We start from the raw sequence: 114,350 nt of genomic DNA on the forward strand, positions 1-114,350 counted from the left end.
AGCGCCTGCCGGACGATCTCGCGCCCGACGAGGTCGAGCTGGTGCCGCGCGGCGAGCTGCCGGGCGTACGGCTGCTCCTGCACGGCGCGGTCGAGCAGCGCCTGGACCTGGTCGATGGTGGTGACCTGACCGTCGACGACCGCGGCGGTGCCCACCTGACTGGGGCCGGTACCGCATCCGGCGAGGAGGAAAGCTCCGGCGAGAACGGCGCCCAGCGCACGGCGGCGCCCCATGATCCGCATCACAGGCCCTACCCTCTCACATGCCCTCGAAACGCAACACCATCGAGGCATTCAGCGGGCTATTGTCGACATATGGACTCTTGGTTGTCGATCGAAGTCCTCGACGGGGCCTTCGCGGCGAGCGCGTGGCAACGCGCTCACGGCGACCGGCTGACCGAGGCCGCGCTGACCAACGGCGCCGAGCAGTGGACGTGGCACGTCCACCACTGGGGCGTGACGCTGGAGATCGAGTTTTCCTCGGAGGAGAAGCGAGATCGCTTCCGGAGCCTGCCCGCGGTGACCGCCGCTCTCGACGCGGTGCCGGACCCGGAACGCGGGCTGCTCGTGTACCCGGGTCGCGGCGGCGGTTCGGGAGCCCGGGTGCCGCGGCGTCCCCGGCCGTTGCCGATGTCCGGCTGCGGTGCGCTGCCGACGCCGCAGGAGGAAGTGTCGTTGCGGCTCGCCACCGCGCAACCGCCGGGGTTCGAGGTCTGTTCGGCTGGCTGAACCGTCTCCCGGTCGGCCACGAAAAGCGCGTCATGACCGAGCGGGCGCGGCAGTACTTCGCCATCGTGATCTCCGCGCGCATCCGATTTCGTACCGCAATGGCGTGGCACAGCCGATCCGGTCAGTTATGCCGCGGCACCCCCGGCCGTTGCCGATGTCCGGCGGTGATGCGTGGCTATGCCCCAGCGCTCACACCGCCGCCGGGGTTTTTGTCAGCTGGCCCAGCAGCTTCGTGCACCAGTCGAGCAGTTCCTGATCCCGCAGCACCGGCGCGCCCATCCGGCCGCCTGCCGGGCCTTCGGTCGGCTTCGGCACCGACACCGTGTTGGTGACTGCCTTGTACAACGCCTTGGGGTACAAGCGTTTCAGCCGCACCAGCTGCGAGTCCATCAACGGCAGCGGCGCGAACCGGATCGTGTTGCCCTGTACCGCGACCTCGGTGACGCCCGCCGCCCGGCAGGTGTGCCGGAACGCCGCGACCGCGAGCAGTCGCGTGACCGGGGCGGGCGGCTGGCCGTAGCGGTCGACCAGTTCCTCGCGGACCGCGTCCAGCGCCGCCGTGTCCGGGGCCGACGCGATCTTGCGGTATGCCTCCAGCCGCAGCCGTTCGCCGGGGACGTAGTCGTGCGGGATGTGTGCGTCCACCGGCAGGTCGACGCGGACTTCGGCCAGTTCCTCGTCCTCCGCCGGCTCCGCGCCCGCGTGCCGCCGGAACGCTTCGACCGCTTCGCCGACCAGCCGGACGTACAGGTCGAATCCGACGCCCGCGATGTGCCCGGACTGTTCTGCGCCGAGGATGTTGCCCGCGCCGCGGATTTCCAGGTCCTTCATCGCGACCGCCATGCCCGCGCCGAGTTCGGTGTTCTGCGCGATGGTCGCGAGCCGGTCGTGCGCGGTTTCGGTGAGCGGCGCCTCCGGCGGGTACAGGAAGTACGCGTATCCGCGCTCGCGGCCACGCCCGACGCGGCCGCGCAACTGGTGCAGCTGAGCGAGGCCGAGCATGTCGCCGCGTTCCACGATCAGCGTGTTGGCGTTGGAGATGTCCAGGCCGGTCTCGACGATCGTGGTGCAGACGAGGACGTCGTACTCGTTCTCCCAGAAGCCCTGGATGATCTTTTCGAGCTTGTCCTCGTTCATCTGCCCGTGCGCGGTGACGACGCGCGCCTCCGGCACCATCTCGCGGATCCGCTTCGCCGCCTTCTCGATCGACGACACCCGGTTGTGCACGTAGAACACCTGGCCGTCGCGCAGCAGCTCGCGCCGGACCGCGGCGCCGACCTGTTTGTCGTCGTAGGCGCCGACATAAGTCAGGATCGGATGCCGGTCTTCGGGCGGGGTGAGGATGGTCGACATCTCGCGAATGCCCGCCAGCGACATCTCCAGCGTCCGCGGGATCGGCGTCGCCGACATGGTGAGCACGTCGACGTGCGTGCGCAGCGCCTTGATGTGTTCCTTGTGCTCCACGCCGAACCGCTGTTCCTCGTCGACGATCACGAGGCCGAGGTCCTTGTACCGGATGCCGGTCTGCAGCAGCCGGTGCGTGCCGATGACGATGTCGACCTCGCCGTCGGCGAGCTGTTCGAGGATCCGGTCCGATTCGGCCTTGTGCGTGAACCGCGAAAGGCCCTTGATGGTGACCGGGAACGACCGCATGCGCTCGGTGAACGTGTTCAGGTGCTGCTGCGCGAGCAGCGTGGTCGGCACGAGCACGGCCACCTGTTTGCCGTCCTGCACCGCCTTGAACGCCGCGCGCACCGCGATCTCGGTCTTGCCGTAGCCGACGTCGCCGCAGATCACGCGGTCCATCGGGACGCCGCGCTCCATGTCCGACTTGACCTCGTCGATGGCCGCGAGCTGGTCGTTGGTCTCGGTGAACGGGAAGGCGTCTTCCAGCTCGGACTGCCACGGCGTGTCCTGGCCGAACGCGTGGCCGGGCGCGGCCTGGCGGGCGGCGTAGAGCTGCACCAGCTCGGCGGCGATCTCCTTGACCGCTTTTTTGGCGCGTGCCTTGGTGTTCTTCCAGTCCGAGCCGCCGAGCTTGTTGAGCGTGGGCAGCTCGCCGCCGACGTAGCGGGACACCTCGTCCAGCTGGTCGGTGGGCACGAACAGCCGGTCGCCGGGCTGTCCGCGCTTGGACGAGGCGTACTCCAGCAGCAGGTACTCGCGAGTGGCGCCGGCGACCGTGCGCTGCACCATTTCCACGAACCGTCCGATGCCGTGCTGGTCGTGCACCACGTAGTCGCCCGCTTTGAGCGCCAACGGGTCGACCGCGCCGCGGCGGCGCGACGGCATCTTCGTGTTCAAGTCCTTTGTGGACGATCCAGCGGTGGCGCCGCGGCCGGTCAGGTCGGCCTCGGACAGCACCACGAGCGCGCGCTCCGGCGAGACGAAGCCCTCCGCGAGCCCGCCGCAGGTGACCGTGACGACCCCGGCGGGCGGCACTTCGGCGAGCACCTCGGCATGCTTCGCCGGGACCTCGGCCGCCATCAACTGCTCGACCGCGCGGCTGGCAGTGCCCTGCCCGGCGACGACGAGCACGCCGGTGCCGCCGGACGCGAGGTGCGCGCGCAGATCGGTCATCGCGCGTTCCAGCTCGCCCCGGTAGGCCGGCGCGGGCTCGATGGCGACGCGATAGACGTCCGGGTCTTCGCTGGTCAGCTGGGTGAGCGTCCACCACGGGCGCTTGGTCTCCTGCGCGTGCGCGGCGATCTCGGACAGCTCGCGGTACGCCGACGCGCCGAGGTCGATCGGGGCCTGCCCGCCCGCCGCGGCGGTGGTCCAGGAGGCTTCGAGGAACTCCTGCCCGGTGCGGACGAGGTCGGCCGCGCGGGCGCGGATCTTCTCCGGATCGGCCAGCAGCACGTGGCTGCCTCGCGGCATCGAGTCGGTGAGCAGAGCCAACTCGCCCTCGCAGAGCACCGGGATGAGCGCCTCCATGCCCTCGACCGGGATGCCGCCGGACAGCTTGGTGAGCATTTCGGCCAGGTGCGCGTCGGCCTCGTACGTGGTGGCAAGCTCGGCCGCGCGCGCCTTGACGCCCTGGGTGAGCAGCAGCTCGCGGCACGGCGGCGCGGTGACCCGCTGGATCTCGCCGGGCAGCGACCGCTGGTCGGCCACCGCGAACGCGCGGATCTCGCTGACCTCGTCGCCCCAGAACTCGACGCGGACCGGATGCTGCGCGGTGGGCCCGAACAGGTCGAGGATGCCGCCGCGGACCGCGAACTCGCCGCGCTTCTCGACCATGTCCACGCGCGTGTAAGCCAGCTCGACCAGCCGTTCGAGCAGGTCCTCGAAGCTCTGCTCCTCGCCGACGACCAGGTCGATCGGCGCGAGCGAGCCGAGCCCGGGGGCCATCGGCTGGATGAGGCTGCGCACGGTGGAGACCACGACGCGCAGTTCCTCGTCGCCGGTGTGCAGCCGGTGCAGCACTTCCAGCCGCCGCCCGACCGTGTCCGCGCGCGGCGAAAGGCGCTCGTGCGGCAGCGTCTCCCAGGACGGGAAGTCGGCCACGCGATCGGGGCCGAGCAGCGCGCTGAGCGACGCGGTCAGCTCGTCGGCCTCGCGCCCGGTGGCGGTGACGGCCAGCACCGGACGGCCCGCGCCGCCGCGCTCGGGGTCTTCGGCCAGCGCGGCGGCCACGAGCTGCCGTACGGCGACAGCGCCTTGCAGTTCGAGCAGCGGGGCGCCGGCGCGCTCGACAACGCCGCGCAGCGCCGGGTCGGGAAGGATGGCTTGGAGGAGTCCGGACAGTACAGCGTCGGTCACCATCCCAGCCTACGTCGCGGCACCGACAGGTTTCCGCTCCCCGGCGATCACCTCCGCCAACAGGGGCAGCTGCCGCTCGACCGCGCCGGGTTCCAGGGAGCCGACGCGCAGCAGGATGTGCTCCGCTCCGGCCTCGGCGTATCGGCGCACAGTCGCCGCGACTTCCGAGATCGGGCCGGTCACGGTCGCCTGGATGGTGCTGATCTGCGCCAGCGACCGCTGATACGTCGCCTGTGCGTAGTCCTCCAGGACGCGCTGGCCGCGCCGCGGATCGGGGTCGACGTAGACGGTCAGGAACAGCGACGGGGTGATCGTGCGATCGCTTGCGGCGCGGATGGTCGCGAGGCCGGAGGCGTAGTCCGCGGGGTCCGGCGGGTATGGGAGCCAGCCGTCGTAACGCAGCGCGGTGCGGCGAAGCGCGGCCGGTGTCGCGCCGCCCAGCCAGATCGGCGGACCGCCGGGGCGCGCGGGCCGGATCGCCGGCGGCAGCCAGTCGTAGTGCAGCACCTTGCCGTGGAACGAGCTCGGCTGGCCGGTCCACAGTTCGCGCCAGAGCGTGACGACGTCGTCCAGATGCGAGAACCGCGTCCGGAAATCGACCCCGGCCAGCTCGAACTCCCGCTCGCTGAACCCGGGGAAGCCCGCGCCGACGCCGACCGCCAGCCGTCCTTCGGAGATCAGGTCGACCGAGGCGAGCGTCATCGCGGTCTGCACCGGATTGCGGTGCGCGGGCAGCAGCACGGCGGTTCCGACGGTGACGCGTTCGGTCGCCTGCGCGACTGCGGTGAGCAGGGTGAGCGGTTCGATCCGCGGCCGGGAAAGCGAGTCACCGGCCCAGATCGACGCGAACCCGAGCCGTTCGGCTTCACGGGCCACTGCGACGAGGGCACGCGGGGTGCCGCCTGCTTCGAGCTGTGCCTGTCCGGCGGGAAGAAGAAGTCCGAATTCCACGCCGTCGACGATCCAGCGAGGCACGGCGTCCCGGCAATTCCCTGCGGGGAATGGCCCGGCATCCGAAACCTAGACAAGAATCGCGCAGGTGCCCACCACGTTCGCCGACGCCTTGCGCGACGCCCGTTCCCGCCGCCGGCTCAGCCAGCTCGACCTCGCGCTGAAAGCCGGGACGACGCAACGCCACGTCAGCTTCATGGAACGCGGCCGTTCGCTGCCCGGCCGCGGCATGGTGGTGCGGGTCGCCGAGGCGCTCGGCCTGCCGCTGCGCGAGCGCAACGCCCTGCTGCTGACCGCCGGATACGCGCCGGTCTACCCCGAAACCCGGCTGGACGACCCCGCGCTGACGCCGGTGCTCGAATCGCTGCGCGCGCTGCTCGCCGGGCACGAGCCGTTCCCGGCGCTGGTCGTGAATCGCTACGGCGATCTGGTCGCGGCGAACGACGGTTTCGCTCTCCTCACCGAGGGTGTCGCGGCGGAATTGCTCGAACCGCCGATCAACGTGCTGCGGCTGGCCTTGCATCCACGCGGGATGGCACCGCGGATCCAGAACTTCGCGGATTGGGCGCAGCACGTGCTCGAACGGCCGCGGCGTGGCCTGGCGCACGGACCTGATCCACGGCATCAGGCGTTGTTGGATGAGCTCACCGGCTATCTGCCGTCGCCTGGTGAACCGTCGGGTGACCACCTCGGGTTCGCTGTGCCGTTGCAGTTGGCCAGTTCGGCGGGCGAGCTTCGGCTGCTTACCGCGATCACGCAGTTCGCTACCGCGGTCGATGTGACGGTCGCTGAGCTGAGTCTCGAAACCTTCCTGCCCGCCGACGCTTCGACAGCCGAGCTGCTCAAGGCGCAACCCAGCCGGTGACCTGCCCCAACGTCAACTCCACACCCGCCCACAGCACCGCCGCACACAGGCTTCCGATAAAGAACCGCCGGTACGACAGTCCGGCAGAACCCGCGACGCGCGGCACGAGAGTGCGTACGCCAGCGAGGCACCGTCCTAGGACGACAGCTGGCACGCCATAACGCGCCACAGTCGCTTCGGCCTTGTCCCACTTCGCTTCGCCGATCCGTTGCCCTACGCGCGACCGACGCAGCTTCGGGCCCCACAGCCGTCCCTCCCAGTACGCGGACTGGTCCCCCGCGAGCGCCGACGCGACGCAGACGGTGAGGGCTGGCCACAGCTGCAAAGTCCCGCGCTGCACAAGGAAACCCATGAGCAGCAAGGTGGACAGCGTCGGCAGCACAATGCCCGGCAACAGCGCTGTCTCGGCCATGATCACCAGCGCACAGATCAGGTAGACGAGCGGCGCGGGAGCGTCAAGAAGTGGCTGAAGCAGGCTGTCCATACCGGTCCAGTCCCGACCGCACCGGCAAGGCCGCGCGGTACACGTACGCCGGCGGCAGGTTCCGCCAAACCACACTGGTGCGTTCGACAACCGCGAAGCGGCTTCGCAGCAACCGTGCGAACCGACGCGCTGGCGGCGTCCACGAGGTGTGCGCGTACGCGAAGGTGGTGAAGCGGCCTTGCGGGGAAAGCACCTCGCAGACAGAGTTCAGTACCGCGGCCTGTGGTGCGGCGTGCATAGCTGTCCACGGCAGGCCGGAGACGACCACGTCGACCGGCGTCGTCACGTACGCAGCGACGTGTTCCGCAGAACCCTCCGCAATGTGCAGCGAAGGGAAGCGTTCGCGTAGCTCCAGTACGAGGTGCGTGTTGATTTCTACCGCGGTGAAGTGCGCGTCGCGCCGAAGCATGCGAAGCAGCACTTCGGTGAAGACGCCCGTTCCTGGCCCCAGCTCTACGACGCTGTGCGCGCTCTCGACGCCCAGCCCCGCCGTCATCACTCCGGCCAGCCGTTCCGAGCTGGCGGCGATCGCGCCGGTCCGCATCGGGTGCCGGAAGAACTCCCTGGTAATCGACATGTTTGCGAAGGTAGGAAGCGCCTCGGTCGTCGCGGATCGGCTCGGTCGGCGGGAAATGTCGTTCGCTCGGAGGACCACGGCCATCCTCCGGAACGACGCGCGCGACGACGGTCTCGCGTTACGTTCGTTTCGTGCGGAGACTGGTCATGTGGGGGCGCAAGCAGCGATGGTTGCTGGACTTGCCGCTGTACGCCGTCTTTATCGCCTTCGGACCCAACATCGCGGATCAGGAGACGTGGCAGATCCGCATGGCTTCGATGCTGTTTCTGTTGCCTCTGTTGCTGCGTCGCCGCTACCCGCGCACAGTCGCGCTCCTGATCCTCATCGGCGTAGCCGTCGTCTATATGAACGAAGTCTGGGCGTATGACCGTGGCCGTGGCGACCTCGCGATGGCGGTCATGCTGTACACGCTCGTCAAAGCCGGTGACAGATGGTTCATCGGCTTCGCGGTAGCTGTCGCCGGGCTGGACACTTTCTGGGGATTCACTTGGGGCGTCAACACCCTGAACCCGACGCTCAGCGTCGTCGGCACAGTGCCGCTGTACTTAGCAGCTTGGGCGCTCGGCGCGTTCTTCCGCACGAAGGAACAACTCGCCGAAGAAGAACGACTGAGAGCGGAGCTGGCGGCGTCCGAGGAACAAGCCCGCAGTCGCGCTTCAGTCGCCGAAGAACGCACAAGGATCGCGCGCGAGCTTCACGACGTACTCGCACACAGCATGAGCGTGATCGTCCTGAACGCTGAAGGAGCGAAGCTCGCACGCCATCACGACCCGGACGCTGTCGACCGTACGCTCGACACCATCAGCAAAACCGGCCGTTCCGCCCTCGCCGAGCTTCGGCGGCTGCTGGAGGTGATGCACGCCGGCGAACCCGCGCGCGCTCCGCAGCCGACGCTCGATCAGTTGCGCACGCTCGTCGAGCAGTCCGGCCGCGATGTCACCCTCGAAGTCAACGGCGACATCGCCGACCTGCCCGCCGGTGTCGCGCTTCAGGCGTACCGCATCGTCCAGGAGGCCCTGACCAACATGCTCAAACACGCGCCGCCCGACGCGACCGGCCGGGTCCGGGTCACGTTCGCCGGTCCGGAAGTCCGCGTCGAAGTCACCAACTCCGGCGGACGCCAACCAGTCGCGGCGGGGCTGCCCGGATCCGGGCGCGGGCTCACCGGCATGGCCCAGCGCGTCGCGATGTACCACGGCAAGCTCGAAACCGGCGCGCTCCCGGACGGCGGCTACCGCGTCTCGGCGACACTGCGGACGGACGCCGCATGACGTCCGTGCTGATCTGCGATGACCAGGAACTGGTGCGCGTCGGGCTGCGGATGATCGTCGACAGCCAACCCGACCTGAAGGTGGTCGCCGAGGCGGGCGACGGCGCGGAAGCCGTCGAACTCGCCCGCGCGCACCGCCCGGACCTCGTGCTGATGGACGTCCGGATGCCAGTCCTCGACGGCGTCGCGGCCACCGCGCAGATCTGCGCCGAGCTCCCGGACACCTCGGTCCTGGTGATCACGACGTTCGACCTGGACGAGTACGCCTACTCCGCCCTTCGCGCCGGAGCCAGCGGATTCCTGGTCAAGGACGCGCCGTCGGACGAGATGCTGGTGGCGATCCGGGGCGTGCTGCGCGGCGACGCGATGGTGTCGCCGTCGGTGACGAAACGCCTGCTAGACCGCTATCTCAGCGCACACCGGACACCGCTGGACGAGCAGAAACTGGAGACGCTGACCGAACGCGAGAAGGACGTGCTCGGCCTGATCGCGCGCGGATTGTCGAACACCGAGATCGCCGGGACGCTGTTCATCGGCGAGACGACGGTGAAGACGCACGTCGGACGGTTGCTCAACAAGCTCGGGCTGCGGGATCGGGTGCACGCGGTCGTGTTCGCGTATGAATCCGGATTGGTACGTCCAGGCGGCTGAATCGGGGCATGCTGGACCCATGCGTCTCGTCGCGGTGCTCGCCTCCGTTCTGCTGCTCGCCGCCTGCGCGGCCGCGCCAGCGAGCGCCCCAGCGAAGCCGGAGCCCGGCCGCTTCGCCGTGCAGGAGGTCGCGGACGGCCTCGAACACGGCTGGGACGTCGCCTTCCTTCCCGACGGATCGCTGCTCGTGCCGCAGCGCCCCGGCAAGCTCGCGCTGATCCGCGACGGCCGGAAGACCGACGTGCGCGCCGATTTCTCCGACGTCCTCGTGCAGGGCGAAGGCGGCCTGATGGGCCTGGTCCTGGCGGCGGATTTCGCGACGTCGCGCGAGTTCACCACCTGCCAGACGCACCAGGAAAACGGACGCGCGGTGGACGTCCGGCTTGTCACGTGGCGGCTCGCCGACGACGGCGCCAGCGCGGCCAAGGTGCGCGACCTGCTGACCGGTCTGCCGGTGAACCCGAGCGGACGGCATTCCGGCTGCCGCCCAACGCTCGCTCCCGATGGCGCGCTGCTCGTCGGCACCGGCGACACCGCGCGGTCCACGGTGGCGCAGGACCGGCACAGCCTCGGCGGCAAGGTGCTGCGGATCGACGCGAAAACCGGGGAACCGTTTCCCGGCAACCCTTTCCTGTCGTCCACCGATCCGAACGAACGCCGGATCTATACCTACGGCCACCGGAACGTGCAGGGCGTCGCGATTCGGCCGAGCACCGGGCAGGTGGTCACCTCCGAACACGGACCGGCGTTCGACGACGAGGTGAATCTCCTGCGGCCAGGCGGGAATTACGGCTGGGATCCGTCGAAGGGCGGCACCGATGCCAGCTACGACGAGAGCGTGCCGATGACCGACACCACCCGGTTCCCGGACGCGGTTCGTCCACTGTGGACCAGCGGGCAGATCACCGAAGCGACCAGCGGCGACGCGTTCCTCACCGGCAAACAGTGGGGCGCGAACGAAGGCGCGCTGGTCGTGGTGGCACTGAAGGGACAGAAGCTTTTGCTGCTGCACCTCGACGCCGCAGCGAAGGTCACCGGAGTCACGCTGCCTGCCGAATTCAATGACAAGTTCGGCCGGTTGCGCGCCGCCCGAAGCGGACCGGACGGCGCGCTGTACGTGACGACTTCCAACGGCAGCAACGACAAAGTGCTGCGGGTGACGCCGGGCTGAGGTCAGCCGACGTACGCGCCGCCGTTCACGTGCACGACCTGGCCGGTGACGTGTCCGGCCTCCGCGGAAGCCAGGAAACGCACCACCTCGGCGACGTCCTCCGGTTTGCCCGCGCGTTTCGTCATCGTGTTCTCGACCAGCCGCTCCTGACGTTCGGCGGAGAGCTTGCCGCGAAAGAACTCGGTGTCCACGATCAGCCCCGGCGCGACGATATTCGCGGTGATCCCCCGCTGGCCGAATTGGCGCGCGGTTTCGGTATTCCACACTTCCACCGCGGCTTTCGCCCAGCCGTACGATTCAGCGCCGGTGTGCCCGGCGATCGAGCCGATGGTGACGATGCGGCCGTGATCGGCCAGCCGCTCCCCCAGCGCCGACGTCACGAACGCGGCGGAGAACAGATTCGCCCGGATGTTGGCCGTCCAGGCGGCATCGAGCGCTTTCAATCCCTGACCGTCGGAGCGCAGGAAATCCGTGTTCCCACCAGCGTTGTTCACCAGCACGTCGACCCGTTCCGGCAACTGTTCGCCAGCCGCCTCGACCGCCTCGGGATCGCTCGCGTCGAAGCTCACTGCACGCGCGCCGAGCAGCGTCGCCGCCTCGGTGAGCACGTCCTCGCGTCGTCCGGTGATCGTGACCCGATCGCCGTCCCGGACAAACGCCGCGGCGATCGCGTATCCGATTCCGGCGCTGCCCCCGGTCACCACTACGTCCCGATTCATCCCACGTCCTTTATTGCTAAAGTACCTCTTGTGGACGACGGTACCGGCGGCGGGGAAAACCCGTCAAGCGACGAGGTGGACGAGATTCAGCAGGCGTGGCTGCGGGAGCGGCCGGGCACGCCGGTGTCGTCCATCGGCGTGATCACGCGGATCTGGCACATCGCGAAACTGCTGGAGGACGACCGGCGCGCGACGATGCTGGAACTCGGGATGGACGCTTCCACCCGCACCCTGCTCAGCACGCTGCGCCGCGCCGGGCCGCCGTACCGGCTCAGCGCGGGAGAACTCGCGAAACGCTGCCGGGTCAGCGCGGGCGCGATCTCCCAGCAGACCGCCCGCGCCGAACGCGACGGCCATGTCCGCCGGGTGAAGTCCACTTCGGACCGTCGCGGGGTGTACGTCGAGCTGACCGAGGCCGGCCACGAGCTGATCGAGCGAACCGTCGGAGATCTGCTGGAGCACGAGGAAACCCTGGTCTCCGCGCTGTCCCCGGCCGAACGCGATCAGCTGGCCGATCTCCTGCGCATCCTGCTCTCGGACCTCGACCGGCGGGCGCGGAGGTAGGGTGGCGGACATGCCCACCATCGACAAAGTCGCCTGGCTGCACGTGGTCGACGGCAAGCTGCTCGCCGCGCGTTCCGCGGGCAAGGACACCTGGTACCTGCCCGGCGGGAAACGCGAAGAAGGCGAGTCGGACGTCGAGACGCTGGTCCGCGAGATCGCCGAGGAACTGAGCGTCACGCTGGATCCGGCGTCCGCGCAGCTGGCCGGAGCCTGGGAAGCGCAGGCGCACGGCAAAGCGGACGGCGTCGTGGTGCGGATGACTTGCTACACCGCGGAGTACACCGGCGCACTGAAGCCGAGCAGCGAGATCGAGTCATTCGGCTGGCTCGCCCACGCCGACCGCGACCGGGTGTCGGCGACGGTCCAGCTGATCCTCGACGACCTGCACGCCCAAGGAAAATTGGTCTGATGCTGCGGCTCGGGACAACGGTTCTCGGAGTCGCCGACGTCGACCGCGCGATGCGGTTCTGGTCCGAGGCGCTCGGTCTCGCCGAGGACCCGGAATGGGCGAGCGAGTCGTGGCGGACGCTGGCCCACCCCGGCGGCGCGCACGCACTCGGTCTGATGCGCAGCGAGTCGCCCGCCGAACCGAAGCCGCGGCTGCACTTGGACCTCTACACCGACACCGCGGACGAGCAGCGCGCCGAGGTGGAACGCCTGGTCGGGCTGGGCGCACAACGGGTCGATTGGGCGCACTACCCGCCCGAGCCGGACTTCGTCGTCCTCGCCGACCCGGACGACAACCTGTTCTGTGTGGTGGATCTGAGCAACGCGCCGTCCGGCAGCTGAGGGTTCAGCCGAGCAGCCGAGGCTTGTTTTCCAGGTGCGACAAGCCATTCCAGGCGAGATTCACCAGATGCGCGGCGACCTCGTCCCGCTTCGGTTTGCGCGCGTCCAGCCACCACTGCCCGGTGAGCGCGACCATGCCGACGAGCGCCTGCGCGTAGAGCGCGGACAGCTTCTCCTCATACCCGCGCGCGGCGAACTGCTGCGCGAGGATGTGCTCGACCTGGCTGGCGATGTCGTTGAGGACAGTCGAAAACGTGCCGGTGGAACTGGCGACCGGGGAATCGCGCACGAGAATGCGGAACCCGTCGTGGGAATCCTCGACGTAGCTCAGCAACGCGACGGCGGCCTGTTCCAGCATCACCCGCGGATGTCCGCCGTGGAGCGTCGAGACCATCCGGTCGAGCAGCAGCTGCGTTTCCCGGTCGACGACGACGGCGTAAATGCCTTCCTTGCCACCGAAGTGCTCGTAGACGACCGGTTTGGACACGTTCGCCCGCGCGGCGATCTCCTCGACCGAGGTGCCGTCGAAACCCTTCTCGGCAAACAGAGCGCGTGCCACGTTGAGCAGCTGCTGCCTGCGCTCGCTGCCCGTCATGCGCACCCGGGCGACCGGTGCGGCCGGCCGCGCGCCGGTGACCGCCGCTTCTCGCTTCGCCCGTCGTCTCCCCGCCATTCGCAGCAGGGTAGCGGGCGGACCGCGACGAGCCGCTCGTCGCCTCAGGTTTAAACATGAATAAACCCCGCCGAGTGACGGGGTTCATCCACGAGCGCGCCGGAAGCTCAGCCCGGCAAAGGAAAACCTACTTGGCCTCGGCCGCGATCCTGGCCAGCCGCTGCGGGGTCGGCCAGCGGACGTCGTGCACCCAGCCGAACTTCTCGAACATCCAGATCAGCCGCGCCGACATGTCGATCTGGCCGCGCTTCACGCCGTGCCGGGCCGAGGTCGGGTCCGCGTGGTGCAGGTTGTGCCACGACTCGCCGAAGGAGAAGATCGCCAGCGGCCAGAAGTTCGCCGAACGGTCGCGGGCGGCGAACGGGCGCTCGCCGATCATGTGGCAGATCGAGTTGACCGACCAGGTCACGTGGTGCAGCACGCAGACGCGGACCAGGCCCGCCCAGAAGAACGCCGTCACCGCGCCCCACAGCGACCACGAGATCAGCCCGCCCAGCAGCGCCGGGCCGAACAGGCTCACCAGCGACCACAGCCAGAACAGGTCGTCGACTTTGCGGATGGCCGGGTCCTTCACCAGATCCGGCGCGAACCGCGCCTGGTTGCTCTGGTCGCGGTCGAACAGCCAGCCCATGTGCGCGTGCCAGAAACCCTTGGCGATGGCCAGCGGCGAGGTGCCGTACGCCCACGGCGAGTGCGGGTCGCCGTCGCGGTCGGAGAACGCGTGGTGGCGCCGGTGGTCGGCCACCCAGGTGATCACCGGTCCCTGCAACGCGATGCTGCCCGCGATCGCCATCACGACGCGCAGCCACGGCTTGGCCTTGAACGAACCGTGGGTGAAGTAGCGGTGGTAGGCGACGGTGATGCCCAGCCCGCTGATCCCGTAGAACACGACGAACAGCGCGACGTCCAGCCAGGTCAGGCCCCAGCCCCAGGCGAACGGAACCGCGACCAGCAGCGCCACGATCGGCAGCAGCACCCCGAAGTACACCGACAGCTGAACGCCGATCCCGCGCTGTCCGTCGATGATCGGCTTGGGGCCCTTCGGCGGGTCGCCCGCTGACTGAGAACGATCGAGGGTGGCCGTCATGCGCTCACTTCTTTCCTCTCACAACCCCTTGCGAAGGGTGCCCTTACCTACGGTGTCGTAAGTTACGGTACAGGAGGTTTCCGGCGCTGTGGAGGCCCGAAAAGTCCGATTGCCCGGTGCCCGGGACGGCCCTGTGGCGCACGCCTCCCCCTCCTGGCGCCCCCGTCCTCGATCATCGCTATCCTGACCAGGACCGATCCGCCGTAGTGTAATCGGCAGCACTTCAGATTTTGGTTCTGACAGTTCAGGTTCGAATCCTGGCGGCGGAGCTGCACATCCGGCGAGGGCGATGGGAGTGGGGGCGGCTGAGCGAGGAACCGAGCGACCCCGCGGGCGCCCGTCGCCCGACCCTGGTCGAGATGTCGGACGCGTGGCTGGTGGGGCGCGCGCGGGAACTCATCGCGGCCGTTCAGCGCCAGGAGCACGAAAACCAGCTCGAGATCGTCAAGATCATGGACGAGCTGCTCGAGGAGACTCTGCGCCGGGGAGAACCCACGCTCGTCGCCCAGCTGCTGCGCGCCTCCGCCTTCTCCCGGCTCGTCACCCGCGGCCTCGCGGCCGAGGCCGAACCCCGGCTGGACGAGATGCTCGCGCACACCCGCCGGCACGGTCTGTCGCTGCTTCGCGCGGACGCGCACGCGCTGCGCGGGCGGCGGCTCGTGCTCGCCGCGCAAGAGGACGCCGCGCTCACCGAGATCGCCCGCGCGCTCGCGATCCTGGACGACTCCACGATTCCGGACCGTCAGGTCGGCGTCCGCAACTGGAACCGCATGCAGTCGATGGCGCTCATCGACTGCTGGATAGTGCTCAACCAGCTCGGCGTCTACGAGGCCGCCGAAGAGGTGATCGGCCGCGCGCACCAGGCGATCCGGGAAAGCGCGAGCCCGCACGAGATCACCCTGCAGCTGATGAACCGGGTCAAGATGCTGCTCGGCTGGGGGCTGCGGCTCGAGCGGATCGAGCAGTACGACGAATCGGCGGAGAAGTTCCGCACCGCCGCGTCGATGGCGGTGGCCGCCGAAGGGCCGTTCGCCGAATCGCTGTTCCCGCGCAAGATCGGGGTGTCCGCGGTCGACCAGGTCGGTGTGCTGGCCGCGGCGCTCGCGCTGCACGATCCGGCCGCCGAGCACGTCGAACGGCTGCAGGGCATGCATCTCGGCCACCACTATCCGCACGAGCAGGAGCTGGTCGCGATCGCGCTGGCCCGCTGCCTCGACCAGACCGGCCGCCGCACCGACGCGCTGCAGGTCCTGCGCGAGGCCCGCGACGTGCTGGCCGAGGACGTCTCGCAGCCGTCGATGCGGCTCACCCTCTCCCGCGAACTCGCCCGCCTCGACCCGGACGCCGCGAGCCAGTCGCTGATCGACTACGCGACCGCGCTGGAAACCGAAATGTGGGCGCTGCGCGAATCGCAGATCGCCACGCTGAACGCGCGCCGCGAGCATGAACGGCTGTCCGCCGAGCACGGCGCGATCACCCAGCAGGCACTGCAGGATCCGCTCACCGGCCTGCCGAACCGGCGCGCGCTCGACGAACGGCTGCGCTCGCTGGCGTCGTCGGCGGACGCGCAGCCGCTCGCGGTCGCACTGGTCGACCTCGACGGGTTCAAGGGCGTCAACGACAAGCAGTCGCACGCCGAGGGCGACAACGTTTTGCGTGTTGTCGCAAGCACTCTCCGCGACGCTCTGCGCGGCGACGACGTCGTGGCCCGCTACGGCGGCGACGAGTTCATCGTGCTGCTGCCCGGCGCACCGGCGTCGGCGGCGAAGATGGCGCTCGGCCGCGCGGCCAAATCCGTCGCGACACTGCCGCATCACCTCTCGCACGGTGTGACGTTGTCCATTGGTCTCGTGTCGCTGCGTCCGCAGGAGCGGGCCGAGCAGGTGCTCGCCCGCGCGGATGCGGCGATGTACGAAGCGAAACGCGGCGGTGGCAACCAGGTGGCGTCGGCCAACTCGATGGCCGGCGACGGCATGGGCGGCTGGCCTGGGGAAACGGCTCCGACCGACCCCGCGTGGAGCGCTGAGGACCCCACGTAGGATCGTTGGTGCTCGTCAACGCACCGGTGAATCGTTGGGAGACTCGTGAGCGGCCCGCTGAGCACGCTGATCCTCGCTGCGGGTGAGGGCACCCGCATGCGTTCCTCCACTCCTAAGGTGTTGCACCCGATCGCCGGAAGGCCGCTGGTGGAACACGCAGTGCGCGCCGCCGCCGGCCTCGCGCCGCAGCATCTGGTGGTCGTGATCGGACACGGCCGCGACGCCGTGCGCGCCGAACTCGACCGGGTCGGCGATGCGCTCGGCCGCGAGGTCGCCACCGCCGTGCAGGAAGAGCAGAAGGGCACCGGGCACGCCGTTTCGTGCGCGCTGGCCGAACTGCCGGAAGGACTCACCGGCACCGTGGTCGTCAGCTACGGCGACGTTCCGCTGCTGGACACCGAAACCCTGGAAGCGCTCCGGGCCGAGCATGCCAAGGCGGGGAACGCGGTCACCGTGCTCACCGCCGAGGTCGCGGACCCGACCGGCTACGGCCGGATCGTCCGCGGTGCCGACGGCTCGGTCAGCGCGATCGTCGAGCACAAGGACGCGACGCCGGACCAGCGGGCGATCACCGAAATCAACTCCGGTGTCTACGCCTTCGACGCGGCCGTGCTGATCGACGGCCTGTCGCGGCTGTCCACCGACAACGCGCAGGGTGAGCTTTACCTCACCGACGTCCTCGGCATCGCGCGCGAGGACGGCAAGGGCGTCGGCGCGCTGGTGGTCGACGACCCGTGGGTCACCGAGGGCGTGAACGACCGCGTGCAGCTTTCGGTGCTCGGGGCCGAGTACAACCGCCGCATCGTGCGCCGCTGGCAGCGCGAAGGCGTCACGGTGGTTGACCCGAACACCACCTGGATCGAGGCGGACGTCACGCTCTCCCGCGACGTGCTGATCGAGCCGAACACGCAGCTCAAGGGCCACTGTTCGGTCGGCGAAGGCTCCATTGTGGGACCGGACACCACGCTGACCGACGTGCGGATCGGCCGCGGCGCTTCGGTCGTCCGCGTGCACGGTTCTGGCTCTGAGCTGGGCGACGGCGTGAATGTCGGCCCGTACACGTTCCTGCGGCCGGGCACGAAGCTCGGCGCGAAGGGCAAGCTGGGCGCGTTCGTCGAGACGAAAAACGCGCAAATCGGCACCGGTACCAAGGTGCCGCATCTCACTTACGTAGGCGACGCGATCGTCGGCGATCACAGCAACATCGGCTGTTCCAGTGTGTTCGTGAACTACGACGGGGTGGCCAAGCACCAGACCGTTGTCGGTTCGCATGTCCGGCTTGGGGCGGACAACACGCTGGTCGCGCCGGTGCGGATCGGGGACGGCGCTTACAGTGGAGCCGGTGCGGTGATCCGCGACGACGTCCCGCCTGGCTCACTGGCGCTGTCGGCCGGTCCGCAGCGCACCATCGAAGGCTGGGCGGTCCGGCGCAGGCCGGGCACGCCCGCGGCGGAGGCGGCGGAAGCCGCACTCGCCGCCCAGCAGCAGGACACCGTTGTGTCCGAGTCAGCAGCAGGAACCGACGGGGAGTCGCCAGCATGAGTCCGAAGTCAGGTACGCCGAAGAAGAATCTGATGCTCTTCTCCGGCCGTGCGCACCACGAGCTCGCGGAAGAGGTCGCCAAGCACCTCAACGTGACGATCACCCCGCAGACCGCGCACACGTTCGCCAACGGCGAGCTGTTCGTGCGGTTCGAGGAGTCGGTGCGCGGTACCGACGCGTTTGTGATCCAGGCGCACACCACGCCCATCAACGAGTACGTGATGGAGCAGCTGATCATGGTGGACGCGCTGAAGCGCGCGAGCGCCAAGCGGATCACCGTGGTCATGCCGTTCTATCCGTACGCCCGCCAGGACAAGAAGCACAAGGGCCGCGAGCCGATCTCGGCGCGGCTCATCGCGGACCTGTTCAAGACCGCGGGCGCGGACCGGATCATGACGGTCGACCTGCACACCGCGCAGATCCAGGGCTTCTTCGACGGCCCGGTCGACCACCTGATGGCCCAGTCGGTCCTCGCCGACCACATCAAGTCGACGTACGGCAACGCGGACATCACGGTCGTCTCGCCGGACTCGGGCCGCGTGCGCCTGGCGGAGAAGTGGGCGCAGCAGCTCGGCGACCGGCCGATCGCGTTCATCCACAAGACGCGCGACCCGGACAAGCCGAACCAGGCGGTGGCCAACCGCGTGGTCGGCAAGGTCGAGGGCAAGCTCTGCGTGCTGATCGACGACATGATCGACACCGGCGGCACGATCGTGAAGGCCACCGAAGCACTGCTGGAAGAGGGAGCGGCGGACGTGGTCATCGCGACCACGCACGGCATCCTCTCCGACCCGGCCACCGAGCGGCTGTCGCAGTGCAAGGCGCGCGAGGTCATCGTGACGAACTCGCTGCCGATCCCGGAAGAGAAGCGCTTCCCGGGATTGACGGTGCTGTCCATCGCGCCGATGCTCGCGGAGGCCATCCAGCAGGTCTTCGAGGACGGCTCGGTCACGTCGCTGTTCGACGGCAACGCCTGACGCTCCGCGGTTTCTGAACGGTTCTGAACGACACGGCCCGAGTTGGCGGGTGCGGCCTGAGACAGGTCGCATCGGCTGGCTCGGGTCGCGTCGTTCGGTGACTGCGTCCGGTTGCCGGGTGGACCTCGCCTCAGCAGGACCGCCTGCGCCGGACGGCCCAGTGCGACTCAGGCGGTGTTGCCGCCGCGCGCTGGCACGCCGAACGCAGGCCACGTCGGCCGTTCCGGGCCGCACCACCGATCCAGGCGCACCGTCCAATCCAGACCGCATCGCCCGGCTCAGTCGCGCCGCCTGGTCCCACCGCCGCTCAGCTCAAGCCACGGTCGGCCCGGCCCGGCCGCGCCACTCTGGCCGCGCCGCCCCACTCCAGCCGCGCCACTCCGGCCGCACCGCACCACGCCAGCCGCGCCGCACCACGCCGACCGCGGTCCAGCCGCGCCACGCCAGCCGCACCGCACCACGCCAGCCGCGGTCCAGCCGCGCCACGCCAGCCGCACCGCACCACGCCAGCCGCGGTCCAGCCGCGCCACGCCAGCCGCACCGCACCACGCCAGCCGCGGTCCAGCCGCGCCACTCCGGCCGCATCACACCGGTCCAGCCGCATCGCCCCGGCTGACCGAGGCCGCGCCTGACCGAAGCAGCTGTCCAAGCCGTCGGATCCGTCCAGGCAGCACCGCGTTCAGCACCGCCCGAAACCGCACCGCCGCTACCGAGCAGCCGCGCCGCCATCACCAGCCAAAAACACCCCTCCACTCCTCACTTCGCGCCCTCGTCATCACCCCGTCGCACCGTCACACCGCGCCCATATCCGAAGACAACCACCTCTCCGGCCGCATATGGATCGCCATGTGCTCGCCCAATTGCGTCCGCTCGTACTCCACATACCCGGCCACCTTGTCGGCAGGCAGGTACCGCGAAGCCATCTCCCACGTCAGCTCGTAGCTGCCCGGCCGCGTCCGCACCACCGGGCCCTCCACCGACACGTACCGCACCGTCGGCTCCACCCGTTGCACCATCAGGCTGAACCGACCGGCCGCCTCGATCGCCTTTGCCTTGCGCGAGTTCGGTTCCGTGATCACCCACAGCTCGCCGCCGGGGGTGTACTGGTACCAGATGGGCACCGTCAGCGGCGCTCGGTCGGGGCGCTCCACCACCGCGAGCGCGCCGATGTGCGGTTCGGCCAGAAACTGTTCCCGTTCTTCACTCGACAACACCATGCCCTCGAAGCTAGCGACGGGGTACGACAAAAACCGGGTTCCGCCGGCGGCGAAAATCGATGCGTCACCCGTCCGGGACTGACTAGCGTCGCAGCCATGGGGAAATTCGAATTCGGCGTCAGCCTGCGGCTCACCGCCGACGGCACTGAGTGGACCGAAAAATGCCGGCGCGCCGAGGAACTCGGCTACGACCACCTGACCGTGCCCGACCATCTCGGGCCGGGGCGGTTGTCTCCGTTCCCCGCGCTCACGGCGGCCGCCGCGGTGACCGAGCGGGTGCGGGTCGGCACGCTCGTGTCCAATGTGCCCTTCTACAACCTGGCGCTCTTCGCCCGCGATGTCGCCACCGTCAACAAACTCACCCAAGGCCGTTTCGAACTCGGGCTCGGCTCCGGCCACATGAAGCACGAGTTCGACGACGCCGGGCTGCCGTGGCGCAAAGCCGCCGACCGGATCACGTATCTCACCGAAGGTCTGGCCGAGCTGCGCACGCGCGTCGAGGACGAGGGCGGCATGCCGAAGCTGCTGATCGCGGGCAACAGCGACGGCGTCCTCAAGCTCGCGGCGGAACAGGCGGACATCGCCGGGTTCGCCGGTCTCCGCCAGGATCGCGGACGTCCGCCGGGCACGTTCGTGCTCGACAACGACGTCGCGATGGACGACCGGGTCGCGTATTTCCGTTCCCTGGCCGGGGATCGCGAGATCGATTACAATATGCTGATCCAGCGCGTCGTGGTCACCGACGACCGCCGCGAGGCCGCCGCGGAATGGCATGCCGAGACTGAGGAACGCAGCGCGGCGGACGTCGACGAGCTGCTGCGCGCACCGCAGCTGCTCTTCGGCACGGTGGACGAAATGGTGCAGCAGCTGATCGCGCACCGCGAACGGTACGGCTTCTCCTACTTCACCGTTTTCGAGGCGATGATGGAGACTTTTGCTCCGGTTGTGGCTGAGCTGCGAGGTCGCTAGCCGCCTGCACCTTCGCGACGGCGTCGCCAGCGATTAGTGTCAGCACCTTACCGAGGAGACCGTCTGGCACAGCTTCGTCGTCGATGTCGGCTTCCACGGCCAAACCGTTGCTCAGCGCGAGCAGCACGATGGCGAATTCCTCAGCAGGCAAAGGAAGTTCGAGGTCCAACCCCTCGGCGAGCCGGTTCAACGCACGCGCGATCGTGTCGCGAACCTCCCGGCGGCGTCGGCGCAATGCGTCGCGCCGCCGGTCGTCGTGGTGCGCCATCGCGAAGAACTCGGCCAGCAACCGGTGCCACACGGCGTCGGCGCGCATTTCGTACATCAGCACCGCGGCGACGTTCGCCAGCCCCGCGCCGCCGTCGTCCGCTTCGGCGAAACTCGCCAGGCTCGCTTCGAGGCGGTGCGCGGCGTGCTCTTCCATCAACGCCAGCACAAGCTCGTCTTTCGACGCGAAACTCGAGTAGACCGCGCCCTTCGTCAGCCCGGCAGCCGCGGCCACCTCGGTCAGTTTCGTCGCGGCGATGCCCTGTTCCCCGAACACGGCGAAGGCCGCGTCGAGGATGCGCCGACGGGTCTCCGCCCGCGTCGGCCGCGTCCGGCCGGTCATCGGCTTCTCCCTCATCCGGGGGTTGACACTGGCTCAGCCCGCTCAATACCTTCAGGTATCCAATACCCACGGGTATCCAGTGTCAAGGACTCTGTCAAGGACGACAGGGAAGGACCGCTCCGATGAGGTTGCGCATCGTCCTGGCCGCCGCGGCATTGCTGACCGCCGCGTTCGCCGCCCCAGCCACCGCCGCCACCACCGCTACGGCAAGCGGCGTCAACGATCCCGCGTGCCGGCCGAGCGCGGCGCATCCGCGTCCGGTGGTGTTCCTGCACGGACTCGGCGCGACGTCCTATGAGGACTTGAACTACCTGCAGGATCACGTTGCTGCCAAGGGATATTGCACCTTCAGCCGCACTTACGGCGCGTATCCGCAGTTCCCGCTCGTCGGCGGACTTCGCCCGATCGCCGACTCTGCAACGGAAATCAAGGAGTTCATCGGCGAGGTTCTAGCAGAAACCGGTGCGGCGCAAGTGGATCTGGTCGGCCACTCCGAGGGCGGCTTCCAGTCCCTGTACGTCACGAAGACGCAAGGCATCGCGGACCGGATCGGCTCCGTGGTGTCGATCGCGCCGCCCACCCACGGCACCACGTTCGCCGGGCTGACGAAGCTGGCGTATCTGCTGGGAGTGCGCGACGAGGTCGGCAAGGCGCTCACCGCGTTCGGCTGCCCGGCTTGCGACAACCTGATCACCGACGGCAGCGCGGTCCAGACGCTCACGAACGGCCCCATCGCGCAGCCCGGCGTGCGCTACACAGTGCTGACGTCGCGGTTCGACGAACTCGTCACGCCCACCGAAACGTCGTTCGTGCGCGAGCCGGGCGTCACGAACGAATACGTCCAGGACACCTGCCCGTTCGACCCCGTCGGGCACATCGGCGAGGCCTACGACCTCAACGTCTGGAACCTGGTCACGAACGCGCTCGACCCCGCGCACGCCGAGAAATTCCTGTGCACCGCCGGATCTCCCGGCTGACAAACAACAAAAAAACCCGGTGGTGCCAACAAAGCGGCACCACCGGGTTGAGCGCGCTCAGTACGCCAGGGTGAACCGCGAGCGCGAGTGCTTCGGCTCTTCGATCTCGTCCACGAACGCGATCGCCAGGTCCGCACCGCTGATGTGCGACCGGCCGTCGGCGTCGCTGACCAGCACGTCGCCGCCGAGGCGGAACTTGCCGGTGCGCTCGCCGGGGATCCAGGAACCGAACTCGGCCGCCGGGCTGACGTAGAACCAGTCGACGTCGTCCGAAAGCTCGCGCAGCGCGTCCAGAACGAGGACGTGGCTGCCCGCCTCCGCCTTGTACTCCTCCGGGAACTCCGGGGTGTCGATCACGCGCGGGCCATCCTCGCTGACGCGCAGCGAACCGGCACCGCCGACGATCGCCAGCCGCGCGCCGTTCGCGCGAGCCGCCTCCACCAGCGTCGGCAGAGCGTCCACCAGACGGCGGCCGTCGTCGTCCGCGCGGCCCGGCGTCGCGATCACGAGCACATCCGCGCCCTTAGCCACCGAAGCGACGAATTCCGCGTCGTGCATCGACCCCGACCGCGCCTCGACACCAGAGGGCAAGCCCTCGGCCTTGCGCGCGACCCCGATGACGGAGTGCCCGCGCCGCAGCGCCTCGTCGGTGATCCGGCCGCCGGCGAATCCCGTTGCGCCGAACACCACCAGCTTGCTCATTTGCCGCTCCTCGAAAAGAAAGTCCGTCTCGTCGCAGCCGATGGTAAGGACCGGTCTTCGGCTACTTCAACGGAAGAAACGCACCCCGAGGTGAGCGTGCAGGTCAGCCGCCGAGCGCGGCGAACGCGGTGGCCAGTTTCGCCTTCACCGCGTTCGCGTCGACCGCCGACCGCACCTCGGCGACCGCCGTCGGCTTCGCCAGCACCTGGTAGCTCGCGGTGCGGTTGGGCAGGGTGAATTTGACCGAGCAGGACATCGTGATGGTCGCGTCCGCGGCGGCGTCGCCTTCCGTGGCGCAGGTTTGCGAGCCGAGCGAGTCCGCGCTGATCTCCACCGAGAGCTTGATGTGCACATTCGGCTTGGAACCCGGCTGATTGCCGACGACGCTGTTCGAGACGTCCACTGTGGTCTTGCAGGAACCGACGTAATCCTGGCAGTCGAGTTTGTCGTTGAGCACCGTGACGCTCGCCTGCGCGAGACCGTCGAACGGCTGCCCGATCGCGTCGACCGCAGCGTTGAAATCGGTGTGGAACTGCTTGATCTCCGCGACATTGAGCGGCCGGACGCGGAACGCCGCACCCAGCTTCGGACCACCGCGCGGGTCGAGCAACGCGGGCGCGAACCCGGCGACCCGGTGCGGTTCGGCGGTGGTTACCTGCAGCGCGCCGCCGAGGTCGTACACCTCGGTTCCGTCCTGGAGCTTCTGCTTCCGCGGAGCGCCGGAGCCAAGACCGCCGAGCGCCTTGCGCAGTTCGCCGGCGAGCTTCGGCGGGGCGAGCCGCGCGGCAGGGTCGACCGGCAGTTCGCTCCCGACGGTGTGCACCCATCCGCCGCCGAACTGGGTGCTGTTCTCCTCCAGCCCGTGCGACTTCCAGTAGTCCGCGTCGGCTGCCAGGTACAGCTGCCCGTCCGGTTCGGTGATCCGCACTGACTTGCCTTCCAGCGGCAGCGCGCCGAAGCCGTTGCCGTCGCGCGCGACGCGGTACGTCAGCGTCGCCGGGTTGCCGGCGCCGTCCTTCAACGTCGCGTCGTACTGCAGCGCCGGTGCCTGCTCCAGCGTCTGCAGCGCGGCGTCGACCGCCGTCTGCTGCTGCGCGCGCTGCTCGGCCAGCTGCCGGTCAGCATCGGACAGTCCCGCCGTGCCGGTCACCGCGACCTGGCAGCCCGCGAGAAGCCCACCCAGCAGCACCAGCGCTGTCGCAGTCCATCTAGCCCGCATGTCGGCCGCCCCTCTTTCGCGGGAATCATGCCACCCCCATGAGATCGACGGGCGGTACGGGAATTGTGTCGTCACCCACCCGCGAGGGGGAGCCTGGGCCGACCCGGTGCGCGCCAGGGCGGGCCGGCTGGTTTACACTTCTCGGGTTGTCTCGGCGAGGCGGGTGCGCCTGTAGGTGCCCGGCGTGATCGACGCGGCGGCTCGAGAAGCCCCGTGGTCATTTCGCGCCCGCAATCTCGCCGCCGTGCACAACCGCCCCCGAGCAGAGATCGACGATCCCCGCCGCCCCCTGCCGCACGTCGTGTGATTGAAGGAGTGCTACACCGTGTCCGAGGTACGTCTTTCCGTCGAACCGCGCACCGAGTTCGGAAAGGGTGCCGCCCGCCGCACCCGTCGCGCCGGCAAAATCCCCGCGGTGCTCTACGGGCACGGCTCGGACCCGCGGCACTTCGCGCTGCCGGCCATCGAGTTCGCCCGCGTCGTCCGCGAGAACGGCACCAACGCCGTCATCACGCTCGACCTGCAGGGCGAGAGCGAGCTGGCGCTGACCAAGACCATCGTGGTCCACCCGCTCAAGAACTACATCGAGCACGTCGACCTGCTGGTCGTCAAGCGCGGCGAGAAGGTCACCGTCGACGTCCCGGTCGTCGTCACCGGCACCGCGGGCCCGGGCACCCTGGTCGCCCAGGACCTCGACACGCTGCAGGTCGAGGTCGAGGCGCTGCACATCCCCGAGCAGTTCGAGGTCTCCGTCGAGGGCATCGAGGCCGGCACCCAGATCACCGCCGGCCAGGTCACCCTGCCCGCGGGCGCCGAGCTGGTCACCGACCCCGAGGCGCTCGTCGTCGCCGTCAACGAGGCCCCGCGCGGCTCCGCTGACGAGGACGCCGAAGCCGAGGAAGCTTCCACCGAAGCCGCCGAATAAGCTCTCTTTCGTGAGTGAAGACGTGCCAGGGGCCGGCGAGCAGATTCTGCTCGCCGGCCTTGGCAATCCCGGGCCGCAGTACGCCGGGAACCGGCACAACGTCGGGTTCATGGTGCTCGACGAGCTGGCGGGCCGGATCGGCGGGAAGTTCAAGGCGCACCGCAGCGGGGCCGAGGTGCTCGAGGGCAGGCTGGCCGGCTCCCGCGTCGTGCTGGTGAAGCCGCGGTCGTTCATGAACCTCTCCGGCGGGCCGGTGGTCGGCGCGGCCCGGTTCTTCAAGGTCCCGCCGTCCGGCGTCGTGGTGGTGCACGACGAGCTGGACGTCGATTTCGGCGCGCTGAAGCTCAAGCTCGGCGGCGGCGACAACGGCCACAACGGACTGCGGTCCATCACCAAATCGCTCGGCACGCGCGACTACTACCGCGTGCGCTTCGGCATCGGGCGTCCGCCGGGCAGGCAGGATCCGGCGGATTTCGTGCTGAAGGATTTCTCGACGGTCGAGCGCAAGGAGCTCCCGTTCGAGGTCGACCGGTGTGCGGACGCGACCGAGGCGTTGATTTCGCGGGGCCTGGCGGCGGCGCAGAACGCGTTCCACGCCGCCTGAGACTTGTGCCCGGTTCCGCCCCAATGTGGCATTGGGTGCATCTGACGCACCCAATGTGGCGTTCGGTGCGTCCTACGCACCCAATGCCACATTGGGGAGCTCTGGACCCTGCGGGCCGTTGTGCGTGTGGGTGAGCAGCTGTGGCCGTGCGTGATCGAATTCTCACTCGATGGGCGGCTTCTGTGCCCCTGATCGAGTCGTCCGGGCGGGTGCGGGCTTCCCGGGGTGGCCGGGACCGGTTAGGACGGGTTCAGGAGAACGCATCACCCCGACCCCTGAATCGGAGAATGATCCATGTCGTTTACCGCCGAGGATCTCGCTGAGGTCGCTTTCGGTAACGCCCCGATCGGCCGTCGCGGCTACGCCAAGCAGGAGGTCGACGACTTCGTGCGGCGGATCGCCAAGACGATCGCCGACGAGGACGATCTGACCTCGGCCGAGGTCCACCACGTGCTGTTCTCCAAGCCGTTGATCGGCAAGCGCGGGTATGACGAGCGCGAGGTCGACCAGTTTCTCGACGAGGTGGAGACGCAGCTGGCCGAACTGTCCGGACGGCGGGCCCCGACGATCCCGGGAAGCCGCGACCACAGCGAGGCCACCGCAGGTCGCGCCTCCTGGCCCGTAATCACCGAGGCGCCGGCCGAACGGCTGCCCGGCCGATAAGACCTAGACGCGAAGGCCGCTGCGATCCCTCGCAGCGGCCTTCGTCGTGTTCCGGCTCGGCAAAATCAACTGTCCGCGTTTTTAGCGATCTTCTCCGCGTACTGCACCGCGGTAGCCGCCCGCTTCACCTTGCCGGAAGGGGTCTTGGGCAAGCTCCCCGCCGGAAGCACCACCACGGCGAACGGCCGCATGTCGACCGCGTCCCGGACCCTTGCCGCGATTTCCTTGGACAGGCGAGTTTCCTCGGCCGCGTCGCCGGCCAGTTTGGATTCCACGACCACGGCGAAGCGTTCGCGGCGGCTGCCCGCGTCCAGGCGGACCGCGACCGCGTTGCCTGCCCGGACGCCGTCCACCGAGCCGGCGGCGCGTTCGATGTCCGTCGGGTACAGGTTGCGGCCGCCCATGATGATGACGTCCTTGCGGCGGCCGCAGATCACAATCTGGCCGCCTGCCAGGTAACCCAGGTCGCCGGTCTTCATCCAGCCGTCCGGGTCCTGGGTGTTCAGCGGGCCGTTGACGGTCAGGTAGCCGGGGGTCACGGCCTCGCCGCGCAGGCGGATCTCGCCGACCTGCCGTTCGCCCAGCACCGCACCGGATTCGTCCACGATGTCCGCTTCAAGGCCGTCCAGAGGGCGACCCAGCAGGGCGAACGAGCGGACCTCGTCCGTACCGCGGCGGGGGTCGCCTTCGGGGACCGGCACCGCGCGGTTGTCGGCTTCCAGGGCGTCCGCCTCGACGACGTCCAGGGTGAGGCCGGTGAACAGCGGCGCGAACGAGACTGCCAGCGTCGCCTCCGCCATTCCGTAAGCGGGGAACACGCACTCGGGCGGCATGTTGAAGCGCTTTCCGGCGTCCACAAAGGTCTGCACGGCCGTTTCGTCGATCGGCTCCGCGCCGTTGAGGGCGATGCGCAGTTTCGACAGGTCGTAGGCGTTGTCGTCCTCGACCCGGGCCATGCGCTTGCCGACGATGGCGTACGCGAAGTTCGGCGCGGCCGTCGTGGTGCCGCCGTATTTGCTGATCAGCTCCGGCCAGATCAGCGGGCCGGTCAGGAATTCGACCGGGGTGATCTTGACCAGTTCCACGCCGAAGGTCATCGGCACGGTCAGGAAGCCGACCATGCCCATGTCGTGGAAGGTCGGCAGCCACGACACCATCACGTCGGTGTCGAACTCGAACTCCGCGCGGTCGACCATCGCCTTGACGTTGGTGTACAGGTTGCCGTAGGTGATCCGGACGGCCTTCGGCTCCGCGGTGGATCCGCTGGTCAGCTGCAGCAGCGCGGTGTCGCCCTCGTCGGTGTCCACAATCTCGGCCAGCGGCTCGGCGGCGGCCAGTTCGGAGATCAGCCGGTAGCTGATGCCCTTGCCCTCCAGCACCGGGGCGAGCTGGTCGAACGGTTCGCCCAGCACGACCAGCTCGGCCCCGATCATCTCGAGCACCTTCACCGTGTCCTCGGCCCATTCGGCGAGGTCGGTGCGCGGCGTCGGCTGGTGCAGCATCGTCACGCTGCCGCCGGTGAGCCACACCGCCTGCACGGTCGGCGCGATGAGCACCGGCGCGGCGGCCAGCACCGCCACCGCGCTTCCCGGCTTCAATCCGCCGCTGACCAGCCCGCCCGCGATCCGGCGCGCTTCGTCGTGCACCTGGGCCCAGGTCCGGCGCACCGGCTCCTTGGGCTCGCCGGTCACCATGCCGCGCCGTTGCCCCCGGTCCGCCGCAGTCCCGACGAGTGTGTCCACAAACCGACTCATGTGCGTCAGATTACTGTCCGGTTTTTCGCGGCCCGCCCGCGGCGGCGTGAACAGCGGATGTCCGAAGTCAGGCGGGTTGCGGACGCACCCGGTCCAGATACGCCTGCGGCAGCTCCTCGCGGGTCAGTTTCCGGAATTCCAGCGGGCCGGACGTGTAGGAATCTTCCGCGGTGATCAGGCCGTCCTCGTCGACCGGCCACACGATCAGCTGCCTGCTGACGTACAGGTAGTCCGCGTCGCCGTCGTCCGCCGGGAAACCCATCTGCCGCGCGGTCGCGCCTGGTAGGAGCATGTGCAGATCGCCCTCGGTGACCAGAGCATGATCGTCAACAATGAGGCGGTCCATCCGGTATTCGAGGTGGTTCGCCTTGCTCGCCACGAAAGCCGCGTAGTACTCGCGGACGCCGTCGTGGCCCTTCGGTCCGTTGTCGCCGCTCGCGCCCCAGAAGTGATACGCGGCGTCCTTGCTGACGGTCGCCATCAGGCGGTCGAGATCCGGCTCGGCCTCGGCCTTCATGTGCTCCAGGACGATGCCGAGCACCTGCCGGTGCCGGGGGTTCGTGGTCGTTTCGAGCCGCTGTTCGAGCATTTGCCAGGTGCGGGTGGGGTCGATCATGGGCGTCCCTCCGGGAAACGCGCGTCGTTGCGCGTGCTCGATCGTCGCTGGCGAGCCCCGGCGGGTCAGCCGACGCGCGTCGCCGGATCCGGCCGGTCCGCGCGACGGGCGTCGCCTACCCGACGTCGCCCAGCGTGCGATCCGACGTCACCAACCGCCGGGCGAGCAGCGCGAAGGTCGCCTGGAACCGGTCCATCGCGTCTTCGAGCCGCCAGCCGGTCGCCGCTTCGATCCGGTCCAGGCGCGCGGCGACGGTGCTGTGGTGCAGGTTCAGCTCGGTCGCCGTCCGCCGGAGCGCGCCGAAGACGCAGTACGACTCAAGCGCTTCGACGTCGAGTGCGCCGCCGGGCGTGCGGGCGTGGGTTTCCAGCGCCGCGACGCCTGGGGTCGCGGCGAGCTGGGACGGCGGCAGTTCCGCAAGCAGGACAAGGACTCCGAGCGGTCCGTACGGAACGGCTCGACGACCGAACACAGTGGACGAGGCGAACCGCAGCGCAGTGCGGGCTTGGTGCCACGACACGGGTGCGTCCGCTGCCGCGGCCGGCTCGCCGATGCCGATCCAGATGTCCACGGCTCGGTCCAGCCCGGTCGAGGCAGGATGGCGGGCGGCAAGGTCGTCGTGCAGGTGTCCGGCCAATTCCCGAGGTGCCGGGCCGCCTTGAGTCAGTGCGAGAGTCAGACGGCCCAGCCGGTGATGGTGCAGCCGACCGGCTCCGGCGCGGGCAAGCGCGTCGAGGCCGTCTTCCGGGGCACCGGCGAGGACGAGCGCGGTGACCGGCTGGTCGAGGTCGTAGCCGAGCAAGTGCAGGGCGCGCAAGCGATCCCGGCGTTGTTCGCGGGACGACACGGCGATCTCCAGCAGGCCGGGTTCGCCGAGCCGGAGCGGTGAACTGGACCTGGTGGCGCGCAGGGCTCGGCGGAGCTGGTCGAGCAGAACCACGTCGAGCGGATGCGGCGCTGGGCGATCGATCCGGACGTCGTCCAGTGGTGGCCCGGAAACCGGCGAGCCCGCGCCGTCGAACCAGACGGATTCCCCGTCGATAGCAGCACCGACCGGACAGCCCGCGACGAGCGCCGCCGACCGGACCACCGCGTCGGGCGCGAGGCCGGTCAGCGCGTCGAAATGCGCGATCAGCCGCAGCACCGACGTGGTGTCGGCGCGCAGCATCGACAGCGGCGGAACGTCGTCGTCCATCCGCCGATTGTCACTCGGCGAGTTCGGACGTCTCCAGCCACCGCGCCTCGACGTCGTCCTTCTCCGCCAGGACGGCCTTCAGGTCGGTGTTCAGCTCGATCAGCTTCTCCGGGTCGGTGGCCGCCTCCGCCAGCGCAGCGTGCAGTTTCTCTTCCCGCTTCGCGAGCTGGTCCAGCTTCCGCTCCAACCGGCCCAATTCCTTTTGCGCCGCACGGGTTTCCGCCGCGCTGCGCTTGGCCTCGGTCTTCTCCGCGGCCGGTGCCTCGCGACGCGGCGCGGCTTCCTTCGCGCGGGCGCGGCGCTGCAGGTACTCCTCGATGCCGCCCGGCAGGTGCGTGACCTTGCCGTCGCCGAGAAGCGCGTAGGTGGCGTCGCAGACCCGCTCGACCAGGTACCGGTCGTGCGAGACCACCACCATCGTGCCCGGCCAGCCGTCGAGCAGGTCTTCGAGCTGCTGCAGAGTGTCGATGTCCAGGTCGTTCGTCGGCTCGTCCAGCAGCAGCACGTTCGGCTCGGCCATCAGCAACCGGCACAGCTGCAGCCGGCGACGTTCGCCGCCGGAGAGGTCGCCGACCGGCGTCCACTGGCGGGCGGCCGGGAAGCCGAGCTTCTCGCCGAGCTGCGACGCGGTCATCTCCTGCTTGCCGAACACGACGCGGCCCGAGATCTGCTCGATCGCTTGCAGCACCCGGAGATCCGCGGGCAGATCGTCGAGTTCCTGGCGCAGGTGCGCGAGCGCGACCGTCTTGCCCTGCACGCGCCGTCCGGTCGGCGATTCGACGTCGCCGCCCAGCAGTTTCAGCAGCGTGGTCTTGCCGGAGCCGTTCACGCCGACGAGACCGATCCGATCGCCGGGGCCGATCCGCCACGTGACGTGGTCGAGCAGCGTCCGGTCGCCGACCTTGAGCGATGCGTCTTCCAGCTCCAGCACGGTCTTGCCTAGCCGGCGTTTCGCGAACGCCATCAGCTCCACGGAATCGCGCAGCGGCGGCACATCCGCGATCAACGCTTCGGCGGCCTCGACGCGGTAGCGCGGCTTCGACGAACGCGCCTGCGGGCCACGCCGCAGCCACGCCAATTCCTTGCGTGCCAGGTTCTGCCGCTTCTCCTCCGCGGTCGCGGCGAGGCGGGCGCGTTCGGCGCGCGCGAAAATCCAGTCGGCGTAACCGCCTTCGTACTGCTCGACCCGGCCGTTCGCGACCTCCCAGGTGAGGCTCGCGACGGTGTCGAGGAACCACCGGTCGTGCGTCACGACCACGACCGCGATCCGGCGGCCCAGCAGGTGATCGGCGAGCCAGCGCACGCCTTCGACGTCGAGGTGGTTAGTGGGCTCGTCGAGCACCACCAGGTCCAGCTCGCCAGTCAGCGCGGCGGCCAGCGCGACGCGTCGGCGTTCGCCGCCGGACAGGTTCGCGGTCGGGGTGTCGAGGCCGATCGCGGTGATGCCCAGGCCGTCCACAATGGACCGGACACGCGCGTCGGCGGCCCATTCGTGTTCGGCTCCGTAACGCTGCAGCACCACATCGCCGACCGTGCTGCCCGCCGGCAGTTCCGTACGCTGGGTGACGACGGCCATCCGCAGGTCGCGCACCTGGCTCACCCGGCCGGAATCCGGCTCGCTCAGTCCGGAAAGGACTTCGAGCAGCGTCGTCTTGCCGCCGCCGTTGAGCCCGACGACGCCGATGCGCTGCCCCTCGGCGACGCCGAGGGAAACGTTGTCCAGCAACGGCTTCACGCCGTAGGACTTGCTCACCGATTCCAGGTTGACCAGGTTGGCCATCCGGATCCTTTCCACTGTGGACTGTTGATTCAAGCTGGGGTTTCAGGCGTGCACGCGCGGCGGCGCGTTGCGCGGCGCGTCGTCGCCGCCGACCACCCGCGCCCCGGGCACCGGGCCGTGCGCGACCCGGACCGTCCGGCACACTCCCGCGCCGGACAGCTCCGCGGCCACCTCGACCGCGGTTTCCGCGTCGGAGCACAGGAAGGCGCACGTGGGCCCGGAGCCGGACACGCATCCGGCCAGCGCTCCCGCGTTCACTCCGGCGCGCAGCGTGCGGCGCAAACCGGGCCGCAGCGACACCGCGGCCGCCTGCAAGTCATTGCCGAGCAGCAGGGCAAGCTGGCGAGGATCCCCCGACGCGAGCGCCTCTACGACCGGAGTGTGCGACCCGATCCGCGGCGGCTTCCCATCGGCGCGCAGCCGGTCGAGCTCGCCGAACACCTTGGGCGTGGACAGGCCTTCCTCGTCGAAGGCGAGCACCCAGTGGAACGTGTGCCGCGCGAGCACCGGCACGAGCTGCTCGCCGCGGCCGGTGCCGAGCGCAGTGCCGCCGTAGAGCGCGAAGGGCACGTCGCTGCCCAGGCTCCCGGCGATGGTGGCCAGCTCGTCGCGGGTGATGTCGAGCTTCCACAGCGACGAGAGCCCGACCAGCGCCGCCGCCGCGTCCGCGCTCCCGCCCGCCATGCCGCCGGCGACCGGAATGCCCTTGCGCAGCACGATTCGCACCTTCGGCGCATCCGCGTCCGGCCGTCCGGAGTAGGAGGCCAGCTCGCACGCCGCGCGCCAGGCGAGGTTGGTGCCGTCGGTGGGCACCGTGCGCTCCCCCTCGCCGTACACCTCAAGCCCAGGCTCGTCGGCGGCCGCGACGGTCACCTCGTCGGTGAGCGAAAGCGCCTGGAAGACAGTGACCAGCTCGTGAAACCCGTCCGCCCGCAGGTCCCCCACGGCCAGGTGCAGGTTGACCTTGGCCGGGACCCGGACGGTGACTGGAGGCGGAACGACTGCGAGCACCCGTCCAGCCTACGTGGCACCGCCCCGCCAAGGCTCACCAGGAGAAAAACCCGCCCAGATTTCACGACGGACTTCAGGACACCCGTCCCAACAGTCCGGACACCCGCCCCAAAAAACTGGCCCCGGTGACAACTCCGCGACGGCGAATGCCACACCCGCAAACGCCGCACCCTTCCCCCGCGCCACCCCCACAGACCTCCGGACCGCGCCCGCGCAGATCATCCCCACGCCGCAGATCGCGTTGGCAGCAGCGGTGACGGTGGCGGTGACGGTGGCGAAAAATCAACCACCTCACAAAAACCCTCAATGCGGACCTGGACCACAACGCGGGATCGCGCCGACGTTTGGGGGCTGCCCGGCGTGACAGGCCGAAGGCCCCTCACGCCGGGCAGCCCCCAAACGTCGGCTTAAAAGCGATCCCGCCCGCGACGGCGGAGCCGGCGCCAAAAACACAGCTGGTGACCTGCCCCACCAACCCAACCACCACGGGCCGCCCCATACCCGGAGCGGCCCGCGAACGCCTTACGTCAAACCAAAACCTCAAGCCGCCACAACACTCTGCGGCCCACGAACCACCTGACTAACAAACGCCCCCCGATCAGAAATCCACGACAGCGCAGCCTCAGCCCGCTCCCCGCGCACCCCCAACCGGAACCGAGCGATCGGCGTATCCCCAATACGAGTGAGGCCACCCCCAATAGTGGCAAGTTCGACATCGAAGCGACTAGCCGCCTCAGGCAGCAACGCACCCACCGACGCAAACCCGATCAGCACGACGTCGACCGCGCGGTCGTACTTCGCGGACTGGGTGCGCGAGGTCTCGATCGACGGCAGCACCGCCTGCGCGGTCCAGCTGTCCGGCGTCGAGATCAGGTCGAGCACCGTGCCGCGTTCGACGATCGCGCCGTTGTCGAGCACCGCGACGTCGTCGCAGACCCGGCGGACGACGTCGGCGTCCGGCGTGGTGACGACGACCGTCACGCCCAGTTCGGCGCGCGCCCGGTCGAGCACGGCGAGCACCGCGCCGGCGTCTTCCGCCGAAACCCCGGCGGTCGGGTCGTCGGCGAGCAGCACGGCCGGTCCGGCGGCGAGCGCCTTGGCGACCGCGACCCGGCGGAGCTGGCCGTCGGTGAGTTCTTCCGGCTTTTGCGCGGCGCGCGGGGTGAGGCCGACCAGGTCGAGCAGCGAGCCGACGCGGCTGCGCCGCTGCGGGCCGTCGACGCCGAGCTGTTCCAGCGGGCTGGCGATGTTGCCCGCGATGGTGCGCTCGGCGAGCAGCTCCGATTTGGTCCCGACGACACCGAGCTGGCGGCGGATCTCCCGCAGCCGCTTGCCGTCCAGCGTCGCGGTGTTGAGGCCGTCGAGCCGCACGACGCCGCGGTCGGGGCGCTCCTGCAGCGCGATGCAACGGGCGAGGGTCGACTTGCCGGAGCCGGACGGACCCACGATCCCGAACAGCGAGCCGGCTTGCACGTCAACGCTCACGTCGCGCAGCGCGGCGACACGATTTCCGTGGAAGGGAAAGGACTTGGACACGTTTTCGACAGTGATCACGAAAGGGCTCCAGGCATACGAGGCGCGGCGCCGGATCCGGGCGCGCCAAGGCGTCATCGAATTACCGTCCACAGTGGACGGCGCAAGAAACTGCGGGAAAAACGATCAGGCGATGACCATGGAGCGTTGACACGCACATACCGAGCGGCGACCTTCGTCGACTACGCGCCGGCGGGTCAGCAGGAGCGGGCGGGTGACCCTCTTCATCGAAAACAGCCTCCATCGGTCCTGGCGGTAGCACCTGCCCTGCGGAGGGTGGTTGCTGCGACTTCGGCGAGCCAGGTCTCTCAGTCGCTCGGGATGGACGCTTTCGAGTAAAGCCGATCCCATTGGCTGAACGCAAGCGCGTTGGTGCAGATCACACGTCTGGTGGTGCCCGCATATCGGAACACGGCGTCCAAGACCCGGAAACCCGGAACCTCGGTCCCCGAACATTGCCCCGACCTGCGGAACCCTCGCTCCGGCGGCGGGCGGCGAACTAGTTCGTTCCACTGTGGACGATCAAGAATCTTTGTGGAACAAGAGTTTTCCCGTTGTCAAGTGACCGGTGGCCGCGGGCTTCGAGGCCGGGGGCCGCGGGCCCGCGACCGGGTCGAGATAGGTCAGCGGAGCGAAGCACCTCGAACCGGCGTCGCTGAACAATCCGGTCCGGGGAGCAATCAAGCTCCCCCGAATGCCATGGCCTTGACGAGCCGCCCGTCACAGGTAACCGGCCATCTCAGCCGCCATCGCGCGATGACCGAGAGTAGCTACGAGACCTCGGAATGATCCACGATCAGCGACGACGCGAGATCATCAGGCCACGCACCGAAATCGAAGCCCCGCTCCCGGAATACCCGCCACGCCGCCGCAGTTGGACGTCACAAGCGAGCGCCGTGGGAGGGGGTCAGTTTCCGGCAGCCGCGATCCGCGCGAACGCGTGCACGTCGAGCTGCTCCCCGCGCGTCTTCGGGTCGATCCCCGCTTCGGCGAGCAACTCACCGGCCCGCTCCGCGGAACCGGCCCACCCGGCGAGCGCGGCCCGCAAAGTCTTGCGCCGCTGCGAAAACGCCGCGTCGACCACCGCGAACAACCGCGCGCGATCCACCCCGGACACCGGGTCGGTCCGGGTGAACGACACCAGCGCGGAATCGACGTTCGGCACCGGCCAGAACACCGCGCGCGGCACGGCGGCGACTTTGCGCGCCGGTCCGTACCAAGCGAGCTTCACGCTCGGCACGCCGTAAGTCCGGCTGCCCGGCCCGGCCGCCATCCGATCGGCGACCTCGGTCTGGACCATCACGAGTCCGCTGCGCAGCGACGGCAACTCGGCCAGCAGGTGCAGCACCACCGGTACCGCGACGTTGTACGGCAGGTTCGCCACGATCGACACCGGCTCAGCCGGAAGATCGGCGGCCCGCACACGCAACGCGTCGGCACCGACGACGGTCAGCCGCTCCGCTGCCTCCGGGGCGCGCTCGGCGACGGTCTGCGGCAGGCGGGCGGCCAGCACCGGATCGATCTCCACGGCGACGACCTGAGCGCCGGCGGCGAGCAGGCCCAGCGTCAGCGACCCGAGACCGGGCCCGACCTCCAGCACGACGTCCCCCGGCCGCACGCCGCCGAGTTCGACGATGCGGCGGACCGTGTTGGGGTCGTGCACGAAGTTCTGCCCGAGCTTCTTCGTGGGCCGGACGTCGAGTTCGTCGGCCAGCCCGCGGATTTCGGCAGGCCCCAGCAGTTCCACCACCGCACGAGCCTACCCAGCGACGACGCAGCGGACGAAAACAGGCGGCCGGGAGCGCGAGGCTCCCGGCCGCCTGCCGGAAAATCAGAGAGTGCTCAGGCCTTGTAGCCGCAACCCCAGGCGCTGTAGCCGCCGCGCGCGTCGCGCACCTTCTCGGCGGTCGCGATCTGCTGCTCGCGGGTGGCCTTGTCGGCCGTCGGCGCGTACTGCGTGCCGCCGTAAGCCGCCCAGGTCTGCTTGTCGAACTGGAGGCCGCCGTAGTAGCCGTTGCCGGTGTTGATGGACCAGTTGCCGCCCGACTCGCACTGCGCGATGCGGTCCCACACGCCGGTGTCGCCGATGGCCGGGGCCGGCGGCTTCTTGGTGCCGACCTTGATGATCTTGGCCTTGGCCTCGACCAGGGTCTTCTCCGAGATCTGCTCGCGCGAGATCTCTTCGCCGTTCTTCTTGGTGACCTTGTAGGTCACGAGCTTCTTGCCCGGCGTGCCCGGGTCGTCGACGCTCTGCTGGCCCTGCAGCTGCGTCGGGTCGTCGACCTTCTGCACCTCGGGGTCGATGGTCTCTTCCTGGTTGACCATCGACACGCCCATGCGGCTGACGTGGACCTCGGCACCGTTCTTCAGGCTGACGTCGAGGCCGCCGTCGATCGCGTCGTCCGGGCCGAGGTTCAGCTTCAGGTCGGAGACGAACTCCTTGGTGGTCACCGCGTTGGTGCTCACCTGGCGGGGCGCGTTGGTGCCGTCGAAGAGCGTGATGTGCTTGAGGGTCTTGACCTGGACGGTCGAGCCCTCCAGCGGCAGTTCGCCGGACGACGGCATCGACGTCCACGCGCCCTGGGAAAGCATGCTGCCCATGCCGAGCTGGTTCATGGCCTCGCCGAGCGAGGTCGCCCGGACCCAGGAGGGCCGCGACACACCGTCCACGACGAGGTTCAGCTGACGGCCGCGCTCGAGCTTGATGACGCCGCCGTCGCCGACCGCCGCCTGCGGCGAGGGCGAAAGCGCGTCGTGCTCGCCGACCGAGAGGCCCGCGTCCTTGAGGACGTCGCCGACGGTGCCGCCGAAGCTGTGCACGGTCTGCTGGTGGCCGTCGACGTCGACGGTGATGCTCTTGTTCATCGCGAGCGCCGCCGCGCCGCCACCGCCGACGGTGACCAGCAGCGACAGCACCGCGCCCTTGAGGAAGCGGCGCTTCCAGGTCTTGGTGGCCTCGCGCAGCCCTTCCTCGACCGCGGCCTTCTTGGCCTGCGGGGAAGCGGTGCGGTCTTCCTCCACCTCGTCCGGGAGGACGAGCGGCGGAAGCATCGTGGTTTCCGCGTTGATGAGGCGGATCAGCTCGTCGACGTCGACGTCGATTTCCGACATCAGCATGTCGGCGTCCGGGCCCAGCGCGGCGAGCACGTCCTGCTCGGTCACGCGGAGCTCGTCGGAGAAGTCAAGCTGCCCGTAGGCGGTGTCTTCGAGCTCGCGGTCGAGCACGGCCACCGAGGACGGGGAGGAGGAGAAATACGCCGTACCCGCGTCAAGACGCGAGTCATCCTGCCGACTACCAGTCACCGGGTCGTTCCCTTTCCCAAGACATCGCGCGTGTTTCGCGCGTCGTCCTTCGTTCGCGACGCACCCTCGGGCGCGCCTCTCAAGTCCGACACCCCCAGCCAGCGCCATCGTCACGGTCCCAGGTCGTACCAACCCCGGTTCCGCTTCCCCGACGTGCACTGACGTGACTGGTGGGCGTATCAGCCGGCTCCGCTGCGCGGAACCGACCGGCACGATCACGGGACAGTAACGGGTGTTGGCAGGTTGCGCAAACACCCCCCGGAGTGTCGTGACTTGCGTCACTCATCAGGTGGACGAATGCACGGTCTCGAATGTCGCAATCCGTGCAAGCCGTTGTGACACTGAGGAATCAGGCGGGCAGCCGGTATGCGCGTTCAGCAGTGGTCCGGACCGCTTCGGCCACCTCGTGGACCGCTTCGCCGCGCAGAGCCGCGAGGTACCGGACGGTGTAAGCGGTGCAATACGGCTCGTTCGGCCGCCCACGGTAGGGATGAGGCGTCAGAAACGGCGCGTCAGTCTCAGCGAGGAACTGCCCACGCGGCACGATGCGCGCGGCCTCATGCAGCCCGCGCGCGTTCTTAAAGGTGACCGTGCCCGCGAAGGACAAGATGTAGCCCTTGTCGATACAGCGGCGCGCGATGTGCTCGTCGCCAGAGAAACAGTGGAAGACGACCGTCTCGGGCGCGCCTTCCTCGTCGAGGATGCGAAGCACGTCCTCGTGCGCGTCGCGATCGTGGATCATCAGCGCCTTGCCAAGCCGCTTCGCGAGATCGATGTGCCACCGGAAGGCAGCCTGCTGCGCATCGTGCGGCGAGTAGTCCCAGTAGTAATCGAGCCCCGTCTCGCCGACCGCGACCACGCGCTCCCCCCGCGCCAACCGCTCCACTTCGGACTGTTCGGCGACCCCGAATTCCTTGGCGCGCGTGGGATGAATAGCCACCGCAGCAAACACCCGCGAGTCCCACGTGGACGCTCCGGACGCCCACCGAGCAGCAGCAAGATCGTCCGCAACAGTGACAACCCGCGCAACCCCAGCCCGCTCAGCCCGGTCGACCATCGCGGCAACATCAGCCGCAGTCTCCGCCCCACAGGCGTCGAGATGAGTGTGCGCGTCAACCACCGTCACCGGCAGCCGATCAGGAATCGGCGGAAGTTCGCGCTTCTCGTCACCCATGACACCCAAGCTACTGCGCCCCAAGCCACCAAGGACGTGAGGGGAACCCTGAGGGACTCTGAGTCCCTCAGGGTTCCCCTCACGGCACTAAACCGCAGCCCGCGCACCCAACCATGGAGGCACCCACCCCGCCCCCAACCCCGATCCGAAGCCGCCCTGCGGTTCGGGGGTGCTTGTCAAGGCATCTTTCCCGCCTTGACAAGCACCCCCGAACCGTCAGCACAATGAACCTTCGGGGTGGTGGCCCCCACTCAGGCGCAATGTCGCCGCCAGGCGACGAGCCGAACGCGAGACCTCAGTCAGTCACGATCGGAGCCCACTCGGGCCCAGTCTCCCCCAACTTCGGATCCAGCTTCGTAAACAACGGAGTCGGCTTCTCCAACGGCCGCCCAACCTCAACCGGCTGAGACTCCCACTTAGCCTGCTCACCGGCGTAATCCCCGGTCAGAATCGGATTAACCCGCCCAGGCAAATCCAGATCCTCGACCTCCTGAAGCTCAGGCTGAGCAGCCCAAACCCCAGTCCCGCCAAGCGCCTCGTGCACCTTCTGCGCCGAATGCGGCAGGAACGGCGTCAGCAACGTGTTCGCGTCCGAAACCACCTGCAACGCCGTGTGCAACACAGCATCCCGCCGGTCCGGATCCTCCTTGAGCTTCCAAGGCTCCTGATCCGACAGATACCGGTTAGCCGCCGTAACCACCCGCATCGCCTCAGCCGCGGCCAACTTGAACCGCGACCGCGCAAGATGCCCGCCAGCCGTCTCAAACGCCTGCCGAGACAACGCCTTCAGCTCCTCGTCCGCGGGCGCGGGCGCAGTCGGAGCCGGAATCGCCCCATTGTTCTTGTGCGCCATAGAAATCGACCGGTTCACGAGGTTGCCCCACTCGTTGGCCAGCTCGAAGTTCGTCCGCCGAACGAACTCGTCCCACGTGAAGTCCGTGTCCTGAGTCTCCGGACCGGCCACCGAGATGAAGTACCGCAGCGCGTCCGGCCCGAACTCCCGCAGGAAGTCGTGCACGTAAATAACGGTCCCCCGGGACGTGGAGAACTTCGACCCGCTCATGGTGAGGAACTCGCTGGACACGATCTCGTCCGGCAGGTGGAGCTTGCCGTACTTGCCCGCCTCGCCGCCGCGGTCGCCGTCGCCGTTCTGGCCGAGCAGCAGCGCGGGCCAGATCTGGGCGTGGAAGGTGATGTTGTCCTTGCCCATGAAGTAGTAGGCGCGCGCGTCGGCGTTGGCCCACCACTCCTGCCACGCGTCCGGCGTGCCGTTGCGGCGCGCCCACTCGACACTCGCGGAGAAGTAGCCGATGACCGCGTCGAACCAGACGTAGAACCGCTTGAGCGGCTGGTCGCGCCAGCCGTCCAGCGGGATCTTGACGCCCCAGTCGAGGTCGCGGGTGATCGGCCGCGGCCGCATGTCGTCGATCAGGTTGCGGGTGAAGTTGAGGACGTTCGGCCGCCAGTCGGTCTTGGTGCCGAGCCAGTCGCCGAGGGTTTTGGTGAACGCCGGCAGGTCGAGGAAGTAGTGCTCGGTCTCGACGAACTTCGGTGTCTCGCCGTTGATCCGCGACTTCGGGTTGATCAGCTCCGCGGCGTCGAGCTGGTTGCCGCAGTTGTCGCACTGGTCGCCGCGCGCGCCGTCGTAGCCGCAGATCGGGCAGGTGCCCTCGATGTAGCGGTCGGGCAGCGTGCGTCCGGTGGACGGGCTGATCGCGCCGCGCGTGGTCTTCGGGACGACGTAGCCGTTGCGGTTGAGCGCGAGGAAGATTTCCTGCGTCACCGCGGCGTGGTTGCCGGTGGTGGTGCGGGTGAACAGGTCGTAGGAGAGGCCGAGGCCGCGCAGGTCCTCGTCGATCTGGCGGGTGTACTTGTCCGCGGTCTGCTGCGGGGTCATCCCCTCTTTGTCCGCCTGGACGGTGATCGGCGTGCCGTGTTCGTCGGTCCCGGACACCATGAGCACCCGGTTGCCGGCCATTCGCTGGTAGCGGGAGAAGACGTCGGACGGGACGCCGAATCCGGACACGTGGCCGATGTGGCGGGGGCCGTTGGCGTAGGGCCAGGCCACCGCGGTCAACACAGGGGTGCTCATACCTGTTTAGCCTACGGATGCGCTCCAGTGCGTTTCGTGGTGGTCGGGGAAGGGAGAGCCGGTTGTCGGCGACGCGTCTGCTGGTGCTCGGGGTCGTGCGGATGTTCGGCCGCGCGCACGGCTATCAGGTGCGCCGCGAACTGCTGTCGTGGTCGGCGGACAAATGGGCGAACGTCCAGCCCGGTTCGATCTACCACGCGCTCAAGAAAATGGCCGCCGAGGACCTGCTGGAGAAGATCGACGTCGAACCGGGCGACGGCGGTCCGGACCGGGTCGCTTACCGGCTTTCGCCGGCGGGCGAGCAGGAGTTCCAGGTCCTCATCGCGAAGGGGTTGTCCGATCCCAGCGCGAGCAACGCGGAGCTGTGCGCGGCGGTGAGCCTGATGCCCGCGCTCCCGCGGAGGTACACGATCAGCCTCCTCCAGCAGAACCTGATCCACTTCGAGGCGGAAGAGCGCCGGTCGCGGTTGAGCCTCGAGGACGACACCTGGGGCAAACCGCCGCACGTGACCGAACTGTTCCGGCTGTGGGGCGGGATCGCCAGCGCGAGCCGGGAATGGCTCACCGGGCTGATCGGCAGGCTGGAAGCGGGCGAGTACGTGATGGCCGACGACCCCGGTTCGGCGTTCGCTCCGCCAGCCCCCGAGTAATCAAGTTTGACTAAACCCTCCTCCCTCGGGCACAGTGTGCGCGTCAGCTAGTCAAGATTGACTAGCTGATCTTCTTGGGAGGAGAGGGGTTCTCAATGATCACGGCACGCGGACTCGAGCGGCGGTTCCGCCGCAAGGGCCGAGCCGGTGGCGAGGTGCACGCGGTGAAGGGGGTCGATCTCGACGTCGAGGCGGGCGAGCTGGTCGGGTTCCTGGGCCCGAACGGGGCGGGCAAGACCACCACGCTGCGCATGCTCACCACCCTGCTGAAACCGACCGCGGGCACGGCGACTGTCGGCGGGCACGACCTGCTGACCAACGCGGCGGGGGTGCGCCGCAACATCGGGTACGTCGCCCAGGGCGGCGGGACCGCGCCCGAATCGCGCGTCGGCGAAGAGCTGGAGCTGCAGGGCAGGCTGTACCGGATGAGCAAGGCCGACGCGATCGCGCGCGGCAAGGTGCTCGCCGACCAGCTCGACCTGGCGGGGCTGGAGCAGCGGGCCACGAAGACGTTGTCTGGGGGTCAGCGTCGCAGGCTCGACATCGCGATGGGGTTGATTCATTCGCCGGGGCTGGTGTTCCTCGACGAGCCGTCCACCGGACTCGACCCGCAGAGCCGGGCGAACCTGTGGGAGCACATTCGGCGGCTGCGCGCCGAACAAGGCGTCACGATCTTCCTGACGACGCATTACCTCGACGAGGCGGACGCGCTGGCCGACCGGCTGATCGTGATCGACGACGGCCGGATCGTCGCCGAGGGGCATCCGGACGCGCTGAAGGAGCAGGTCTCCGGCGACGGGGTGGCGATCGAGGTGGATCCGCGATCCGCCGCGGCCGCCGCCGATCTGGCCCGGCAGCTGCCCGGCGCGCACGAGTTCTCCGTGCGCGAGGGGTCGATCCGGTTCCGGGTGCCGCGCGGCGACACCGCGATGCCGGAGCTGCTGCGCGCGCTCGACGCCAAGGACATCGCGACGGCCGCCATGCAGGTCACGCGGCCGACCTTGGACGACGTATTCCTTACTCTCACCGGCCGGTCGCTGCGCGAAGCCGAGCAGCCCGCGGCGACGGAACCGGAGGTGCCCGATGCTGCATGACACCTGGCTGATTTTCCGCCGCGACATGGCAGGCGCGCTGCGGAATCCGGCGTGGCTGATGCTCGGGCTCGCCCAGCCGCTGCTGTACCTGTTCTTCTTCGGTCCCCTGCTGGTGAAGTCGCTCAGCGCGCAGGGGATGTCCGAGGTCGACGGCTGGATGGTGCTCACCCCCGCGCTGATCGCGCAGCTGGCCCTGTTCGGCAGTTCGTTCGTGGGCTTCGGGCTGCTGGCCGAATTCCGGTCCGGCGTGGTCGAACGGCTGCGCGTCACCCCGGTGCACCGGGCCGCGCTGCTGCTCGGGAAGGTGCTGGCGAACGCGTTGCAGGCGGTCGTGCAGGCGGTGCTGATCATCCTGCTCGCCTACCTGGTGTTCGACCTGAACGCGCCGTTCGGCGGGGTGCTGCTGAGCCTCGCGATCGTGTTCCTGCTCGCGCTGACGCTGGCGTCGTGCTCCTACGCGCTGGCGCTCACGCTCAAGAGCGAGGAGGCGTTCCCGGCGCTGCTCAACGCGGTGCTCATGCCGTTGCTGCTGCTGTCCGGGATCCTCATCCCGATCACGTCCGGGCTGGCCCCGAAGTGGCTGTACACGATCTCGCAGATCAACCCGTTCCGGCACGTGGTCGACGTGGAACGCAACAGCTTCCGCGGCGACTTCTCGATGGACGCGCTGTTCACCGGAGGCGTGGTCGTGCTGGTCATGGCCGTTGTGGCGGTGTGGTGGGGAACGCGCACCTTCCAACGGGAAAACGCCTGATCAAAGCCTATCGACACGCCGGGAAAGGTCACCCCGCTCCGGAACTCCGGACGTAGGGTGGCCTTTCACCCGTCGTGGGGCTTGTCAGGGGTGCGTGGTGGCGGAACCGGAGAGTGGGCGCGGACTCACGCTTACTCATCGCGAGCAAGTGCTCGATTGGGCGGCGGTGCGCGGCGCCGACGTGCGATTCGCTTCGGTGACGATCAGCGAGAACGTCAACTGGAGCGATCCCGGCGCGGAGCGGACGCTGGCCGCGGCCCAGCACGCAGGCATCCACACCGGAGCCCGGCACTACGCGCGACCAGGCGCGGTGCACGACCAGGCCGACCATTTCGTCCGCACAGCGAGCAAGCTCGGCGCGTTCGCACCCGGCTCGCTCGCCCCGGCACTCGAGGTGGATGCGCAAAGCGTCGACGACCGGTTCGTGAAGGCGTGGATCAAGCACGTGCGGCACGCCGCGAAGATCCGCAGGGTGCTCGTGTACGCCGGGCACGACTGCTGGGCACACCGGCTGCACCCGGACCGCTGGGCCGATTCCGAAGTGGTGCTGTGGCTCGTGCGGCACAACGGCATTCCCGGGCGGCCCGGCTGGTTCCATTCGCGGCTCGGGCTGCACCAGCACGCTTTCGCACCGGACGTCCCCGGGGTCGACGGGCCGGTGGCACAGGACGCGGTGGTGTATCCCTTCGCGCTGTCCGATGTGCTGCTCTGATCACCTTTTCCGCTGGTCACCGCCGGTTTCCGGCACAATGGCGCGATGCGTTTCCAGCGGCTGCGGACCGACCTGCCACCTTCGCGGGTGCTTGTCCTGCTGTCCGCGTACGCCCGGGCGCACGGCCTGCCCGAACCGGCCGCGGTCTGCGGGGACTGGTTCGGGTCGCGAGCGGTGGTGGCTCCGTTCCTGGCGGTGACTCCGCGGCCGTTCCCTTCGGTTTCTCCCGTTTCGGGTCCTCCGGGCCGGATCGGTGGCGGGTGGTTCGGGTTTCTGGCTTACGACCAGGCGGATCCGTCCGGACGGTCGACCGGCGTTCCGGAATCGGCCTGGGGCTGGGCGGATCACGTGCTGCGCTGGGACGCGGCCGGAGTGTGTTGGTTCGAGTCGCTCGAAGGCGACGCCGACGCGCAGCTCGCCGTGGTGGAGCGGGCTTTATCTGGGTCCGAGGAGCTGTCGTGGTCGGCAAGTGCATTGCGGCGGCCGTCCGGGCACGAGCAGGCGGTGAAGGCGTGCGTGCACGAGATCGAGGCGGGCGAACTGTTCCAGGCGAACGTCTGCTCGCGGTTCACCGGGACGTTCGAGGGTTCACCGGCCGCGCTCTTCGCCGAAGGGGTGCGACGGCTAGCTCCGCAACGGGCGGCCTACGTCGCCGGCGCCTGGGGTTCGGTGGTTTCGCTGTCGCCAGAGCTGTTTTTAGCCCGGCACGGGCACCGCGTGCGGTCGTCGCCGATCAAGGGGACGCTGCCCCGGCGCGGTCCGGCGGACGACGGCAACGCGCTCCGGTTGCGGCAGTCGGCGAAGGACGTCGCGGAGAACGTGATGATCACCGACCTGGTGCGCAACGATCTCGGCCGGGTGTGCGAGGTCGGCAGCGTCGTGGTTCCGGAGCTGCTCGCGGTGCATCCCGCGCCGGGGGTGTGGCATCTCGCGTCCACTGTGGAGGGTGTGCTGGCGGACGAGGTGACCGATCATGGGCTGCTGGCCGCGACGTTCCCGCCCGGTTCGGTCACCGGCGCGCCGAAGATCCGGGCGCTGGACCTGATCGCCGAGCTGGAACCGGCCGCGCGCGGGGTGTACACCGGCGCGGTCGGGATGGTGTCGCCGCTGGCGGGGCTGGAGCTGAACGTGGCGATCCGGACGTTCGAGATCGCCGGGGACCGGATCGCGCTGGGAGTCGGCGGCGGGATCACGGCGGACTCGGACAGCGCCGCGGAGTGGCAGGAGTGCCTGCACAAAGCGGCGCCGCTGGAATCCCTGCTGGCCAGGCCTGGTGAGTGTTAAAGCCGGTTCTAACCGGTTTTAACACTCACAAGCCTCACCTACGGGGGTCGAGCAGCAGCTTGCCCGTCGTGCCCCTGGACCGCAGCGCTTCGTGCGCCTTCCGAGCGTCCTCCAGCGCGTACTCGCCGCCCGCGATCGCGCGGAGTTTTCCGTCCAGCACCATCGTGAACAAGTCGCTGAGCGCGGTGCCGAAAACGTTGCCCGGCAAGCGGAACACGTGCGGCAGCCACATCCCGGCCACGGTCGTGCTGTGGCCGAGCAGGTTGCGCAATTCGATCGGCTTCGGCGAGCGGCGGCCGGCCATGCCGTAGAACACCAGTCGGCCGAACGGAGCCAGCGCGACGATGCTCTGGTCGGTGGTCGGGCCGCCGACCATGTCGAGGACCACGTCGACCCGCTTGCCGCCGTTGGCTTCCCGGAGAACCTCGGTCATGTTCTCCGCGCGGGAATCCACCGCGACGTCCGCGCCGAGTTCGATCGCCAGCGCGCGCTTTTCCTCGCTGCTCGCGGTCGCGATCACGCGGCCCGCGCCCCACGCGTTGGCCAGCTGCACCGCGATCGATCCGACCCCGCCCGCCGCGGCGTGCACGACGACGGACTCGCCGGGTTCGAGGTGGGCGTTCTTGCGCAGCATGATCCACGCGGTCGCGCCCTGGACCAGCATGGACAGCGCGTTCAGGTCGTCGACGCCGTCCGGAACCGGGAAGGTCATGGCCTCGTCGGCGACGACGCGCTCGGCGTAACCGCCGCCGTCGTTGAGCAGCGCGACCACGCGCTTGCCGTCCGCCGTGCGCCCGACGACCTCGCCACCCGGCACGAGCGGCAGCTTGCTCGGGGCGAGATACGAGTTCTCCGCCTGGTGCGTGTCCGCGTAGTTCAGCCCGACACGGTCGACCTCGATCAGCACCTGCCCCGGCCCGGCCACCGGATCGGGCAGCTCGACCGGCTTCAGCACCTCGGGACCGCCGAATTCGGTCACCTGCACAGCACGCATCTTCGCGGCTCCTCTCGTCGTGAGACATTCTGCCATATGTCTCATCGATGGGACACTCTCTGCTAACGTCTCGCCCATCGACACGCCACTGTCCACCCGCGCCTCGCGACCCGACTCCGTCGCGGCCTTCCGCCTCGCCCGCGCCCGGTTCCTCGCCGGAGACCGCGTCGACATGCGCGACCTGGCCGGCGACCTCGGCGTCAGCCGCGCGACCCTGCACCGCTGGGTCGGCAGCCGCGACCACCTGCTGAGCGAAATCCTGTGGGCGGAGACGTCCGCGGTGCTGGATAACGTGAGTTATGCGGGCCGCGGCGGGGACGGCGTCGCGGAGGCGATCGGGGCGTTCGTGCGGACGGTCAACGCTTCCTCGCCGTTCCGCGCGTTTTTGCGCCGGGAGCCGGAGCGCGCGCTGAGGTTGTTGACGACCAAGGCGAGCCTGGTGCAGTCGCGGACCATCGAGAAGGTGCAGGCGCTGCTGTCCGACGAGGTGGCGGCCGGGCGACTGGAGTCACCGTTGCCGGTGGCGGATCTGGCGTATCTGCTCGTGCGGGTCGGCGAGTCGTTCATCTACACCGACGCGATCACCGGCGAGGAGCCGGACGCGGAGAAGGCTTTGGTAGCGGCGAAAATGCTGTTGCGCAGCCGGTAAAATCTCTTAGTGACCGCTGTCCAGGCCATCGCCCGGATCCCCACCGCTTCGATCGGCAAGCTGGTGTGCCATCCGAAACTGCCGCTCGTCGCCGGGATCGATCAGGACCGGCCCGCGGTGCACCTCTTCTACGCCGAGCGAGTGCTTCGCGAAATCGGCGCGGTGGGCGCGGATTCCGCGGAGTACGGGAAGTTCGACCGCTGGACATCGCCGTCTCTGACCATGTGGCCTTCAGCCCGGACGGCCAGTCACTGTGGACGTCGCCGACCCCGCCCGATCTCTACGACCGTTCGGACGTCATCGACCTCAGCACTGGCGCCATCTCGCCCGCCCGGACACGGGACTGCGGCATCGTCGCGCATCCGGCGGGAGGGCTGATCGCCACGATGCAGAGCGATCAGGGCGCGAGCCTTGTGCTCTTCTCCCGTCCAGGCGACCGGCTGTGGTTCCTCGACCGACCCTGATTCTGGACTCTAACTGCTGGGGGCTTCCGGTCTTCAGCTCCGACGGGCGGCACCTGGCGATTCGCGGCAACACCTACGAACACCAGTTCCTGGTGTTCGAGTTCCCTTCGCTGCGCCGGGTCAGGAAGATCTCGCTCGGCGACCCGAAACGGCTCAAGCAGAATTCCTCCTGGTCCTGGACGTCGAGCGCGACCGAACCACGGAGCACAAACTGCTCCGCTCGGCAGTGACCGCGCTGGCCGCGACGTCAGCCGGTGACCTCGTCGTCGCCGGAGACGGCGAACTCGCGCTGGTGCCCGTTGCCGCTTCGCGCGCCGTCGCCGATCCAGCCACCGTCGCTGAGTTCCTCGCCAGCACCACGGAAATTCCCGACGACGGCCTACCGGAAGACCATGCCGTGCGCACCGACGGTGTCGGCACTTGGCGACCGGACGAACTGGCCACGATCACCAAAACCGCACCTAGCGACCCGAGGTGGCTGCAGTTCCGAGCCGAAGACAACGCCCGCCGGTACTGAATCACTTCCGAGCCGCGAGCACCGCCGCGTAGAGCTCCTTCGTGGACACCCCAGCCGCACCGGCGACCTCGGCCGCGACGGTCTTCAGCCGTTCCCCCGAAGCGACCCGCTCCGCCACCTCCGGCACCAGGTCCGACACCGACGCCTGCCGAGGAGCCGCCCCCTCCAGCACCACCGAGATCTCGCCGCGCACCCCGTCCGCTGCCCACTCGGCAAGTTCCGCGAGTGTGCCCCGTTTGACCTCTTCGTACGTCTTCGTCAGCTCCCGGCACACCGCGGCCCGCCGCGAACCGCCCAGCGCGGCGGCGGCGTCCGACAGCAGGGAAGCGATCCGGTGCGGCGATTCGAAGAACACGACCGTCCGGCGCTCGCTCACCAGCTCCGCGAACCACTTCGACCGTTCACCAGGCTTGCGCGGCGCGAAGCCCTCGAAGCAGAACCGGTCGCACGGCAGCCCGGACAACGCGAGCGCGGTCGTCACCGCCGACGGACCGGGCAGGCAGGTGATCGGCAGATCCTCCTCGACGCAAGCAGCCACGAGCCGGAACCCGGGATCGGACACACTCGGCATCCCGGCATCAGTCACGACCAGCACTGTCTCGCCGCCGTGCAGCGCCTCCAGCAGCTTCGGCAGCCGGGCAGTCTCGACGTCCTCGTAGAAGCTGACCACCCGGCCGGCGGGCGACACGCCGAGTGCGGAAGCGAGCCCGCGAAGGCGTCGAGTGTCCTCGGCGGCGATCACGTCTGCCGAGCCCAGCGCCTCGATCAGCCGGGCGGACGCGTCGCCGGGATCGCCCAGCGGAGTGGCGGCGAGCACGAGCCGTCCGGACGCAGAAGTCATGGCAGTCAGCCTAACCAGACGCCACCAGTGGATCAGGCCGTACTATCGGGCCCCGTGACCGCGCTGCTGACCCGAGCCGACGACGAGAGCGTGCGGCCGGACCCGGTCGACGCGCGCCGCCCCCCGACTGACCGCGAAGCCACCCTGCTCGGCCGGGCCATGCCCGCCGACCGGCTGCGCGGCTGGATCGTCACGATCGTGCTGACCGTGATCGGCGGCGTCGTCCGGATGCAGAATCTGGGCCTTCCCACCGACCACGGCAGTCCTGTCTTCGACGAGAAGCACTACGTGCCCCAGGCCGCGCAGATGCTGCGCAACGGCGGGTACGAGGACAACGCCGGGTACGAGCTGATCGTGCACCCGCCGCTGGCCAAGGACTTCATCGCGTTCGGCGAGTGGCTCTTCGGCTACAACGGCTGGGGCTGGCGGCTGATGTCGGCGGTGGCCGGCACGCTGATCGTGCTGCTCACCGTGCGCATCGCGCGCCGGCTGACCCGCTCGACGCTGCTCGGCGGCATCGCGGGCGTGCTGGTGATCTGCGACGGCGTGCTGCACCTGCAGTCGCGGATGGGGATGCTCGACATCTTCATCGCGTTCTTCGTGCTCGCCGCGTTCGCCTGCGTGCTCTGCGACCGCGACCAGGTGCGGCAGCGGCTGGCGGTCGCGGTGCGCGAGGGCTGGATCGGCGAATCGCAGTGGGGCCCGAAGCTCGGCTTCCGCTGGTGGCGGTTCGCGGCCGGGCTGATGATCGGCCTGACCTTCGGCGTCAAATGGTCCGCGCTGTACTACATCGCGGCGTTCGGCCTGCTCACCGTGTTCTTCGACGTCGCGGCCCGGCGCGCGGCGGGCGTTCAGCGGCCGTGGGTCGGCACGATCCGCCGAGACGTCGCGCCCGCGCTGTGGGCGATCGTCGTGGTGCCGGTGCTGATGTACCTGGCGGCGTACTGGGCGTGGTTCGCCAGCGAAACCGCGACCGACCGGCACTACACCGAGATCAAGAACCTCGACCCGGGCATGTTCGGCTGGATCCCGCCCGCGCTGCGCTCGCTCGGCAGCTACACCGCCAACGTGCTGCATTTCCACGAAACCCTGCTGACGCCCAAGGACAATCCGCATCCGTGGGAATCGAAGCCGTGGACGTGGCCGATGGGCCTGCGGCCGATGCTCTACTACTACGACGGCAACGTCACCGGCTGCGGCGAATCGCGCTGCCTCGGCGCGACGATGCTGATCGGCACGCCCGCGATGTGGTGGCTGGCCGTCCCGATGCTCGGCTGGGGCCTGTGGCGCTGGTTCTTCCGCGCGGACTGGCGCTACGCCGCCGTGCTCACCGGCTACTTCGCCGGCTACCTGCCCTGGTTCACCAACATCGACCGGCAGATGTACTTCTTCTACGCCACGCCGATGGCCCCGTTCCTGGTGCTCGGGCTGGTGCTGGCGCTCGGGCAGATCCTCGGCAGCGCCAAACGCGGATTCGAGCGCAGAGGCACCGGTCTGCTCGTCGTGTCGCTCTACGTCGGGCTGGTGGTCGCGAACTTCGCCTGGCTGTGGCCGATTCTCAACGGAATCCCGATCACGAACGAGCATTGGCAGGCGGAAATGTGGCTGCCTTCGTGGCGCTGAAGTAGGCGCCCGGCGGCACCCCGACCGCCCGGCGGAAGGCGGCGACGAAGGCGCTGGCCGTCGCGTACCCGACCCGGTGCGCCACGGTCGTCATCGGCAAACCCTGTGCCAGCAACGGCAATGCCGCGCGCAGCCGTGCTTGCGTGCGCCAGGTGCCGAACGTCATCCGGCAGTCTCGGACGAACGCGCGCGCCAGCGTCCGCTCGCTCGCGCCGACTTCCCGGCCCAGCTCCGCCAGGCTGCGCGAGTCCGCCGGGTCGGCGAGCACCGCGTCGGCGACGTCCCGCGCTCTCGGGTCTGCGGGCGCGGGTACGACGATCGGCGCGACGTCCATCGGCTCCAGCAGGTCGAACGCGACCGCTTCGGCACGGCGTCGGGCGTCGTCGCTGATGCCGTCCGCGGACAGATGCTCCAGCAATTCCCGCAGCAACGGCCGGACGATGACGATGCGCGGGGACGGCCACTCGACCGGGCACTGCTCCGGATCGGCGTAGATGCCGCGCAGCTCGGCATTCCCGACCGCGCCGGTGCGATGCCAGACGCCGACCGGGATCCAGAGCGCGCGCGTGGACGGCAGCACCCATTGCGCGTCGCCGACCATCACCGCGGCGACCCCGCGCGCGGCCCACACGAGCTGGTGCGCCGGATGGTCGTGCCACGGGAACCAGGCTCCGGCCGAGATCGGAAGGTCGCCGAGCAGCATCGCGCCGGTTTGACCGTACTGCGACATGAGATGACAGCCTATCGTCTTCCAGCCAGCGCGGCTCGTCCCTAGCGTCGAGGCCATGCCGATGAACCTGATGCACCGCAAGCTCTGCAGCTCGGAAAAGTGGGCCGCCGCGGTGGCCGAGGTGCTGCCGGACTGGCTCGCCCGCTTCGAACTGGGCGACGACGTGCTGGAAATCGGACCGGGTTTCGGGGCGACCACGCGGGTGCTGGTCGACGCTGTGCCGCAGCTGACCGCCTTGGAGATCGATCCGGCGTCGACCCGGCTGTTGCGGGAGAAATACGGCGACCGGGTCGACGTCGTCGAGGGCAGCGGCGCGGAGATGCCGTTCGAGAACGGCCGGTTTTCCGGGGTCGTGTGCTTCACGATGCTGCACCACGTGCCGACCGACGAACTGCAGGACCGGATCTTCGCGGAGGCGTTCCGGGTGCTGCGCCCGGGCGGCACTTACTGCGGCGTGGACAGCCAGCTCAGCTTCGGATTCCGGCTGCTGCACCTCGGGGACACGATGAACGTCCTCGACGCGAACACCCTGCCCGCCCGGCTGACGGCGGCCGGGTTCGAGCAGGTGAGCGTGGCGATGGAACGGAAGCGGCTGGAGTTTTCCGCGGTGAAGCCGTCAGCGGGGTGACCGGCGCGGAACGATCTGCGTGACCGGCCCATCCAAGGCCTTGCCCTGCCGGCTCAGCCAGCCGTCGACCTCGCGGCGCACCGAGTTCAGCGTCGGGCGACGGCGCGGTTCCGGATCCAGCGACGCCGCCAGGATCCGCGCGTGCACCGAACGCTGCGGCATGTGCGTGACCGGATCGGCGCGCGCCGCGGCCATCAGCGCGGCCATCGGCGTCTCGCGGGTGCCGCGCGGCGGCTGGCCGGTCAGCGCGTAGCTGACCGTGGCGGCGAGCTGCCAGGCGTCCGAGGCCGGGCTCGCCGGGGAGCCCATCGCCTGCTCCGGCGCGACGAAGTCGGGCGTGCCGATCATCATCCCGGTGGCGGTCATCTTGGAATCGCCCTGGCTGCGGGCGATGCCGAAGTCGATGAGGTGCGCGATGCCCGCCGGGTCGAGGATGACGTTGGACGGCTTCACGTCGCGATGCAGCACACCCCGCTCGTGCGCCGCGACCAGCGCGCCCGCCATCGTCGACCACAAGCGGCCCGCGGCGACGTCGTCGATCGGGCCCTGTCCGTCGACCACCTCGGCGAGCGGGCGGCCCTGCAGGTACTCCATGACGAGCGCGAGCCCGTCCGGCTCCTCGGCCAGGTCGTACACGCGGACGCAGTTGGGGTGGTTCACCACGGCCAGCGCACGCGCCTCGCGCTGCATCCGCTCCTCGGTGTCGCGGTCGGGCGCGTGCGCGATCTTCAGCGCGACAGTGCGGTTGAGCTGCGTGTCGACGGCTTCCCAGACCGTGCCGAACCCGCCGGTCCCGAGCTGGCGGACGCGCCGGTACCGGCTGCTGCCCGCGTTGCGCGAGCCGGGAGGCGGCGGAATCATGCCGGGCGCGGCGGCCAGCGCCCCGGCAGGCGGCTCCGGAGCGGACGCCAGCGCGGTGGCCGGGTAGGGCTTGTTCTGCGGCGGCGGAGGCGGCGGCAGCTGCTCCCGGCGCGGCGGAGGCTGCGCGGCGGGCGGTTCGTCGCGGCGCGGCTCCGGCCGGTTGATCACCGACCACGGCGGCGGGCCGACCAGCGCGACCGGGATCAGTCCCAGGATGCTGAACGGCAGGAACCCGAGCCAGAAGTGCACCGCGGTGTTGGCCGACATGCCCGCCGACGCGATCGCCATGACCACGAAGGGAATCCAGAAGAACCGCGACGGCCACTTCGGCCCGCGACGGAACGCGGTGCGCGCCTGCAGCATCACGAACAGCAGCGAGCCGACCGGCAGCACCGTGAAGGCGAGCAGGTACAGCACGTAGGAAAGCTTGAGGCCGCGCGGGTAGAAGAGCGTCTCGAAGACGTTCGACCCGCCGCCGAGGTAGCTCTTCTGCACGCCGATGAACGAGCAGTAGTCCTTGTTGAGCGAGGCCGCCCCGGACAGTCCGGTCGCCTGGCCCGCGTTGGCCGCGCGGAACGTTTCCGAGATGCCCGAGGCCATCAGCCACGGCAGCACCAGCACGCACACCACGCCGATGAGACCGAACACGGTGAGCGTGGTCGCGTCGTACCGGTTGCCGGTCCCCTTGCGCACGATCGCCACGATCAGCGCCCCGGCCGCCGGGAAGAGCGCGACGAGCGCACCCGCTGTGGTCGTCGCCCACACCCAGTCGCCGGGGCAGAACCCCGGGTCGAACAAGGTGTGCGCGAGCGAGAGCAGCGCGCTCGCGATTCCGCTCACCGGCTGGTTCCCCTCACTGTCAGTGTTGTCTTCCTGCCGCTGCGCGGCCGTTCCCCACGGTCCAGCTTAGGACGCACACGGCCTCCGCGGGGTTGCCGGGTCGCGGCGGGAACGTGATCCACCGCATCGATCTCGCCGGACGCGGCTGACCTGCGACCCGCCGGGGGAAAGGCCATCATGAGGGCAGATTCGGCCGTCTGAAGTCAAAGGAGACCTCGTGGGCGCGTACACCGAGACGTATCGGCGCAGTCTGGACGACCCGGAGCAGTTCTGGCTCGACGCGGCCCGGGCGATCGACTGGACGCAGCGGCCCACCCGCGCGCTCGATTCGTCCGCCGCGCCGTTCTACCGCTGGTATCCCGACGGCGAGCTGAACACCTCCTACAACGCCCTCGACCGGCACGCCGACGGCGGTCGCGGCGCGCAGGACGCGCTGATCTGGGATTCGCCGGTCAGCGGCCGCAAACGCCGCTACACCTACGCCGAGCTGCGGGACGAGGTCGCGACGTTCGCCGGCGCGCTCGCGTCGCTCGGGGTGACCCGCGGCGATCGCGTGATCCTTTACCTGCCGATGATTCCGCAGTCCGTCATCGCGATGCTCGCCTGCGCGCGGATCGGCGCGGTGCACTCCGTGGTGTTCGGCGGCTTCGCGCCGAAAGAACTGGCCGCGCGGATCGAGGACGCCAAGCCGAAGCTGATCCTCGCCGCGTCGTGCGGGATCGAGCCGACGCGGGTCGTCGAGTACAAGCCGATCATCGACGCCGCTCTCGAAACCACCGAGCACCAGCCGGACCACGTCGTGGTGTTCCAGCGCGAACAGGCGCGCGCGGAGCTGTCCGGCACTGACCTCGACTGGACCGAGCTCGTCGCCGACGCCGACCCGGTGGATCCGGTTCCGGTGAAGGCGACCGATCCGCTGTACATCCTCTACACGTCCGGCACCACCGGGCGGCCGAAGGGCGTGGTCCGCGACGCGGGCGGGCACGCGGTCGCGCTGGCGTGGTCGATGGGCGCGCTGTACGACGTCCACGCCGGGGACGTGTGGTGGACGGCTTCCGACGTCGGCTGGGTCGTCGGGCATTCGTACATCGTCTACGCGCCGCTGCTGGTCGGGGCTGCAACCGTGCTGTACGAAGGAAAACCCGTCGGGACGCCGGACGCGGGCGCGTTCTGGCGGGCCATCTCCGAGCATGGCGTGCAGGCGCTGTTCACCGCGCCGACGGCGTTGCGCGCGGTGAAGAAGGTGGACCCGGACGCGGACGAACTCAAAAAGTACGACCTGTCCCGGTTCCGCACCCTGTTCCTGGCGGGCGAGCGGCTCGACCCGGAGACCTACCACTGGGCGCACGACATCCTCGGCACGCCGGTCGTCGACCACTGGTGGCAGACCGAAACCGGCTGGCCGATCGCGGCCAACCCGCGCGGGCTCGAACCAATGCCGGTCAAACCCGGGTCGGCGACGAAACCGGTGCCCGGCTGGGACGTGCGCATTCTCGATCAAGCGGGCGAGGAATTGCCGGCGGGTCGCGAAGGCGCGATCACGCTGAAACTCCCGCTGCCGCCGGGTTCGCTGCCGACGCTGTGGGGCGACGACGAGCGCTACCGAGAGGCGTACCTGTCGCGCTACCCCGGCTACTACCTGACCGGCGACTCGGGTTACCTCGACGAGGACGGCTATCTGTTCGTGATGGGCCGCACCGACGACGTGATCAACGTGGCCGGACACCGGCTGTCGACCGGTTCGATGGAAGCCGTGCTGGCGTCGCATCCGGCGGTCGCGGAGTGTGCGGTGATCGGGGTCGCGGACCAGCTGAAGGGACAGGTGCCGCGCGGTTTCGTGGTGCTGAAGTCCGGCGTGGAGGTGCCCGAGGAGCAGTTGCGGGACGAACTGGTCGCGCTGGTTCGCCGCGACATCGGGCCGGTGGCGGCGTTCCGCGACGTCTCGGTGGTCAACGCACTGCCGAAGACTCGCTCGGGGAAGATCCTGCGCAAAACGATGCGAGGAATCGCGGACGGTCGCGACGAAGCGGTTCCGTCGACCATCGAAGACCCGTCGGTGCTCGACGCGTTGCGGGCGATCCTGCGGCCCTGAGCACCGCACCGATGAGGTTTTCTCAGTGGTGCGGTGTGTGGCGGGTTCGTTGTAGCGGTGGCTGGCCAGGGGATGCGGAGCACCGCCGGGCCGCGTGGCTCCGTCCCTGCCGAAAGTCCGTGAGGGGAACCCTGAGGGACTCTGATTCCCTCAGGGTTCCCCTCACGGACCTCGGCGTCACGCGTCAGGGCAGCCGCGCGACGCGAGAACCCCGCGCAAACCCGGGTCTCCCCGCGGGGCTGCGCGGTGGCATGCGGCGCGGGGCCGCTGCCAGCTGCGGCGACGCGGCCGACCCTCGCCACGCCGCTCCCGCAGACGTCCTTCACGGACCTCCCCAAGGCCACTACTGAGAAAATCCCAATGTGGCATTGGGTGCATGCGACGCACCCAATGTGGCGTTCGGTGCGCTGAGCGCACCCACTGTGGCATTGGGGCGCGGCGGGCATCCCGGCGAACGGGACATCGGGCGTCAGCCGACCCTTTCGGGCGTTGTCAGCGTCCCGGTAGTGGTCTATACCTCTTGGAGTCCGCCTTCTCCGCGACGCGACCGGAGGTATGCCGTGAGGAAGACCCTGTCCAGGGCCGTGCTTGGGGTGACCGTGTTCGGGCTCGCCGCGGTGGGAGTGCCCGGGCCGGCCGCGGCGAGTCCCGCGCCCAGCGAACGGCAGGTGACCGACCTCGTACCGGTGCCGGTGCACGCCGTGGCGAAGGCGGACGCCACCTTCCGGCTCACGCCGCTGACGGTGATCCGGGCCGGGCACGGCACCGGCGACGTCGCCGCGTACCTGCGCGGGCTGCTGCGGCCCGCGACCGGCTTCCCGCTGCCGGTCGTCCCGGTGAGCCCGGGCTTGTCCGCGATCTCGCTCGACCTCGGCCACGCCGACCCGCGCGTCGGCGACGAGGGATATCAGCTCGACGTCACGAAGAACGGCGTCCGGCTGCGCGCCAACACTTCCGCCGGGCTGTTCACCGGCGTCCAGTCGCTGCGGCAGCTGCTTCCCTCGGCGATCGAGGCGAAGTCCGTGCAGCACCGGACGTGGACGATCGCCGGCGGCAGCGTGCTCGACTACCCGCGCTTCGCCCACCGCGGCGCGATGCTCGACGTCGCGCGGCATTTCTTCACGCCCGCGCAGGTGAAGAAGTACATCGACCAGATCGTCCAGTACAAGATCAACACCCTGCACCTGCATCTCAGCGACGACCAGGGCTGGCGCATCGAAATCAAGAGCTGGCCGAAGCTGGCGACCGAAGGCGGCAAGACGGCGGCGTACGGCGACCCGGGCGGTTACTACACGCAGGAGCAATACAGCGACATCGTCGCGTACGCCGCGAGCCGCCACATCACGGTCGTGCCGGAAATCGACATGCCCGGGCACACCAATGCCGCGCAGTCGGTGTACGCGGAACTCAACTGCGACGGCAAGGCGGTCCCGCCGCGCACCGACATCGAGGTCGGCTACAGCTCGCTGTGCATCAATTCGCCTACCACGTACCGATTCGTGGAGGACGTGATCCGCGAACTGGCCGCGATCACTCCTGGCAAATACATCGGCATCGGCGGCGACGAAGCACACTCGACGCCCGCCGCGGACTACAAAACCTTCTACGAGAAGGTGACCCCGATGGTCGCCAAGTACGGCAAGCTGATCACCGGCTGGCACGAGATGGCGAAGGCGCCGCTGCCGACGTCCGCCGTGCCGCAGTACTGGGATCAGGGCGGCCCGAACGCGGACGTGGCCGCCGCCGCGGCGCGCGGGAACAAGTTCATCATGTCGCCCGCCAACCACGCCTACCTCGACATGAAGTACACGGAATCGACCAAGCTGGGCCAGGATTGGGCCGGTTTGGTCGAAGTCCGCGACGCCTACGAATGGGACCCGGCGACGCTCGTTCCCGGCGTCGGGGAGAAGTCCGTCGCCGGGGTCGAGGCTCCACTGTGGACGGAAACCATCCGGACCAACGACGACATCGAGTACATGGCCTTCCCGCGCCTGCCCGGTGTCGCGGAAATCGGCTGGTCGCCCCGCGCTTCGCGGACCTGGGACGGCTACCGGGACCGCATCGCCAAGCAAGCGCCGCGCTGGGAAGCCCAGGGAATCGACTTCTACCGCTCACCCCAGGTCGACTGGAAGTGATTCCCTAGCGCGGTCCACTTTGGACTGAATGCCCTTGCGATACCCCTCCGGCAACGCGTCCGTCGACAGCACCCGCTCGGCCCGCTCCAGCATCGGCCCCGGCTCGGGCAACCGTGCGTAGTTCGCGGCCGCGACCAGAAACGTCTCCGCGACGGTCGGCCCCTCGGCCCGCTCCACCAGGTCGAGCGGCCCGGCCGTCGGGACCGTGCCCGGCCGCAGCACGCGCAGGTACCAGCCGCAGCGGTTGGTGTCGATCATCGCGGGCACGACGTCCTTGCGGCCGGTCCGCATCGCGAGCTTGAAACACGGATGCCGCGGCTGCGCGATTTGCACGAGCGCGTCGCCCCAGGCCCAGATGTCGCCGATCCGCACGTCGCTCTCGAGCACGCCTTCGACGGAGAGGTTCTCGCCGAAGTCGCCGTGCGCGACGTCGTACCCTTCGTCGGTCCACGTCGGATAGTGCTCGACCGGGTAGACGTAGACGGCCTTGTCGGGACCGCCGTGCACGGAGAGGTCGGCTTGGCGGTCACCGGCCAGGTTCAGCTCGGACAACGCCAGCTCGCCGGCGTCGACCCGGGTTTTCCGGATGGCGCTCAGGACCGGCTGGTCCCGCTGGTGGCCGAGTACGGTCGGCTCGCCCACGTAGACGTCTTTCAGCGACAGCATGGAGTGAACCTAGCAAGGCAACGAGCAGGCGCACCAAGGTTTTCGGCCGCACAGCGGTCAACCGAGCGGTGCCCGGTGCGCGGGAAACGCGCACCGGGCGATCAACCGTTCAGCTCGGCCGACTCCTCATCAGTGAGCAACCGGGACCGGATCAGAAACCGCACCCCCTCCGGTGCCTCCAGCGAGAATCCGCTCCCCCGCCCAGGCACCACGTCGATGGTCAGATGCGTATGCCTCCAGTACTCGAACTGCGGCCCGGACATCCACACCGGCACCGCGTCGATGCCGTCCACCGTCAGGTCTCCCAGGTGCACATCGTGCGACCCGACCCGGAATTCGCCTGCCGGGTAACACATCGGGGCGCTGCCGTCGCAGCATCCGCCGGACTGGTGGAACATCACCGGTCCGTGGACTGGCACCAGCCGCCGCAGCAAGTCGGCGGCGGCCGGGGTCAGGGCGACCCGTTCACCCATCAGAAGAAGCCCAGCGCCTGGTCGGAGTAGGAGACCAGGAGGTTCTTCGTCTGCTGGTAGTGGTCCAGCATCATCTTGTGGTTCTCGCGGCCGATGCCGGACGCCTTGTAGCCGCCGAAGGCCGCGTGGGCCGGGTAAGCGTGGTAGTTGTTCACCCACACGCGGCCGGCCTGGATGTCGCGGCCCGCCCGGTAGGCGGTGTTCCCGTCGCGCGACCAGACGCCGGCGCCGAGGCCGTACAGGGTGTCGTTGGCGATCTTGAGCGCGTCGTCGTAGTCGTCGAACTTCGCCACGGACACCACCGGGCCGAAGATCTCCTCCTGGAAGATGCGCATCTTGTTGTCGCCCTCGAACACCGTCGGCTGCACGTAATAGCCGCCGGACAGGTCGCCGCCCAGGTCGGACTGCTCGCCGCCGGTGAGCACCTTCGCGCCCTCCTGCTTGCCGATGTCGATGTAGGACAGGATTTTCTCGAGCTGGTCGTTCGAGGCCTGCGCGCCGATCATCGTCTCGGTGTCGAGCGGGTTGCCCTGCTTGATCTTCTTCACGCGCTCGACCGCGTCGCCGAGGAACCGGTCGTAGATGCCGGACTGGATAAGCGCGCGCGACGGGCAGGTGCAGACCTCGCCCTGGTTCAGCGCGAAGAGCGCGAAGCCTTCCTGCGCCTTGTCGTAGAACGCGTCGTTGGCCGCGGCGACGTCGTCGAAGAAGATGTTCGGGCTCTTGCCGCCCAGCTCGACGGTCACCGGGATGATGTTTTCGCTGGCGTACTGCAGGATCAGCCGCCCGGTCGTCGTCTCTCCGGTGAACGCGACCTTGCGCACGCGATTGCTCGACGCGAGCGGTTTGCCCGCCTCGACGCCGAATCCGTTCACGATGTTCAGCACGCCCGGCGGGATAAGGTCGCCGATGATCGACAGCAGCAGGTGGATCGACGCCGGGGTTTGCTCGGCGGGCTTGAGCACGATCGCGTTGCCCGCGGCCAGCGCCGGGGCGAGCTTCCAGACCGCCATCAGCAGCGGGAAGTTCCACGGGATGATCTGGCCGACGACGCCGAGCGGCTCGTGGAAGTGGTAGGCGACGGTGTTGTCGTCGATCTGCGAGATGCCGCCTTCCTGTGCTCGCAGCGCGCCGGCGAAGTAGCGGAAGTGGTCGATCGCGAGCGGGATGTCGGCGGCGAGGGTTTCGCGGACCGGTTTGCCGTTCTCCCAGGCCTCGGCGACCGCGATCCGCTCGAGGTTCTGTTCCATCCGGTCGGCGATCTTGAGCAGGATGTTCGCGCGTTCCTCGGTCGAGGTGCGGCCCCACGCGGGTGCGGCGCCCTCGGCCGCGTCGAGCGCCCGGTCGACGTCGGCCGCCGTGCCGCGGGCGATCTCGGTGAAGGTCTTCCCGGTCACCGGCGTCGGGTTCTCGAAGTACTGCCCGCCCGCCGGCGCGACGTATTCGCCGCCGATGTAGTGGTCGTAGCGGGTCTCGTAGTCGACGACGGCGCCGTCGGTGTTCGGTGCGGCGTATACGGCCATCTTGCCCTGCCTCATTGCTGGTCGGTGACGGTCGGCGGCGACCGTAGGCCGGGCAACGTTGCGCCAACGTTGCAGCCTTGTGACCAGGGTCTCTACTCTCGTTCACGTGGCGGAGCTGCCCGAACCCGACCTGCTGCGCGATCCGGAGTCGTACGCGCGGCTGCTCCGGCATGTCCGCGAAGCAGTGCTGTCCGGGGCTACCGCACCGCGCTCGCCACGGTCGGTGGTGTCGGCGTCGTGGGAGCGCTCGCTGGCCGCGCACGTCGACCCGGACTCGGGCGAGGCCCCGCTGATCTTCGAGGCGGACGAGCTCACCGACCTGCGCGCGGAGCATCCGCTGGCCCCGGTGCTGCCGCTGCTGCGCGAGATGCTGGTGAGCATCGCCGACGACGCCGAGCACATGATGATCGTGACCGACGCGAACGGGCTGATCCTGTGGCGCGAGGGCGCGACCGGCGTGCTGCTGCGCGCGGACCAGGTCGCGCTCACCGAGGGCACGCGGTGGAGCGAAGAGGCGATCGGCACGAACGCGATGGGCACGACGCTCGCGACCGGCCAGCCGGTGCAGATCTACTCCGCCGAACATCTCGTCCGCCGCTATCACACCTGGACCTGCGCGGCGGCCCCCGTGCGCGACCCGGACACCGGCGCGCTGCTCGGCTCGATCGACGTCAGCGGCCCGCTCCGCACCGTGCATCCGGCGATGTTGTCGCTGGTCACCGCAACCGCGCAGCTGGCCGAGGGACGGCTGCGCGCCCAGCTGGCGGTCCGCGACGAGAAGGTGCGGCGGGCGAACATGCCGCACCTGGCGTCGCTGCGCGGCCGCCCCGGCGCACTCCTTTCCGCGGGCGGACGGGTGCTGGCGGCCGAATCGTGCACGCTTCCGTCCACTGTGGAGGTGCGAAAAGGCGGCGGCACGGTGACGCTGCCGGACGGCCGGATCGCCACCGTCGACCCGCTGGACGAGGGCTACCTCCTGCGGATCGCCACGTCCGGCTCCGCGACCCGGCGCCGGCTGTCCCTCGAATACCTCACCGACGGCCCCGGATCGACCATTGTGGACGGTCGCGACATCCCGTTCACCCTGCGGCACGCCGAATTGCTGACCCTGCTCGCGCTTCAGCCGCGCGGCTTGTCGGCGGAAAAGCTGGCGCTGCAGCTGTACGGCGAGGCTGGCAACCCGGTGACCGTGCGCGCCGAGATCCACCGGCTGCGCACCCAGCTCGGCACCGGAGTGTTGCAGACCCGCCCGTACCGCCTCGCGGCCACCGTGGACGCGGATTTCCTGCGCACCAAAGCGGCCCTGCGCGCAGGAGACGCCGCGGCGGCGGTCCGGTCGTTCCAGGGACCGCTGCTCGCGGAGTCGGAATCACCCGCGATCCTGGAGGAACGCGAATCGATCAGCGCGCAGGTCCGGCAGCTGGCGTTGAACAGCGGCGACGCGGACACGTTGTGGTCGTTCTGGGAAACCTCCTGTGGCGCTGACGATGTGGCGATTCTGGACGCGTTGTCCGCCGTGCTCGCGCCGTCGGATCCGCGGTTGGCGGCGGTGCGGACTCACCGCGCCAGGTTGGGCTGATTCTTACCGCGCAGCAGCAGTCTCCCGGATCGCATCGTCCACCGGAGCCGAGTAGTTCAGCTCCAAATACAACTCCCGCAACAACAACCCGTCCATGTGCTGCACAGTCAGACCTGGCTGCTTCCCGCTCAGTGCGTTAAGAAATCCGCCGAGCTTGAACGCGCCGCGCACCGGCCAGGACGGCATCGACCGCACCCGGCGCGGTCGTCCCGCCGCCGCGGCCAGCCGGGCGAACATGTCCGTCCACTGCAGATTTTCCTCCGCCACCGGGACATCCGCGCCCGACGCCGCCTCCAGCGCATCAACCGTCGCGACGCCAACTCCGCGCGCACTCGTCGCCGCAGTCCCGCCGGGAGGCGCGAGGAGCGGCGAGTTGGAGTGCACCCACTTCACGATTGGCACCGACCACTGCGGTACCCGATCCTCCGCGACCCCAAAGACAAACGGCACTTCGATCACCGCCACCGGCAATCCCGGCCCGGCCGTTTCGCGCGCGACACGGGCCTGCTCCAGCCGACTGCGCACGTACGGATGCTTCGCGGCCAACCCCCACTCCGGGCGTACGCGGTCGAAGTACGTGTAATACGACCCGAGCACCGCCGCCCGCGTACAGCCGGCTTCGCGCGCCGCGCGCAACAACGCGGCGACAGGTGCGACGTTGCCCGCGCGCAACCGAGGCTCGACTGGCCCGCGTCCGACCGCACGATCGTCCATACCGCCAGCGAAGACAACGCCGTCGTGTCCGTCGAGCGCTTCGCGCAACTCCTCGTGCGAAGCCTTCGAGACGTCGAGCGTCCGGTCGACTCCCTCACGTGCCGTACGCGCGACGGCGGTCGTCTCGTGGCCGCGTTTCCTCAACTCGTCGAGGACGTGCTGCCCCAGCAGGCCGCTGCCGCCCACCACCAAGATCTTCATCGTCCGCTTCCGTTCGGGATGATCGTCAACCGCACTGCATCAAGCAGCGGGCGGCCTCGAACCGGCCTTCTTGAAGATCGTCGGCTCGGATGAGCCAGTACACCATCCCGACGTCGCCCCACATCATGTCGGTTTCGTTGTCGCTGTCGAACTGCGCGAGCAGCACCCAGCGGGCCGCTTCTTCCTTGAGCCGCGGATCTTGCCACCCGCCTTCCAGCACCTCCGCCGCGATCTCGTTCTCCACGGCGTCCTGGACCGGTGTGGCGAAGCCACCGATCTGATGTTGCGGCGTGCCTTCGTTGACCTCCCAGGTGAGGTTTCCGAACACCAGGGCACCGATCCGCTCAGGTTCGGGGCCTGCCTCGACAGCTTCAGCCAGGGACACTCCGCTCGCGGTCGTGGTCTGGTCCAGCAGGATGTGCTCGCTTTCCGGGGCAGTGGCCACGATCTCCGCGAAAACGTCACGCTGCGGGTAGGGCTCGAGGTCGGCCGGAGGCGTTCGTTCGGTGACCGCGGTGCCCGCGGGCACGAAGATCACTCGATAGCCGTCGGCATCGGTGGGCAGAATGTGCCGGTAATTATCGGGTTCGTAGCGTCCGTCGAACGAGAAGAACAGCAGCGTCCCCGTCTCCGGCAGCGGAATGGTCAAGAACTCCCGCGGCAGCGACGCGCAATCCACCGCGGCGACGAACGTGAGCGGCCCCTTCTCCTCCCAGATCGGCCATTCCACCGCGTCCGGCAGCGCCGGATTTCCGCCGAGCTGCCCCACGCGCGGCCCGGTGCCCTCGGCGGCAAGCCGGATCCCGGGCTGGAACAGCTCGATCCATTTCGCCGCCACCTCAGCGGGCAGCCGATCTTGAGCGAGAGCGCTGAGTTGATCTCTCCATGCAGTCACTCCGCCATAGTGGCGCAAGGCACCGACAAAAACGCTTGAGCGCCGAGCGGCTCCCCCATCAGCCGGGCATGTCGTGGGTCGAGCAGTGAATCCCGCCGCCCCCGGCGGCGATCGCGTCGATCGGGACCAGGACGGCCTCGCGGCCGGGGAAGTGCTCGGCCAGGATGCCGCGCGCCCGGTCGTCGGCGGCTTCGTCGCCGAATTTCGGCAGGAACACCGCGCCATTGGCAACGTAGAAATTGGCGTAGGACGACACGAACGCCTCGCCCCGGCCGGTGATCCGGTCCGGGTCGGGCTGGGGCAAGTCGACGACTTCGAGCTTCCGGCCGGCCGCGTCGGCGGCGCTGGCCAGCACTCCGCGCGCCTGCTCGGCGGCCCGCGACCAGACGTCCGCTGGCGCGCCGGGAAAAGGCTTGTCCAGCAAGACGACACCGGGTGCGACGTAGCGGACGAGACAGTCGACATGCGCGTCGGTGATGTCCTCGCCTTTGACACCGGCCAGCCAGATCACGGTGGTGACGCCCAACGTCCGCTTCAACTCGTCTTCGACGCGCGCGCGGTCCTTGCCCGGGTTGCGGTTGTCGTTGACCAACGAGCTTTCGGTGACCAGGAGCGTGCCCTGGCCGTCGGTCTCCAGCGCGCCGCCCTCGGCGACGAGCGGAGCCGCGATGCGGGGCAGCTGGTACTTCTCCAGCACGGCCTTGGCCACCGCGCCGTCCCGGGCGTGCTGCTGTTTGCCGCCCCAGCCGTTGAACCCGAAATCGACGCCGGTCAGCTTTCCGGCGTCCCGGATGAAGACCGGGGCCGTGTCCCGGGCCCAGAGGTCGTCCACCGGGATCTCGGCCACCTCGACGTCGGAGCCGACCGCGCTCTGGGCGGCGTCGCGATGGTCGGGACCGGCCAGCAGGACGACCTTTTCGAAACCGGCGACGGCCCGGGCGAGCCCAGCGATGGCGGCCTGGACCGCGGGCAGGTCAGGACCCCAGACGCCGTCCGAAGCAGGCCAGGCCATGAGGGTGCGGGCGTGCTTCTCCCATTCGGCCCCGAACACCCGACCACCGGACGCCGTGCCGCTGCTGCCCGGCGACGGAGGCGCGGCCGGGGCCGGAGCTGGGGTTTCGGTGCCGCACGCGGCCACGCCCAGCGCGGCGCCGAGCCCTAGCGCGGCGGTGAGCGCGGTGCGGCGGGAAACGAATTCGTGCGTCATCGAGTGAGCTCCAAGCGGGTCGGCGGAGCCTCACTCTGACACTGACTGAAAATTTAGTCAATTTGATCAACCCAGCTCGGCGACGATCGCTCCCCGGACGAGGGCACGCGCCCGCTGGAGGTCGAGAGTCCCGGACAGCCAGCGTTCGGACAGCCCTTCGACCAGCGCCGTCAGCCGCTCGGCGACGTCAGCGGGTTCGGAGAGACCGCCCGGTGCCACGCCGGCAGCCTCGACCAGTTCGGCGATCTCGGCGACCCACAACCGAGTGGCTTCGGCGAGACGCTCCCGCAGGTCGTCCTCGAAGACGGCACTGGCCCGCAACTCTCCCCATGCCGTGCTGTTCTCCCGAACCTCGGCGGTGTCCTGCAGTTCCAGCAGCAGCGTCTGTTCCAGCACGGCCCGCGCGTCCGCCGAATCCGGCACTTCCTGCGCGGTGTAACGCTCAGCACGGTCGTTGACGTGATCGAGAGTGGCGCGCAACAGCCCGGCCCGGTCCTTGAAGTGGTAATAAATCAACCCGGTCGACGCGTCGGCCTCCGCGGCGACCTCCTCGACCCGCAGCCCCCGGACGCCGCTTCGGGCGATCATGCCCACCGCGGCCCGCAGGATGCGATCCCGTTTGCCTGCCATCCACACCTCCTTGACTGAAGCTTCAGTCAACACGGTAACGGGGCCCGGGTGTAGACACCGTCTACCTACTTTGATAGACAGTGTCTACAAGATGAACCAGGGGTTACGGAGAGCGGAATGGGTTTCCACACGTTCGTCGCCGTCGGCGACAGCTGCGCAGAGGGGCTGGACGATCCCTACCCGGATCACAGCCGGTACCGCGGCTGGGCGGATTACGTCGCCGGGCGGCTCGCGCGCGACGAAACCTCCTTCCGCTACGCCAACCTGGCCGTTCGCGGGCGGCGGCTCGACCAGATCACCGCGGAGCAGATGCCTGCCGCCGAGCGGCATGAGCCGGACCTGATCGCGTTGTTCGGCGGCGGGAACGACGTCATGAGCCGAGGCTGGGACGCGCGCACGGTCGCGCGTCGCGTGGACACCGCGATCCGCCAGTGCACGCAGATCGCGCCGAACGTCGTCACCTTCACCTTGAGCGACATCGCACATCGCATGCCGCTGGGCGGACGGATGCGGCCGCGGGTCACCGCGCTCAACGACGCCATCCGCGAGGCTTCGGTCAGCTACGGCGCGAAGCTCGTCGACCTGTGGCCGGACCAGGCCGCGCACGATTCGCGCTACTTCGGGCCAGACCGGCTGCATCTGTCGCAGGCCGGGCACCTCCGCGTCGCCGGCCACGTCCTCGACCGGCTTGGCGTGGAGCACGACGGCAGCTGGCTGCAACCATTGCCCGGCGCGCCGGCCCAGGGCAGCGCGATCGCCGACCTGCGCTGGCTGTGGCAGGAGGTGCTGCCGGTGGGGATCACGCGGCTGCGCAACCGGCTCATCGGCCGATCCCCTGGCGACGGCTTCCTGCCGAAGCGTCCGGAGCTGCTGCCCGTGGCCTTCTCCGAAGCCCAGGTATGAGCGCGCGACAGCGGTTGATCCGTACCGCAGCGGACTTGCTTGTCGGCTCCGGCGTCGAGGCTGTGACGTTGCGCGGTATCGCGAAGGCGGCAGGCGTGTCGCACGGTGCGCCGCTTCGCCACTTCTCGGGCCGCGCGGAGCTGCTGTCGGCCGTAGCGACGCTTGGCTTCACACAGTTGCTCCAGCGGGGAGCACAGTTGCCCGACGGCACCCCGCGCGAGCGCGTCACGGCCGCCTGTCATGCGTACGTCGACTTCGCGGTTACGAATCCCGCCATGTTCGAGCTGATGTTCCGTCGCGACCTCATTGACCCTGAAGAGCCCGGGCTGGTCTCGGCCAGCAGTGCTGTCTTCGACACCTTCGCGGAGCTAGTACGTCTCGACCGCGCCGAAGCGGACGACGACCGACTGCGTCCGGGTACAGATCCTCGGCTTGTCGCAGCATCGCTGTGGGGCGCGTTGCACGGTCTCGCGCAACTGTGGCTGTGGGGCGGACTGGCTGGGGCGAGCTTCGCGCCTTCGCCGGAATCGGCGTTGGCTGTGACGCTGGACGCGTATCTGGGGTGAAGCTCAGCGGAGAGCCCGGAATCCTCCCCACCCCTGGCTCTCCGCCGAGCAGCGGGAATGGATGACCATTCGGAACCGACCGTAACCGCTCGATCCGTCCCCGGGATCCACCCGTCGCCGCATCCGCCGGTAAACCCTGGCGGTAGGCGGCCTGCCGCGACCGCGGTAGAGCATTGGGAAACCGCCGGTCAGGAAGGTAGCTTCGGGCGCGTGATGCGGATCTTGCGGGCGCGGCCGCTCCTCACGGATTCGCTGCTGGCCGCTGCGGTCGGACTATTCCTTTTCGCCGGGGCGGCGGTCCACCACGGTTCTCTCGGCGACCGTCCGGGGCTGCCCGGGTTGCTGCTCGCGGTGGCGGGCGCTGCGCCGCTGGCGGTCCGGCGGCGCTACCCGATCGGCGTGCTGATCGCGGTCACGGTTCTCGTCGGTGCGTTCGCGCTGGCCGGGTATCGCGCGACGCTAGGCCGACCCGACGTGCTGATCGCCGCCTACACAGTCTGGGCGCGCTATCCGGTACGGCAAGCCTGGCCGCCGTCGCTGTTCGCGATGGCCGGCTTCGAGGTGACGATGCTCGTCGGCGACAGCTCGAACCCGATCGGCGACACGGTGATCGCCGTGCTGCAAGCGTCTGCGACCGTCCTTATTGGACACTCCGTCTACCTGCGCGGGCTCGCCCTGCACGCGACCGCGGAACGCGCCGACCGCGCCGAGCTGGCAGTCGTGGAAGAACGGCTGCGCATCGCGCGCGAGCTGCACGACGTCGTCTCGCACCATCTGTCGGTGATCTCCGTGCAGGCCAACCTCGCGAGGTACGTCTTCGAATCCGCGCCGGACACCGCGCGCGGCGCGCTCGACACGATCACCGGCACGACCACCGAGGCGCTGGACGAACTCCGCCGCCTGCTCAGCGTCCTGCGACCGCCCCATCACGAACCGGGCGAATACCGTCCGCAGCCCGGTCTCGACGAGCTTCCCGCGCTGGTCAGCCGGGTTCGCGAGGCTGGGCTCACAGTGCGGCTGCAGGTCACCGGAACGCCGCGGACGCTGCCGTCGGGCCAGCAGTTGTGCGCGTACCGGGTCGCGCAGGAAGCTTTGACGAACGTGCTGAAACACGCGCCGGATTCGTTCGCCTCGCTGGACGTCGAGTACCTGGCCAACCCGCTGCGGCTGCGTGTGGCCGACTCCGGCGGCGGACCGCGCGCCGACGGCAATCCCGCCGGTCACGGCCTCGTCGGCATGCGCGAGCGGGCGCGTATGTACGGTGGCGAAATCGAAATCGGGCCTCGCGAACCGGCGGGGTTCGAGGTTGTGCTGACCCTCCCGTACCCGGGCCGGACCTCCGGAGAACCCCAGTGACCAGTGTGCTCGTGGTGGACGACCAGGACCTCGTCCGCGCCGGCCTCGTCGCGCTGCTCAATGCCGCGCCGGGCGTCGAGGTTGTCGGCGAGGCGCGCGACGGGCTGGAGGCCGTGCACGAGGCGGCGCGACTGCGGCCCGAGGTGATCCTGATGGACATCCGGCTGCCCGGCCTCGACGGGGTGTCCGCCACCGCCCGCATCCTCGCCGGGCCGGAGAACCCGCGCGTGCTGATCCTGACCGTCTTCGACCTCGACGAATACGTGTACCGCGCGCTGCGGGCCGGTGCCGCCGGGTTCCTGCTCAAGGACAGTCCGCCGGAGACGCTGATTTCCGGCATCCAGGCAGTGGCGCGCGGGGACATGCTGTTCGGCCCGACGATCACGCGGCGGCTGGTCGAGGCGTACACGAGCGGCCCGCCCGCCGAACCCGCGCCGGAACTGAGCGGGCTGACCGAGCGCGAACGCGAGGTCCTCCGGCTGGTCGGCACCGGAATGCCGAACGGGGAGATCGCGGCTCAGCTGCTGGTCAGCGAGGCCACGGTGAAGACGCACCTCAACCGGCTGATGCCCAAACTCGGGATCTCGAGCCGGGCGCAAGCCGTGGTGGTCGCCTACGAAACCGGCCTGGTCCGGCCGGGGCGGTAGCCGAACTCGTTGCGCAGCACACGTTCCGCGGCATGCTGACCGGCCATCCCATGCACGCCCGGACCCGGCGGCGTCGCGGCCGAGCACAGGTAGACGCCGCGCAACGGAGTCCGATACGGATCCCAGCGCAAGACCGGCCGCCCCAGCACCTGGCGCATCGTGACCGCGGCGGACGCGATGTCGCCGGTGACGTAATTGGGGTTGTAGGACTCGAATTCGCTCGCCGGGATCGCGCGCGAGGCGAGGATCGTGTCGCGGAAACCCGGGGCGAAGCGTTCGATGCGGCGGATGATCGCGGCGGTCGGGTCTAGCGAATCTCCTTGCGGGACATGGGCGTAGGCCCAGATCGGCTGTTTGCCGGGAAGACCGCGGGACGGGTCGGCGGCCATCGGCTGGGAGAGGAGGACGAACGGGTCTCTCGCCCGTTTCCCGGCGGCTACCGCGTTTTCGGCCGCGTGCACCTCGGCTCTCGTTCCTCCGATGTGGACCGTCCCGGCTTGGGCTAGTTCCTTTTCGCGCCAGGGGATTTCTTCGGAGACCAGGAAGTCGACCTTCGCCGCCGCAGGTCCGTAGCGGACTTTCTCCAGCGCCCTGCGGTACTGCTTCGGCAGGAGCGGCCCTGCTAGCTCTAGTACGCCTTTAGGCGCTAGGTCAAGCAGTACCGCACGCGCGTGCGCTAACTCGCGTACGTCGGTGACGCGCGCGTTGGTGCGTACGCGACCACCGTGTGCCTCGATGTCGGCGACAAGAGCGTCGGTGATGCGTTGCGAACCACCACGGGGAATCGGCCATCCCGTGGTGTGCGCGAGATGGCTCAGCAGTACCGCGATGCCGCCGCCGATGAGCGAGGGCAGCTTGCCAAGCGCGTGCGCCTCTACACCCGCAATCAGCGCTGCTGCTTCCTTGCCCTTGAAGGGATTCACTGTCGCCGCGAGAGCGCGCGTCGCGATGTACGCCGCCGTACGCGGAGGTGGCGGGTGTCGAAGGTCGCCGAGGAGCACTTCGGTGATCTCAGCGCTGTGCTCGATCAATGGCGTCATGAAGCGCCGCCACCGTTCCCCGTCGCTCCCTAGCCGCACGCAGGTGCGTTCGAGATCCGCGTACGCGATCGCTGTGGTCTTCTCGTCGATCGGCTGCGCGTACGGGATTTCGGGATGACAGAGGTCGAGATCGAACTGCTTCAGAAACGGCGAGGCCGCCGCCATCGGATGGACCGCGGAGCAGATGTCATGGACAACGCCGGAATCGAACAGGTGCTTCGACCGCGCCCCGCCGCCCGGCTCGGCAGCCGCCTCGTACACCTCGACCGACAGCCCGGCCCGCGCGAGGACTACGGCCGCGGCCAGGCCGTTCGGCCCCGAGCCGACGACCGCGACGTCCAGCGTGACAGACGGAGACACGCCCCGAGCCTACGGCTGCGACGAACCGGGCGCCCAGTGTCACTCCCGAACATCTGATCGAATATTGTCGTACCCCACGCCTACCGTGCACCCCATGCCGGTCCGCACGGGCCGCGCCTGCTGGAGAGGGGGGTCATGCCCGACCACGACACGTTGCTGGAGCGCGTGCGGAAGCTGCTGGCCAAGGCCGAGGACCCGGCCGTCACGCCCGCCGAAGCCGAGCTGTACAACACCAAAGCGGCGCAACTGATCGCGCGGCACGGGATCGACAACGCGATGCTGGCCGCGTCCGGCCAAAGCGGCGACGACATCACCGTGCTGAGGCTGCCGATCGCCAATCCGTACAGCCGGGACAAGGCCAGCCTGCTCACCAGCATCGCCTATCCGTTGCGCTGCCGGACCCTGCTGCACCGAGTCGGCCAAGGCGTCGAAGAGGTCACCGTGTTCGGCTTCCGCACCGATCTCGCGCGGGTCGAGCTGCTGTTCACCAGCCTGTTGCTGCAGGCGAGCACTCAGCTCACGCGGGTGCGCCCCGAGGAACGCGTGTTCCGCGAATCGCTGGCGGCTTATCGGCGGACGTGGCTGCACGGTTTCGCGCGTGCGGTGCACGAGCGGCTGAGCGTGGCGGAGGAGAACGCCGCGCGGACGTACTCCGATGTCGCCGGCGGGAAGTCGGCGGAACTGGTGGTGCGGGACCGGACGGCGTTGGTGCAGCAGGCTTTTGACCGCGAGTACGGAGACCTGCGCTCGGCCGCGCCACGGCGGTTGTCCGGGTCGGGGTACCGGGAGGGGCATCGGGCAGGGACCCGGGCGAATCTGGACCCGGCGGCGCTGGGGAGGCGAAGGTCGGCGCTTCCGGTTCGGTGAGGTCACCGCTTCCTGAGCCGCGGTCCGCGAGGGGAACCTTCCCGGGGCGGTGATGGGAGACCGCATGATTCGCTTCGAAGACCTTGCCACCCGGCCGGACCTGCGCATCCCCGCGCTCCAGCTGGGATTCGTCGGCGGAGAGTTCCTCGGCCAAGGTCTCACCGCCGGGCTGGCCAGCTCGAAACGGATCGCCGCGCACTGGCCCGAGTTCTTCCTGGTCCTCCTCGACGGCGAGGTTCCTGTCGCGCGCGCGGCGGCGATCCCCGTCGCCTTTCCGGCCGCGGAACGGCCCGAGCTGCCCGACCACGGCTGGGACGGTGCCCTCGTCTGGGCTGCCGAGGACCACCTCGACGGCCGGGAGCCGACCACGCTGGTCGCGCTGGAGGTGTACGTCGCGGAATCCGCGCGCGGGCAAGGGATTGCCGCACAAGCGCTCGCCGAGCTGAAGAACCGAGCGCGCCGGGCCGGGCTTTCCCGGCTGGTCGTGCCGGTGCGGCCGACCGGCAAGCCGCCCCTGGAGTCCATTGTGGACTACCTAGGCCGGGGCGCCGATCCTTGGCTGCGCAGTCACGAGCGACTCGGCGCGGAGTTCCGGAAGATCGCGCCGTTCGCGATGACCGTCACCGGCACGCTCGCACAGTGGGAGCAGTGGACCGGCGTCCGCCTCGGCGACGGACACACAGTCGTACCGGGCGGAATCGCGCCGGTGCTGGCGTCGACGGAGCAGGATCTGGGCGTGTACGTCGAGCCGAACGTCTGGTACGAACACCCGCTCTGACCTACTGCTCCCAGCCAGGCAGCCAAACCCCGTCCCCTGGCTCCGGTCCTGTCACCAGGTGATCCCGCAGCTTCAGCACGTCCGGATGCGCGGGCTCCCGCCGCCACAGCAGCGACATCGGGTACACCGGCGTCGGGTCGACCACCAAAACCCGGCGGAGGTCGTACTCGTCCGGCCAGAAGTACCGTGAGCCAGCGCCCACGAAGGTCGACAGCTCCGGGGACGTCGCGAGTTCGTCCAGCATCGTTTCGTTGCCGAAGACCGGACCGGACACGTCGATGGTCAGGTCGAACGCCTCGGACAGCTCCGCGTAGTACGCGCCCCATTCTGTGCTCGCCGACAGCCCCGGCATCCAGATCCGGTGGCCGACCAGTTTCGCGATCGGCACCGACGGCAGATCAGCGAACGGGTGTCGTGGGCCGACCAGCAGTTCGTGTGCGTCGTAGTCCACGACTCCGCTCGTCACGCCGCCCGGCAGGTCGCGCTTCGGCACCCCGCGGAACGCCGCGTCGACCGAACCCGCGGCGACCGCTGCGACAGCGGCGTCGAAGCTCAGCTCGGCGCCCGTGGTCACGACTTCCAGCGCAACCTCGGGGAACGCCCGGTGGAAACCCAGCGCCAGCTGCGCCGACCTGGTTCGCCGGTTCAGCACGTCCACCCGCAGCGGGCGTTTCTCCGGACGCACCGCGGCGAGCGCGCGCTTCTCCGCGTCGAGCAGCACCCGCGCATGCGGCAGGAACGCCTCGCCATCGCTGCTCAGCCGGGCCCCGCGCGCGGTCCGGGTGAACAACCGCACCCCCAGCTCGCGCTCCAGCGCACCGACGCGTTTGGACACGGCTTGCTGCGTGATCCCCAGCTCCGCGGCCGCTTCCTGGAACTGCCCTCCGTCCACGACGGCGACGAAGGTCCGCACGAATTCCAGCTCCACGGGCCAATCCTAAGCGCTCGCGCCGCCCGCCGCGGCGATCTGCCCCAACCCCGCTACTTGTCTGAGGAGTTGTGCTACGCTCCGCCTCGATGTTCACGCGCTTCCTTCTCCTTCGCCGCCACGGCGGGGCCTGACCGGACCGGCCCCCCGCCGTGGGGCGAGCACGCGCGCCGGTCGGCTTCCGACCACCTGAAGGACCGCAGATGAACACCGTTTGGAACCGGCAGCGACCCTCCCGCATGCCGTCGCACCGCTACCGCGACGTCTACCAGCGCGTCGACGTCCCCAACACCGGCCGCGCCTGGCCCGGCAACCGGATCACCCGCGCCCCGCTCTGGGTGCCGGTCGACCTGCGCGACGGCAACCAGGCGCTGGCCGAGCCGATGGACCCGGCGCGCAAACGCCGGTTCTTCGAGCTGATGATCAGCATGGGGTACAAGGAAATCGAGGTCGGCTACCCGTCCGCCTCGCAGACTGACTACGACTTCGTCCGGCTGCTGGCGGACACCGATCTGGCCCCGGACGACGTCACCATCGTCGTGTTCACCCCGGCGCGGCGCGATCTGATCGAGCGCACCGTGGAGTCCATCCGCGGCATCCGCAACGACGTCGTGATCCACCTGTACACCGCCACCGCGCCGACCTGGCGCACAGTGGTCCTCGGCCACGATCAGGCGTCGCTGAAGGAACTGATCCTCGACGGCGCCCGCGACGTTCTGCGCGCGGCCGGCGACCTGCCGAACGTCCGCTTCGAGTTCTCGCCCGAGGTCTTCAACCTCACCGAACCCGACTACGTGCTGGAGGTCTGCGACGCGGTCACCGAGACGTGGCAGGCGAGCCCGGACCGTCCGGTGATCCTGAACCTGCCGGCGACCGTCGAGATCGCGACGCCCAATGTGTACGCCGACCAGATCGAGTACATGCACCGCAACCTCGCCCGCCGTGATTCGGTGATCCTGTCCGTGCACCCGCACAACGACCGCGGCACCGGCGTCGCGTGCGCCGAACTCGCCGTGCTGGCCGGGGCCGAACGCGTCGAGGGCTGCATTTTCGGCAACGGCGAACGCACCGGCAATGTCGACCTGGCGACACTGGCGCTCAACCTGCACGCGCAGGGCGTCGACCCGATGATCGACTTCGCGGACATCGACGAGATCCGCCGCACCGTCGAATACTGCAACCGGATCGAGGTCCACGCGCGGCATCCGTACGTCGGCGACCTCGTGCACACCGCGTTCAGCGGCACTCATCAGGACGCGATCAAGAAGGGCTTCGCCGAACACCACGCGCGCGCCGCGGAAACCGGCGTGCCCGCGCGGGAACTCGACTGGCGCGTCCCGTACCTGCCGATCGACCCAGCCGATCTCGGTCGCGACTACGCCGCCGTGATCCGGGTGAACTCGCAGTCCGGCAAGGGCGGAATCGCCTATCTGCTGGAAAGCGAGTACGGCATCGCGCTGCCTCGTCGCCTGCAGATCGACTTCGCGCGCCGCGTCCAGGGCCACACCGACGACTCCGGCCACGAGGTGACGGCGACCGAACTGTGGCAGCTGTTCGAAGCGGTCTACCTCCAGCCGAACCCGGCAATCACGTTGTCCCGCTTCGAAAACTCGGCCGACGAACACACCAGCATCACCCTGCGGGTCGACGGAACCGAGTACACCACCACGCACACTGGAACGGGGCCGGTCGAAGCGCTCACCGCCGCACTCGGCGCGCACGGGCGGAAGGTCGACATCGTGGCGCTGCACCAGACGAGCATCGGCTCCGGCAACTCCAGCGAAGCGTTGACACTGCTGGAGTACCGCACTGACAGCGGTACACAATGGACGGCCGGGCGAGACCGTTCCGTGCTCGCGGCCAGCCTGACCGCAGTGGTGAACGCCGCCTAATCGCTGACGCGGTGCGAGCGCAGACTGTGCTGCGCTCGCACCGCGTCAGGCACCCCCGCGAAGAAACGCCAGCACCGCTAGCACGCGCCGGTTCCCGTCATCTGTCGGCGGAAGGTCGAGCTTCGACAGGATGCTCCCGACGTGCTTGCCCACCGCCGCGTCCGACACCACCAGCAGCCGGGCGATCGCGGCGTTGGAGCGGCCCTCGGCGATCAGCGACAGGACCTCCCGCTCCCGCGCCGACAGCCGGGCCAGCGGATCGGCCCGCCGGCGCAGCAGCTGGCGCACCACCTGCGGATCCACCGCCGTCCCGCCGTCGACGACCTGGCGCAGCGTCCCGACGAATTCCTCGACGTCGACCACCCGGTCCTTGAGCAGGTAGCCGACCCCGCGCCCCTCGGCGGAGTCGAGCAGCTCGGCCGCGTGGTGGTGTTCGACGTACTGGCTCAGCACCACCACAGCCAGCTCCGGCCGCGTGCGCCGCAGCTCGACCGCGGCGCGCAGGCCCTCGTCCGAATGTCCGGGCGGCATCCGGATGTCGGTGAGCACCAGGTCCGGATCGTGCTCCCGCACGGCGGTGTGCAAGGCCTCGGCATCGCCCACCGCGGCGACGACCTCGAAGCCGAACCGTTGCAGCAACCCGCACAATCCCTCGCGCAGCAGCACCTCGTCTTCGGCGAGGACGACCCGCATCGGTTCTCCCCTCAGCACGGCAGCTCCGCTCGCACGACGGTCGGCCCGCCGACCGGACTGCGCACCCACATCCGGCCGCCCAGCACCGCGACCCGGTCGCTCAACCCGGTGATCCCAGTCCCACGTGCCGGATCAGCACCTCCCGCCCCGTTGTCCCATACCTCAATAGTAAGGACCCGACCGACAATTTTGGCGGTCACCGAGGCGCAGCTGGCCGCGGAATGCTTGGCGACATTGGTCAGCGACTCGGCCACCACGAAGTACGCGGTGGATTCCACCGACTCCGGCAACCGCGACGGCACCGCGACATCAACGGTCACCGGCACCGCGCAACCATCCGCAAGTTCCTCCAACGCCGCGGGCAACCCGAGTTCGGCGAGCGCCCGCGGGTGGATTCCGTTGATCAGCTCACGCAGCTCGACCATCAGCTTCTTGGCCTGATCATGCGCGTCCGACACCGCCTTCGCCGCCTCCGAATCCGGTGGCAGATCGACCTTCGCGAGCCCCAGTTGCAGGCTCAGCCCGACCAGCCGCTGCTGCGCCCCGTCGTGCAGGTCGCGTTCGATGCGCTTGCGTTCCGCGTCGAACGCCGACAGCAGCCGGGTTCGGGATTGCGACACCTCGGTCAGCTCGCCGCGCAGCTTTTCGGCCGCGCCGTCGGTGAGCAGCGAACGCGCCAACATCGCGTGCAGGCCAGCGCATCCGGACAGCAGATAGCCCGACAGTACGAGCAAAACCACACCGGCCAGCGCGTACGGAACGGCCCCGCCCGGAGTGGAAACCTCAGTGAAGCCAATGGAAATCGTGTCGTTCGCGTTCACGAGCAGCGGGCTGGCCGCCAAAACCACCGCGAACAACGCGACCATGCCCGCCACCGCGTACAACGCGGGAATCGCGGTGCACAGCAGAACCGCGTAGCCGAGTTCACGCCACGACGCCGGTTCGGTGTAGCGCGCCCGCATTCGGGGCCACCAGCCCGGTTCGCTGGTCGGTCCACAGGGGACAGTCACCGGATTCAGGTCGACCATGCGCAGCCGCTGCCGCTCGACCCCGGCCACCACCGCCGCCCACGCCGGGCCCGCGCCCAGGAACAGCAGCATGCCGAACACCGAGAACACCGCGACCAGCGCGAGGTTCGAGGTCTGCCCGTGCACGACGCGGTTGACGAGCACCGCGAGCGGCAGCAGGCAGAACCCGAACGGAAGCCCGAACAGCAGCGTCATCGGACCGGTGCTCAGCCCGTACAGCAACGCCCGCCACGGCCAGGAGGAAATCAGAAACGTCCGCCGCGCCAAGGCATCCAGTACGGTGCGCGGTTTCGCGGTGGGAGAGACGGTAGCCACGTGATCCAGATTAGCCAGCGCGCGGTCCGGCTTCGATCGGTTTGTCCGTAGTCTCGAAGGTAGGGCTAGGCATACCAGGGCGGCGGCTTGCCCATCTCGACGAGCACCAGGAGATCCGCCGCCCCGAGCTGGCCGTGCCCTGCCAGGTCCACCGCGTGACCGCCAAGCTCGGGCCAACCATCTTTTCCAGCGCGGTCGCGGCGTTGACTTCGAGTTAGGTTGAAGTTCTACCTTCGGCGTCGTGACCGAAACGACTGACGCCGAAGTGCGGCGCCCACCAAAGTCCTTGCTGGCGACGCTGCTCGGCGTCAGCACCATGACCATCATGGCCAGCGCCACGATCACGCCCGCGCTGCCCGGCATGCAACAGCACTTCTCCGCCGAACCGCACGCGGAACTTCTCGTTCGGCTGGTTCTCACGCTGCCCGGGCTGGCGATCATGGTGTCCGCGCCGTTGCTGGCCAAGCTGAGCGGCCGGACCGGACGCGTGCCGGTGCTGCTCGCCTGTCTGGCCCTCTACACCGTCGGCGGCGGGTCCGGTCTGCTGCTGGATTCGCTCCCCGCGTTGCTCGTCGGACGGGCCGTGCTCGGGATCGGCATCGCCGGGATCATGACGACCTCGACCGCGTTGATCGCCGATCACCACCACGCCGACGAGCACGGCCGGGTGCTCGGATTGCAAGGCGCGGCAATGGGTTTCGGCGGTGTCGTCGCCCTGCTGCTCGGCGGATTGCTGGCCACCGTGGACTGGCGAGGGCCGTTCGCTATCTACCTCCTGGCGATTCCGATGCTGGCCCTAGTGCTGCGATTCGTGCCGGACGCACCCGTCCAGCCAGCCGATCCGACGGACACCACCACGGCCGCGTCGCCGTGGCAGCCACGGCTCCTCGGGTTGTACGCGCTGATCTTCATCGGCGTCGTGGTCTTCTACACCGTTCCGACGCAGGCCCCGTTCTGGCTGGCCGAAGTCGGCGGCGCGGGACCGGCCGCCGCGGGAGCGTTGATCGCCGCGGTCAATCTGGTGATGACCTTGGTGGGCCTGAACTTCCGCCGGCTGCGCGCTCGGTGGTCCTTCCCGATGCTGGCGATCACGATGTTCGCCGCGTTCGCCGTCGGGCTGGTCGTGCTCGGCACCGCGGGCGCGTTGTGGACCGCCGCGCTGGGCATGGTCGTGGTCGGGCTGGGGATCGGGCTGCAGAACCCGACCGTCAACGGCTGGCTGGTCTCGACGGCCGCCCCCGGCGTGCGGACGAGGTCGTTGGGATTGCTGACGTCCGCGTTGTTCCTCGGCCAGTTCTCGTCGCCGCTGATCGCGCAGCCGGTGATCGACGCCGTCGGGATGGGGACGACGTTCGTCCTTTCCGGAGCGTTAGCCGCGGTCGTCGGCGTTGTCGTGGCGGCTATTCACTGGCGACGGGTTCCGAAACGTAAGCCGCGACTTGAGCGTGCGTAGCGAACCAGACCCCGTCGTGCGAGGCGATGTGCTCCAGCAGTTCGGTGAGAATCGCGATCCGGGAACGATGTCCGATGACGTGCGGATGCATCGTGAGCTGGAAGAGGCCGCCCTCGGCCAAAGCCAGATCGAACTCGTCGCGCCAGATCGACAACACTCCCCGCGGCGGGGTGTACGGGCGCTGCGAACCGAAGCGATCCATCACGAAGTACGGCGCATCGTCGCGGATCCATTCCACCGGAAGCTCCACGACGCCGGTCGGTTGGCCATCGGCGAGAATCTCGTAACAGTCGTCGTCCGCCATCAGCGACGAGTCGTACGCCAAGCCCAGTTCGCGGATGATCGGGAGAGTGGTTTCGGAAAAGTCCCAGGACGGGGTGCGGATGCCGACTGGACGCGTGCCGGTGAGCCGCTCCAAGGTGTCCGCGGCCCGGAAGGTGAGCTCACGCTCGGCTGAAGGCGGCAGTTGAGCGTTGCTTTCGTGGATCCAGCCGTGCAGCGCGACCTCGTGTCCAGCGTCCACATAGGACTTCGCCTCGCCGTCGTGCAGCAACGCCGACACCGCGGGCACGAAGAACGTCGAAGGCGCCCCGAACCGCTCAAGCAGCTTCAACACCCGCGGCACGCCCACCCGCGAGCCGTACTCCCCCTGCGACAACTTGCCCGGCAGCACGTGACCTTCGCGCAGCGCGAGCGTCTCGTGGTCCGAATCGAACGACAACGCCACGGCCACCTTCGCACCGCCCGGCCAGGATTCCGGCCGCAACGGCCGCCCGGCTCGCACGTGGTTGACGTGGTCCCGCCAGGTTTGCTCGCTCCACTGCCACGGTTCGGTCATGCTTCCTCCCCTTGCGACGCGCGTCCCCATCGTATCGCTGTGCCACGATGAGGCACATGCGCGACGAAGAAGCCGACAAGCCGGGTGTCCGGTCGATGAACAGTGTCCTCAGCACGCTGCGCGTCTTCGAGGAAGTCGCCCAGCGGCAGCCGGTCGGCGTCTCCGAACTGGCGCGCTGCACGGAGATCCCGAAGAGCACCGTCCAGCGCGGCCTGATCACGCTTCAGCAGGCGGGATGGCTGAAAGTCGTGGACGAGGAACGCGCGCGCTGGGGTGTCGCGCCGAGGGTGCTCGCGCTCGGGTTGCGCGACTGCGGGAAGCCGGACCTCAAAGAGGTCGCCGGCCCGACCGTCAAGCGGCTCGCGGCCGGGACGAACGAGACCGTCATGCTGGCCGAGCGCGACGGCGACAGTCTCGTCGTCGTCGCCAGCCAGGACACTGACCAGATCGTGCGGGTCGTGCTGGATGTCGGCACGCGGGTGCCGATGCTCGCCACCTCCGGCGGCACGGCGATCATGGCGCTGCTCGACGAATCCGAGGTCGAGGAGCTTTTTACCCACGAACTTCCCGAGTTCGCCCAGACTCCGGCACCGGATTTCGCCGCGCTCCGTCGGGACATCGCCCAGGCCGCGAAGCGCGGGTACGCGCTCAACGGGTCCTCGTCGTGGTTCCGCCCGCAGGTGTCGTCGATCGGCGCGGCCATCACGAACCCGGCCGGACAGCCCATCGCCGCGATCACGCTCGCCGTTCCCGACACGCGGTACACCCGCGCGCAGGAAAAGACCTTCGCGCCGCTGGTCGTGGCCGCGGCGGCCGAGATCAGCCGCCTGCTCGCCGCTGACTGACCAGCACGTGTGCCGCGATGCGGAATAAGGCGTACCGTGTAGTGGCATGAGCGAGTTCAGCGCGTCCAGCGCGGAGTTCCCGGAAACCACCCCGTTGCGCTTGCGCGACGTCACCTTCCGCAACCGCGTCTGGATGTCCCCGATGGCGCAGTACGCGGCCGGCCCGGACGGTCTGCCGGCCGAATGGCATCTGGCGCATTACGGCTCCCGCGCGATCGGCGGCGTCGGGCTGGTCATGGTCGAGGCCACCGCGATCAGCCCGGACAACCGGTGCACCCTGGCCGATCTCGGGCTCTGGAACGAGGAACAGGCAGTCGCGCACCGGAAGCTGACGTCGTTCGTCTCCGGTCACGGCGCGATGCCCGCGGTGCAACTGAACGCCGTCGGCCGCAAGGGATCGCACCAGGTCCCGTGGGTCGGCGACGGACAGAACGGACCGGTGCCGGTCGCGGATGGCGGCTGGGAGCTGATCGCGCCGTCGGCCATCCCGTTCGGCAATCTCGCGATGCCCCGCGCGGCCACCGAGGCCGACCTTGACCAGGTGGTCGAGGACTTCGCGCACGCGACCCGGATGGCCGGGCTGGCCGGTTACCAGGCCGTCGAAATCCATGCCGGGCACGGCTATCTGCTGCACCAGTTCCTGTCCCCGCTGTCCAATCAGCGCACCGACGAATACGGCGGGAGTTCGCGGAACCGGATGCGCTTCCCGCTGCGCGTGGCCCGCGCCGTGCGGGAGGCGTTCCCCGAGGACAAGCCGGTGTTCGTCCGCATCACCGCCACCGACTGGGTCGAGGAAAGCGTCACGCCCGACGACGCGGCCGAGTTCGCCAAGGAACTGGCGGCCATCGGGATCGACCTGCTCGACGTCACCTCCGGCGTGCTCGTGCGCGATCGGGGCGCCCGGCCGCCGGACCGCGAGGGCGTAAACGTCGATTTCGCCGCCGCGCTCAAGGAATCGTCCGGGCTGGCGGTCGCGCCGGTCGGCCAGATCACCGACCTGAGCGCCGCGGGCCGGATCATCCGCGAGGGCAAGGCCGACGCGGTCCTGATGGGGCGCCCGCTGCTGCGCGATCCGTATCTCGCCTTGCGAAACCAGCCCAAAGACGCCTGGCCCGTCCGCTACCGCCGCGCTTTCTGAGACCGTCGGACAAGGAAGATCACCATGAATCGCGAAACCATCCGGCCGGACGGCACGAGAATCCGTTACACCGCAACCGGTCCCGCCAACGTGCCCGCACTGACGCTCATCCACGGCTGGGGCTGCGACCGCCGGGATTTCGACACGATCATCGAGCACCTCCCGTCCGACGTCCGCGTGCTGGCCGTCGACCTCGCCGAGCACGGCGACTCGCGGTCGGATCGCGACACCTGGACCATCGAGGAATTCGCTCGCGACGTCGCCGCCGTGCTGGCCGCCGAGTCGGTCGATTCCGCCGTCGTAGCCGGGCATTCGCTCGGCGGAGCGGTCGCGGTCGAGACCGCCCGGCTGCTTCCGGACATCGTCACCCAGGTCATCGCGCTCGAAGCGTTGCACTACTTGAACTTGTTCCCCGCGCAGAGCGAGGAGGACGTCCAGGCGTTGCTGCGGCCGTTCCGGGAGGACTTCGCCGGTGCGATGCGCGGCATGGTCGAAACCGGCTCGCCCGAAGGGACCGATCCGTCCTTAGTGGACTTGTACACCAAGAAGATGGGCTCCGTACGCCAACCCGCCGGCCTGCACTCGCTCGAAGGCCTGGCGCGCTGGGACATGGACGCGGCGCTGCGCGAAGCCGCCCAGCCGGTCGTGCTGTTCGCCGTGCGCTCGATCATCGCCAAGGAGGCGATCGACCGCTACGGCGACCGGGTCCGGATCGAGCTGGTCGACCTCGGCAGCCACCACTTCCCCGTCGAATCCCCGGTGGAGACCGCCCAGCTCCTGGCGGGCGAGCTCTAGGAATTACGCCCGTCGTCCGCCATCGACCGACAGCGTGGTCCCGGTGACGTACGACGCGGCGTCCGAGCACAGCCAGACCACGGCCGCGGCAGCTTCCTCCGGCGTGGCCAGCCTGCCGAGCGGAGTGATCGCCTCCTGCCGGGCGATCATGTCGGGGTCGCCGGCCCATTTGTCGAACCCCGGCGTCCGCGTCGGCCCCGGGCACACCGCGTTGACGCGGATGCCTTCCGCCGCGTAATCCACCGCCGCGACCTTGGTCAGGCCGACGATCCCGTGCTTCGCCGCGACATAAGCCGGAGCGTTCGGGATCGCGTACAAGCCGCCGTTGGACGCGACGTTCACGATCGCACCGCCCTTCAGATGCGGCAGTTCGTACTTCATGCAGAGGAAGGTCCCGGACAGATTCACCCGCACCACGCGCTCGAACTCGGCGAGTGTCAGCTGGTCGACGCGTTTATGGGACGACAAACCGGCGTTGTTCACCGCGAAGTCGAGCCCGCCGTACGCCTCGACCGTCTGTTTGATCGCGGCCTGCACCGAGGTCTCGTCCCCGATGTCGACCCGGACGGCCAATGCCTCGCCACCGTCCGTCTTGATCAGCTCAACGGTCTCCGCCGCCGCAGCTTCGTCGATATCCAGCACGGCCACCGACGCCCCGCCTCGGGCGAACTCGATCGCCGCCGCCCGGCCGATCCCGCTGCCCGCTCCGGTGACGAGCCCGCTCCGCCCGCTCACGAGAGCGACTCGTGGTTCGCCCACGCCACGCGGTACGAATGCCGCGCCTGCCACCGGTCGATCACCTCGTGCAGTTCGGGCGCGGTGAAGCTCTTCGCCAGCGTGTCGAGGTCGGCGACGGTGACCTGGACGATCGCCGTCGCGATGAGCGCCGGGATGGCGTCCTCGCCGGGGATCGGCAGGTGCCGCCGGGTCTCGACCGTCTCGGCGAAACCCGTCGCCAGCATGGCCTGTTTGATATCGCTGAGGTACTGATCCAGCTCGGGGTCCGGAATCGGCCGGTCGAACGAAACAATCATCGTGTGCGTGATCATGCCTCAAGTTTTGCCCGCATCCCGGCTGGACGTCCAAGACCGATTCGCTATTTGACGATAACCTGGAGGCATGGCTGAGCTAGAGACGCGCGAACTCGAGTACTTCCTGGCGGTCGCCAGCGAGCTGCACTTCGGCCGGGCGGCCGTGCGGCTGTCGATCGCGCAGCCGGCGTTGTCGAAGGCGATCCAGCGCATCGAAACCCGGCTCGGCGTGCAACTGTTCGCCCGCTCCAGCCGCCACGTCGAACTGACTGCGGCCGGCGAGGCGCTGCAGGAACACGGACGGCACGCGCTCAACGCGGTCAGCGCCGCCGCCCGCAACGCCCGCCGCGCCGGGGAGAGCCACCTGCGCCTGGTGCTCAAACCGGGCGGCGACGCCGGACTGCTATCCGGAATCCTCGCCGAATACTCCCGCCATCCCGACGCCCACCAGGTCGACATCCTGTTCAGCGGCCCCGCCGACCGCACCGATTTCCTCCTCAGCGGACGCGCGGACGTCGGCCTCCTGTTCATCCCGTTCGACGACCTGACCGGGCTCGCCTACGAAACCCTGCACTTCGAGGACCGCGTCGCCATCGTCCCCGCCGCGCATCGGCTGGCCGAACGCGAATCCGTTCGACTGTCCGATTTGGACGGAGAAACGATGCCGTCGTGGAAAGGAGTGCCCGGGGTCGAGGGAACCGGACCCGAGGTGGCGGACGTGGTCCAGCTGCTGCACCTCATCTCGCTGGAGCGGATGGTCGGCGTGCTGCCGCGGTCGCTGGTCGACCAGGTTCCGCCGGGGGTCGTCTGCGTGCCGATCGCGGACGCTCCGCCCAGCCAGCTGGTGCTCGCCTGGAACGAGCAGGACCGGCGACCGCAGGTGGCTTCGTTCGTGAACGCGGCGCTAGATTCGGTCCGCTGAAGCTCGGTTGAACGCCGCCAGCAACAACACCGCCACCGCGATCGCGAACCCGATGTTGCCGAGCAGCGCGGTCGTTCGCGGAATGTCCATGTCGCGCGCATGCTGCCAGCCGACCCAGACGTAGGTGACCATGGCACCCGCGGCGAGCGCGAGCCGATGCCGCGCACCCCATCCGGCAGACCGGCACCACCGGAACACCAGCGCGACCGCCGCCGCGACCAGCAAACACCACCCGGCAGCGACCACCCGCTGCGAGATCCAGTCCGGCAGGAATTCCCGGCACCACACCAGACTCGTCACCCCGAACGCCGCGACCCCCACGACCGCGGGTGCGGGAGCGACGCCGTCCCGAAGCGGCACCGGCCTCCTGCCCAGCCAAAATCCCAGCACGACCAACCCGGCGACGGCCGCGAACGACCACCCCAGCTGACCGGCCGAAGCGACAAACCCCGTCGACGCGATCTGCATCGCGCACAACGCCGCCGACCCAACCACGAACACCACGGCGACCACCGGCAGTCCGACCTTGCCCAGCCACGGCTGAGTGCGGTCCCGGCAGAAGGCTTCCACGACGGCGATCGGCACGCAGATACTCCAGACCGTGTGCATGGTCAGCACGTCCTGCAGCATCTGAACGCTCGTCCCCAGCGGCGGGACGTACGTTTCGGCGTACGCAGCCGCGATGTCGAATCCGCCGTAAGCCGGATTCCACAGCATCATGTCGATCGGCCCCTCCTCCAGCAGCGCGTACGCCGCCGCGAACGGGACGATCGCCGCCCAGCCGCGCCCGGTGCGCCGCGCGACCTCGCGGATCAGCAGCGCACCGCCGCCGTACATGGGCGCGAACAGGAAGAGCGACCCGACGTCGGTCACCGGGGTGTTGCCCAGCAGGTACTCGCCGACCAGCGGAGCGAGGAGGAAGAGAGCGACTGCCGGCCTGATCACGCGAACCAGGTTAAGGCTGCGGAGCGGGCGAAACATCGGTCCGAGGTCGATCGCGGATAGCCGTCGGGCTAATTGCGTTCAGTCCTGCGGCTAGGGGTGTCATGCTGGTTCGCGTGGACGACATCATCGCCGAGATCGGCCCCCGGCTCCGGCTCTTCCGGCGGCAGCGGAACCGCACGCTGGAGGAACTGTCGACCGCCACCGGCATCTCCATCAGCACCCTCTCCCGCCTCGAATCCGGCCGGCGCAAGGCCACCCTCGAACTCCTGCTCCCCATCTCGCGCGCCCACCGGATCCCGCTCGACGAACTCGTCGGCACCTCCCCGCTGCAACCGGTCACCCGCGGCGACCGGACCGTCGTGCCGCTCACCCGGCAACCGGGCCGGCTGCAATCGCTCAAGATGATCTTCGACGCGACTCAATGCGAGCCCGCTCCGCGCACGCACCCCGGCCACGAGTGGTTCTACGTGCTCAGCGGCAAGGGCAGGCTCGTGCTCGGCGAACACGACGTCGTCCTCAAGGCAGGCGAGGTCGCCGAATTCGACACCCGGATCCCGCATTGGTTCGGCAGCACCGGCGACGGACCGGTCGAAATCCTCAGCCTGTTCGGCAAGCAGGGCGAGCGCATCCGCGTCCGGGCCAAGCCGCGCTGATTGCTCCGCTTGGCGGCATAACCCCGGGCGCGCGGGAAAACCTATGGCCCCGCTGAGCTGCACTGATCGGAACACACCGTCGAAAGTCGGTGCCTGACAACAAAAATCCCGACTTAACATCCGTGTCCCGCGGACGGACACCCTTTTCCCTCCGCGCGTTTCCTTCGCCTACGACGAGGAGATGCATCGATGCGGAAACTCTTTGCCCTGCTCACTTCCGCCCTGACGGCCGCGGCTGTCGTCGCCGGCAGCCCGCCGGCCTCCGCGGCTCCGGACAGCGGCGTGGTGCCCGGGCTGACCGGTGCCGCCGCGAAGTCCGCCGCCGGAACCGCGGCGGACAAGTTCCTCCAGCTGCGCCGCGAAAAAGCCGGCCGCAGCGTCAAACCGCGGCTCGACGCGCAAGCGCACACCTTCTGGGGCCCCGAACCGCAGCTGTCCAGCGGCGCGGACGGAATTCTCGTGACGCACAGTGTCGTCCCCGATCTCCGCCTCTCGAACAGCGCGGACGTCGTCTACGCCCCGACCGTCAAGCCAACCGGCCATTCCTGCATCGAAGTCGTCACCGCGTACGGACTCGACCAGGGCGGTCAGGTCTGGGCTTGGGACTGGTGCGGGACGATCGGACCGGCGAAGGTGGTCCCGCTGGACAGCTCGTTCCTGTCGAACTACACGTCCACAGTGGACGGACACCCGGCGTTCACCGTCCAGGAAGTCCAGACCGACGCAGGCGCCAACAGCTGGACGGCCTCGCTCTACAACGTGAAGACCGGCAAGTGGGACGACCTGTTCACGCAAAGCGGCAGTGACCAGAGCACCCTCAACGAGGGCTGGGACATCTTCGAGCTGTACTCGACCGTCGACCCGTCGACCGGCCAGGCGTACTACTGCTCGGACGCGAAGGGCAAGGTCTTCGAATCCAGCCAGCTGCAGTTGCGGATCGGCGGCCAGTGGACGCCCGCGACGGAGTCGAACTCGCCGTTGCAGCCGACCGCCAACCCGAACCCCAGCGATTACAGCTGCTCGTCGCTGCAGTTCGAGGTGCCGACGCCGAACAGCAACTGGCGCGTCACCGTCTAGGCCCCGGCCGGCAGGAGTGCGTGCCACCAGCGGTCAAACGCGGCACTGCACCCCTGCCGGTTGGCGTAGTCACCGGCCACCTTCCGGGATATCGCACCGACCCTCTCGGTGACCGCCGTGCCCGGCCGGTAACACAACCGCAGCTCCTGCCACAGCGGCGCGTCCTCGATCGCCCGCACCACGATCCCGCCCTGCCGATCCTCCCGAGTCGCCAACGCCGGCGCGACCGCCATCCCCTCGCGCACCAGGTCCAGCAAAGTAGCCAGGCACTGCGGCCGATGCGGCTGATCGAGCACGACCCCGCGCTGCCGGCAGACCTCCTGCAAGTACACCGACCACCGAGTCGTCCACGGCGGATCGTCCGCCCACGGATACGCGGCAAGCTCCTCCAGCGGTATCTCCCCGCGAGAGGCCAGCGGATGATCTTCAGCGAGAATCACGAAAACCGGCTCCCGCGCCTGCACCACGACGCTCTCGACGCCGTCCGGAAAGATCCGATCCGGAAGCGGCGCAAGGTAAACGAGCGCGAGATCAAGTTCGCCGTCCGCGAGCGCCGCCAACGTACGAGCCTCGTCCTGCTCCTCGTGCACCCGCACCGCCGGACACCACGGTTGATCCCGCAACCACCTCGCCAGCGAAAGATGCAAAAACCCGCTGTACCCGCCGATCCGCACCGCCTCGGCCGACTCCCGCCGCACGCCAGCCCGCTCGGTCAGCGCGGACATCCCAGCCAGCACCGCGCGTGCGTCCGCGACAACGTCCTCCCCGAGCGCCGTCGGCACACAACCCGTCGGCGATCGCGCGAACAAACTCCCGCCGACCGACCTCTCGACCCGCCGCAGCAACCCGGACAACGCCGGCTGCGAAACGTGCAACGCCTTGGCCGCGCGAACGAGACTGTGCGCGTCGGCGATGGCCACGAGCGCGCGCAGATGGCGCAGTTCCAGCTCCATGACTCCTCCGGCCGCAACCCCTCGCCTGGTCACTGTAACGCCGAAGATCGTGAGGAATTACCGACGCGAGTCGGTACTCCGCCGCCGAATCACTCCGACGGCTGTCCCCCGCGAGAAGGAGAAACCCGAAACTCCAGGGGGAACCGCCGCTCAGCACCGGCGGCGAGGCTGAATGCCATGGACAACACCGCATTCCGCAGCCTCCCCGGAGTCCCGCGATGGGCGAGGTGGTCGGCGCACGCCGTCGCCCTGCTGAACGTCCCGTCCGGGCTCTGGCGGCTCGGCCTGGCCGCGGGAATCCCGTTCGGACTGGCCGAATCAGAGCTGACCGCCATGAAAACCCCCGGCTGGGGATCGCTCTACCTGGTCTTTCTCACCGTGCTGTCCGAAGGGCTCGGCTTGCTGGCCCTCGGCCTGATCCAGCAGTGGGGCGAAACCTGGCCACGCTGGATCCCGTTCGCGGGCGACAAACCGGTCGACTCCGCCAAGGTCGTCATCGTCTCGTCGATCGGGGCCTTCGGCACCACGATCTACGGCGGGCTCTACGTGTATACGACCTTCAACGCCGAGATGGCCGGCACCGCCTGGGCGAACCCGCTGATCAACGTCATCTACCTGCCGTTGCTGGCCTGGGGACCGCTGCTGGCCGCCGTGACGTGGCACTACCACCGCCGGACACGCAGGTCAGTACCCGTGCCCGATCAGGCACCGCTGGCCGGACTTGATTGACCTCCCCGCGGCCGAGCCCGGACGCTCGAGGCCCATGTCCGCATAACCTAGGGGATTTCGTGACGGCGAAAACGTGGCTCGCAGCACCGGCGATCCTGCTGAGCCTGACCGCGTGCGGCTCGACCGACGTGACCGGCTCAGCCGTCCCGCCCGCCAGCACGGCCCCCAAGCCGTCCGGTCTGCCCGAGGCGCTCAAGGCCGCGGAGTCATTGCACGACGCCTGGTCCAAACCGGGCGTCCCCCTGCCTCCGCAAGGAAAGTCACCGTCGACCAGGTCAGCGCGACAGGAGACCAGGTCACGGTGCCCGACACCGCCGTCAAACTCGACGGCCGCACCCTGCACAGTCTCGAACTCATCGGCTCCGCCGGAAACACAGGCTCGTTCAGCCTCACCTTCAAAGTCCAGAAGCACGAGGCGGCCTGGTACGTCCAAGGCTTCGACCTCAACGCCTGATCCCGGGCGGAAAGCCGACTTTCGTCGGTCAAATAGGTCTGGACAACCTGATGAGTGGTCTAGACAATAGCTAGCCAGGGGGTCGCATCGGACCGGAGGAACCGCAATGAAGCGTGCTCGTTTCCTCGTCGTGCTCCTGCTAGCCGCCGCCGGACTTGTCGTCGGCGCGCCGGCACAGGCGGCGAACCTGCTCGCCAACCCCGGTTTCGAAGCCGGTTCGACCTCCGGCTGGACGTGCCCAGCAGGAGCGGCGGTGAAGACGCCGGTGCACTCGGGAAGCTACGCCCTAGCCGTCACCCCCGGCGCGTCTGACCAGGGCCAATGCACCCAAACCGTGTCCGTGCGCCCGAGCACGACCTACTCGGTTTCCGCCTGGGTCCAAGGCGCACCGGTGTACCTGGGCGTCACCGGCGGCTCCTCCACTTGGACGAACGCTTCGACGTACAGCCAGCTCTCGCTGTCCTTCACCACCACCGCGACCCAGACGTCCGCCGAGCTATACCTGCACGGCTGGTACGGCGCCGGCACCTACTACGCAGACGACGTAGCCCTAGACGGCCCCGGCGGCGACACCCCTGGCGCACCAGGCGTCCCGGGAACCCCCACCGTCGGCACCGTCACCGACACGTCGATCGCCCTAACCTGGGGCGCCGCTGCGGGAACGGTCACCGGCTACCGCGTCTACGAGGACAACACCCTGCGCGCCACCGTGACCGGAACGTCCACGACGCTCTCCGGCCTCACCGCCTGCACCTCGCACAGCTACTCGGTGACCTCCTACAACGACAAAGCCGAATCCGCGCACACCCCCGCAGCTTCCGCGACCACCAGCGGCTGCACCAGCGCCGGCCTGCCAAAACACGCGCTGATCGGCTACGTCCACGCAAGCTTCGCGAACGGCTCGGGATACATGAAGCTCGCCGACGTCCCGAACGCCTGGGACATCATCGACCTAGCCTTCGCCGAGCCAACGTCAGTGACCTCAGGCGACGTCCGCTTCAACCGCTGCTCGACCACCGAATGCCCCGGCGTGGAAAGCGACGCGGACTTCATCGCGGCGATCCGCGCGAAGCAGGCGCAGGGCAAGAAGGTCCTGATCTCGATCGGCGGCCAAAACGGCGAAGTCCAGCTGACGAGCACCGCCGCCCGCGACAACTTCGTCAACTCCGTCGCGGCGATCATCGACAAATACGGCTTGGACGGCCTGGACGTCGACTTCGAAAGCCAGTCGCTGTCCCTGAACTCGGGCGACACCGACTTCCACAACCCGACCACGCCGGTGATCGTCAACCTGATCTCGGCTCTGAAGACCCTGAAAGCCCGCTATGGAGCCAAGTTTGTCCTGACAATGGCCCCCGAAACGTTCTTCGTCCAGGTGGGCTACCAGTTCTACGGAGGTGCCGGCGGAGGCGACAGCCGTACCGGTGCTTACCTGCCCGTCATCTACGCCATGCGCGACGACCTGACTGTGCTGCACGTCCAGGACTACAACTCCGGCCCGGTCATGGGCCTGGACAACCAGTACCACACCATGGGCGGCGCGGATTTCTTGATCGCGATGACCGACATGCTGAAGTCCGGATTCAAGGTCGCGAACACCGGCCAGACCTTCCCAGGCCTCCGCGAAGACCAAATCGCCGTCGGCCTCCCCGCGGCTGTCAGTGCAGGAAACGGCTACGTCTCCCCGCCCGAAGTCCAAACCGCCGTAACCTGCCTAGCCCACGGAACCAGCTGCGGCTCATACACTCTGCGCGGTGGCCCGTCGCCTGCGTTGCGAGGGTTGATGACTTGGTCGGTGAACTGGGATCGCTATTACGGGTGGGCTTTCCAAAACGCACACCGCCCGTTCCTGGACGGCCTCGGCTGAGGGGTTGACCATTGGCCCGCGCTGCCCCTGCGGCAGCGCGGGCACGAAAATTCGAGTGCTTGCCTGTCTGCCGCGCGTACCCTGGAATAGCTGTGCTTTCAGGGGAGGAAGCTGCGATGGACCAACCAGGCGATGCCCGGGCAAGCAACGCGGACCGCGAGAAGGCAGTTTTCCGGTTGAATAACGCACTCGCGGAAGGTCGGATTGATGTCACCGAATTCGAAGAACGCGTCAAGGCCGCCTACGAATCTCGTACGTACGCGGAGTTAGCGGCCACCCAACAGGCTCTCCCGGCGCTGGACAGCACCGAAGACGCAGCAGCGAAGCAACCCGCTGATCCCGTTGGCGCATATCTCAACCTCAGGTACCAGCAACTCGAGTGGCTGCGCCGATTGACCAAACTACCGGCCGGCCAGCGCGGCCTCGCGGCCCTCCTGGTCGGACCGGCCGCCATCGCGGCTTGGGTCGTTGTCAATGCCGCTTATCTGGCCGTCTGCCTGGCCGTCGGACTTCCTTCGGACTCCGCGTGGTTCACCTTGTGGCCTATTGCCGGCGCACCATGGGGCGCCGTCATCCTGACTGCCGAACTATTTCGCCGGTTTGACACCGGAAAGTGAATAAAACGCCAAGAAGCCCGCTCCACACCGTGAACCCGTTTCGGAATATGCCTACGGCGTCCGCCAACCAGAATCCCCGAAAGCGTCAGCCAGCTCACCCGGACGGCAAGACTCCCCGCAATGCGCACCCAGCGCCAGCTCAGCCCCAGCGTCCCGCCAGAACCGCGCCCGCTCGGCAGTGGCCAACCCGTCCACGATCACCTCCGCGCCGACCCGGTGCGCCAAGCTCGGCAGTTCCCGGAACAGGCCGACCACCGGCGAGTCCGGCGCGACCCCGTCCAGCAGCCCGCAGTCCAGCCGCACGCCGTACACCGGCAGGTCGACCAGCGCGGCCAGCGCGCCGTCGCCCAGTCCGCTGACGCTGATCACCGGCCGCACTCCCAGGCCGGACAATTCCCGCAGGTTGTCCCCGGACTCGCCGAGATCGGCGGCCAGGGCCGGCATGGGCAGCTCGACCAGCAGCCGCTCGGCCGGGAAGCGCGTCTCCTCCAGCACGCGGACCACCCGGGTGAGCAGGTCCGTGTCCGCCGCCTGGTGCGGGCTCAGACTGACCAGCAGCCGCAGGTCGCGATCAAGCCGTTGCCGCCACCAGCCCACCTGTTCGCAGGCGGTGTTCAGCAGCCACTCGCCCATCGGCAGCATCAGCCCGGTGGTCTCGGCCAGGCTGCGGCAGCGCTCGTCGGACAGCGCACCCGCCCCGGGCGGATCCCAGCTGAGCAGCACTTCCACCCCGTGCACCGCGCCGTCGGCCAGCCGCATCAGCGGCCGGTATCGCTCCTGCACGTCCCCGTGCTCGAAGGCGCCCGGCATGACCGCGGCCAGCCCGTCGGTCTTGCGGTCCATCCGGTTCTGCTCGGGATGGGACAGCTCCCACTGCCCGTGCCCGCTGGCTTTGGCCCGGTGCAAGGCCTGGTGGGACTCGCGCAGCAGATCGGCGGCGTCGCGGCCCTCGGCGGTCCGGCTGACCACGCCGACGCTGATCGACAGGGCCAGCCCGTGTCCGTCCACATAGGTCGGTTCGGCCAGCTCCTGGCGCAGCTCGTGCACCAAGCGTCCCGGCGGCGGTGTGTCCGGCGCGTTCTCCACCAGCACCGCGAACTCCGCGTCCCCGAACCGGGAGAGAAGGGCTTTCTCCTTTGCCAGCACAGACTTCAGCCGCCGCGCCACGGTGACCAGCAGCTGTTCGGCCGCGCGCTCGCCGAGCCCGTTGCGCACCACGGCGAAGGCGTCCAGCTCCAGCCGCAGGAGCGTCACGCCCAGCTCCGGGTCGGCCTCGCCCAGCACGGTCTCCATCCGCGTACTGAAGCACTGCCGGTTGGGCAGACCGGTGAGCACGTCGTGCAAGGCCTGCCGGCTGAGTTCGTTCTGCAGCAGGAACAACTCGGTGCCGTCCTCGACCACGGTGACGAAGTGGCTAGGCTCGTCCCCGGCGCCGTGCAGCAGCGAAGCGGTCAACGACACCGAAACCGCCTCGCCGTCGTGATGCAGCAACCGCTGGGATTGCTTGATCCGCTCGACCTTGCCGGCCAGCAGCGCGCGGTAGTCCTCGCGCAGAACCGGCGCGTAGTCGGGATGTATCAGCTCGAACAGATCGCACCCAGTCAGCTCGTCCGGAGCGCGCCCGAGCATCACGCCCGCCGCGGCGTTCACGGTGACCAGCGTGCCGTCCAGGTCGGCGACCAGGATGCCGCTCGCCGACGACGTAGCGACCTCGTCGAATCGCGCCTGCGCGGTCCGCAGCTCGTACTTGGCGTCCCGAACGGCCTTGAGCAGGGACATCTTCAGGCTCTCCTGCTGGGCCAGAATGGCGCGTTGCCCGGCCGACACCACGCTCGCGGCCAGCGCGCCGAGCACGCCCACCACGCGTTCGGCGAACTCTTCGACGGGCTGGAACTCGGACAGCGCGAGCATGCCTTTGCTCAGAACAGCCATCGTGACGGTGATCGGCTGCCCGCCCGAGCAGTTCAGCTCGACCAGCCGGGCACCCACGGCCTCCAGCGAACCGGTGCCGCCAGGCGGGTGCTTCCGCCCGCTCTCGTGCACCTCGGCGCACAGGGTGTCCAGCAGCGCGACCAGTTCGGTCTCGAAACTGGCGTGCGCCAACGGCACGTAGCCGGTCCCGCCCAGTAAGTAGGCCCACTTGCGCGCGAGCAGGCCGCGCTCGCGGCGCCCGTCTTCGGACGGTTCCGGGATCGGGTGTCTGCCTGGTTCGGTCATGGGCTCACGGCTTCCGCGCCACGCCCGCGTAGATCAGTTCGTTCCACGACGGGTCTTCGGCGATGTCGGTCGGCCCGGCAGGCCGCCAGCTGCCGCAGCCCACCAGCCCCGGCTCGACCAGCGCCAAATCGCCGAGCAGGCCCAGAATCCCGGCGTGGGAACGGGTGTGCGGTACCTCGCCGCGCCGCTGCGCCATCTGGTCGCTTGCCGCGGCAAACGACTCCTGGTGCGCGTCGGACGTGATGTGCGTGAAGGCGACTAAGCTGCCCGGGGCCAGTGGTTCCTGGTAAGCGCGCACCAGCCCGGCCGGGTCGTCCTCGTCCGGGATCCAGTGCAGCAACAGCATGCACAGCAAGCCCACCGGCTCGTCGAAGTCGATCAACCGCCGGACCTCCGAGCTGTCCAGCACCCTGGCCACGTCGCGCACGTCCGCGTGCAGGACCGCGGCGCGGTCGTTGCCCGCCAGCAGCAGCTCGCCGTGCGCGACCGCCACCGCCTCCTTGTCGACGTAGACCACCCGGGCCTCGGGAGCCTCCCGCTGGGCGATCTCGTGCACGTTGCCCACGGTGGGGATGCCCGCGCCCAAATCGAGGAACTGCCGGATGCCCTGGGCAAGCATGAAGCGCACCGCGCGGCCGAGAAAGGCGCGGTTGAGCCGCACCGACTGCCGGATCCAAGGCAGCGTCCCTTCGAGGTGGTCCGCGGTGGTGCGGTCCCTCTCGAAGTTGTGGCTGCCGCCGAGCCAGTAGTCGTAGATCCGGGCGACGTTCGGTGAACTCGTGTCTACCCCGGCCGGGACCCAGTCCCGTGTACCCGCCATCACGCACCTCATCGGTTCGGGAGCCGGAACAGCATACTCACCTCGGCGCCGACGCCTTAATCCGTCAATCGTGGCTGAGGTTCTACCCAATCGGGCGCTGCCGGTGCCGCTGAATGGCTCGTAAAATTGCGGCCTTCCTTATTCCCCTAATGCCAAGGAGTCTGCGTGCCCGTCCCGGTGGCACCAGGACGGTGGCCTTTGCTGGGACACACAGTCGCGCTGGTCCGCCGTCCCACCCAATTCACCGCCGGACTGCGGGAACGCGGTGACGTGGTCAAACTGTTCCTGGGGCCGCTCCAAACCTATTTTCTCACGAATCCGGAAATTATTCACCGCGTGCTGGTGACAAATGGATCGAGCTTCGGCAGCGGAATCATGTTCCGCAAATTCCGCCCGTACGCGGGCAACGGTCTGGCCCTTTCCGACGGGCCCTTCCATCGCAGGCAGCGCAAGCTGATGCTGCCCGCCTTCAGCCAGCCGCACCTGCGCCGCTACGCCGAGAGCTGGGTCCGGGCGACCACCGCCATGGCCGAGTCCTGGCAGCCAGGCGAGGTGCGGCAGATCGACACGGACATGCAAGCCCTGGCCATGACCAACGTCGGCGAGGCACTGTTCGGCGCCGAACTGGGCGAGGAGGCGATCCGCGAGGCCCGCCGCTCGATCCCGCTGGTCATTCAGCTGGGGATGTACCGGGTGCTCTCCCCTGGATTCGCGGAGAAGCTGCCGTTCAACCGCCGCTTCGACGAGGCCGTCGCGCGCATGAAGGCCGTGGTGCGGGAACTGATGGCGGGCCGCGACGCCGACACCGACCACGGCGACCTGCTGTCCACGCTGCTGCTGGCCCGGGACGCCGAGACCGGGGAGCGGATGACCCGGGAACAGGTGCACGACGAGGTGATGACACTGCTCACCGCGGGCACCGAGACCACCGCGCTGATCCTGGCCTGGGCCTGCCACGAGCTGGGACGCAACCCCGACCTGGCGGAACGGGTGCGGACCGAGGTGGACCAGGTCCTCGACGGGCGCCCGGTCACCTTCGACGACCTGCCCGCGCTGGCCCGCACCAGGCAGGTGGTCAGCGAGGTGCTGAGGATGTACGCGCTGTGGATCCTGATGCGCCGGACCGAACACGAAATCGACCTCGGCCCGGTGCGGCTGCGGCCCGGCGACGAGGTGATGTTCAGCCCGCTCGCCCTGCACACCGATCCCCGCTACTGGGACCGCCCGGACGTTTTCGACCCGGACCGCTGGTCCACCGACCGGGTGCGCTCGTTGCCGCCCGGGGTATTTATCCCGTTCGGCAACGGGATCCGGCAGTGCATCGGCCACCTGTTCGCCCGGGCCGAGGTGGTCATCGGTCTGGCCACGATCCTCGCGCGGTGGCGTTTAGAGCCCGCCGGCCCGGTCCGGGTGCGCTACACGACGATCGCCTACCCGCGCGGCCTGCCGATGACGGTGCGCCCGCGGGATTAGTAGTCCACACAACGGAATATGGAGTTTTTGTGCGTTTGTTCTCGCGCCGGGCCGTCGCCGCGGCGATGGCTCTGCTGTGCGTCAGTACGGTCCTCACCCCAACGCAGGCGTCCGCCGACGAGGCGACCTGCCAGGACCTGAACATCCCCGTGTCGCTGGTGGATCTGCCACTGCTGGGGCTCAACGATCAGACCATGTACGGCAGGCTGTGCGTCCCGCCCGGCGGCAGCCGCACCCTGCAGGTGCTGGTGCCCGGCGGTACGTACAACTCGACCTACTACGACCCGCCCGGCCTGCCGGACAGCCAATCGTTCCGCAAGGCGGTGAACAGCGCGGGATACGCCACCCTGGCGATAGACCGGGTCGGCTCAGGGCGCAGCTCCAAGCCGCCGAGCTCCCTGCTGACCGCGAGCAGCCAGGCCAACGCGGTGCATCACGCCATCCAGGCGATGCGAACCGGCGCGGTAGGATCCAAATTCGGCAAGATCGTCCTCGTCGGACACTCGCTCGGATCGGCCACCACGATCATCGAAGCGGCCACTTTCCACGACGTCGACGGCGTGGTGATCACCGGGTTCACCCACCGGGTCGCCGCGCTGACCGTGATGCCCACGCTGACCGCACTGAGCCCGGCGGTGCTGGACGCGCGGATGTCCAAGGTCGCCGGACTGGACCCGGGATACCTGACCACGCTGCCAGGCACGCGGTACGCCGCTTTCCACAACCCCGGCCCGTACGACCAGCAGGTCATCGACGAGGAAGAAGCGAACAAAGACCTGATCGCGCCCGGCGAGATCGTGGACGCCGTCCTGATCGGTTTGGTGCTGCCCTACAGCAGGCAGATCAACGTGCCGGTATTCCTGGCGATGGGCGAGGAGGACAACGTCTTCTGCCGCCCGCTGGCCAGCGACTGTTCCAGCGCGGAAAGCCTGCGGCAGGGCGAAACCGCGTACTACTCGCCCGAGGCGCACCTGCGCACGTTTGTGGTGGCAGGCTACGGGCACTCGATCAATTACGCGCCGAACGCGCCGCTGTTCCACGACGCGGTGACCGGCTGGATGAACGACTTGATCGGCCAGTAACACATTTTGTCGAGCACCCTCTGTCCGTCCGGCTCCGCACAACCGGAGCCGGACGGACAGGTGAAAGGATGGAACGCTGGGTGAAGACACCGCGTGCCGAGTTACTGGATCGAGCGCTGATCTGGAACGAGGCCCACCTCCGGCACGCACTTCGCGAGTATGAACGCCACTACAACCTGCATCGCACCCATCGATCACTTGCCGCGGCAGCACCGCTGAAATCCCTGCTTGAGGCCCTAAAAGCTGAACGGGTCGATCGGCTCACCGTCCGTCGAGGAGATCGTCTTGGCGGCGTCCTCCACGAGTATCGATCTGCGGCTTGACCTGTGTGAATGGAGTTTTCGGCACGCACACCCCAGATGCCCTCCTCGCGGGTGCTGGCGGTCCTCGCCTATCTCGGCCAGTGACCGGCGACCGAGCACACCAGGTACCTGTCGGTGCCCGCGAGCGCGGACTCCTGTAACGCCTGGACGCGAAACCCATGCCCTCGCAACAGTTCGACGATGCCGGACAGCACGCCGCCGGTGCGGGTGCCGGACTCGTCGTGCACCTCCATCACGATCTGGCCGATCAGCGGCCAGTGCCGGTCGGCGATGCCGCGCAGCACATCGGCCTCTGCTCGCTGCACGTCGATCTTGAGCATGTCCACCCTCGGCACAGCGCACTCGTCGATCACCGACGACAGCGGGCGAACCCGGCATCGGCAGGTGTGCTCGCGGAATCGATAGTCGAGCAACTCCCCCAGCACACCGGGATCGAGATCCATCGTGATCCGCTCCCGGACGAGGTCCTTGTCGGCGGCCGGATCGGCGTAACTTCGCTGGCCGGACATGGTCGAATAGCCGGGATAGTACGTGAAATCGACCTCACGGTCCACATCAGACAGTCCGTAGTCGAGCACCGACACCCTGGGCCCGAATCCCGCCGTGTTGCGCCGGAGCTTCGCCACGATCGGTGTCACCGGTTCGAATGCGTAGACCGACGCGGTCGGGCACTCGGACAACACGAACAGCGTGTAAATACCGATGTTGGCACCCACGTCGAACACGATCGCGCCGGGCGGCAGCGTCATGCCGGGCGGTAAGTAAGCGCGGCGCAGGAAGACCTCTTCGTAGAGGTAGTCGCTCTCGTGCGCGTTGATCCCGTCGATCCGGGCCAGGAATTCGGCCGCGAGCGTCATTGTGCGCCGCTCCCCTCGTCGTCGCGCTCGAACAGTATGTTGCCCCGGATCCTGGGCAGGCAGCGAGCGAGCCCGGGTCGCCGACCGGCGAGCACGCTGAGTCCGCTGGGACGCAACGACAGTTCGATCGCCGTGGCCTTCTCGTGATTCGGCATCGCTTCGATCTGCGACCTTAGCCTTCCGTTCGCGATCTCGTCCTCGGCCCGCACGTACCAGGGTCCGTCACGTTCCACGCGGCTCAAGTCCAGTAGCCTGCTGTCACCGTCGACGTGTACGCCGGATCCGGCGATCCAGTCCAGTGACAGGGATTCCAGCACCCGCCGCATGTCGACGAACCGATACGGTGCGACGACGGGATTCAGGTAAGCGTCGGCGGCCATCGCGTCGGCGGCGTCCGGCGTCAACTCCCCCGCCGGCTTCGCTGTCGCGCCGTACCGGGTCGGTGACAGGGAGAGCCCGAGTTCCCGCACCACCGCGAGGTCGGCGGGTCCATCCGCCAGCAACATGGCCAGTTCGCGATCCAGCAGTCGGTCGTACTCGCCGACCATGTCGTACAGCCACAGGAAGAGCAGCCCCGCCGGACCGAGTCGCCGTCCCAGCCAGGCGAGACCGGCTTCGGGGTCCGGCAAGTGATGCACGACGCCGGAACACACGATCAGGTCGAATGATCCCGGCAGGTCGGCATCGGGTATCGCGCCGCACCGGAAGTCCACGTTGGTCACCTGGTTCCGTAGCGCCAGCCGCCGTGCCACGGCGAGAGAGGACTGCGCCGGGTCGATGCCGACAAACCGTGCCATCGGGTAACGCTGCGCCAGCGCGACGACCCGATGCCCAGTGCCGCAACCGATATCGGCCACTCGCCAGCCGTCGAGCTCTTCGTCGGACAGGCAGAACGCCATGCCATTGGCGAGATCGAAGATCGGCTGCGCTTCGGCATCCGCCGATGGGTAAGGGAACCGTTGGTACAGCTGGACAACGTCACCGGTTCTGGATTTCTCCTTCGTCGCTTCGATGACCGTGGCCAGTTCGGCGACGGTCCGATGCGCCATGAGATCGGCGAGATCGACACCAACGCCGTGGTCGGCGCGTAGCTGCCCGGCCAGCCGCAGGATGTGCAACGAGTGGCCGCCGAGGTCGGTGAGACTGTCGTGGGTGCCGACCGACGGCACGTCCAGGATCTCGGCAAGCACCGTGGCGAGGTAGGTTTCGGTCGCTGTCGGCGGTCGTCCGGAATGAGACGCGGACACGGCCGGTGGAGGCAGCGCATGCCGATCGAGCTTGCCGTTCGCCGTCGTGGGCAGCGTGTCGAGCACGACGACGGCGGCAGGCACCAGATGCGCGGGCAGCGCATCCCGGCAGTGGGCAAGGATGTCCCGCTCGATGCCGGCGCGTTGTCGCGCGACGACGTAGCCGACCAACCGCATGTCGCCGCGATCCGCGCCATGTGCCACGACGGCCGCACCGGTGACACCAGGACATCCGCGCAGCGCGGCCTCGACCTCGGCCGGTTCCACCCGGAAACCACGGACCTTCACCTGGTCGTCGCGGCGGCCGGCGAACTCCAGTTGCCCGTCGGCGTTCCAGCGGGCCAGATCGCCGGTGCGGTACATCCGCGTACCCGGCAGCCCGTACGGGTCGGGCAGGAACCGCTCCGCGGTCTGGGCCGGATCGTCGAGGTAGCCACGCGCCAGCCCGGCGCCCGCGATATACAACTCGCCACGCGCGCCCGGCGGCACGGGCGTCAAATCGTCGTCGAGCACCGCGACCGTGGTGTTCCACCGTGGCCGCCCGATCGGCACCGGGCCGGCCGCCGTCTCGACCGACCGCCATCGGGTGGCGCACACCGTCGCCTCGGTGGGGCCGTAGAGGTTGAGCACGTCGTCCGCGCCGAAGAAGGCGCGCGCCCCATCGATCACGTCCGCGTGCAACGACTCACCGGCACACACCACCGTGCCCGCCCGGTACGCCGGGGCGTTCGCGCCCAGCGCGGCGAACGCTGACGGCACGCCACTGACCAGGCTCGCCGGTCGGGTCTTCGTGTCGGGGCCCGCCGAAACCGAACGCAGGTCGGGGATCAACTCGATCGCACCGCCAACCAGCAGCGGCGGGAAGAGTTCCAGCACCGACACATCGAAACTGGCCGAGGTGGCCGCCACGACATGGGAAAGTCGTTCGGTGCCCATTTCCGTGACGAACCACCGGCAGAAGTCGATGAGCGCCGCGTGTTCGACGACGACGCCCTTCGCCCGGCCGGTCGAACCGGACGTGTAGAGCACGTACGCCGGATGCGCCCGGTCCAGCGGTGCGACCCGGTCGGCGTCGGCCGGGTTGGTGGACGCGGCCGTCTCGTCGTCGTCGAGGTCGTGTTCGGTGAGCACGACCGAGGGTTGCGCGTCGGCGAGCAGTTGCTGGCGATACTGCTCGGGATGGCGCGGATCGACCGGCAGGTAGGCGGCACCAGCCTTCAACACGGCCAGCATCGCGATCACCAGGCCCGTGGATCTCGGCAGGCACAACGCCACCCGTTGCTCCGGTCCGACGCCGTGGGCGATCAATCGATGCGCCAACCGGTTCGCGCGTTCGTTCAGTTCCGCAAAACTCAGCTCCTCGTCGCCGTGCCGCAATGCGATCCGGTGAGGAGTGCGGGCCGCCTGCTCTTCGATCGACTCGGGCAACAGGTGTGCCGGTGGCCGCGTCCGTGCGCCGACGCTGTATCCGGCCAGAGTTCGGCGTTGGTCGCTGGTGAGTGCGATCACCGCGCTGGTCGCCTGTTGCGGATCGTCGGCGATTCGCCACAACACCGTGCGCAGCGAGTCGACGATGCTCCTCACGCGGTCGGAGTCGAACAGGTCGGGCCGAAAGCGCAGCCGCATACCTGTCCCCGGATCCGGATACACCACCAACGCCAACGGAAAATGCAGCGAATGGTGACATTCGTAGTCGGCGAACTCGGCCGCGGCGGCGATCGCCTCGGCCGTGACCGGGAAGTTCTCGAACACGATCACGCTGTCGAACAGCTCGGCGCGGCCAGCGATGCGCTGGATACTGGCCAGATCGAGGTGATGGTGCTCGATCAGCTCGGACTGCTCGTGCTGGATCCGGGCCAGCATGCCGGCCGCCGCCGTGGCACCCTCGACGCGCACCCGAACCGGCACTACGTTGAGGAAGAACCCGATCATCGACTCTATTCCGTCGACGTCCGGTGGCCTGCCCGCGACCGTGCTGCCGAAGACGACATCACGGCCACCGCCCAGCCAGGCGAGCAGCAGTCCCCACGCGCCCTGCACGATGGTGTTCATCGTCAACGACGAGGCAGCGGCCGCCGCCCGGAGTTTGTCGGTGAGCTGTACGCCCAACTCGAACGGGATGTCCTCGACCGGCAGCGGTGTCCGGTTCCATCCCGACGGGACCAGCGGCACCTGATCGGCCAGCCCGGTCAGATAGCCGGCCCAGGCACGTTCGGCCGCGTCCCGGTCCCGGCCGATCAGCCAGGCGAGATAGTCGCGGTAGCGGGCGGGAGCGGGCAGTTCGGACGCCGAGCCGGCAAGTGCCAGCAATTCCCTGGCGAACAACGGCATCGACCAGCCGTCCAGCAACAGGTGATGGCACGTCAGCACCACCCGGTAGCGGTCGGCGCCCAGCCGGATGCCGGTCAGCCGCAGCAACGGTGGTTCGGTCATGTCGAATCGGCGGACCCGGTCCGCTGCCATGAACTCGGCGAGCTTCCGTTCGTCCGATCCGGCAAACTCGATTTCCGTCCACTGTGGATCAGCGGTGTCCGGCACGAACTGCACCGCCCCGGCCTGCCCGGTGACCCACATGCCGACCCTGAGATTGGGATGGCGGGCAAGCATGGCGGCGATCGCGGCACGAAACGTGGACACGCTGAGCCAGTGGGGCAGGTCGAACGCGATCTGCACGGTGTAGACCTCGGGGGCCGGCCGGTCGTACAGTGCGTGGAACAGCAGTCCCTGCTGGAGTGGACCGGCGGGCCAGACGTCCACGATGGCCGGATGGGCACGCTCGAGTTCGTCAATGTCGTGCTGAGCGAGGGAAACCAGCGGGAAGTCGGCAGGGCTGTGCCCGCCGAATCCGGGCTGCCCCAAGGGTTCGGCCAGCGCGACCAGCGCCGTCGACCACCGGTCCAGCAGTTCCCGCGTCTCCGTCTCCGCGAACAGCTCGTCCGGCCACGACAGACTCAGCACCAGCCGAGGTCCGGCCGCGCCGTCCTCGGTGTAGGCGGTGATTTCGATGGCATGGGCGAACGGCATGTCCGGGTCACCGCCGCCACGCAGGCCCTCCCCCTCGGCAGCCGGTGTCCATGCGGTGGCACTCGGATCGAGCGTGGCGAACCGGCCAAGATAGTTGAAGGCGATCTGCGGACGCGCCAGACCGGACAGCCGTGCGGCGGTGTCGGAATTGAGATAGCGCAACAATCCGAAACCGATGCCGTTGTCCGGGATCGCGCGGAAGGTCTCCTTGATCCGTTTGACGGCATCGGCCAGTTCGCCCGCGTCGGTGAGGTCCGCGGCCGGGAGATCGAGGCGGACCGGATGGATGGAGGTGAACCAGCCGACCGTTCGCGAGAGGTCAAGATCCGTACCGGTGCGGCCATGCCGTTCGACGTCGACGAGCACGTCACGCGCGACGTGACCGGCCGTGGTTCGCCACTGCCGCAATGCGAGCACGAACCCGGTGAGCAGCACCTCATCGACGTTCGCATGGAATGCGGCCGGTAGCGCGGCAAGCAGCGTCCGCGCCGGGCCGGTCGGCAGGTGCAGGCTGACCGTGCGGGCGCTCCGGCGTACATCGCGGGCCGGATCCAGTGGCCGCACACCGAAATGCTGCTCCGGCTGCGCCAGCATGCCCGTCCACAGCGGCAGTTCGGCGATGCTGGCCGGTGCGTTCGCGGCGTCGAGTTGTCGTTTCGCCCAGGTGCGGAACGACGTGCCGACCGGATCGAGTGACGGGTGCCGCCCCGCCATGACGGCGGTGGCCGCAGCGGCGAGATCCGCGAGCAGAATCCGCCAGGACACCCCGTCCACAGCGAGGTGGTGCACGGTGAGCAGCAGGTGACCCGATTGGTCCGGTCCACCGGCGAACAACACGGCCTGCACGAGAATGCCGCATTCTGGATCCAGCAGCCCGGCCGCCACGGCGGCGTGTTCGGCGAACACGCCGGCACGGGTCGCCGGATCGAGCGCACCGACATCGACCCGACGACAGCGATCCCGCGCCGCGACCGAACCGGCCGCCCGGACGCACAGTGATTCGGTTGCCTCGTGCAGCCGCATCCGCAACGCGTCGTGGTGGTCGATGACCGCCTGCAACGCGGTGACGAGACGATCCTCGGTCAGACCGGCCGGAGTGTGCACCAGCAGGGACTGGTGATGGTGGGCCTGCGGTCCGCCGCGTTCCCGCGTCCACCGCATCACCGGGGTGAGTGGCAATTCGCCGAGCGGCGAGTCCGCATCGACGGTCGGCCGGGCACCGGCGGGCACAGCGACGGTCGCCAATGCGGCGGCGGTCTTGTGCTGGAACACCTCGCCGGGCGACAGGCTCAGCCCGGCCGCCCTGGCACGGCTGACCACCTGCAACGCGGTGATGCTGTCTCCGCCCATCGCGAAGAAGTTCTCATCAGGGCCGACCTCGGATACCGACAGCACGTCGGCGATGACGTCGCACAACAGTCGTTCGGCCGTGCCTCGCGCTGCTCGCGTGCCCGTCGAACGTGCCCCGTCCAACTCGGGCAACGCGGCCAGGTCCGGTTTTCCGTTGGTGGTCAAGGGAATGCTGTCCACTACGACGAAGTCGGCAGGCACCATGTACGACGGCAGTGACTCGCGCAGCTGATCGAGCAGTTGCGCCGGGCCGATCGGATGGCCGGGTGCGGCCACTCCGTAGGCGACGATCCGCTGCCGCCCGGACGGGTCCGTCCTGAGCGTCGCCACCGCGTCCGCGATCCCTGCCTGTGCTGCGATCTCGGCCTCGATCTCGCCGAGTTCGATGCGGTATCCCCTGATCTTCACCTGGTTGTCGATCCGGCCGCCGTATTCCAGGCCGCCGTCGGCCAGCCAGCGGGCCAGGTCGCCGCTGCGATACAGCCGCGCACCGGGAGGGCCCCACGGGTCAGGTACGAAGCGTGCCGCAGTCAGTTCCGGCCGCCCGAGGTAGCCGCGGGTGACACCGGCACCGCCGACGTGGATCTCGCCCCACACGCCGACCGGCACCAGGTTTCCGTGTTCGTCGAGCAGGCGGACCGTCAGATCGTCCAGCGGCCCGCCGATCGGGCTGCCCGCACCGGGCGCGAGATCCCGGGCAGCGATGTGGTGCGCGGTCACGTGCACCGTCGTCTCGGTGATGCCGTACATGTTCACCAGCACGGGTGCGGACGATCCCAGCCCGCTCACCCATGGCGACAGTTCGGCCGGTTCGACCCGTTCCCCGCCCAGTATCACGGCACGCAGCGCCAAGCGGTCGAGCCGTGGATCGTTGTCGGCGGCGAGCCCGACGAGGGCACGGAACGCCGACGGGGTCTGGTTGAGGACGGTCACCCGTTCCCGCACAAGAAGATCGAGGAAGTCGTCGGGCGAACGGACGACGTCCAACGAGGCGACCACGACCGTCCCGCCGTGCAGCAGTCCGCCCCACAGTTCCCAGATTGAGAAGTCGAAGGCGTAGGAGTGAAACATCGTCCAGACGTCGTCGCGTCGTGGGGCGAACCGGTCAGCGGCCGCCGAGAACAGCCGCAGCACGTTCCGGTGCGTCACCCCGACGCCCTTGGGACGCCCGGTGGAACCCGATGTGTAGATGACGTAGGCGAGATTGTCCTCGTGCGCCGTGATCCGCGGATTCGTGGCCGGTCTACTGCACAGTTCGGCTTCCTGTTCGTCCAGCACCAGCGTCCGGCCGCCGCTGATGTCGGCCGCACGCTGCTTGTGCGCGCTGTTCGTGACGATCACGGGCAGCGCGATGTCCTCGGCGATGTACCGAAGGCGCGCCACGGGATTCGCGGGATCTAGCGGCACGTAGGCCGCGCCCGCCTTCACTACGCCCAGCAGGGCTGGAATCAGGTCGGGGCCACGGTCGAGGCACACCCCGACGACGGTCTCCGGACCAACGCCGAGTTCCCGCAGATGGTGCGCGATCCGGTTGGCCCGTACGTTGAGTTGGTGATAGCTCAGGCGGTCGGTGCCGGACACGATGGCGGTCTCGTCCGGTACCCGTTCGGCCGTCCGCTCGAACCGCTCGGGCAGGCTGCCGGTGAAAGCTGGCGCGTCTTCGGCGCCGTTTCCGTTGGCCAGCAGGGTGGACCGCTCGGCGTCGGTCAGCAGCGGCAGGCGCGAGATCGGCATTGCGGGGTCGTCCATCGCACCAGTCACGAGGTTGGTCAGGTGCGTCGCGAGCCTGCTGACGGTGTCCCGGTCGAACAGCGCCGTAGCGTAGTCGAACGTGCAGGCGATCTCGCCGGTCGGCCGCTCGGTCGCCGTCAGACTGAGGTCGAACTTGACCGTGTTGGTGGGCACCGCCCATCGGGACGCGGACAGGTCGGCGAGCCGGCGTTCGTCCGGGCCGGTGTCGCGCATGCTGAAGCTGACCTGGAACAGTGGATTGCGGGACAGGTCGCGATCCGGTTCGAGTTCGGCGACGAGCTTCTCGAACGGGATCCGCTGATGTGCCAAGGCTCCCGTCGTCGCGGCATGGGCCAGCGCGAGCAGGTCGGTGAAACCGGGTTCGGCTTCCCACCGGCAGCGCAACACGACCGTGTTCACACAGAACCCGATCAGCCGGGCGATCTCCGGCTCGTCACGGCCTGCCACCGGTGCCCCGACGGCGATGTCCCGCTGCCCCGAATGCCGGGCGAGTACCGCGGTGAAGGCCGCCAGCACGGCCATGAATGGTGTGCAGTCGTGCTGCCTGGCCAGTTCACGCAACCGGTTGGCTAGCGGCGCGGGGAGCACGAAGTCGACACTGTCACCGGCGTTGTCGCGGGCGGCAGGCCTGCGCCGATCGGTGGGCAGCGCGAGGGGGCCGAGACCGGCCAGCCGGTCACGCCAGTACGCGAGTTCGCCGTCCAGCCGCTCGTCCAGTTGTTCCCGTTGCCACTTCGCGTAGTCGGCGTACTGCACCGTCAGCGGTGCCAGATCCGCGTCCCGGCCGGTGACGGACGCCAGGTAGTATTCGCCGAGATCGCGCAGCAGCACGTCGACCGACCAGCCGTCGAACGCGATGTGGTGCAGGACGACGAAAAAGACGTGATCCCGCAGGCCGAGCCGGAGCAGCCAGCACCGGATCGGATGCTCCCGGTCCAGTGCGAACGGCCGGGTGGCCTGACCATGCGCGAACACGACGGCCGCACGCTCCGGATCGGGTTCGGCACTAAGATCCACAGTGGACATTTCGGCCTTGCCGGCCGGGTCGATGACCTGTACCGGTTCACCATCGCGGGTTTCGTACCGGGTGCGCAGAATCTCGTGCCGGTGCACCAGCTTCCGCCAGGCGTCCGACCACTGCGGTGCGGCCAATGGACCGCGCAACCGCAGCCCGCCGGGCATCAGATACTCGATGCGACCGGGTTCGAGCTGATCGAGCACCCACAGCCTGCGTTGCCCGAACGACAGCGGCAGCGGTCCGCCGCGCCGGGCCCTCGCGATCCCGCGCGTGGTCATGACGGTCCGGCCGCTGAGCCGACGGCGCAACAACTCGGCGTGAGCCACGGTTCGCTGCTCGGCCATGTCAGCCTTCCTGCCCGTTGTTCTGCCCGCGCAGCGCTTCGGCTGCCTCAGCCTCGCTCATGTTCGCCACCTCGGCCTCGATCTGTGCAGTGACGAAGTCAGCGAGTTCCGCGAGCGTAGGGCCCTCGATCGCGACCGAGAAGGGGAGCGGGATCTCGAACGCCTCCTTCACCTGGACGATCATCCGCACCAGCAGCAGGGAATGCCCGCCAAGCGCGAAGAACGACTCGCGTGCGTCGATCGGCACATCAGCCGGAACGTTGAGCAGGCCTCGCCAGATCTCCGTGATCCGTTCCCGCACCGGGTCCGGCTCGTCGGCGGCACCATCGTCGTACGTCGGGATTATCGGCTCCAGCGCGGCGAGTCTGGCCCGGTCGAGCTTGCCGTTCGCGTTGAGCGGCAAGCGAGGAACCACGACCAGCCTGCCGGGTACCAGGTAGTCCGGTAACCGCATTCGGCAGTGCGCCTCGAGATCGGCAATGCCGGGCGGCTCGCCGTACGGCACGACGTAGCCGATCATGCGCAGTCCACCCGATTCCAGTCGTTGCGCGAGCACGGCCGCGTCCCGCACATCGGCGTGCGTGAGCAGCGCGGAACGGGCCTCGGCGGGCTCAACGCGATATCCGTTGATCTTCAGCTGGTCGTCGGTCCTGCCGTGAAATCGCAACGTTCCGTCGGTCGTGACGCTGGCCAGGTCACCGGTGCGATAGAGCCGGCTGCCCGGCGGGCCGTATGGGTTGGGCACGAATCGTGCCGCGGTCTGCGCGGGATCCGAATAGCCCTGGGCCAGTCCGGCACCGCCGACGTACAGCTCGCCGATGGCTCTGGGTGCCACCAGGCGCAGGTCGCCGTCCAGCACGTGCGCGGTGACACCGGGCAGCGGCCGGCCGATCGGCACCACGTCGGCGGTCTGTGCGACGTCGACCTGATGGATGGACGTACCGACGGTCGCTTCGGTCGGGCCGTACTCGTTGCGCAGCCGGCCTGCGCCGAGCAGGTCGAGCCACCAGTTCGCGTCGGCGCCGAAAAACCGGTCACCGGCAACAACATAGATGTGCGCGAGATTGTCAAGCTGGGACGGGTTCAGCTGCTGGCGCAACAGATCCAGATGTGCCGGGGTGAGCTTGACGAACGAGTACGGACCGCCGCGCGCCAACTCGGCGCCCAGTTCATCCAGTGGCACATCCTGCGGCACCAACCGCACCGGCCTGCCGGTTACCAACGGCACGAACATGGTGGGCACCACCAGATCGAAGGCCACCGACGAGAACAAAGGCGCTCCCCCGGGTCCGTTCGCGCCGAACGCGCCAGCGGCCCACCGGATGTGGCAGGCCAGGCTCCGGTGGGTGATCCGGACCCCCTTGGGCTCGCCGGTGGAACCGGACGTGAAGATGAGGTAGGCCAGGCTGTCCGGGTCGATTTGGGCGTGTGACGGCCTGTCATATCCCGCACCGTCCTCCGTGCCGGTGACGACCACCTCGCCCTCGGAGGCGGTCACAACCGCCCTCGCCCCGGAGGCACGTACAAGCCGGTCGACTCGTTCTGGCGGTGTCGCCATGTCCAAAGGCAGATATGCCGCGCCGACCCGCCACGCGGCCAGCAGCGTGCCGATCAGATCGGGAGTCCTGGGCAGCAGTACCGCGACGACGTCACCGACGCCGATCCCGGCCACGCGTAGCCGCGCAGCAATCCCGTCGACCAACTGATCGAGCTCGCGGAAGCTCATCGTGCCGCCGGAAGAGAACAACGCGGGCGCATCCGGCGTCCGCGCGACCTGTGCCCTGATCATGTCCAGCACGGTGTCCGGCGACGGCTCGACCGCCGGTCCCTCGGCCCGGGTCAGCAGCTGATCCCGTTCGTCCTGATCCACCAACGGTATCGCGTCCAGTCTGAGGTCCGGATCGGCCGCGACAGCGGTCAACAGGTGGACCAGCCGCGGTCCCAGCGATGCGACGGTGTCCGGGTCGAACAACGACGTCGCGTATTCCCACGCGCCCTGCACGCCACCATCGGCCGTGCGTCGCAGGAAAAGACTCAGGTCAGTCTTGGTGGCCCGCCTGCCTCGCACCAGGAGTTCAACGTCCTGATGGGACAGCGCTTCGTTGGTGGTGCCGTCCTCGTACAGGTTGAACGCGACCTGGAACAGTGGTGTGCGCGCCGGATCGCGGTCCACGCCCAGGTCGTCGACCAGCCGCTCGAACGGCGTTCGCCCATGTGCCAACGCGGATCGGCAGCCACGGCCGACCGAGGCGACGGCAGCGGCGAAACCCCATTCAGGGGCCAGCCGGCAGCGCAGCGCCACCGAATTGACGAAGAATCCGACCACGTCGTCGACCTCAGGCAGATCCCTGCCGTCGACCGCGGTGCCGACCACGACATCCCAGCGGTCGGAGATCCTCGCCAGTAGCGTGGCGAGTGCGGTCAGGAACGTGGTGAACGGTGTGGCACCGCAACGATGACCAATCATGATCACCGCGTCGGCGACCTCCGGCGGCACGGTGAAGGTCTCGACAGCGGCGCGCGGATCGCGCACCGGCGGTCGGGTATGGTCGGCAGGCAGGTCCTGCCCGGCGACGGCGGACAGTTCCTCGCGCCAGAACGCCAGCTCCTGCTCGACGAACTCCTCGGTCAATTCGACGCTCTGCCGACGCACGTAGTCCGTATAGGACATAGGGAGCGCAGGCAGGTTCGAGGCTTCGATATCGCCGCCAACCCGGTACAGCTCGCGGAAGTCCCGCTCCAGCACCACGGCGGAACGTCCGTCGAAGGCGCTGTGGTGCACGGTGACCAGCAGCAGTGGCGTGCCGACGTCGGTGACGGCCAGCATCGACCGCCAGACCGGGCCATTCGCGACGTCGAAGCCCCGTTCGAGCTGCCGCGCGCAATGATCGGGTAGCTCGGCTGCCGAACAGTGGATCACCTCCAGTTCGACGTTCGGCTCCGGCTCGATCAGCTGGCGGGGATCACCGTCGTGCTCCTCGTAGCGGACACGCAGCATGGCATGCCGCCGGGCCAGTGCCCTCAGCGTGGCACGTACCCGCGACGGATCGACGCTTCCGGGTATGCGGACGAAGACCGGGACAACCCATTCGGCGCTCTCCGGGCTGACCTGATCGAGGAACCACAGTCGCCGCTGGCCGGATGACAGTGGCGTAGGACCGGATTCCTCGGCTCCGGTGTTCCGGCTGTCGGTCCGCGCGTCGCCGCCGAGTTCGGTCAGCAGTGCCGCCTGCGCCGCCACGGTGGACCGGGTGAACAACGTGCGGAACGGAACCGGCACGCCCGCCAGTACGCTCAATTCGCGGGCCAGCGCGGTCAGACTCAGTGACGAACCGCCTCGCTCGAAGAAGTCGTCGTGCACACCGAATCCGTCGGCGGCGAGCACCGTGCCCCAGGCCCGGGCGACCATCATTTCCGATTCGGTTCTCGGTGCCACGATCTGTGGCCGCCCGCGGGTGTCGTCGCTCGCCATCGCCGTGAGGGCGTGCCGGTCGATCTTGCCGCTGACCGTGCGAGGCAGTTCGCGCAGCGGCACGAACCGCGTGGGAATCAAGGCTTCGGGAATGCGCTTGGCGAGAAAGGCACGCAACTCGGCGGGTCGCGGATCCATGGCACCGCTGTGGTAGGCGACGAGGTGGCTGCCGCGCCCATCGGTGGCCGCGATGACGGCCGTGCCCGTGACGTCGGGGTGTTCGGCGAGCGCGGCCTCGACCTCTGCCGGTTCGATCCGCACTCCATTGACCTTGACCTGATCGTCCATCCTGCCGAGGTAGTCCAGCGTCCCGTCCTCGCGCCACCGCGCGAGATCCCCAGTCCGGTAGAGCCTGCCACCGTGGCCGAACGGATCGGGTACGAATCGCTCCGCAGTCAGATCGGGCCGGCCCAGATAGCCACGCGCGACACCGGCGCCGCCCGCGTACAGCTCACCGGCGACGCCGACGGGCACCGGCACACCGTCGCAGTCCAGCACCCGGACCACGCTGTTGTCGATCGGCCCGCCGATGGGCACCGGGCCGGAAACCTGTGCGGGATCGGCGAGACCGGCCGTCACGTCGATGGAGCACTCGGTCGGGCCGTAGGTGTTCCACAGTTCCGCCTTCACCCGGTCGGCGAGTCGGCGGGCCAGGCTCGCACGCAGCGGCTCACCGCCGCAGGACACCAATCGCAGTGTCTCGCATCCGGTCCAACCGGGTTGGTCGACCAGCGCCCGCAACACGGACGGCACCACCTGCAACACGGTGATCCGGTGCCGGGCTACCTCACGGAGCAACAGCGCGGGATCGCGTTCGGCGCCGTCGGCGGCGAGTACCAGGGTGCCACCGCTGATGAGCGGGGCGAAGAATTCCCAGCCCGCCGCGTCGAAACTCAGCGGCGTCTTCTGCAACACCCGGTCGGCAGGGCTCATCGCCTGATGGTTAACAGTCCACATAGTACGGTTGAGCAGCCCGCGATGCGGGACGGCGACGCCCTTCGGGGTACCGCTGGAACCCGAGGTGTAGATCAGATACGCCAGGCCGTCCGGATCGACGGCGGGCAGCAAGGATCGGTCGCCTACGGGTGAAAACTCGTCCACCGCAAGCCGTTCGACATCCTCGCCCAGATCGCGGAACTCGCCGTCCGCGGTGACCAGAACCAGCGAACAGCCGGTCTCCGTCATGATCGACCGGAGCCGACGTTCAGGGTGCGTCGGTTCGAGCGGCACGTAGCAGGCACCGGCTCGCAGCGTCGCCAGCAGCGCGACCGGCAGGTGTATCGACCGGGACATGCCGATGGCGACCGGGGTTTCCGGCCGCACACCTCGCCGGACGAGCGCCGCGGCCAGCCGGTCGGCTCTGCCGACCATCTCGCGGTAGCTGCACCGCTCTCCGGCCGCCTCGACCGCGATCGCGTCCGGGGTCGCGATGGCCTGTGCGACGACCAGATCCAGGATGGTGTGGCGGTCGGCATCGACCGTCTGGCCAGCGTGGTCGGTGCTCGGTTGCGCGTCCGGTGCGGTCAGCCGCACGTCCGCCACCGGGTCCAGCGGGTCGGCGGTGACCAGCGCGGCCAGCACGTCGAGCACCTGCCGTTCCCAGCGACGCAGGTCCCGTTCGGTGTTCCGCGTGGCGTTCAGGTCGACACACAGGGTCATCCGGCGCGCCCGCTCACTGCCGTACACCATGACGGCGGGTTCGTCGGTCGGACCGCTCGACAGCGGATGTCCGACGGCGTCGTGATCACCGAACCGGAAGCGGTCGTCGAGCGGGAACACGTTCACGGCGGCGCTGAACAACTCGCCGGGCGCCGGACCGCCGGGCAGTGCGCGCAACACCTCCTCGATCGGACAGCCCTGGTGGGCGATGCCCGCGCTGACACCGATGTCGACCTGTCGCAGGAATTCACCGATCGGCAGTGCAGCGGGCAGCGACAATCGCACGGGCACCGCGGTCGCTGCAGGGCCGGGCGTCCGGAGCACTGTTCGATCCGTCCGGCCACCGACGGGCAACCGCAGCACCATCTCCGGCCGTGACGTCCGTTCCCGCACGCAGATGGCGACCGCCGCGATCACCACCGCCGGCCACCGCACCCTGGCACGTTTGGCGAGCGACACCACGCCCGTCGCGACGGATGTCGGGACCGGCAGCACCGAACGGAGCGTTCTGGCGGGCGGACCGGCGTCGGTGGCATCGCGCGCAGCCGCCGGCTCCCAGCAGGACAGCGTGTCGAGCCAATACTGTCGGTCTCGTTCCCGAAGCGACCGGGCCTCCGGCGACCGGTCGAGTTCGGTGATGGCACGGACCGAACCCCAGTCGGCGGGCCGAACAGGTGTGCCGGTGGCGAGCGCGCTGTGGATGCGCGCGGCGCGGTCGATCAGCAGGCCCATTGTCCTGCCGTCACCGATGATGTGGTGGAACTTGAGATACCAGTGTGTCCGGCCGTCTTCGCGGATCAGAATCGCATGGCTGAAAAGCTCGCCGTCGAGGTCGAACGGAATGTCGAGATCGGCCGACAGCCAGTCGGCAAGATGCGCCGAATCAGCGAGGTGGACGATTCTCGGCGGTATCCGCCGGGACGGTTCGAGTCGCCATAGTGGCTCATTTCCGCGAGAAACGATCCGCATGTGCAGTGTGTCGGCCTCCACGGTCACCTGCTCGACGACATCGCGCAGGAGGTCGACGTCGAGCGGGCCGCATATCTCGACATGCGACGCCACGCTGTACGCAGGGCTGGCCAGGTCCATCTGCTGGCCGAGCCACACCGCGAGCTGAGCCGACGAAAGCGGCCAGACATCAGTTGACGCAAGCAATTCCGCAACCCTCCTTGGGCATACACGTCGTGCTCGAAGCGCCGGACACAGCCTGTGGAAAGCTTTACCGCCGGAAACAATATTTCGCCTATATCAGGAATAATCGGGCCGGGTCGGAGTGAGCGGAAAGGAGTCGCGGTGCATGAGATCTGGCGGCTGGACGGCGCGCGGCCGCGGTCGGTGAGCGCGGAGAACCCGGCCGGAGCGCCAGGTGCGGGCGGCAGGGCCGCCGAGGGAACCGGCGCGGCGGCAGCGCGCGAACTCGGCGTGGGCAGCGCACCCGCCAGCGGATGCCGTCCACGAGCAGTCGTTTGATCCATGTCGGTGGGCGGCCTGGCTTCTTGACATTGGGCAGCAGCGGTCGCAGCGCTGCCCACTGCGCGTCGGTCAGGTCCGCCCGCCTCGTCAGCACTACGCTAGCCACGAGATCTTCGGCGGTCTCCGGTTTTCTTGGTCGTTAACCCGTCCACCGGAACCTATTTGATCAACGACACGCCGATGCTATTCCTCACCATGGATATCGACTGGTCAACCCTCGAAACGCACCCTAGCCAAAACTATGCCGCAGGCTTCGCTTTACTCTGCGGACCGCTCAGTCGCTCCCCTTCAGGGGCCTCGACCCCCGCGAGCAATAGTCAATAGCTGTGGATCAAGATTTTTAGGCGGCTACCTCGTCGGGTCGCACGGCCAGAACACCCTGGACGAACATCGCGCCGGCCCGGACTAGGGCGACCATGTGGGGTGCGTTGACCGCCCGCCGGCGGGCCTGCGCGGACTCGATCAGTTTGAACGCCCTCGCCAGGCCTGGCGCCCGCGAGCCCGGCCCCTTGGTGCCCTTGGTGCGATGCCGGACGGTGGCGAAGGTCGACTCGATCGGGTTGGTCGTGCGCAGGTGGATCCAGTGCTCGGCCAGAT

At 68.9% G+C, this 114,350-nt stretch carries 100 protein-coding genes, 1 tRNA gene, 1 pseudogene and 1 riboswitch (2 of these 103 running past the window's edge); of the genes and pseudogenes, 52 read left to right on the forward strand and 50 right to left on the reverse strand.

Going from position 1 to position 114,350, the window contains the following annotated elements; translation table 11 throughout:
* A protein-coding gene (locus ABD156_RS28345; RefSeq protein WP_344280244.1) for a SurA N-terminal domain-containing protein crosses the window boundary here: on the reverse strand, positions 1–233 show its 5' end (the start). Its footprint begins 766 nt before the window's first position; the window shows 233 of its 999 coding nt (coding positions 1–233); it begins with the start codon at positions 231–233; the stop codon falls past the left edge of the window.
* 81 nt (positions 234–314) lie between these two features.
* Here ABD156_RS28345 and ABD156_RS28350 point away from each other — a divergent pair, with 81 nt between their 5' ends.
* Positions 315–728: a hypothetical protein gene (locus ABD156_RS28350; protein ID WP_344280248.1), complete on the forward strand. Its 414-nt coding sequence runs from the start codon at positions 315–317 to the stop codon at positions 726–728.
* A gap of 189 nt (positions 729–917) precedes the next feature.
* Here ABD156_RS28350 and mfd read toward each other — a convergent pair whose 3' ends face one another.
* Complete coding sequence (gene mfd, locus ABD156_RS28355) at positions 918–4,496, reverse strand: transcription-repair coupling factor (protein WP_344280251.1); 3,579 nt, start codon at positions 4,494–4,496, stop codon at positions 918–920.
* Positions 4,497–4,502: 6 nt separating this feature from the next.
* The gene (locus ABD156_RS28360; protein ID WP_425546117.1) at positions 4,503–5,468 is read right to left on the reverse strand and encodes an LLM class flavin-dependent oxidoreductase; all 966 of its coding nucleotides are present in this window, start codon (positions 5,466–5,468) and stop codon (positions 4,503–4,505) included.
* Between the two features lie 64 nt (positions 5,469–5,532).
* Here ABD156_RS28360 and ABD156_RS28365 point away from each other — a divergent pair, with 64 nt between their 5' ends.
* Positions 5,533–6,309 (forward strand): MmyB family transcriptional regulator, encoded by a 777-nt coding sequence (locus ABD156_RS28365; protein WP_344280254.1) that lies wholly within the window; start codon positions 5,533–5,535, stop codon positions 6,307–6,309.
* Here the strand turns inward: ABD156_RS28365 and ABD156_RS28370 are convergent.
* Together ABD156_RS28370 and ABD156_RS28375 are read right to left on the reverse strand one after the other, a co-directional pair.
* Positions 6,287–6,793 (reverse strand): DedA family protein, encoded by a 507-nt coding sequence (locus tag ABD156_RS28370; protein ID WP_344280257.1) that lies wholly within the window; start codon positions 6,791–6,793, stop codon positions 6,287–6,289. The genes ABD156_RS28365 and ABD156_RS28370 overlap by 23 nt on opposite strands.
* Complete coding sequence (locus ABD156_RS28375) at positions 6,765–7,370, reverse strand: class I SAM-dependent methyltransferase (RefSeq protein ID WP_344280260.1); 606 nt, start codon at positions 7,368–7,370, stop codon at positions 6,765–6,767. Before ABD156_RS28375 ends, ABD156_RS28370 begins: the two co-directional genes overlap by 29 nt.
* 146 nt (positions 7,371–7,516) lie before the next feature.
* Between ABD156_RS28375 and ABD156_RS28380 the strand changes: the two genes are divergently transcribed.
* Genes ABD156_RS28380 through ABD156_RS28390 form a run of 3 tightly spaced genes read left to right on the forward strand, consistent with a single transcriptional unit; the run spans position 7,517 to position 10,462 of the window.
* Positions 7,517–8,641, forward strand: coding sequence for a sensor histidine kinase (locus tag ABD156_RS28380; protein WP_344281227.1), 1,125 nt, complete (start codon positions 7,517–7,519; stop codon positions 8,639–8,641).
* A complete protein-coding gene (locus tag ABD156_RS28385) occupies positions 8,638–9,291 on the forward strand; it encodes a response regulator (RefSeq protein ID WP_344280263.1) in 654 nt (217 codons plus the stop codon). The genes ABD156_RS28380 and ABD156_RS28385 overlap by 4 nt, the downstream gene beginning before the upstream one ends.
* Positions 9,292–9,310: 19 nt before the next feature.
* Complete coding sequence (locus tag ABD156_RS28390) at positions 9,311–10,462, forward strand: PQQ-dependent sugar dehydrogenase (protein ID WP_344280266.1); 1,152 nt, start codon at positions 9,311–9,313, stop codon at positions 10,460–10,462.
* Positions 10,463–10,464: 2 nt separating this feature from the next.
* Here the strand turns inward: ABD156_RS28390 and ABD156_RS28395 are convergent, their stop codons facing one another.
* Complete coding sequence (locus tag ABD156_RS28395; RefSeq protein ID WP_344280269.1) at positions 10,465–11,181, reverse strand: SDR family NAD(P)-dependent oxidoreductase; 717 nt, start codon at positions 11,179–11,181, stop codon at positions 10,465–10,467.
* 30 nt (positions 11,182–11,211) lie between these two features.
* Here ABD156_RS28395 and ABD156_RS28400 point away from each other — a divergent pair, with 30 nt between their 5' ends.
* From ABD156_RS28400 to ABD156_RS28410, 3 genes are read left to right on the forward strand one after another with little or no spacing between them, the layout of a single operon-like run.
* Positions 11,212–11,745: a MarR family winged helix-turn-helix transcriptional regulator gene (locus tag ABD156_RS28400; RefSeq protein WP_344280272.1), complete on the forward strand. Its 534-nt coding sequence runs from the start codon at positions 11,212–11,214 to the stop codon at positions 11,743–11,745.
* A 10-nt stretch (positions 11,746–11,755) separates the two neighbouring features.
* Positions 11,756–12,154 carry an NUDIX hydrolase gene (locus ABD156_RS28405; RefSeq protein ID WP_344280274.1) on the forward strand — a complete coding sequence of 133 codons (399 nt, stop codon included), beginning with the start codon at positions 11,756–11,758 and terminating at the stop codon, positions 12,152–12,154.
* A complete protein-coding gene (locus tag ABD156_RS28410) occupies positions 12,154–12,534 on the forward strand; it encodes a VOC family protein (RefSeq protein ID WP_344280276.1) in 381 nt (126 codons plus the stop codon). The genes ABD156_RS28405 and ABD156_RS28410 overlap by 1 nt, the downstream gene beginning before the upstream one ends.
* A 4-nt stretch (positions 12,535–12,538) precedes the next feature.
* Here ABD156_RS28410 and ABD156_RS28415 read toward each other — a convergent pair whose 3' ends face one another.
* Positions 12,539–13,129: a TetR/AcrR family transcriptional regulator gene (locus tag ABD156_RS28415; protein WP_033288150.1), complete on the reverse strand. Its 591-nt coding sequence runs from the start codon at positions 13,127–13,129 to the stop codon at positions 12,539–12,541.
* Positions 13,130–13,334: 205 nt separating this feature from the next.
* Positions 13,335–14,294: an acyl-CoA desaturase gene (locus ABD156_RS28420; RefSeq protein WP_344280279.1), complete on the reverse strand. Its 960-nt coding sequence runs from the start codon at positions 14,292–14,294 to the stop codon at positions 13,335–13,337.
* A gap of 197 nt (positions 14,295–14,491) precedes the next feature.
* Between ABD156_RS28420 and ABD156_RS28425 the strand changes: the two genes are divergently transcribed.
* The 4 genes from ABD156_RS28425 to ABD156_RS28440 all read left to right on the forward strand — a co-directional run bounded on the left by ABD156_RS28425 (position 14,492) and on the right by ABD156_RS28440 (position 18,852).
* Positions 14,492–14,563: transfer RNA gene (locus ABD156_RS28425), tRNA-Gln, on the forward strand.
* Positions 14,564–14,653: 90 nt separating this feature from the next.
* Positions 14,654–16,333, forward strand: coding sequence for a GGDEF domain-containing protein (locus tag ABD156_RS28430; protein ID WP_344280282.1), 1,680 nt, complete (start codon positions 14,654–14,656; stop codon positions 16,331–16,333).
* A gap of 45 nt (positions 16,334–16,378) precedes the next feature.
* A complete protein-coding gene (glmU, locus tag ABD156_RS28435) occupies positions 16,379–17,875 on the forward strand; it encodes a bifunctional UDP-N-acetylglucosamine diphosphorylase/glucosamine-1-phosphate N-acetyltransferase GlmU (protein ID WP_344280285.1) in 1,497 nt (498 codons plus the stop codon).
* Complete coding sequence (locus ABD156_RS28440; RefSeq protein ID WP_116200125.1) at positions 17,872–18,852, forward strand: ribose-phosphate diphosphokinase; 981 nt, start codon at positions 17,872–17,874, stop codon at positions 18,850–18,852. Before glmU ends, ABD156_RS28440 begins: the two co-directional genes overlap by 4 nt.
* Positions 18,853–19,164: 312 nt before the next feature.
* Here the strand turns inward: ABD156_RS28440 and ABD156_RS28445 are convergent, their stop codons facing one another.
* Positions 19,165–19,437, reverse strand: coding sequence for a hypothetical protein (locus tag ABD156_RS28445; protein WP_344280293.1), 273 nt, complete (start codon positions 19,435–19,437; stop codon positions 19,165–19,167).
* A gap of 206 nt (positions 19,438–19,643) precedes the next feature.
* Positions 19,644–20,069, reverse strand: a complete 426-nt coding sequence (locus tag ABD156_RS28450; protein WP_344280296.1) for a pyridoxamine 5'-phosphate oxidase family protein — start codon at positions 20,067–20,069, stop codon at positions 19,644–19,646.
* Between the two features lie 96 nt (positions 20,070–20,165).
* On the opposite strand from ABD156_RS28450, the gene ABD156_RS28455 reads away from it, so the two are divergent.
* Entirely contained in the window at positions 20,166–21,038 is an 873-nt protein-coding gene (locus tag ABD156_RS28455) for a TIGR03621 family F420-dependent LLM class oxidoreductase (RefSeq protein ID WP_344280299.1), read from the forward strand.
* Here the strand turns inward: ABD156_RS28455 and ABD156_RS28460 are convergent.
* Complete coding sequence (locus tag ABD156_RS28460) at positions 20,974–21,648, reverse strand: TetR/AcrR family transcriptional regulator (RefSeq protein WP_344280302.1); 675 nt, start codon at positions 21,646–21,648, stop codon at positions 20,974–20,976. The two genes, ABD156_RS28455 and ABD156_RS28460, sit on opposite strands and share 65 nt — an antisense overlap.
* A gap of 122 nt (positions 21,649–21,770) precedes the next feature.
* Here ABD156_RS28460 and ABD156_RS28465 point away from each other — a divergent pair, with 122 nt between their 5' ends.
* The gene (locus ABD156_RS28465; protein WP_344280305.1) at positions 21,771–22,625 is read left to right on the forward strand and encodes an esterase/lipase family protein; all 855 of its coding nucleotides are present in this window, start codon (positions 21,771–21,773) and stop codon (positions 22,623–22,625) included.
* A gap of 57 nt (positions 22,626–22,682) precedes the next feature.
* Here the strand turns inward: ABD156_RS28465 and ABD156_RS28470 are convergent, their stop codons facing one another.
* Both ABD156_RS28470 and ABD156_RS28475 read right to left on the reverse strand, forming a co-directional pair.
* Complete coding sequence (locus tag ABD156_RS28470; protein WP_344280308.1) at positions 22,683–23,327, reverse strand: NAD(P)-dependent oxidoreductase; 645 nt, start codon at positions 23,325–23,327, stop codon at positions 22,683–22,685.
* Between the two features lie 103 nt (positions 23,328–23,430).
* The gene (locus ABD156_RS28475) at positions 23,431–24,546 is read right to left on the reverse strand and encodes a hypothetical protein (protein ID WP_344280311.1); all 1,116 of its coding nucleotides are present in this window, start codon (positions 24,544–24,546) and stop codon (positions 23,431–23,433) included.
* Between the two features lie 325 nt (positions 24,547–24,871).
* Between ABD156_RS28475 and ABD156_RS28480 the strand changes: the two genes are divergently transcribed.
* The 3 genes from ABD156_RS28480 to ABD156_RS28490 all read left to right on the forward strand — a co-directional run bounded on the left by ABD156_RS28480 (position 24,872) and on the right by ABD156_RS28490 (position 26,738).
* Positions 24,872–25,471 (forward strand): 50S ribosomal protein L25/general stress protein Ctc, encoded by a 600-nt coding sequence (locus ABD156_RS28480; RefSeq protein WP_344280314.1) that lies wholly within the window; start codon positions 24,872–24,874, stop codon positions 25,469–25,471.
* Between the two features lie 10 nt (positions 25,472–25,481).
* Positions 25,482–26,075, forward strand: coding sequence for an aminoacyl-tRNA hydrolase (pth, locus tag ABD156_RS28485; protein ID WP_344280317.1), 594 nt, complete (start codon positions 25,482–25,484; stop codon positions 26,073–26,075).
* Positions 26,076–26,369: 294 nt separating this feature from the next.
* Positions 26,370–26,738, forward strand: coding sequence for a DivIVA domain-containing protein (locus tag ABD156_RS28490; RefSeq protein WP_344280320.1), 369 nt, complete (start codon positions 26,370–26,372; stop codon positions 26,736–26,738).
* Positions 26,739–26,803: 65 nt separating this feature from the next.
* On the opposite strand, the gene ABD156_RS28495 is transcribed toward ABD156_RS28490, so the two are convergent.
* The 10 genes from ABD156_RS28495 to metG all read right to left on the reverse strand — a co-directional run bounded on the left by ABD156_RS28495 (position 26,804) and on the right by metG (position 41,196).
* A complete protein-coding gene (locus tag ABD156_RS28495) occupies positions 26,804–28,492 on the reverse strand; it encodes a fatty acyl-AMP ligase (protein ID WP_344280323.1) in 1,689 nt (562 codons plus the stop codon).
* Positions 28,493–28,559: 67 nt separating this feature from the next.
* Positions 28,560–29,108 (reverse strand): nuclear transport factor 2 family protein, encoded by a 549-nt coding sequence (locus tag ABD156_RS28500; protein WP_344280326.1) that lies wholly within the window; start codon positions 29,106–29,108, stop codon positions 28,560–28,562.
* A gap of 115 nt (positions 29,109–29,223) precedes the next feature.
* Positions 29,224–30,303, reverse strand: coding sequence for a PucR family transcriptional regulator (locus ABD156_RS28505; RefSeq protein WP_344280328.1), 1,080 nt, complete (start codon positions 30,301–30,303; stop codon positions 29,224–29,226).
* A gap of 10 nt (positions 30,304–30,313) precedes the next feature.
* Positions 30,314–32,083, reverse strand: coding sequence for an ABC-F family ATP-binding cassette domain-containing protein (locus tag ABD156_RS28510; RefSeq protein WP_344280331.1), 1,770 nt, complete (start codon positions 32,081–32,083; stop codon positions 30,314–30,316).
* A 42-nt stretch (positions 32,084–32,125) separates the two neighbouring features.
* Complete coding sequence (locus ABD156_RS28515) at positions 32,126–33,094, reverse strand: 4-(cytidine 5'-diphospho)-2-C-methyl-D-erythritol kinase (protein WP_344280334.1); 969 nt, start codon at positions 33,092–33,094, stop codon at positions 32,126–32,128.
* A gap of 540 nt (positions 33,095–33,634) precedes the next feature.
* Entirely contained in the window at positions 33,635–34,648 is a 1,014-nt protein-coding gene (locus ABD156_RS28520) for a methionine ABC transporter ATP-binding protein (RefSeq protein ID WP_344280337.1), read from the reverse strand.
* 216 nt (positions 34,649–34,864) lie between these two features.
* Positions 34,865–34,955: riboswitch (SAM riboswitch) on the reverse strand.
* 579 nt (positions 34,956–35,534) lie between these two features.
* Positions 35,535–36,377, reverse strand: coding sequence for a 16S rRNA (adenine(1518)-N(6)/adenine(1519)-N(6))-dimethyltransferase RsmA (rsmA, locus tag ABD156_RS28525; protein WP_344280340.1), 843 nt, complete (start codon positions 36,375–36,377; stop codon positions 35,535–35,537).
* A 92-nt stretch (positions 36,378–36,469) separates the two neighbouring features.
* Complete coding sequence (locus ABD156_RS28530) at positions 36,470–37,852, reverse strand: resuscitation-promoting factor (protein ID WP_344281235.1); 1,383 nt, start codon at positions 37,850–37,852, stop codon at positions 36,470–36,472.
* Positions 37,853–38,279: 427 nt separating this feature from the next.
* On the reverse strand, positions 38,280–39,104 hold the full coding sequence (locus tag ABD156_RS28535; RefSeq protein WP_344280343.1) for a TatD family hydrolase: 825 nt from the start codon (positions 39,102–39,104) through the stop codon (positions 38,280–38,282).
* A 295-nt stretch (positions 39,105–39,399) separates the two neighbouring features.
* On the reverse strand, positions 39,400–41,196 hold the full coding sequence (gene metG / locus ABD156_RS28540; RefSeq protein WP_344280348.1) for a methionine--tRNA ligase: 1,797 nt from the start codon (positions 41,194–41,196) through the stop codon (positions 39,400–39,402).
* A 62-nt stretch (positions 41,197–41,258) separates the two neighbouring features.
* On the opposite strand from metG, the gene ABD156_RS28545 reads away from it, so the two are divergent.
* The 5 genes from ABD156_RS28545 (at position 41,259) to ABD156_RS28565 (ending at position 45,690) form a co-directional block, all read left to right on the forward strand.
* The gene (locus ABD156_RS28545; protein WP_344280351.1) at positions 41,259–41,846 is read left to right on the forward strand and encodes a PadR family transcriptional regulator; all 588 of its coding nucleotides are present in this window, start codon (positions 41,259–41,261) and stop codon (positions 41,844–41,846) included.
* 95 nt (positions 41,847–41,941) lie between these two features.
* On the forward strand, positions 41,942–42,940 hold the full coding sequence (locus ABD156_RS28550) for an ATP-binding cassette domain-containing protein (RefSeq protein ID WP_344280354.1): 999 nt from the start codon (positions 41,942–41,944) through the stop codon (positions 42,938–42,940).
* Positions 42,930–43,694, forward strand: coding sequence for an ABC transporter permease (locus tag ABD156_RS28555; RefSeq protein WP_344280357.1), 765 nt, complete (start codon positions 42,930–42,932; stop codon positions 43,692–43,694). Before ABD156_RS28550 ends, ABD156_RS28555 begins: the two co-directional genes overlap by 11 nt.
* A 97-nt stretch (positions 43,695–43,791) precedes the next feature.
* Entirely contained in the window at positions 43,792–44,406 is a 615-nt protein-coding gene (locus tag ABD156_RS28560) for a glycoside hydrolase family 25 protein (RefSeq protein ID WP_116198951.1), read from the forward strand.
* A 45-nt stretch (positions 44,407–44,451) separates the two neighbouring features.
* On the forward strand, positions 44,452–45,690 hold the full coding sequence (locus tag ABD156_RS28565; RefSeq protein WP_344280364.1) for an aminodeoxychorismate synthase component I: 1,239 nt from the start codon (positions 44,452–44,454) through the stop codon (positions 45,688–45,690).
* A 34-nt stretch (positions 45,691–45,724) separates the two neighbouring features.
* Here the strand turns inward: ABD156_RS28565 and ABD156_RS28570 are convergent, their stop codons facing one another.
* Complete coding sequence (locus tag ABD156_RS28570) at positions 45,725–46,684, reverse strand: quinone oxidoreductase family protein (protein WP_344280367.1); 960 nt, start codon at positions 46,682–46,684, stop codon at positions 45,725–45,727.
* 172 nt (positions 46,685–46,856) lie between these two features.
* Here ABD156_RS28570 and ABD156_RS28575 point away from each other — a divergent pair, with 172 nt between their 5' ends.
* The 4 genes from ABD156_RS28575 (at position 46,857) to ABD156_RS28590 (ending at position 48,314) form a co-directional block, all read left to right on the forward strand.
* Positions 46,857–47,333 (forward strand): QsdR family transcriptional regulator, encoded by a 477-nt coding sequence (locus tag ABD156_RS28575; protein WP_344280370.1) that lies wholly within the window; start codon positions 46,857–46,859, stop codon positions 47,331–47,333.
* Positions 47,334–47,557: 224 nt separating this feature from the next.
* Positions 47,558–47,797: a hypothetical protein gene (locus ABD156_RS28580; RefSeq protein ID WP_344280373.1), complete on the forward strand. Its 240-nt coding sequence runs from the start codon at positions 47,558–47,560 to the stop codon at positions 47,795–47,797.
* On the forward strand, positions 47,776–48,027 hold the full coding sequence (locus ABD156_RS28585; RefSeq protein ID WP_344280376.1) for a hypothetical protein: 252 nt from the start codon (positions 47,776–47,778) through the stop codon (positions 48,025–48,027). Before ABD156_RS28580 ends, ABD156_RS28585 begins: the two co-directional genes overlap by 22 nt.
* Positions 48,024–48,314: a hypothetical protein gene (locus tag ABD156_RS28590; protein WP_344280379.1), complete on the forward strand. Its 291-nt coding sequence runs from the start codon at positions 48,024–48,026 to the stop codon at positions 48,312–48,314. The genes ABD156_RS28585 and ABD156_RS28590 overlap by 4 nt, the downstream gene beginning before the upstream one ends.
* Before the next feature lies 1 nt (position 48,315).
* Here the strand turns inward: ABD156_RS28590 and rsmI are convergent, their stop codons facing one another.
* Positions 48,316–49,155, reverse strand: a complete 840-nt coding sequence (gene rsmI / locus ABD156_RS28595) for a 16S rRNA (cytidine(1402)-2'-O)-methyltransferase (protein WP_344280382.1) — start codon at positions 49,153–49,155, stop codon at positions 48,316–48,318.
* A 54-nt stretch (positions 49,156–49,209) separates the two neighbouring features.
* On the opposite strand from rsmI, the gene ABD156_RS28600 reads away from it, so the two are divergent.
* A complete protein-coding gene (locus tag ABD156_RS28600; protein WP_344280385.1) occupies positions 49,210–50,778 on the forward strand; it encodes a dolichyl-phosphate-mannose--protein mannosyltransferase in 1,569 nt (522 codons plus the stop codon).
* Here ABD156_RS28600 and ABD156_RS28605 read toward each other — a convergent pair.
* A complete protein-coding gene (locus ABD156_RS28605) occupies positions 50,729–51,508 on the reverse strand; it encodes an AraC family transcriptional regulator (RefSeq protein WP_344280388.1) in 780 nt (259 codons plus the stop codon). The two genes, ABD156_RS28600 and ABD156_RS28605, sit on opposite strands and share 50 nt — an antisense overlap.
* Before the next feature lie 55 nt (positions 51,509–51,563).
* On the opposite strand from ABD156_RS28605, the gene ABD156_RS28610 reads away from it, so the two are divergent.
* Positions 51,564–52,136 carry a class I SAM-dependent methyltransferase gene (locus ABD156_RS28610; protein ID WP_344280391.1) on the forward strand — a complete coding sequence of 191 codons (573 nt, stop codon included), beginning with the start codon at positions 51,564–51,566 and terminating at the stop codon, positions 52,134–52,136.
* Here the strand turns inward: ABD156_RS28610 and ABD156_RS28615 are convergent.
* Entirely contained in the window at positions 52,125–53,837 is a 1,713-nt protein-coding gene (locus ABD156_RS28615; RefSeq protein WP_344280394.1) for a protein kinase domain-containing protein, read from the reverse strand. The genes ABD156_RS28610 and ABD156_RS28615 overlap by 12 nt on opposite strands.
* A gap of 217 nt (positions 53,838–54,054) precedes the next feature.
* On the opposite strand from ABD156_RS28615, the gene ABD156_RS28620 reads away from it, so the two are divergent.
* Positions 54,055–55,929 (forward strand): propionyl-CoA synthetase, encoded by a 1,875-nt coding sequence (locus ABD156_RS28620; protein WP_344280397.1) that lies wholly within the window; start codon positions 54,055–54,057, stop codon positions 55,927–55,929.
* A 560-nt stretch (positions 55,930–56,489) separates the two neighbouring features.
* Positions 56,490–58,064 carry a beta-N-acetylhexosaminidase gene (locus ABD156_RS28625; protein ID WP_344280400.1) on the forward strand — a complete coding sequence of 525 codons (1,575 nt, stop codon included), beginning with the start codon at positions 56,490–56,492 and terminating at the stop codon, positions 58,062–58,064.
* On the opposite strand, the gene ABD156_RS28630 is transcribed toward ABD156_RS28625, so the two are convergent.
* The 3 genes from ABD156_RS28630 to adh all read right to left on the reverse strand — a co-directional run bounded on the left by ABD156_RS28630 (position 58,041) and on the right by adh (position 60,726).
* Positions 58,041–58,730 (reverse strand): MOSC domain-containing protein, encoded by a 690-nt coding sequence (locus ABD156_RS28630; protein WP_344280402.1) that lies wholly within the window; start codon positions 58,728–58,730, stop codon positions 58,041–58,043. The genes ABD156_RS28625 and ABD156_RS28630 overlap by 24 nt on opposite strands.
* Positions 58,731–58,831: 101 nt before the next feature.
* The gene (locus ABD156_RS28635; protein WP_344280405.1) at positions 58,832–59,203 is read right to left on the reverse strand and encodes a DUF779 domain-containing protein; all 372 of its coding nucleotides are present in this window, start codon (positions 59,201–59,203) and stop codon (positions 58,832–58,834) included.
* Positions 59,203–60,726, reverse strand: coding sequence for an aldehyde dehydrogenase (adh, locus tag ABD156_RS28640; protein ID WP_344280408.1), 1,524 nt, complete (start codon positions 60,724–60,726; stop codon positions 59,203–59,205). Before adh ends, ABD156_RS28635 begins: the two co-directional genes overlap by 1 nt.
* Before the next feature lie 106 nt (positions 60,727–60,832).
* On the opposite strand from adh, the gene ABD156_RS28645 reads away from it, so the two are divergent.
* The gene (locus ABD156_RS28645) at positions 60,833–62,305 is read left to right on the forward strand and encodes a helix-turn-helix domain-containing protein (protein ID WP_344280411.1); all 1,473 of its coding nucleotides are present in this window, start codon (positions 60,833–60,835) and stop codon (positions 62,303–62,305) included.
* Between the two features lie 3 nt (positions 62,306–62,308).
* On the opposite strand, the gene ABD156_RS28650 is transcribed toward ABD156_RS28645, so the two are convergent.
* The 4 genes from ABD156_RS28650 to ABD156_RS28665 all read right to left on the reverse strand — a co-directional run bounded on the left by ABD156_RS28650 (position 62,309) and on the right by ABD156_RS28665 (position 65,952).
* On the reverse strand, positions 62,309–63,220 hold the full coding sequence (locus ABD156_RS28650) for an NAD-dependent epimerase/dehydratase family protein (RefSeq protein ID WP_344280414.1): 912 nt from the start codon (positions 63,218–63,220) through the stop codon (positions 62,309–62,311).
* A 25-nt stretch (positions 63,221–63,245) separates the two neighbouring features.
* Positions 63,246–64,115: a YwqG family protein gene (locus tag ABD156_RS28655; protein ID WP_344280417.1), complete on the reverse strand. Its 870-nt coding sequence runs from the start codon at positions 64,113–64,115 to the stop codon at positions 63,246–63,248.
* 58 nt (positions 64,116–64,173) lie between these two features.
* Positions 64,174–65,322 (reverse strand): agmatine deiminase family protein, encoded by a 1,149-nt coding sequence (locus ABD156_RS28660; protein WP_344280419.1) that lies wholly within the window; start codon positions 65,320–65,322, stop codon positions 64,174–64,176.
* 66 nt (positions 65,323–65,388) lie between these two features.
* On the reverse strand, positions 65,389–65,952 hold the full coding sequence (locus ABD156_RS28665) for a TetR/AcrR family transcriptional regulator (RefSeq protein ID WP_344280422.1): 564 nt from the start codon (positions 65,950–65,952) through the stop codon (positions 65,389–65,391).
* 117 nt (positions 65,953–66,069) lie between these two features.
* On the opposite strand from ABD156_RS28665, the gene ABD156_RS28670 reads away from it, so the two are divergent.
* The 4 genes from ABD156_RS28670 (at position 66,070) to ABD156_RS28685 (ending at position 69,424) form a co-directional block, all read left to right on the forward strand.
* Positions 66,070–66,855 (forward strand): SGNH/GDSL hydrolase family protein, encoded by a 786-nt coding sequence (locus tag ABD156_RS28670; RefSeq protein ID WP_344280425.1) that lies wholly within the window; start codon positions 66,070–66,072, stop codon positions 66,853–66,855.
* The gene (locus tag ABD156_RS28675) at positions 66,852–67,421 is read left to right on the forward strand and encodes a TetR/AcrR family transcriptional regulator (RefSeq protein ID WP_344280428.1); all 570 of its coding nucleotides are present in this window, start codon (positions 66,852–66,854) and stop codon (positions 67,419–67,421) included. Before ABD156_RS28670 ends, ABD156_RS28675 begins: the two co-directional genes overlap by 4 nt.
* Before the next feature lie 213 nt (positions 67,422–67,634).
* Entirely contained in the window at positions 67,635–68,777 is a 1,143-nt protein-coding gene (locus ABD156_RS28680; RefSeq protein ID WP_344281238.1) for a sensor histidine kinase, read from the forward strand.
* Positions 68,774–69,424, forward strand: coding sequence for a response regulator (locus tag ABD156_RS28685; RefSeq protein WP_344280431.1), 651 nt, complete (start codon positions 68,774–68,776; stop codon positions 69,422–69,424). Before ABD156_RS28680 ends, ABD156_RS28685 begins: the two co-directional genes overlap by 4 nt.
* Here the strand turns inward: ABD156_RS28685 and ABD156_RS28690 are convergent.
* Complete coding sequence (locus tag ABD156_RS28690) at positions 69,391–70,824, reverse strand: phytoene desaturase family protein (RefSeq protein WP_344280434.1); 1,434 nt, start codon at positions 70,822–70,824, stop codon at positions 69,391–69,393. The genes ABD156_RS28685 and ABD156_RS28690 overlap by 34 nt on opposite strands.
* 135 nt (positions 70,825–70,959) lie before the next feature.
* On the opposite strand from ABD156_RS28690, the gene ABD156_RS28695 reads away from it, so the two are divergent.
* A complete protein-coding gene (locus ABD156_RS28695) occupies positions 70,960–71,691 on the forward strand; it encodes a DUF2786 domain-containing protein (RefSeq protein WP_344280437.1) in 732 nt (243 codons plus the stop codon).
* 64 nt (positions 71,692–71,755) lie between these two features.
* Positions 71,756–72,469: a GNAT family N-acetyltransferase gene (locus ABD156_RS28700; protein WP_344280440.1), complete on the forward strand. Its 714-nt coding sequence runs from the start codon at positions 71,756–71,758 to the stop codon at positions 72,467–72,469.
* Between the two features lies 1 nt (position 72,470).
* Here the strand turns inward: ABD156_RS28700 and ABD156_RS28705 are convergent, their stop codons facing one another.
* On the reverse strand, positions 72,471–73,397 hold the full coding sequence (locus tag ABD156_RS28705) for a LysR family transcriptional regulator (protein ID WP_344280443.1): 927 nt from the start codon (positions 73,395–73,397) through the stop codon (positions 72,471–72,473).
* 203 nt (positions 73,398–73,600) lie between these two features.
* Between ABD156_RS28705 and ABD156_RS28710 the strand changes: the two genes are divergently transcribed.
* On the forward strand, positions 73,601–75,289 hold the full coding sequence (locus tag ABD156_RS28710) for a 2-isopropylmalate synthase (protein ID WP_344280446.1): 1,689 nt from the start codon (positions 73,601–73,603) through the stop codon (positions 75,287–75,289).
* 45 nt (positions 75,290–75,334) lie between these two features.
* Here the strand turns inward: ABD156_RS28710 and ABD156_RS28715 are convergent, their stop codons facing one another.
* On the reverse strand, positions 75,335–75,982 hold the full coding sequence (locus ABD156_RS28715) for a response regulator (protein ID WP_344280449.1): 648 nt from the start codon (positions 75,980–75,982) through the stop codon (positions 75,335–75,337).
* A gap of 11 nt (positions 75,983–75,993) precedes the next feature.
* Entirely contained in the window at positions 75,994–77,325 is a 1,332-nt protein-coding gene (locus ABD156_RS28720; protein ID WP_344280452.1) for a sensor histidine kinase, read from the reverse strand.
* Between the two features lie 241 nt (positions 77,326–77,566).
* Here ABD156_RS28720 and ABD156_RS28725 point away from each other — a divergent pair, with 241 nt between their 5' ends.
* Positions 77,567–78,778 (forward strand): MFS transporter, encoded by a 1,212-nt coding sequence (locus tag ABD156_RS28725; RefSeq protein WP_344280455.1) that lies wholly within the window; start codon positions 77,567–77,569, stop codon positions 78,776–78,778.
* On the opposite strand, the gene ABD156_RS28730 is transcribed toward ABD156_RS28725, so the two are convergent.
* A complete protein-coding gene (locus tag ABD156_RS28730; RefSeq protein ID WP_344280458.1) occupies positions 78,726–79,616 on the reverse strand; it encodes a polysaccharide deacetylase family protein in 891 nt (296 codons plus the stop codon). The genes ABD156_RS28725 and ABD156_RS28730 overlap by 53 nt on opposite strands.
* Positions 79,617–79,672: 56 nt before the next feature.
* Here ABD156_RS28730 and ABD156_RS28735 point away from each other — a divergent pair, with 56 nt between their 5' ends.
* The 3 genes from ABD156_RS28735 to ABD156_RS28745 are packed head-to-tail and all read left to right on the forward strand — an operon-like array spanning position 79,673 to position 82,394.
* A complete protein-coding gene (locus ABD156_RS28735) occupies positions 79,673–80,461 on the forward strand; it encodes an IclR family transcriptional regulator (protein WP_344280461.1) in 789 nt (262 codons plus the stop codon).
* Between the two features lie 46 nt (positions 80,462–80,507).
* Positions 80,508–81,599, forward strand: coding sequence for an NADH:flavin oxidoreductase/NADH oxidase (locus tag ABD156_RS28740; protein ID WP_344280464.1), 1,092 nt, complete (start codon positions 80,508–80,510; stop codon positions 81,597–81,599).
* A 24-nt stretch (positions 81,600–81,623) separates the two neighbouring features.
* Positions 81,624–82,394, forward strand: coding sequence for an alpha/beta fold hydrolase (locus tag ABD156_RS28745; protein ID WP_344280467.1), 771 nt, complete (start codon positions 81,624–81,626; stop codon positions 82,392–82,394).
* A gap of 3 nt (positions 82,395–82,397) precedes the next feature.
* Here the strand turns inward: ABD156_RS28745 and ABD156_RS28750 are convergent, their stop codons facing one another.
* Both ABD156_RS28750 and ABD156_RS28755 read right to left on the reverse strand, forming a co-directional pair.
* Positions 82,398–83,129, reverse strand: a complete 732-nt coding sequence (locus ABD156_RS28750; RefSeq protein WP_344280470.1) for an SDR family NAD(P)-dependent oxidoreductase — start codon at positions 83,127–83,129, stop codon at positions 82,398–82,400.
* Entirely contained in the window at positions 83,126–83,443 is a 318-nt protein-coding gene (locus ABD156_RS28755) for a hypothetical protein (protein ID WP_344280473.1), read from the reverse strand. Before ABD156_RS28755 ends, ABD156_RS28750 begins: the two co-directional genes overlap by 4 nt.
* 70 nt (positions 83,444–83,513) lie before the next feature.
* On the opposite strand from ABD156_RS28755, the gene ABD156_RS28760 reads away from it, so the two are divergent.
* On the forward strand, positions 83,514–84,347 hold the full coding sequence (locus ABD156_RS28760) for a LysR family transcriptional regulator (RefSeq protein WP_344280476.1): 834 nt from the start codon (positions 83,514–83,516) through the stop codon (positions 84,345–84,347).
* Here ABD156_RS28760 and ABD156_RS28765 read toward each other — a convergent pair.
* Positions 84,330–85,292 (reverse strand): hypothetical protein, encoded by a 963-nt coding sequence (locus ABD156_RS28765; protein WP_344280479.1) that lies wholly within the window; start codon positions 85,290–85,292, stop codon positions 84,330–84,332. The two genes, ABD156_RS28760 and ABD156_RS28765, sit on opposite strands and share 18 nt — an antisense overlap.
* A gap of 113 nt (positions 85,293–85,405) precedes the next feature.
* Between ABD156_RS28765 and ABD156_RS28770 the strand changes: the two genes are divergently transcribed.
* Entirely contained in the window at positions 85,406–85,945 is a 540-nt protein-coding gene (locus ABD156_RS28770; protein WP_344280482.1) for a helix-turn-helix domain-containing protein, read from the forward strand.
* A 189-nt stretch (positions 85,946–86,134) separates the two neighbouring features.
* Positions 86,135–87,022, forward strand: a complete 888-nt coding sequence (locus tag ABD156_RS28775; RefSeq protein WP_344280485.1) for a carbohydrate-binding protein — start codon at positions 86,135–86,137, stop codon at positions 87,020–87,022.
* On the opposite strand, the gene ABD156_RS28780 is transcribed toward ABD156_RS28775, so the two are convergent.
* A complete protein-coding gene (locus tag ABD156_RS28780; protein ID WP_344280489.1) occupies positions 87,019–87,975 on the reverse strand; it encodes a LysR family transcriptional regulator in 957 nt (318 codons plus the stop codon). The genes ABD156_RS28775 and ABD156_RS28780 overlap by 4 nt on opposite strands.
* A 177-nt stretch (positions 87,976–88,152) precedes the next feature.
* Between ABD156_RS28780 and ABD156_RS28785 the strand changes: the two genes are divergently transcribed.
* The 4 genes from ABD156_RS28785 to ABD156_RS28800 all read left to right on the forward strand — a co-directional run bounded on the left by ABD156_RS28785 (position 88,153) and on the right by ABD156_RS28800 (position 91,642).
* Complete coding sequence (locus ABD156_RS28785) at positions 88,153–88,704, forward strand: hypothetical protein (protein WP_344280492.1); 552 nt, start codon at positions 88,153–88,155, stop codon at positions 88,702–88,704.
* Positions 88,705–89,005: 301 nt separating this feature from the next.
* A complete protein-coding gene (locus ABD156_RS28790) occupies positions 89,006–89,158 on the forward strand; it encodes a hypothetical protein (protein WP_344280495.1) in 153 nt (50 codons plus the stop codon).
* Between the two features lie 106 nt (positions 89,159–89,264).
* Positions 89,265–91,025, forward strand: coding sequence for a chitinase (locus ABD156_RS28795; RefSeq protein WP_344280498.1), 1,761 nt, complete (start codon positions 89,265–89,267; stop codon positions 91,023–91,025).
* Between the two features lie 116 nt (positions 91,026–91,141).
* Positions 91,142–91,642 (forward strand): DUF1707 SHOCT-like domain-containing protein, encoded by a 501-nt coding sequence (locus tag ABD156_RS28800; RefSeq protein WP_344280501.1) that lies wholly within the window; start codon positions 91,142–91,144, stop codon positions 91,640–91,642.
* 51 nt (positions 91,643–91,693) lie between these two features.
* Here ABD156_RS28800 and ABD156_RS28805 read toward each other — a convergent pair whose 3' ends face one another.
* Together ABD156_RS28805 and ABD156_RS28810 are read right to left on the reverse strand one after the other, a co-directional pair.
* A complete protein-coding gene (locus tag ABD156_RS28805; protein WP_344280504.1) occupies positions 91,694–93,859 on the reverse strand; it encodes a putative bifunctional diguanylate cyclase/phosphodiesterase in 2,166 nt (721 codons plus the stop codon).
* Between the two features lie 4 nt (positions 93,860–93,863).
* Positions 93,864–94,679, reverse strand: coding sequence for an SAM-dependent methyltransferase (locus ABD156_RS28810; protein WP_344280507.1), 816 nt, complete (start codon positions 94,677–94,679; stop codon positions 93,864–93,866).
* 165 nt (positions 94,680–94,844) lie between these two features.
* Here ABD156_RS28810 and ABD156_RS28815 point away from each other — a divergent pair, with 165 nt between their 5' ends.
* The 3 genes from ABD156_RS28815 (at position 94,845) to ABD156_RS28825 (ending at position 97,557) form a co-directional block, all read left to right on the forward strand.
* Positions 94,845–96,152, forward strand: coding sequence for a cytochrome P450 (locus ABD156_RS28815; RefSeq protein WP_344280510.1), 1,308 nt, complete (start codon positions 94,845–94,847; stop codon positions 96,150–96,152).
* Between the two features lie 29 nt (positions 96,153–96,181).
* The gene (locus tag ABD156_RS28820) at positions 96,182–97,234 is read left to right on the forward strand and encodes an alpha/beta hydrolase (protein ID WP_344280513.1); all 1,053 of its coding nucleotides are present in this window, start codon (positions 96,182–96,184) and stop codon (positions 97,232–97,234) included.
* A 68-nt stretch (positions 97,235–97,302) separates the two neighbouring features.
* On the forward strand, positions 97,303–97,557 hold the full coding sequence (locus ABD156_RS28825) for an integrase core domain-containing protein (protein ID WP_344280516.1): 255 nt from the start codon (positions 97,303–97,305) through the stop codon (positions 97,555–97,557).
* 68 nt (positions 97,558–97,625) lie between these two features.
* Here ABD156_RS28825 and ABD156_RS28830 read toward each other — a convergent pair whose 3' ends face one another.
* The 5 genes and pseudogenes from ABD156_RS28830 to ABD156_RS28850 form a co-directional block, all read right to left on the reverse strand.
* On the reverse strand, positions 97,626–98,414 hold the full coding sequence (locus tag ABD156_RS28830; protein ID WP_344280519.1) for an FkbM family methyltransferase: 789 nt from the start codon (positions 98,412–98,414) through the stop codon (positions 97,626–97,628).
* A complete protein-coding gene (locus ABD156_RS28835) occupies positions 98,411–107,149 on the reverse strand; it encodes an amino acid adenylation domain-containing protein (protein ID WP_344280522.1) in 8,739 nt (2,912 codons plus the stop codon). The genes ABD156_RS28830 and ABD156_RS28835 overlap by 4 nt, the downstream gene beginning before the upstream one ends.
* Position 107,150: 1 nt before the next feature.
* Positions 107,151–113,435 carry an amino acid adenylation domain-containing protein gene (locus ABD156_RS28840; RefSeq protein WP_344280525.1) on the reverse strand — a complete coding sequence of 2,095 codons (6,285 nt, stop codon included), beginning with the start codon at positions 113,433–113,435 and terminating at the stop codon, positions 107,151–107,153.
* Positions 113,436–113,523: 88 nt separating this feature from the next.
* Positions 113,524–113,859, reverse strand: coding sequence for a transposase (locus tag ABD156_RS28845; protein ID WP_344280528.1), 336 nt, complete (start codon positions 113,857–113,859; stop codon positions 113,524–113,526).
* 234 nt (positions 113,860–114,093) lie between these two features.
* Positions 114,094–114,350: pseudogene (locus ABD156_RS28850) on the reverse strand (transposase); its annotated part runs 341 nt beyond the window's last position; the annotation flags it as partial.

The organism is Amycolatopsis albidoflavus (genome assembly GCF_039525725.1).
GTDB classification, from domain to species: domain Bacteria; phylum Actinomycetota; class Actinomycetes; order Mycobacteriales; family Pseudonocardiaceae; genus Amycolatopsis; species Amycolatopsis albidoflava.

What these genes read in the sequence shown, in the direction of transcription:
- ABD156_RS28635 (WP_344280405.1), bottom strand. Translation starts at nt 59,203, where the DNA reads ATGGGTGAACGGGTCGCCCTGACCCCGGCCGCCGCCGACTTGCTGCGG.
- ABD156_RS28835 (WP_344280522.1), bottom strand. Translation starts at nt 107,149, where the DNA reads ATGGCCGAGCAGCGAACCGTGGCTCACGCCGAGTTGTTGCGCCGTCGG.
- ABD156_RS28695 (WP_344280437.1), top strand. Translation starts at nt 70,960, where the DNA reads ATGCCCGACCACGACACGTTGCTGGAGCGCGTGCGGAAGCTGCTGGCC.
- ABD156_RS28670 (WP_344280425.1), top strand. Translation starts at nt 66,070, where the DNA reads ATGGGTTTCCACACGTTCGTCGCCGTCGGCGACAGCTGCGCAGAGGGG.
- ABD156_RS28710 (WP_344280446.1), top strand. Translation starts at nt 73,601, where the DNA reads ATGAACACCGTTTGGAACCGGCAGCGACCCTCCCGCATGCCGTCGCAC.
- ABD156_RS28455 (WP_344280299.1), top strand. Translation starts at nt 20,166, where the DNA reads ATGGGGAAATTCGAATTCGGCGTCAGCCTGCGGCTCACCGCCGACGGC.
- ABD156_RS28395 (WP_344280269.1), bottom strand. Translation starts at nt 11,181, where the DNA reads ATGAATCGGGACGTAGTGGTGACCGGGGGCAGCGCCGGAATCGGATAC.
- ABD156_RS28430 (WP_344280282.1), top strand. Translation starts at nt 14,654, where the DNA reads ATGTCGGACGCGTGGCTGGTGGGGCGCGCGCGGGAACTCATCGCGGCC.
- ABD156_RS28660 (WP_344280419.1), bottom strand. Translation starts at nt 65,322, where the DNA reads ATGACGCACGAATTCGTTTCCCGCCGCACCGCGCTCACCGCCGCGCTA.
- ABD156_RS28630 (WP_344280402.1), bottom strand. Translation starts at nt 58,730, where the DNA reads ATGCTGTCGCTGAAAGACGTCTACGTGGGCGAGCCGACCGTACTCGGC.
- ABD156_RS28785 (WP_344280492.1), top strand. Translation starts at nt 88,153, where the DNA reads ATGGACAACACCGCATTCCGCAGCCTCCCCGGAGTCCCGCGATGGGCG.
- ABD156_RS28405 (WP_344280274.1), top strand. Translation starts at nt 11,756, where the DNA reads ATGCCCACCATCGACAAAGTCGCCTGGCTGCACGTGGTCGACGGCAAG.
- ABD156_RS28370 (WP_344280257.1), bottom strand. Translation starts at nt 6,793, where the DNA reads ATGGACAGCCTGCTTCAGCCACTTCTTGACGCTCCCGCGCCGCTCGTC.
- ABD156_RS28470 (WP_344280308.1), bottom strand. Translation starts at nt 23,327, where the DNA reads ATGAGCAAGCTGGTGGTGTTCGGCGCAACGGGATTCGCCGGCGGCCGG.
- ABD156_RS28800 (WP_344280501.1), top strand. Translation starts at nt 91,142, where the DNA reads ATGGACCAACCAGGCGATGCCCGGGCAAGCAACGCGGACCGCGAGAAG.
- ABD156_RS28510 (WP_344280331.1), bottom strand. Translation starts at nt 32,083, where the DNA reads ATGGCCAACCTGGTCAACCTGGAATCGGTGAGCAAGTCCTACGGCGTG.
- ABD156_RS28830 (WP_344280519.1), bottom strand. Translation starts at nt 98,414, where the DNA reads ATGACGCTCGCGGCCGAATTCCTGGCCCGGATCGACGGGATCAACGCG.
- ABD156_RS28535 (WP_344280343.1), bottom strand. Translation starts at nt 39,104, where the DNA reads ATGGGTGACGAGAAGCGCGAACTTCCGCCGATTCCTGATCGGCTGCCG.
- mfd (WP_344280251.1), bottom strand. Translation starts at nt 4,496, where the DNA reads ATGGTGACCGACGCTGTACTGTCCGGACTCCTCCAAGCCATCCTTCCC.
- ABD156_RS28680 (WP_344281238.1), top strand. Translation starts at nt 67,635, where the DNA reads ATGCGGATCTTGCGGGCGCGGCCGCTCCTCACGGATTCGCTGCTGGCC.
- ABD156_RS28675 (WP_344280428.1), top strand. Translation starts at nt 66,852, where the DNA reads ATGAGCGCGCGACAGCGGTTGATCCGTACCGCAGCGGACTTGCTTGTC.
- ABD156_RS28775 (WP_344280485.1), top strand. Translation starts at nt 86,135, where the DNA reads ATGCGGAAACTCTTTGCCCTGCTCACTTCCGCCCTGACGGCCGCGGCT.
- ABD156_RS28650 (WP_344280414.1), bottom strand. Translation starts at nt 63,220, where the DNA reads ATGAAGATCTTGGTGGTGGGCGGCAGCGGCCTGCTGGGGCAGCACGTC.
- ABD156_RS28375 (WP_344280260.1), bottom strand. Translation starts at nt 7,370, where the DNA reads ATGTCGATTACCAGGGAGTTCTTCCGGCACCCGATGCGGACCGGCGCG.
- ABD156_RS28505 (WP_344280328.1), bottom strand. Translation starts at nt 30,303, where the DNA reads ATGGACGACGACGTTCCGCCGCTGTCGATGCTGCGCGCCGACACCACG.
- ABD156_RS28570 (WP_344280367.1), bottom strand. Translation starts at nt 46,684, where the DNA reads ATGCGTGCTGTGCAGGTGACCGAATTCGGCGGTCCCGAGGTGCTGAAG.
- ABD156_RS28460 (WP_344280302.1), bottom strand. Translation starts at nt 21,648, where the DNA reads ATGACCGGCCGGACGCGGCCGACGCGGGCGGAGACCCGTCGGCGCATC.
- ABD156_RS28715 (WP_344280449.1), bottom strand. Translation starts at nt 75,982, where the DNA reads ATGCGGGTCGTCCTCGCCGAAGACGAGGTGCTGCTGCGCGAGGGATTG.
- ABD156_RS28605 (WP_344280388.1), bottom strand. Translation starts at nt 51,508, where the DNA reads ATGTCGCAGTACGGTCAAACCGGCGCGATGCTGCTCGGCGACCTTCCG.
- ABD156_RS28795 (WP_344280498.1), top strand. Translation starts at nt 89,265, where the DNA reads ATGAAGCGTGCTCGTTTCCTCGTCGTGCTCCTGCTAGCCGCCGCCGGA.
- ABD156_RS28610 (WP_344280391.1), top strand. Translation starts at nt 51,564, where the DNA reads ATGCCGATGAACCTGATGCACCGCAAGCTCTGCAGCTCGGAAAAGTGG.
- ABD156_RS28700 (WP_344280440.1), top strand. Translation starts at nt 71,756, where the DNA reads ATGATTCGCTTCGAAGACCTTGCCACCCGGCCGGACCTGCGCATCCCC.
- ABD156_RS28445 (WP_344280293.1), bottom strand. Translation starts at nt 19,437, where the DNA reads ATGCGGCCGGAGTGGCGCGGCTGGACCGCGGCTGGCGTGGTGCGGTGC.
- ABD156_RS28385 (WP_344280263.1), top strand. Translation starts at nt 8,638, where the DNA reads ATGACGTCCGTGCTGATCTGCGATGACCAGGAACTGGTGCGCGTCGGG.
- ABD156_RS28380 (WP_344281227.1), top strand. Translation starts at nt 7,517, where the DNA reads ATGTGGGGGCGCAAGCAGCGATGGTTGCTGGACTTGCCGCTGTACGCC.
- ABD156_RS28490 (WP_344280320.1), top strand. Translation starts at nt 26,370, where the DNA reads ATGTCGTTTACCGCCGAGGATCTCGCTGAGGTCGCTTTCGGTAACGCC.
- ABD156_RS28565 (WP_344280364.1), top strand. Translation starts at nt 44,452, where the DNA reads ATGCGTTTCCAGCGGCTGCGGACCGACCTGCCACCTTCGCGGGTGCTT.
- ABD156_RS28475 (WP_344280311.1), bottom strand. Translation starts at nt 24,546, where the DNA reads ATGCGGGCTAGATGGACTGCGACAGCGCTGGTGCTGCTGGGTGGGCTT.
- ABD156_RS28665 (WP_344280422.1), bottom strand. Translation starts at nt 65,952, where the DNA reads ATGGCAGGCAAACGGGATCGCATCCTGCGGGCCGCGGTGGGCATGATC.
- ABD156_RS28555 (WP_344280357.1), top strand. Translation starts at nt 42,930, where the DNA reads ATGCTGCATGACACCTGGCTGATTTTCCGCCGCGACATGGCAGGCGCG.
- rsmI (WP_344280382.1), bottom strand. Translation starts at nt 49,155, where the DNA reads ATGACTTCTGCGTCCGGACGGCTCGTGCTCGCCGCCACTCCGCTGGGC.
- ABD156_RS28440 (WP_116200125.1), top strand. Translation starts at nt 17,872, where the DNA reads ATGAGTCCGAAGTCAGGTACGCCGAAGAAGAATCTGATGCTCTTCTCC.
- ABD156_RS28730 (WP_344280458.1), bottom strand. Translation starts at nt 79,616, where the DNA reads ATGACCGAACCGTGGCAGTGGAGCGAGCAAACCTGGCGGGACCACGTC.
- ABD156_RS28745 (WP_344280467.1), top strand. Translation starts at nt 81,624, where the DNA reads ATGAATCGCGAAACCATCCGGCCGGACGGCACGAGAATCCGTTACACC.
- ABD156_RS28350 (WP_344280248.1), top strand. Translation starts at nt 315, where the DNA reads ATGGACTCTTGGTTGTCGATCGAAGTCCTCGACGGGGCCTTCGCGGCG.
- metG (WP_344280348.1), bottom strand. Translation starts at nt 41,196, where the DNA reads ATGAGCACCCCTGTGTTGACCGCGGTGGCCTGGCCCTACGCCAACGGC.
- ABD156_RS28805 (WP_344280504.1), bottom strand. Translation starts at nt 93,859, where the DNA reads ATGACCGAACCAGGCAGACACCCGATCCCGGAACCGTCCGAAGACGGG.
- ABD156_RS28495 (WP_344280323.1), bottom strand. Translation starts at nt 28,492, where the DNA reads ATGAGTCGGTTTGTGGACACACTCGTCGGGACTGCGGCGGACCGGGGG.
- ABD156_RS28500 (WP_344280326.1), bottom strand. Translation starts at nt 29,108, where the DNA reads ATGATCGACCCCACCCGCACCTGGCAAATGCTCGAACAGCGGCTCGAA.
- ABD156_RS28420 (WP_344280279.1), bottom strand. Translation starts at nt 14,294, where the DNA reads ATGACGGCCACCCTCGATCGTTCTCAGTCAGCGGGCGACCCGCCGAAG.
- ABD156_RS28760 (WP_344280476.1), top strand. Translation starts at nt 83,514, where the DNA reads ATGGCTGAGCTAGAGACGCGCGAACTCGAGTACTTCCTGGCGGTCGCC.
- ABD156_RS28550 (WP_344280354.1), top strand. Translation starts at nt 41,942, where the DNA reads ATGATCACGGCACGCGGACTCGAGCGGCGGTTCCGCCGCAAGGGCCGA.
- ABD156_RS28740 (WP_344280464.1), top strand. Translation starts at nt 80,508, where the DNA reads ATGAGCGAGTTCAGCGCGTCCAGCGCGGAGTTCCCGGAAACCACCCCG.
- ABD156_RS28780 (WP_344280489.1), bottom strand. Translation starts at nt 87,975, where the DNA reads ATGGAGCTGGAACTGCGCCATCTGCGCGCGCTCGTGGCCATCGCCGAC.
- ABD156_RS28735 (WP_344280461.1), top strand. Translation starts at nt 79,673, where the DNA reads ATGCGCGACGAAGAAGCCGACAAGCCGGGTGTCCGGTCGATGAACAGT.
- ABD156_RS28575 (WP_344280370.1), top strand. Translation starts at nt 46,857, where the DNA reads ATGCGCGACCTGGCCGGCGACCTCGGCGTCAGCCGCGCGACCCTGCAC.
- ABD156_RS28450 (WP_344280296.1), bottom strand. Translation starts at nt 20,069, where the DNA reads ATGGTGTTGTCGAGTGAAGAACGGGAACAGTTTCTGGCCGAACCGCAC.
- ABD156_RS28465 (WP_344280305.1), top strand. Translation starts at nt 21,771, where the DNA reads ATGAGGTTGCGCATCGTCCTGGCCGCCGCGGCATTGCTGACCGCCGCG.
- ABD156_RS28810 (WP_344280507.1), bottom strand. Translation starts at nt 94,679, where the DNA reads ATGGCGGGTACACGGGACTGGGTCCCGGCCGGGGTAGACACGAGTTCA.
- adh (WP_344280408.1), bottom strand. Translation starts at nt 60,726, where the DNA reads ATGGCCGTATACGCCGCACCGAACACCGACGGCGCCGTCGTCGACTAC.
- ABD156_RS28415 (WP_033288150.1), bottom strand. Translation starts at nt 13,129, where the DNA reads ATGACGGGCAGCGAGCGCAGGCAGCAGCTGCTCAACGTGGCACGCGCT.
- ABD156_RS28825 (WP_344280516.1), top strand. Translation starts at nt 97,303, where the DNA reads ATGGAACGCTGGGTGAAGACACCGCGTGCCGAGTTACTGGATCGAGCG.
- ABD156_RS28755 (WP_344280473.1), bottom strand. Translation starts at nt 83,443, where the DNA reads ATGATCACGCACACGATGATTGTTTCGTTCGACCGGCCGATTCCGGAC.
- ABD156_RS28410 (WP_344280276.1), top strand. Translation starts at nt 12,154, where the DNA reads ATGCTGCGGCTCGGGACAACGGTTCTCGGAGTCGCCGACGTCGACCGC.
- ABD156_RS28390 (WP_344280266.1), top strand. Translation starts at nt 9,311, where the DNA reads ATGCGTCTCGTCGCGGTGCTCGCCTCCGTTCTGCTGCTCGCCGCCTGC.